104 protein-coding genes and 4 tRNA genes (2 of these 108 cut by a window edge) are annotated in these 113,582 nt (G+C 68.4%); 56 read left to right on the top strand and 52 right to left on the bottom strand.

Going from position 1 to position 113,582, the window contains the following annotated elements; genetic code table 11:
• The 3 genes in view from H7K45_RS18860 to H7K45_RS18850 are tightly spaced (at most 42 nt apart) and all read right to left on the bottom strand, a layout consistent with a single transcriptional unit that may run on beyond the window.
• Window positions 1-1,193, bottom strand: partial view of an LCP family protein gene (locus tag H7K45_RS18860; protein ID WP_263997411.1) — the 5' portion only. 52 nt of this gene lie to the left of the window's left edge; only the first 1,193 of its 1,245 coding nucleotides appear in the window; it begins with the start codon at window positions 1,191-1,193; its stop codon lies off the left edge, out of view.
• A gap of 33 nt (window positions 1,194-1,226) precedes the next feature.
• A complete protein-coding gene (locus tag H7K45_RS18855) occupies window positions 1,227-2,006 on the bottom strand; it encodes a CPBP family intramembrane glutamic endopeptidase (RefSeq protein ID WP_263997410.1) in 780 nt (259 codons plus the stop codon).
• 42 nt (window positions 2,007-2,048) lie between these two features.
• The gene (locus H7K45_RS18850) at window positions 2,049-2,855 is read right to left on the bottom strand and encodes a DUF2470 domain-containing protein (protein WP_263997566.1); all 807 of its coding nucleotides are present in this window, start codon (window positions 2,853-2,855) and stop codon (window positions 2,049-2,051) included.
• Between the two features lie 114 nt (window positions 2,856-2,969).
• Between H7K45_RS18850 and pheA the strand changes: the two genes are divergently transcribed.
• Window positions 2,970-3,890 (top strand): prephenate dehydratase, encoded by a 921-nt coding sequence (pheA, locus tag H7K45_RS18845; RefSeq protein ID WP_263997409.1) that lies wholly within the window; start codon window positions 2,970-2,972, stop codon window positions 3,888-3,890.
• The gene (locus H7K45_RS18840; protein WP_263997408.1) at window positions 3,887-4,567 is read left to right on the top strand and encodes a histidine phosphatase family protein; all 681 of its coding nucleotides are present in this window, start codon (window positions 3,887-3,889) and stop codon (window positions 4,565-4,567) included. Before pheA ends, H7K45_RS18840 begins: the two co-directional genes overlap by 4 nt.
• Before the next feature lie 6 nt (window positions 4,568-4,573).
• Here H7K45_RS18840 and H7K45_RS18835 read toward each other — a convergent pair whose 3' ends face one another.
• The 3 genes from H7K45_RS18835 to H7K45_RS18825 all read right to left on the bottom strand — a co-directional run bounded on the left by H7K45_RS18835 (window position 4,574) and on the right by H7K45_RS18825 (window position 6,692).
• Entirely contained in the window at window positions 4,574-4,777 is a 204-nt protein-coding gene (locus tag H7K45_RS18835) for a hypothetical protein (RefSeq protein WP_263997407.1), read from the bottom strand.
• A 106-nt stretch (window positions 4,778-4,883) separates the two neighbouring features.
• Window positions 4,884-5,234: a metallopeptidase family protein gene (locus H7K45_RS18830; RefSeq protein WP_263997406.1), complete on the bottom strand. Its 351-nt coding sequence runs from the start codon at window positions 5,232-5,234 to the stop codon at window positions 4,884-4,886.
• A 6-nt stretch (window positions 5,235-5,240) separates the two neighbouring features.
• Window positions 5,241-6,692, bottom strand: coding sequence for a septum formation family protein (locus tag H7K45_RS18825; RefSeq protein WP_372512579.1), 1,452 nt, complete (start codon window positions 6,690-6,692; stop codon window positions 5,241-5,243).
• A gap of 103 nt (window positions 6,693-6,795) precedes the next feature.
• Here H7K45_RS18825 and serS point away from each other — a divergent pair, with 103 nt between their 5' ends.
• The 3 genes from serS to H7K45_RS18810 are packed head-to-tail and all read left to right on the top strand — an operon-like array spanning window position 6,796 to window position 9,879.
• On the top strand, window positions 6,796-8,049 hold the full coding sequence (serS, locus tag H7K45_RS18820) for a serine--tRNA ligase (protein WP_263997404.1): 1,254 nt from the start codon (window positions 6,796-6,798) through the stop codon (window positions 8,047-8,049).
• A 46-nt stretch (window positions 8,050-8,095) separates the two neighbouring features.
• Complete coding sequence (locus H7K45_RS18815) at window positions 8,096-8,884, top strand: DUF5718 family protein (RefSeq protein ID WP_263997565.1); 789 nt, start codon at window positions 8,096-8,098, stop codon at window positions 8,882-8,884.
• A 2-nt stretch (window positions 8,885-8,886) separates the two neighbouring features.
• Window positions 8,887-9,879 carry an MOSC domain-containing protein gene (locus H7K45_RS18810; RefSeq protein ID WP_263997403.1) on the top strand — a complete coding sequence of 331 codons (993 nt, stop codon included), beginning with the start codon at window positions 8,887-8,889 and terminating at the stop codon, window positions 9,877-9,879.
• Here the strand turns inward: H7K45_RS18810 and H7K45_RS18805 are convergent.
• From H7K45_RS18805 to H7K45_RS18795, 3 genes are read right to left on the bottom strand one after another with little or no spacing between them, the layout of a single operon-like run.
• On the bottom strand, window positions 9,876-10,202 hold the full coding sequence (locus H7K45_RS18805) for a hypothetical protein (RefSeq protein WP_263997402.1): 327 nt from the start codon (window positions 10,200-10,202) through the stop codon (window positions 9,876-9,878). The genes H7K45_RS18810 and H7K45_RS18805 overlap by 4 nt on opposite strands.
• Before the next feature lie 8 nt (window positions 10,203-10,210).
• On the bottom strand, window positions 10,211-11,755 hold the full coding sequence (locus H7K45_RS18800) for a Rieske 2Fe-2S domain-containing protein (protein ID WP_263997401.1): 1,545 nt from the start codon (window positions 11,753-11,755) through the stop codon (window positions 10,211-10,213).
• Window positions 11,756-11,810: 55 nt separating this feature from the next.
• Entirely contained in the window at window positions 11,811-12,476 is a 666-nt protein-coding gene (locus tag H7K45_RS18795) for an aminoglycoside 3'-phosphotransferase (RefSeq protein WP_263997400.1), read from the bottom strand.
• Window positions 12,477-12,517: 41 nt separating this feature from the next.
• On the opposite strand from H7K45_RS18795, the gene H7K45_RS18790 reads away from it, so the two are divergent.
• From H7K45_RS18790 to H7K45_RS18780, 3 genes are read left to right on the top strand one after another with little or no spacing between them, the layout of a single operon-like run.
• Window positions 12,518-13,285 carry a lysophospholipid acyltransferase family protein gene (locus H7K45_RS18790; protein ID WP_263997399.1) on the top strand — a complete coding sequence of 256 codons (768 nt, stop codon included), beginning with the start codon at window positions 12,518-12,520 and terminating at the stop codon, window positions 13,283-13,285.
• A 4-nt stretch (window positions 13,286-13,289) separates the two neighbouring features.
• Window positions 13,290-14,036, top strand: a complete 747-nt coding sequence (locus tag H7K45_RS18785) for a lysophospholipid acyltransferase family protein (protein ID WP_263997398.1) — start codon at window positions 13,290-13,292, stop codon at window positions 14,034-14,036.
• Window positions 14,033-14,848 (top strand): HAD family hydrolase, encoded by an 816-nt coding sequence (locus H7K45_RS18780; RefSeq protein ID WP_263997564.1) that lies wholly within the window; start codon window positions 14,033-14,035, stop codon window positions 14,846-14,848. Before H7K45_RS18785 ends, H7K45_RS18780 begins: the two co-directional genes overlap by 4 nt.
• Window positions 14,849-14,851: 3 nt before the next feature.
• Here the strand turns inward: H7K45_RS18780 and H7K45_RS18775 are convergent, their stop codons facing one another.
• Both H7K45_RS18775 and H7K45_RS18770 read right to left on the bottom strand, forming a co-directional pair.
• A complete protein-coding gene (locus H7K45_RS18775) occupies window positions 14,852-16,456 on the bottom strand; it encodes an N-acetylmuramoyl-L-alanine amidase (protein WP_263997397.1) in 1,605 nt (534 codons plus the stop codon).
• A 138-nt stretch (window positions 16,457-16,594) separates the two neighbouring features.
• Complete coding sequence (locus H7K45_RS18770) at window positions 16,595-17,479, bottom strand: hypothetical protein (RefSeq protein ID WP_263997396.1); 885 nt, start codon at window positions 17,477-17,479, stop codon at window positions 16,595-16,597.
• 224 nt (window positions 17,480-17,703) lie between these two features.
• Between H7K45_RS18770 and glf the strand changes: the two genes are divergently transcribed.
• The 13 genes from glf to H7K45_RS18705 all read left to right on the top strand — a co-directional run bounded on the left by glf (window position 17,704) and on the right by H7K45_RS18705 (window position 39,049).
• Window positions 17,704-18,939, top strand: a complete 1,236-nt coding sequence (gene glf / locus H7K45_RS18765) for a UDP-galactopyranose mutase (RefSeq protein ID WP_263997395.1) — start codon at window positions 17,704-17,706, stop codon at window positions 18,937-18,939.
• 2 nt (window positions 18,940-18,941) lie between these two features.
• The gene (locus tag H7K45_RS18760) at window positions 18,942-20,894 is read left to right on the top strand and encodes a glycosyltransferase (RefSeq protein ID WP_263997393.1); all 1,953 of its coding nucleotides are present in this window, start codon (window positions 18,942-18,944) and stop codon (window positions 20,892-20,894) included.
• Window positions 20,891-21,415 (top strand): phosphatase PAP2 family protein, encoded by a 525-nt coding sequence (locus H7K45_RS18755; protein WP_263997391.1) that lies wholly within the window; start codon window positions 20,891-20,893, stop codon window positions 21,413-21,415. The genes H7K45_RS18760 and H7K45_RS18755 overlap by 4 nt, the downstream gene beginning before the upstream one ends.
• A complete protein-coding gene (locus tag H7K45_RS18750) occupies window positions 21,412-22,329 on the top strand; it encodes a decaprenyl-phosphate phosphoribosyltransferase (protein WP_263997390.1) in 918 nt (305 codons plus the stop codon). Before H7K45_RS18755 ends, H7K45_RS18750 begins: the two co-directional genes overlap by 4 nt.
• 16 nt (window positions 22,330-22,345) lie before the next feature.
• On the top strand, window positions 22,346-24,337 hold the full coding sequence (aftB, locus tag H7K45_RS18745) for a terminal beta-(1->2)-arabinofuranosyltransferase (protein ID WP_263997563.1): 1,992 nt from the start codon (window positions 22,346-22,348) through the stop codon (window positions 24,335-24,337).
• Between the two features lie 207 nt (window positions 24,338-24,544).
• Window positions 24,545-25,540: an esterase family protein gene (locus H7K45_RS18740; RefSeq protein ID WP_276070211.1), complete on the top strand. Its 996-nt coding sequence runs from the start codon at window positions 24,545-24,547 to the stop codon at window positions 25,538-25,540.
• Window positions 25,541-25,670: 130 nt separating this feature from the next.
• Complete coding sequence (locus tag H7K45_RS18735; RefSeq protein ID WP_372512578.1) at window positions 25,671-26,561, top strand: esterase family protein; 891 nt, start codon at window positions 25,671-25,673, stop codon at window positions 26,559-26,561.
• A gap of 140 nt (window positions 26,562-26,701) precedes the next feature.
• Complete coding sequence (locus tag H7K45_RS18730; RefSeq protein WP_263997389.1) at window positions 26,702-27,088, top strand: DUF732 domain-containing protein; 387 nt, start codon at window positions 26,702-26,704, stop codon at window positions 27,086-27,088.
• Between the two features lie 20 nt (window positions 27,089-27,108).
• On the top strand, window positions 27,109-28,125 hold the full coding sequence (gene culp6, locus H7K45_RS18725; protein WP_263997388.1) for a carboxylesterase Culp6: 1,017 nt from the start codon (window positions 27,109-27,111) through the stop codon (window positions 28,123-28,125).
• A gap of 193 nt (window positions 28,126-28,318) precedes the next feature.
• Window positions 28,319-30,208 (top strand): long-chain-fatty-acid--AMP ligase FadD32, encoded by a 1,890-nt coding sequence (fadD32, locus tag H7K45_RS18720; protein ID WP_263997387.1) that lies wholly within the window; start codon window positions 28,319-28,321, stop codon window positions 30,206-30,208.
• 50 nt (window positions 30,209-30,258) lie between these two features.
• A complete protein-coding gene (gene pks13, locus H7K45_RS18715; RefSeq protein WP_263997386.1) occupies window positions 30,259-35,625 on the top strand; it encodes a polyketide synthase Pks13 in 5,367 nt (1,788 codons plus the stop codon).
• Window positions 35,622-37,202 carry an acyl-CoA carboxylase subunit beta gene (locus H7K45_RS18710; RefSeq protein WP_263997385.1) on the top strand — a complete coding sequence of 527 codons (1,581 nt, stop codon included), beginning with the start codon at window positions 35,622-35,624 and terminating at the stop codon, window positions 37,200-37,202. Before pks13 ends, H7K45_RS18710 begins: the two co-directional genes overlap by 4 nt.
• A gap of 128 nt (window positions 37,203-37,330) precedes the next feature.
• A complete protein-coding gene (locus tag H7K45_RS18705) occupies window positions 37,331-39,049 on the top strand; it encodes an HNH endonuclease signature motif containing protein (protein ID WP_263997384.1) in 1,719 nt (572 codons plus the stop codon).
• A 295-nt stretch (window positions 39,050-39,344) separates the two neighbouring features.
• On the opposite strand, the gene H7K45_RS18700 is transcribed toward H7K45_RS18705, so the two are convergent.
• Window positions 39,345-40,223 carry an MBL fold metallo-hydrolase gene (locus H7K45_RS18700; RefSeq protein ID WP_263997383.1) on the bottom strand — a complete coding sequence of 293 codons (879 nt, stop codon included), beginning with the start codon at window positions 40,221-40,223 and terminating at the stop codon, window positions 39,345-39,347.
• 24 nt (window positions 40,224-40,247) lie between these two features.
• Window positions 40,248-41,123 carry an LLM class flavin-dependent oxidoreductase gene (locus H7K45_RS18695; protein ID WP_263997382.1) on the bottom strand — a complete coding sequence of 292 codons (876 nt, stop codon included), beginning with the start codon at window positions 41,121-41,123 and terminating at the stop codon, window positions 40,248-40,250.
• 96 nt (window positions 41,124-41,219) lie between these two features.
• Between H7K45_RS18695 and H7K45_RS18690 the strand changes: the two genes are divergently transcribed.
• Window positions 41,220-41,771 (top strand): TetR/AcrR family transcriptional regulator, encoded by a 552-nt coding sequence (locus tag H7K45_RS18690; protein ID WP_263997381.1) that lies wholly within the window; start codon window positions 41,220-41,222, stop codon window positions 41,769-41,771.
• Here the strand turns inward: H7K45_RS18690 and H7K45_RS18685 are convergent.
• The 9 genes from H7K45_RS18685 to H7K45_RS18645 are packed head-to-tail and all read right to left on the bottom strand — an operon-like array spanning window position 41,761 to window position 58,281.
• Window positions 41,761-44,922: an arabinosyltransferase domain-containing protein gene (locus tag H7K45_RS18685; RefSeq protein WP_263997560.1), complete on the bottom strand. Its 3,162-nt coding sequence runs from the start codon at window positions 44,920-44,922 to the stop codon at window positions 41,761-41,763. The two genes, H7K45_RS18690 and H7K45_RS18685, sit on opposite strands and share 11 nt — an antisense overlap.
• A gap of 20 nt (window positions 44,923-44,942) precedes the next feature.
• Window positions 44,943-48,200: an arabinosyltransferase domain-containing protein gene (locus H7K45_RS18680; RefSeq protein ID WP_263997380.1), complete on the bottom strand. Its 3,258-nt coding sequence runs from the start codon at window positions 48,198-48,200 to the stop codon at window positions 44,943-44,945.
• A 52-nt stretch (window positions 48,201-48,252) separates the two neighbouring features.
• Window positions 48,253-51,516, bottom strand: coding sequence for an arabinosyltransferase domain-containing protein (locus H7K45_RS18675; protein WP_263997379.1), 3,264 nt, complete (start codon window positions 51,514-51,516; stop codon window positions 48,253-48,255).
• 5 nt (window positions 51,517-51,521) lie between these two features.
• Window positions 51,522-53,339 carry a galactan 5-O-arabinofuranosyltransferase gene (locus tag H7K45_RS18670; protein ID WP_263997559.1) on the bottom strand — a complete coding sequence of 606 codons (1,818 nt, stop codon included), beginning with the start codon at window positions 53,337-53,339 and terminating at the stop codon, window positions 51,522-51,524.
• Between the two features lie 35 nt (window positions 53,340-53,374).
• On the bottom strand, window positions 53,375-54,157 hold the full coding sequence (gene dprE2 / locus H7K45_RS18665; RefSeq protein ID WP_263997378.1) for a decaprenylphospho-beta-D-erythro-pentofuranosid-2-ulose 2-reductase: 783 nt from the start codon (window positions 54,155-54,157) through the stop codon (window positions 53,375-53,377).
• Window positions 54,158-55,519: a decaprenylphosphoryl-beta-D-ribose oxidase gene (gene dprE1, locus H7K45_RS18660; protein WP_263997377.1), complete on the bottom strand. Its 1,362-nt coding sequence runs from the start codon at window positions 55,517-55,519 to the stop codon at window positions 54,158-54,160. It abuts the gene before it with no gap.
• A gap of 22 nt (window positions 55,520-55,541) precedes the next feature.
• On the bottom strand, window positions 55,542-55,934 hold the full coding sequence (locus H7K45_RS18655; protein WP_263997558.1) for a GtrA family protein: 393 nt from the start codon (window positions 55,932-55,934) through the stop codon (window positions 55,542-55,544).
• 24 nt (window positions 55,935-55,958) lie between these two features.
• A complete protein-coding gene (locus H7K45_RS18650; protein WP_263997376.1) occupies window positions 55,959-57,194 on the bottom strand; it encodes a hypothetical protein in 1,236 nt (411 codons plus the stop codon).
• A 58-nt stretch (window positions 57,195-57,252) separates the two neighbouring features.
• Window positions 57,253-58,281: a PE-PPE domain-containing protein gene (locus tag H7K45_RS18645; RefSeq protein WP_263997375.1), complete on the bottom strand. Its 1,029-nt coding sequence runs from the start codon at window positions 58,279-58,281 to the stop codon at window positions 57,253-57,255.
• Window positions 58,282-58,510: 229 nt separating this feature from the next.
• Between H7K45_RS18645 and H7K45_RS31555 the strand changes: the two genes are divergently transcribed.
• Window positions 58,511-59,509, top strand: a complete 999-nt coding sequence (locus tag H7K45_RS31555) for an AraC family transcriptional regulator (RefSeq protein ID WP_263997374.1) — start codon at window positions 58,511-58,513, stop codon at window positions 59,507-59,509.
• Here H7K45_RS31555 and pdxR read toward each other — a convergent pair.
• Window positions 59,500-60,912, bottom strand: a complete 1,413-nt coding sequence (gene pdxR / locus H7K45_RS18635; RefSeq protein ID WP_372512588.1) for a MocR-like pyridoxine biosynthesis transcription factor PdxR — start codon at window positions 60,910-60,912, stop codon at window positions 59,500-59,502. The genes H7K45_RS31555 and pdxR overlap by 10 nt on opposite strands.
• Before the next feature lie 49 nt (window positions 60,913-60,961).
• Here pdxR and H7K45_RS18630 point away from each other — a divergent pair, with 49 nt between their 5' ends.
• Window positions 60,962-61,432 carry a carboxymuconolactone decarboxylase family protein gene (locus H7K45_RS18630; RefSeq protein ID WP_263997373.1) on the top strand — a complete coding sequence of 157 codons (471 nt, stop codon included), beginning with the start codon at window positions 60,962-60,964 and terminating at the stop codon, window positions 61,430-61,432.
• Window positions 61,433-61,436: 4 nt separating this feature from the next.
• Here the strand turns inward: H7K45_RS18630 and wzm are convergent, their stop codons facing one another.
• Genes wzm through H7K45_RS18605 form a run of 5 tightly spaced genes read right to left on the bottom strand, consistent with a single transcriptional unit; the run spans window position 61,437 to window position 66,524 of the window.
• Entirely contained in the window at window positions 61,437-62,267 is an 831-nt protein-coding gene (gene wzm / locus H7K45_RS18625) for a galactan export ABC transporter permease subunit Wzm/RfbD (RefSeq protein WP_263997372.1), read from the bottom strand.
• Window positions 62,264-63,247 carry a galactofuranosyltransferase GlfT1 gene (gene glfT1 / locus H7K45_RS18620; protein WP_263997556.1) on the bottom strand — a complete coding sequence of 328 codons (984 nt, stop codon included), beginning with the start codon at window positions 63,245-63,247 and terminating at the stop codon, window positions 62,264-62,266. Before glfT1 ends, wzm begins: the two co-directional genes overlap by 4 nt.
• Window positions 63,248-63,254: 7 nt before the next feature.
• Window positions 63,255-64,064, bottom strand: a complete 810-nt coding sequence (gene wzt, locus H7K45_RS18615) for a galactan export ABC transporter ATP-binding subunit Wzt/RfbE (RefSeq protein WP_263997371.1) — start codon at window positions 64,062-64,064, stop codon at window positions 63,255-63,257.
• 2 nt (window positions 64,065-64,066) lie between these two features.
• Window positions 64,067-64,570 carry a bacterial proteasome activator family protein gene (locus H7K45_RS18610; RefSeq protein WP_263997370.1) on the bottom strand — a complete coding sequence of 168 codons (504 nt, stop codon included), beginning with the start codon at window positions 64,568-64,570 and terminating at the stop codon, window positions 64,067-64,069.
• A 7-nt stretch (window positions 64,571-64,577) separates the two neighbouring features.
• Window positions 64,578-66,524, bottom strand: coding sequence for a DUF6541 family protein (locus H7K45_RS18605; protein ID WP_263997369.1), 1,947 nt, complete (start codon window positions 66,522-66,524; stop codon window positions 64,578-64,580).
• A gap of 110 nt (window positions 66,525-66,634) precedes the next feature.
• Between H7K45_RS18605 and H7K45_RS18600 the strand changes: the two genes are divergently transcribed.
• Window positions 66,635-67,831 (top strand): cysteine desulfurase-like protein, encoded by a 1,197-nt coding sequence (locus H7K45_RS18600; protein WP_263997368.1) that lies wholly within the window; start codon window positions 66,635-66,637, stop codon window positions 67,829-67,831.
• Between the two features lies 1 nt (window position 67,832).
• Here H7K45_RS18600 and H7K45_RS18595 read toward each other — a convergent pair whose 3' ends face one another.
• Window positions 67,833-68,816, bottom strand: coding sequence for an NAD(P)H-quinone oxidoreductase (locus H7K45_RS18595; RefSeq protein WP_263997366.1), 984 nt, complete (start codon window positions 68,814-68,816; stop codon window positions 67,833-67,835).
• A 43-nt stretch (window positions 68,817-68,859) separates the two neighbouring features.
• Between H7K45_RS18595 and H7K45_RS18590 the strand changes: the two genes are divergently transcribed.
• Window positions 68,860-68,946, top strand: a tRNA-Ser gene (locus H7K45_RS18590).
• A 212-nt stretch (window positions 68,947-69,158) separates the two neighbouring features.
• On the opposite strand, the gene H7K45_RS18585 is transcribed toward H7K45_RS18590, so the two are convergent.
• From H7K45_RS18585 to H7K45_RS18570, 4 genes are read right to left on the bottom strand one after another with little or no spacing between them, the layout of a single operon-like run.
• Entirely contained in the window at window positions 69,159-69,983 is an 825-nt protein-coding gene (locus tag H7K45_RS18585; protein WP_263997365.1) for a crotonase/enoyl-CoA hydratase family protein, read from the bottom strand.
• A gap of 19 nt (window positions 69,984-70,002) precedes the next feature.
• Entirely contained in the window at window positions 70,003-70,419 is a 417-nt protein-coding gene (locus tag H7K45_RS18580) for a hypothetical protein (RefSeq protein WP_263997364.1), read from the bottom strand.
• A gap of 16 nt (window positions 70,420-70,435) precedes the next feature.
• Window positions 70,436-70,909: a DUF4334 domain-containing protein gene (locus tag H7K45_RS18575; protein WP_263997363.1), complete on the bottom strand. Its 474-nt coding sequence runs from the start codon at window positions 70,907-70,909 to the stop codon at window positions 70,436-70,438.
• The gene (locus H7K45_RS18570) at window positions 70,906-71,970 is read right to left on the bottom strand and encodes a pyridoxal phosphate-dependent aminotransferase (protein WP_263997362.1); all 1,065 of its coding nucleotides are present in this window, start codon (window positions 71,968-71,970) and stop codon (window positions 70,906-70,908) included. Before H7K45_RS18570 ends, H7K45_RS18575 begins: the two co-directional genes overlap by 4 nt.
• Before the next feature lie 119 nt (window positions 71,971-72,089).
• On the opposite strand from H7K45_RS18570, the gene H7K45_RS18565 reads away from it, so the two are divergent.
• Both H7K45_RS18565 and H7K45_RS18560 read left to right on the top strand, forming a co-directional pair.
• Window positions 72,090-72,178 (top strand) — tRNA-Ser (locus H7K45_RS18565).
• Between the two features lie 39 nt (window positions 72,179-72,217).
• Window positions 72,218-72,290 (top strand) — tRNA-Arg (locus H7K45_RS18560).
• On the opposite strand, the gene H7K45_RS18555 is transcribed toward H7K45_RS18560, so the two are convergent.
• Complete coding sequence (locus tag H7K45_RS18555) at window positions 72,264-72,503, bottom strand: hypothetical protein (RefSeq protein ID WP_263997361.1); 240 nt, start codon at window positions 72,501-72,503, stop codon at window positions 72,264-72,266. The genes H7K45_RS18560 and H7K45_RS18555 overlap by 27 nt on opposite strands.
• A gap of 149 nt (window positions 72,504-72,652) precedes the next feature.
• On the opposite strand from H7K45_RS18555, the gene H7K45_RS18550 reads away from it, so the two are divergent.
• Both H7K45_RS18550 and H7K45_RS18545 read left to right on the top strand, forming a co-directional pair.
• Window positions 72,653-73,132: a M15 family metallopeptidase gene (locus H7K45_RS18550; protein WP_263997360.1), complete on the top strand. Its 480-nt coding sequence runs from the start codon at window positions 72,653-72,655 to the stop codon at window positions 73,130-73,132.
• A gap of 20 nt (window positions 73,133-73,152) precedes the next feature.
• Window positions 73,153-73,539, top strand: a complete 387-nt coding sequence (locus H7K45_RS18545) for a nuclear transport factor 2 family protein (protein ID WP_263997359.1) — start codon at window positions 73,153-73,155, stop codon at window positions 73,537-73,539.
• On the opposite strand, the gene H7K45_RS18540 is transcribed toward H7K45_RS18545, so the two are convergent.
• Window positions 73,505-75,865, bottom strand: a complete 2,361-nt coding sequence (locus H7K45_RS18540) for a putative bifunctional diguanylate cyclase/phosphodiesterase (protein WP_263997358.1) — start codon at window positions 75,863-75,865, stop codon at window positions 73,505-73,507. The genes H7K45_RS18545 and H7K45_RS18540 overlap by 35 nt on opposite strands.
• A 135-nt stretch (window positions 75,866-76,000) precedes the next feature.
• Here H7K45_RS18540 and H7K45_RS18535 point away from each other — a divergent pair, with 135 nt between their 5' ends.
• On the top strand, window positions 76,001-76,492 hold the full coding sequence (locus H7K45_RS18535) for a metallophosphoesterase family protein (RefSeq protein ID WP_263997357.1): 492 nt from the start codon (window positions 76,001-76,003) through the stop codon (window positions 76,490-76,492).
• Window positions 76,493-76,534: 42 nt separating this feature from the next.
• A complete protein-coding gene (locus H7K45_RS18530) occupies window positions 76,535-78,412 on the top strand; it encodes an alkyl/aryl-sulfatase (RefSeq protein ID WP_263997356.1) in 1,878 nt (625 codons plus the stop codon).
• Window positions 78,413-78,415: 3 nt separating this feature from the next.
• Here the strand turns inward: H7K45_RS18530 and H7K45_RS18525 are convergent, their stop codons facing one another.
• Window positions 78,416-79,177 carry an SDR family NAD(P)-dependent oxidoreductase gene (locus H7K45_RS18525; RefSeq protein WP_263997355.1) on the bottom strand — a complete coding sequence of 254 codons (762 nt, stop codon included), beginning with the start codon at window positions 79,175-79,177 and terminating at the stop codon, window positions 78,416-78,418.
• Window positions 79,178-79,216: 39 nt separating this feature from the next.
• Between H7K45_RS18525 and H7K45_RS18520 the strand changes: the two genes are divergently transcribed.
• Together H7K45_RS18520 and H7K45_RS18515 are read left to right on the top strand one after the other, a co-directional pair.
• Window positions 79,217-79,816 carry a histidine phosphatase family protein gene (locus H7K45_RS18520; RefSeq protein WP_263997354.1) on the top strand — a complete coding sequence of 200 codons (600 nt, stop codon included), beginning with the start codon at window positions 79,217-79,219 and terminating at the stop codon, window positions 79,814-79,816.
• A gap of 9 nt (window positions 79,817-79,825) precedes the next feature.
• Window positions 79,826-80,884: a phosphotransferase family protein gene (locus H7K45_RS18515; RefSeq protein WP_263997353.1), complete on the top strand. Its 1,059-nt coding sequence runs from the start codon at window positions 79,826-79,828 to the stop codon at window positions 80,882-80,884.
• Here the strand turns inward: H7K45_RS18515 and H7K45_RS18510 are convergent.
• On the bottom strand, window positions 80,877-81,251 hold the full coding sequence (locus H7K45_RS18510) for a LapA family protein (RefSeq protein ID WP_263997352.1): 375 nt from the start codon (window positions 81,249-81,251) through the stop codon (window positions 80,877-80,879). The genes H7K45_RS18515 and H7K45_RS18510 overlap by 8 nt on opposite strands.
• 174 nt (window positions 81,252-81,425) lie before the next feature.
• Between H7K45_RS18510 and H7K45_RS18505 the strand changes: the two genes are divergently transcribed.
• From H7K45_RS18505 to H7K45_RS18485, 5 genes are read left to right on the top strand one after another with little or no spacing between them, the layout of a single operon-like run.
• The gene (locus H7K45_RS18505) at window positions 81,426-82,358 is read left to right on the top strand and encodes an ABC transporter substrate-binding protein (protein ID WP_263997351.1); all 933 of its coding nucleotides are present in this window, start codon (window positions 81,426-81,428) and stop codon (window positions 82,356-82,358) included.
• Window positions 82,359-82,374: 16 nt separating this feature from the next.
• On the top strand, window positions 82,375-83,475 hold the full coding sequence (locus H7K45_RS18500) for an ABC transporter ATP-binding protein (protein WP_263997350.1): 1,101 nt from the start codon (window positions 82,375-82,377) through the stop codon (window positions 83,473-83,475).
• Entirely contained in the window at window positions 83,476-84,135 is a 660-nt protein-coding gene (locus tag H7K45_RS18495) for an ABC transporter permease (protein WP_263997349.1), read from the top strand.
• The gene (locus H7K45_RS18490) at window positions 84,132-84,911 is read left to right on the top strand and encodes an ABC transporter permease (RefSeq protein WP_263997348.1); all 780 of its coding nucleotides are present in this window, start codon (window positions 84,132-84,134) and stop codon (window positions 84,909-84,911) included. The genes H7K45_RS18495 and H7K45_RS18490 overlap by 4 nt, the downstream gene beginning before the upstream one ends.
• 3 nt (window positions 84,912-84,914) lie before the next feature.
• Window positions 84,915-85,517, top strand: a complete 603-nt coding sequence (locus tag H7K45_RS18485) for a putative glycolipid-binding domain-containing protein (RefSeq protein WP_263997347.1) — start codon at window positions 84,915-84,917, stop codon at window positions 85,515-85,517.
• Here the strand turns inward: H7K45_RS18485 and H7K45_RS18480 are convergent.
• Window positions 85,480-86,424, bottom strand: a complete 945-nt coding sequence (locus tag H7K45_RS18480; RefSeq protein ID WP_263997555.1) for a prephenate dehydrogenase — start codon at window positions 86,422-86,424, stop codon at window positions 85,480-85,482. The two genes, H7K45_RS18485 and H7K45_RS18480, sit on opposite strands and share 38 nt — an antisense overlap.
• Before the next feature lie 115 nt (window positions 86,425-86,539).
• Between H7K45_RS18480 and H7K45_RS18475 the strand changes: the two genes are divergently transcribed.
• From H7K45_RS18475 to H7K45_RS18460, 4 genes are all read left to right on the top strand, one after another.
• On the top strand, window positions 86,540-87,058 hold the full coding sequence (locus H7K45_RS18475) for a tRNA adenosine deaminase-associated protein (protein WP_263997346.1): 519 nt from the start codon (window positions 86,540-86,542) through the stop codon (window positions 87,056-87,058).
• On the top strand, window positions 87,048-87,506 hold the full coding sequence (locus H7K45_RS18470) for a nucleoside deaminase (RefSeq protein WP_263997345.1): 459 nt from the start codon (window positions 87,048-87,050) through the stop codon (window positions 87,504-87,506). Before H7K45_RS18475 ends, H7K45_RS18470 begins: the two co-directional genes overlap by 11 nt.
• Before the next feature lie 119 nt (window positions 87,507-87,625).
• Window positions 87,626-87,716: transfer RNA gene (locus H7K45_RS18465), tRNA-Ser, on the top strand.
• 263 nt (window positions 87,717-87,979) lie between these two features.
• A complete protein-coding gene (locus H7K45_RS18460) occupies window positions 87,980-91,441 on the top strand; it encodes an Ig-like domain-containing protein (RefSeq protein ID WP_263997344.1) in 3,462 nt (1,153 codons plus the stop codon).
• Window positions 91,442-91,473: 32 nt separating this feature from the next.
• Here the strand turns inward: H7K45_RS18460 and H7K45_RS18455 are convergent, their stop codons facing one another.
• Window positions 91,474-92,088, bottom strand: a complete 615-nt coding sequence (locus tag H7K45_RS18455; protein ID WP_263997343.1) for a TetR/AcrR family transcriptional regulator — start codon at window positions 92,086-92,088, stop codon at window positions 91,474-91,476.
• Window positions 92,089-92,174: 86 nt separating this feature from the next.
• On the opposite strand from H7K45_RS18455, the gene H7K45_RS18450 reads away from it, so the two are divergent.
• Window positions 92,175-92,537, top strand: coding sequence for a DUF1330 domain-containing protein (locus H7K45_RS18450; protein WP_263997342.1), 363 nt, complete (start codon window positions 92,175-92,177; stop codon window positions 92,535-92,537).
• An 11-nt stretch (window positions 92,538-92,548) separates the two neighbouring features.
• Here the strand turns inward: H7K45_RS18450 and H7K45_RS18445 are convergent, their stop codons facing one another.
• The 3 genes from H7K45_RS18445 to H7K45_RS18435 are packed head-to-tail and all read right to left on the bottom strand — an operon-like array spanning window position 92,549 to window position 94,384.
• A complete protein-coding gene (locus H7K45_RS18445) occupies window positions 92,549-93,103 on the bottom strand; it encodes a cytochrome b (RefSeq protein WP_263997341.1) in 555 nt (184 codons plus the stop codon).
• Window positions 93,093-94,163, bottom strand: coding sequence for a catalase family peroxidase (locus H7K45_RS18440; RefSeq protein ID WP_263997340.1), 1,071 nt, complete (start codon window positions 94,161-94,163; stop codon window positions 93,093-93,095). The genes H7K45_RS18445 and H7K45_RS18440 overlap by 11 nt, the downstream gene beginning before the upstream one ends.
• Window positions 94,164-94,177: 14 nt before the next feature.
• Entirely contained in the window at window positions 94,178-94,384 is a 207-nt protein-coding gene (locus H7K45_RS18435; RefSeq protein ID WP_263997339.1) for a hypothetical protein, read from the bottom strand.
• Window positions 94,385-94,525: 141 nt separating this feature from the next.
• Here H7K45_RS18435 and H7K45_RS18430 point away from each other — a divergent pair, with 141 nt between their 5' ends.
• Window positions 94,526-95,254, top strand: coding sequence for a response regulator (locus H7K45_RS18430; protein ID WP_263997338.1), 729 nt, complete (start codon window positions 94,526-94,528; stop codon window positions 95,252-95,254).
• Window positions 95,251-96,426 carry a sensor histidine kinase gene (locus H7K45_RS18425; RefSeq protein ID WP_263997337.1) on the top strand — a complete coding sequence of 392 codons (1,176 nt, stop codon included), beginning with the start codon at window positions 95,251-95,253 and terminating at the stop codon, window positions 96,424-96,426. The genes H7K45_RS18430 and H7K45_RS18425 overlap by 4 nt, the downstream gene beginning before the upstream one ends.
• On the opposite strand, the gene H7K45_RS18420 is transcribed toward H7K45_RS18425, so the two are convergent.
• The 3 genes from H7K45_RS18420 to H7K45_RS18410 are packed head-to-tail and all read right to left on the bottom strand — an operon-like array spanning window position 96,394 to window position 98,688.
• Window positions 96,394-97,050, bottom strand: coding sequence for an SGNH/GDSL hydrolase family protein (locus tag H7K45_RS18420; RefSeq protein ID WP_263997336.1), 657 nt, complete (start codon window positions 97,048-97,050; stop codon window positions 96,394-96,396). The genes H7K45_RS18425 and H7K45_RS18420 overlap by 33 nt on opposite strands.
• Entirely contained in the window at window positions 97,047-98,126 is a 1,080-nt protein-coding gene (locus tag H7K45_RS18415) for a threonine aldolase family protein (protein WP_263997335.1), read from the bottom strand. The genes H7K45_RS18420 and H7K45_RS18415 overlap by 4 nt, the downstream gene beginning before the upstream one ends.
• Before the next feature lie 4 nt (window positions 98,127-98,130).
• Window positions 98,131-98,688, bottom strand: coding sequence for a hypothetical protein (locus tag H7K45_RS18410; RefSeq protein ID WP_263997334.1), 558 nt, complete (start codon window positions 98,686-98,688; stop codon window positions 98,131-98,133).
• 64 nt (window positions 98,689-98,752) lie between these two features.
• Between H7K45_RS18410 and H7K45_RS18405 the strand changes: the two genes are divergently transcribed.
• Window positions 98,753-99,253 carry a (2Fe-2S)-binding protein gene (locus H7K45_RS18405; RefSeq protein ID WP_263997333.1) on the top strand — a complete coding sequence of 167 codons (501 nt, stop codon included), beginning with the start codon at window positions 98,753-98,755 and terminating at the stop codon, window positions 99,251-99,253.
• Complete coding sequence (locus tag H7K45_RS18400; RefSeq protein WP_263997332.1) at window positions 99,250-101,391, top strand: xanthine dehydrogenase family protein molybdopterin-binding subunit; 2,142 nt, start codon at window positions 99,250-99,252, stop codon at window positions 101,389-101,391. The genes H7K45_RS18405 and H7K45_RS18400 overlap by 4 nt, the downstream gene beginning before the upstream one ends.
• A 6-nt stretch (window positions 101,392-101,397) precedes the next feature.
• Here H7K45_RS18400 and H7K45_RS18395 read toward each other — a convergent pair whose 3' ends face one another.
• Window positions 101,398-101,853 carry a MarR family winged helix-turn-helix transcriptional regulator gene (locus H7K45_RS18395; protein ID WP_263997331.1) on the bottom strand — a complete coding sequence of 152 codons (456 nt, stop codon included), beginning with the start codon at window positions 101,851-101,853 and terminating at the stop codon, window positions 101,398-101,400.
• 69 nt (window positions 101,854-101,922) lie between these two features.
• Here H7K45_RS18395 and H7K45_RS18390 point away from each other — a divergent pair, with 69 nt between their 5' ends.
• Both H7K45_RS18390 and H7K45_RS18385 read left to right on the top strand, forming a co-directional pair.
• The gene (locus H7K45_RS18390; protein WP_308206420.1) at window positions 101,923-103,185 is read left to right on the top strand and encodes a multidrug effflux MFS transporter; all 1,263 of its coding nucleotides are present in this window, start codon (window positions 101,923-101,925) and stop codon (window positions 103,183-103,185) included.
• Window positions 103,186-103,276: 91 nt separating this feature from the next.
• On the top strand, window positions 103,277-104,674 hold the full coding sequence (locus H7K45_RS18385) for an NAD-dependent succinate-semialdehyde dehydrogenase (protein ID WP_263997330.1): 1,398 nt from the start codon (window positions 103,277-103,279) through the stop codon (window positions 104,672-104,674).
• An 18-nt stretch (window positions 104,675-104,692) separates the two neighbouring features.
• On the opposite strand, the gene H7K45_RS18380 is transcribed toward H7K45_RS18385, so the two are convergent.
• Entirely contained in the window at window positions 104,693-105,670 is a 978-nt protein-coding gene (locus H7K45_RS18380; protein WP_263997329.1) for a DNA polymerase domain-containing protein, read from the bottom strand.
• Window positions 105,671-105,705: 35 nt separating this feature from the next.
• Here H7K45_RS18380 and H7K45_RS18375 point away from each other — a divergent pair, with 35 nt between their 5' ends.
• Window positions 105,706-106,086, top strand: a complete 381-nt coding sequence (locus H7K45_RS18375; protein WP_263997328.1) for a DUF1622 domain-containing protein — start codon at window positions 105,706-105,708, stop codon at window positions 106,084-106,086.
• Window positions 106,087-106,122: 36 nt separating this feature from the next.
• Here the strand turns inward: H7K45_RS18375 and H7K45_RS18370 are convergent, their stop codons facing one another.
• The gene (locus H7K45_RS18370; RefSeq protein WP_263997326.1) at window positions 106,123-106,917 is read right to left on the bottom strand and encodes an SDR family oxidoreductase; all 795 of its coding nucleotides are present in this window, start codon (window positions 106,915-106,917) and stop codon (window positions 106,123-106,125) included.
• A 7-nt stretch (window positions 106,918-106,924) separates the two neighbouring features.
• Window positions 106,925-108,202: a 3-oxoacyl-ACP synthase KasB gene (kasB, locus tag H7K45_RS18365; protein ID WP_308206419.1), complete on the bottom strand. Its 1,278-nt coding sequence runs from the start codon at window positions 108,200-108,202 to the stop codon at window positions 106,925-106,927.
• Window positions 108,203-108,385: 183 nt separating this feature from the next.
• On the opposite strand from kasB, the gene H7K45_RS18360 reads away from it, so the two are divergent.
• The gene (locus H7K45_RS18360; RefSeq protein ID WP_263997324.1) at window positions 108,386-108,715 is read left to right on the top strand and encodes a hypothetical protein; all 330 of its coding nucleotides are present in this window, start codon (window positions 108,386-108,388) and stop codon (window positions 108,713-108,715) included.
• A 3-nt stretch (window positions 108,716-108,718) separates the two neighbouring features.
• On the opposite strand, the gene H7K45_RS18355 is transcribed toward H7K45_RS18360, so the two are convergent.
• Together H7K45_RS18355 and H7K45_RS18350 are read right to left on the bottom strand one after the other, a co-directional pair.
• Window positions 108,719-109,417 (bottom strand): sensor domain-containing protein, encoded by a 699-nt coding sequence (locus H7K45_RS18355; protein ID WP_263997323.1) that lies wholly within the window; start codon window positions 109,415-109,417, stop codon window positions 108,719-108,721.
• Window positions 109,418-109,426: 9 nt separating this feature from the next.
• Window positions 109,427-109,894, bottom strand: a complete 468-nt coding sequence (locus tag H7K45_RS18350) for an Rv2240c family protein (RefSeq protein ID WP_263997552.1) — start codon at window positions 109,892-109,894, stop codon at window positions 109,427-109,429.
• Between the two features lie 395 nt (window positions 109,895-110,289).
• On the opposite strand from H7K45_RS18350, the gene H7K45_RS18345 reads away from it, so the two are divergent.
• The 3 genes from H7K45_RS18345 to H7K45_RS18335 are packed head-to-tail and all read left to right on the top strand — an operon-like array spanning window position 110,290 to window position 112,443.
• Window positions 110,290-110,967, top strand: a complete 678-nt coding sequence (locus H7K45_RS18345) for an MspA family porin (RefSeq protein WP_263997322.1) — start codon at window positions 110,290-110,292, stop codon at window positions 110,965-110,967.
• Between the two features lie 40 nt (window positions 110,968-111,007).
• Window positions 111,008-111,706 (top strand): MspA family porin, encoded by a 699-nt coding sequence (locus H7K45_RS18340; protein ID WP_263997321.1) that lies wholly within the window; start codon window positions 111,008-111,010, stop codon window positions 111,704-111,706.
• Window positions 111,707-111,744: 38 nt separating this feature from the next.
• Window positions 111,745-112,443: a hypothetical protein gene (locus H7K45_RS18335; RefSeq protein WP_263997320.1), complete on the top strand. Its 699-nt coding sequence runs from the start codon at window positions 111,745-111,747 to the stop codon at window positions 112,441-112,443.
• On the opposite strand, the gene H7K45_RS18330 is transcribed toward H7K45_RS18335, so the two are convergent.
• Window positions 112,440-112,826, bottom strand: a complete 387-nt coding sequence (locus H7K45_RS18330; RefSeq protein WP_263997319.1) for a hypothetical protein — start codon at window positions 112,824-112,826, stop codon at window positions 112,440-112,442. The two genes, H7K45_RS18335 and H7K45_RS18330, sit on opposite strands and share 4 nt — an antisense overlap.
• Before the next feature lie 95 nt (window positions 112,827-112,921).
• On the opposite strand from H7K45_RS18330, the gene H7K45_RS18325 reads away from it, so the two are divergent.
• A protein-coding gene (locus H7K45_RS18325) for an aldo/keto reductase (protein WP_263997318.1) crosses the window boundary here: on the top strand, window positions 112,922-113,582 show its 5' portion. It continues 449 nt past the right edge of the window; the window shows 661 of its 1,110 coding nt (coding positions 1-661); the start codon lies at window positions 112,922-112,924; its stop codon lies off the right edge, out of view.

The following is a 113,582-nucleotide window of genomic DNA, read 5'->3' as shown; positions in this document are numbered from 1 at the left end:
ATCGCGTGAAACAGCCGATTGGCGGCCTCGGCATTCCACACGACGACCGATCCCGCGTCGCTCGTGGTGAACTCGCCGATCGGCACGGTGGTGGTGGTGACGTCGCCGTGCAGTGCCCACGCGAGCCGGGCCAGATCCCAGACGTGTGCGCCGGTGTCCACCGTGACCGCACCCGACGCTGCATGCGTCATCGGGTACCAGCGCAGGGGGTTGAGCAGGACGGCCGGACTCGTCGCCCGGTGCATCAGCGCCGCCATGAACTCCCGCTGATGGGTCATGCGGTCGAGGTCCGCGCGCGGCGTGGCCCGCGACCGGACGTAGCCAAGGGCGTTGCGGCCGTCCAGTTTCTGGCAGCCGGCGGCCAGATCCACCCCCGCCAGCGGGTCGTCGACCGGCTCGGACGGACACATCGTCACACCGCCGACGGCGTCGACCATGGTCGCGAAGCCGTCGAAGCCGATCTCGGCGTAGCGGTCCAGCCGCAGCCCGGTGGCCTGTTCGACCGTCTGCGCCAGCAACGGCGCACCGCCCAGCGCGAACGCCGCGTTGACCTTGTCCTCGCCGAACCCCGGTATCGGAAGGTAGGAGTCGCGCGGGATCGACACCATCGTGGTCGGGACGTCGGATCCCAGGCCCGGCACGTGGACCAGGAGGATCGTGTCCGTCCTCCCGTTGCCGAGGTCTCCTCCGGTGGCGAGCTCGGACTGTTGTTCGTCGGTGAGTCCCTGACGGCTGTCCGAGCCGACGAGCAGCCACGTGGTGCCGCTGTCGGCGGGGGGCCGGTCGGGCAGTGCGGTGAGGGCGGGCACGCGCTCGAGTGACGTGTCGACCCAGACGGCGGTGCCGACCGTCGCCGCGACGAGGAGCAAAACCATGGCCATCAGGAGGCGGCCCCAGTGCCGCTTGCGCCTGGGTGTGCGCACCACGGGGGTCGGCGCGGGGGGCGCCGGTGCGGGGCGGCGCGACGGGGGAGGGCGACGCGGAGGTGCGGGCGGCGCGGGCCGGTACCTGGGCGGCGGGGGCGGCGGCGGTGTCACCGGCGGCGGGGTGCGCCGCGGTGGGGCGATCGGCTGGGTGGCGTCGGGCGGCCGCCGCAACGGTGGCGGCCGGTAGTTCGGATCGCGCCGGATGACCTGCGACGCCTCCCGCGGCGGCCGGGGGCGCCGCGGATCGGGCGGCCGGTTCTCGCTCACGCGCTCGAATGTACGTGCCGGTGAGGCCTCAGCTCAGGTCTTGATCCCCAGCCAGCCGAGGTGTCCGGCGAGCAAGGCGTACCCGACGTAGGCGACGGCGTCGATGAGGCCGTGGGCCACGATCAGCGGCCACAACCGCCCCGTCCGTCGCCAGGCGTAGCCGAACACCAGGCCCATCGCGACGTTTCCGACACCCGCGCCGAAGCCTTGATAGAGGTGATAGGCGCCGCGCAGCAGGCTCGACGCCACCAGGACGACCGTCGGCGAGAGGCCGAGCTGGCGCAGCCGTGTCATGAGGAACGCGACGACGATCACCTCCTCGGCCCAGCCGTTGGCGAAGGCCACCGCCAGCAGGACCGGGATGCGCCACCAGGTGTCACCCAGTTCGGACGGGACGACGGCCACCCCGATGCCGAGCGCACGACCCGCGACGTAGAGGGCGAGTCCGGGGATGCCGATGAGCGCGGCCAGACCGAGACCGCCCAGCAGGTCCGGGCGCCAGAGGAACCGGCCGAGTCCGATGCGGCCGGGTCCGTATCCGCTGCGCCACAGTAGGTAGAGGCCCAGCAGTCCCCAGGCGATCAGCTGGAAGACCGAAGCCAGGTTGAGGGCGAAGTTGATCAGGTCGATGGGGGAGAGTCTGCGGTTGAGCGTCACCTTCTGGCCCGCGAGGCCGAGCAGGACGGCTTCGACGAGGCTCACCAGCGCCGTGTAGGCAGACAACCCGAACGTGACGGCCAGGACGACGGCGATCTCGAGGCGAATGGCCCGTTTGCCGGGATCGGGCAGGAGGTCGTCGGTCGGGCCCGTCACCGGAGCTACGGTAGCCGCCCGGCCCGGCCGGGGTCGGGGGCGTCAGATGCGCCGGGCGCGCAAGCCGTTCAGGAAGGGGCAGCCCATCAGGATGCGGATGGCCTGGCTGAGTCCGGCGGCGTCGTCGACCGGCTTGGCGAACGGAAGCCGTACGTCGTGGTCGCCGTCCTCGGCCTCGACGCGCAACTGCACGCCGTAGCGGTCCAAGCCCAGCGGGCGCACGTGGCCGCGTCGTAGCGGGGCGGGCAGCCGATTGGCCAGGCGGTCGACCACCTCGCGATGGGCGGACTCGAGGTGCTGCAACCATCCCGACTCCATGGCGCAGAACGGATCGGGCTTGGCGTCGAGCAAGGCGCCGACACCCACCGACTCGGCGCCGGTCGAATCGGCCACCACCACCGAGTCGACCTCCAGGCGCAAAAGCGTGTAGGAGGCGTCGGCGCCGCCCGTGTCGGTGTTCACCTGCAGCAGAGCAGGATTCGGATTCGTCTCGGCGATGAGGTCGAGCAGTCCCGCGAGGCCTGGTGTGGGGACGTGGAACAACCTGCCGCTGATCCACACCAGTGAGCGCACCGGTTCGCGCAGGGGTAGCGGCGCGTAATCGGTCATCTCCAGCACGGCCTGGATGCCCGCGGCACCCGCCGCGACCGACATCGCGGCCAGCGGTCCCGTGGTGGGCACCATGACGGCGAACGATCCGTCGTCGAGCAGGTGGTGTACCGGGGTCGCCGTGGGATCGACACCGTCGGTGGCGAGGATCGCGTCGCCACCGCGGGCACATGCGCTACGGATGCGCTCGGCCGTCGTGGGTGCCACCAGTGTGGTTCCTGTCGTCGCGTCGCCGATCATCACGCCTGCCTTCCGTCGGTGAGGTAACCCTAACTTAGGCTAGCCTCACTGAATGGTGCAAGTGTTCCCGAAGTGGTTCCCTGGCGACGGGTCTGCTGCCGATAGGGTTGTCCCGTGCCACGCGTCGCCTACCTAGGTCCAGAGGGGACCTTCACCGAGGCGGCGTTGCTGCAGATGGCGCAGGCCGGCGTCATCCCCGACCCGTCGCGGCTCGCGCCGATCGCCTGCGACAGCGCCGACGGGGCCCTGGCCGCCGTCCGCAGCGGGGCCGCCGACTACGCCTGTGCCCCCATCGAGAGCTCCATCGAGGGGTCGGTCGTCCCCACGATGGACAGCCTGGCCGCGGGCACGGCGTTGCAAATCTTCGCCGAGCACACCCTCGACGTCGCGTTCAGCATCGCCGTTCGTCCTGGCACGTCCCCCCCGGACGTCCGGACCGTCGCGGCCTTCCCGGTTGCCGCGGCGCAGGTCAAGCGGTGGCTTGCGGCACATCTGCCCAACGCCGACACCGTGCCGACCACCTCCAACGCCGCCGCGGCCCACGACGTCGCCGCCGGCCGAGCCGACGCCGGTGTCAGCACTGCGCTCGCCGCCCGCCGGCTCGGACTGGACACCCTGGCCGACGGCGTCGTCGACGAACCCAACGCCAGAACCCGATTCGTCCTCGCCGGACCTCCGGGTCCACCGCCGGCGCGAACCGGCGCAGACCGCACGTCGGTCGTGCTGCGGCTGGACAACGTGCCCGGTGCGCTGGTCGCCGCGATGACCGAATTCGCGATCCGCGACATCGACCTCGTCCGCATCGAATCGCGACCCACCCGCGTCGAACTGGGCACCTACTTCTTCTTCCTCGACTGTGTGGGACACGTCGACGACGATCCGGTGGCCGAGGCACTTCGCGCGCTCCACAGACGTTGTGCCGACGTGAGATATCTGGGTTCATGGGCGACGGGCACGGCCGTCGGTGCGACACCGCCGGTCACCGACGAGGCATCCGAATGGCTGGCCGCACTGCGGGAGGGGCGCACCCGATGACCGGTCGCCTCATACTCGTCCGCCACGGCCAGTCGCTCGGCAACGTCGCCAGACGCCTCGACACCCGCCCGCCGGGAGCCCCGCTCACCGACCTGGGTCACGAGCAGGCACGGAGCTTTGCCCGATCCCTCGAACATCCCGTGGGACTGCTCGCGCGCTCCACGGCCTTGCGTGCGATCGAGACGGCCGCCGAGATCGGCGACCACCTGGGGTTGGACGCCGTCGAACTCGACGGCATCCACGAGGTGCAGGCGGGCGATCTCGAGGACCGCAGTGACGACGACGCCCACGAGGAGTTCAACGCCATCTACCGGCTGTGGCAGAACGGGCAGTTCGACATTCCCATCCCCGGCGGAGAGACCGCGCAGCAGGTCTTGGACCGCTACGTGCCGGTGCTCACGCAGCTACGGTTGCGCTTCCTCGACGACCACGCCTGGACCGGCGACATCGTGGTGGTCAGCCACGGGGCGGCGATCCGACTCGTCGGCGCGGTGCTGGCGGGCGTCGACCCGGGCTTCGCCATCGAACACCACCTCGCCAACACCGAGTCCGTGGTGTTGAGCCCGATCACCGACGGCCGGTGGAGTTGTCTGCAATGGGGTCCGCACACGCCGCCGTTCGAACCCGTCGAGCACCCCGTCGACGACGCGGCGCACGACGCCGACCCGATGGGCTGAGCGGGGTCAGGAGGCCGCGGTCGCGACGATCGTCCCGCCGCACCCACATCCGACGGCTTCACAGTCGATGCTGAAGGAGTGCAGGCCGTCGGGCATCACGCAGTCCTCGGTGCACTCCACGAAGACCGAGCCGGTGGACCGAAAGTGGTGCACCAGGGTGCCGTGGCAGTGCTCGAGGTCCTCCCGGCACTCGCGACAGACGTCCGACATCCCTCAGTTGTAGCACTGCCCACCGACGAAGCCTGGTCAACGCGCCGGACAACCCCCCGTCGCTCCGCTCGCCCCGGACAACCCCCCCGGACACCCCGGAAGTGGTTCAGGCCCAACCGAGTTCGTGCAGCCTGTCGTCGTCGATGCCGAAGTGATGGGCGATCTCGTGAATCACGGTCACGGTCACCTCGTCGACCACGTCGGCCTCGGTGTCGCAGATGTCCAGCAACGCCGCACGGTAGATCGTGATGGTGTCCGGCAGCGAGCCGAAGTACGTCGAATCCCGTTCGGTCAGCGCAACGCCCTCGTAGAGACCCAGCAGCTCGGGCTCGTCGGGGTGACGGTCCTGCACCAGCACGACGACGTTGTCGATCGCCTTGGCCAACGCGGGCGGGATCTCGTCGAGGGCGTCGGACACCAGCTCGTCGAATCGGTGCGAGCTCATCTGAACGGCCATCGCCGGCTACTGCCCGGGCGGCGGGCCCGGGATGACCGGTAGGACGGGAGCGGGCGGTGCAGCCGGGTCACCCTCGGCCGGTGGGGGCGGCGGTAGAACGCCGTCCTGAGGCGGCAGACCACCGTCGCCCTGGGGTCCGGGCGGAGGCGGCGGCCCGTTGAGGAACGTGTTGCCCTGCGGCGGCGGAGCCGTGCCCGAACTCGACGGACTCTGGGTCTGAGTGCTCTGCGTCTGCGAGGGGCCGGCCTGCTGCTGGCCGGGCATGTGGTCGTTGCCCTGGTTGCCGGAGCCGCTCGAGCTGCTGCTCGACCCGCTCTGATCGCTGAGGTCGATCTGCGACGACGTCTGCGACGAGGTGTCCACCGAGGGCAGCGGGATCGGCGGCATGTCGAGGCGCTCCTCCGGAATGTCCGGCACGGCGACGGGCGGCTGACCGTTGATCAGCAACGGTCCCTTGGCGCTGTTCAGCAGTGTCGACCAGCCACCGTTGCCGAGGGTCGCACCGATGCTGCACGACACCTGCTTGCTGCCTGCGGTCCAACTGGGCAGCGAAATCGTGCTGTAGATCAGGGTCAGGGTGGTCTTGCGCAGCGCGACCGGCGCGAGGTACGCGTCGGTCATCTTCGTGCACGCGTCCTTGACGAACTGGTCCTGGTCGCCGTCCGGCGGTACGGGCCCGGGGAACTTCTCGGCGAGGTCGACCGCGCCGGTCACCTCCATCGCGTGCGGCTTGGCGCAGTCGACCGGAACGTCGGTGGGCTGGTTGGTGGCCGGGTCGATGCCCAGGCACGTCCCTGCGGGCCACACCTTGGACTGGTCGTTGTCGGCGACCTTGCCGGTGAATGCGAGCTGGTGACCGTCGGGGCCCGCGAGCTGCAGGCCGCACAGCATGCGGCGCTCGTCGGCCTGACGCCACGCCTTGTCACCCGACCACACCAGGCTGACGCTGAACCGACCGTTGGGGTCGTACTTCGCGCCGAGGTACTGCCGCGCCGCGGCCTGGCACTGCTCCTGGCTGATCTGTCGGATGCGGGCCTCGGTGGGCGGGGCGGCATCGGGGCCGTACTCGCTGCCCGGGAAGGTCCGCATGTCGATGCGGTCGGCGACCTCGAAGCGGTGCTCGTCCTTGCAGTCCACGATCTGCGCGGCGTCCGGAACTTGTTCGGGCCAGTTCAGGCAGGTGCCGCGGACGGCGTGGTCGAAGGTGGCGTTGCCGCGGGAACCGCCCCCGAGCGCGGTGGTCCCGGCGTTGAGTCCGACGGGCAGACCGCTGCGGTCACCACCGGGGATCGCGGTGATGACGCCGGCGATCAGGAGGCCACCGAGGGCCGTCAGGAGCAGGGCGCGACGCGTGGACTCGGCCTGCAGGCTTTGCCACCACGACGGGCGGCGCGACGGCGCGGCGGCCTGGTCTGCGCGCGGTTCGGCGTCATGGGGTGCATCCAACATCTCGACCATTGTGACAGGCGAGCCAAGTCGTGTGACAAGCGATGCAGTTGTAACGTTATGTGGTTGTGCCCCGGCCTCGCTACGGCGAGTCGCCGAACGTAGGGTTTCGTTCGTGATCGACCTGAAGCTGCTACGTGAAGATCCCGATCGGGTTCGCGCGTCGCAACGGGCGCGGGGTGAGGATCCCGCCCTCGTGGACGTGCTGCTCGCCGCCGACGCGACGAGGCGCTCGTCGATCTCCGCGGCCGACGACCTGCGTGCCCAGCAGAAGGCGGCGAGCAAGGCCGTTGGAGCCGCCTCGGCCGACGAACGGCCCGCGCTGCTGGCCCGCGCCAAGGAACTCGCCGAGGCGGTCAAGGCCGCCGAGGCCGAGCAGGCGGCCGCCGAGGCCGACTTCGTCGCGGCCCACCGGGCCATCTCCAACGTCATCCTCGACGGGGTTCCGCCCGGAGGGGAGAGCGATTACGTCGTGCTCGACACCGTCGGGGAACCGCCCGTCATCGCCAACCCCAAGGACCATCTGGAACTCGGCGAGGCGCTGGGGCTGCTGGACATGGAACGTGGGGCCAAGGTCTCCGGCTCGCGCTTCTACTTCCTGACCGGGTACGGCGCCCTGCTGCAGCTCGGAATCATGCAGCTCGCCGTCAAGCTCGCGACCGAGAATCAGCACACCCTCGTCATCCCGCCGGTGCTGGTGCGCCCAGAAGTGATGTCGGGCACCGGATTCCTCGGCGCACATGCCGACGAGATCTACCACCTCGAGGCCGACGACCTCTACCTCGTCGGGACCTCTGAGGTGCCGCTGGCCGGCTACCGCGCCGACGAGATCCTCGATTTGTCCGACGGGCCGCTGCGCTACGCGGGCTGGTCGTCGTGCTTCCGCCGCGAGGCAGGCAGCTACGGCAAGGACACCCGCGGCATCATCCGCGTGCACCAGTTCGACAAGGTCGAGGCCTTCGTCTACTGCAAGCCGGAGGACGCCGAAGCCGAGCACCAGCGGCTGCTCGACCTCGAGCGCCGGATGCTGGCCCTCATCGAGGTGCCCTACCGGGTGATCGACACCGCAGCAGGCGATCTGGGGTCCTCGGCGGCCCGCAAGTTCGACTGCGAGGCCTGGGTGCCCACCCAGAACACCTACCGCGAGCTGACGTCGACCTCGAACTGCACCACGTTCCAGGCGCGGCGACTGTCCACCCGCTACCGCGACGAGAACGGCAAGCCGCAGATCGCCGCCACCCTGAACGGAACGCTCGGAACCACCCGCTGGCTCGTCGCCATCCTGGAGAATCATCAGCAGCCGGACGGCAGCGTCCGCGTCCCGGAGGCATTGGTGCCCTACGTCGGAAGGTCGGTGCTCACACCGTGAAGACACAGTGACGGATCTCGAGACGATCGACCTCGACCTCGACGAGATGCGTTCGTGGTTCGGCTTCGGCGTGGCAGGCAACTTCGCCGGTCACCTCGAACAGGCCGGCGAGGCAGCCGACTTCGTCAACGTCGTGAGCGACGGCGAGGCGCCCAAGGGCATCTTCCCGTGGTATGCACCGGGTTCCGACGGCCCCCTCGGGCAGTTTCCGCTGTCGCACGACGCCATCCTGTTGCCCGATAGCCACACCCCGCTCAACTTGCAGATCGAGCCCGAGGTCGGGTTGGCGTGCCACGTGAGCTGGCAGGGTGACACCGTCACGTCGTTGCAGCCGTTCGCCCTCGGTGCGTTCAACGACTGCTCGATCAGACGGCCGGGTGCCCGCAAGATCAGCGACAAGAAGAACTGGGGGCCGGCCTCCAAGGGGGTGGCCGCCCAGTTCTTCGACATCGGTGACCTGACCCCCGACGGCCCGACGTCGACCCTGCGACTGGTGTGCAATCTGCGCACCGCCGACGGCAACGAGCACGGGTACGGCGTCGACAGTCCGCTGCTGGGTTACTCCTACTACGGCGAGGTGCTGCTCGACTGGGTCACCGAGCGGCTGGCCAATCAGAAGGGCGCCGCCGAGACGCCCCTGGAGGACGTCGGGGCGTTGATGGTCGCCTCCGGTCATCCGTCGACGGTCCTGATCGGCATCGGGGCGACCCGTTACACCCCGCTCGGCGAGTCGACGTTCCTGCAGCCGGGCGACGAGGCCATCGTGCGGGTGTACGACACCGAATCCGACGTCGTCTCCGAACTGCGCCAACTCGTCTCGTCCCGCTCGGAGTGACGATGGCCGACGTCGTGGTATCCGAACTGTGGCGCTTTCCGGTGAAGTCCATGGGTGGTCAACGGGTCGACGACGTACGCGTGGACCGGCGCGGCGTACACGCCGACCGGCTGTGGGCCGTCCGCGACGTCGAGAAGGGCGTCACCGCCTCGGCACGACGGATCCCCGCTCTGCTCGGGTGCTCGGCGGCCTACGTGTCGGATCCGGGCCCCGGTGCCGGACCGGGCGCCGTGCCCGAGGTGTCGATCACCCTTCCCGACGGCACGCAGTGCTCGAGTTCCGACGGCGCGGTGCACGGGCTGCTCTCGGAGCTGGCCGGCCGCGAGGTGCGCCTGGTCGCGCTGCCGCCCGCCGACGACACCAGCCAGCACAGGATGTCGATGGCGGATTCGCTGGACAACTTCCGGGCATCGCAGGTGCGCAAGGACTTTGGCCTCGGTGACACCGAGGAGCTGCCCGACACGTCGGTGTTCAGCACGAAGGACATCATCACCCTGGCGAGGTTCTCCACACCGCCCGGCACCTTCGTCGACCTGGCGCCCGTGCACGTGCTCAGCACGGCGAGCCTGGCCTCGCTCGCCGGCGGCGACGCGCCCCACGACGTCCGGCGGTTCCGGCCCAACGTGCTCGTCGACGTCGGCACTGCAGACGAAGACTTCCCCGAGACGTCCTGGGTCGGCGGTGACGTCCAGATCGGTTCGGCCGCATTGCACGTCACGATCCCGACCATCCGTTGCGTCGTCGCCACCAGACCCCAGCCGGGGTTGGAGCGCGACGGCCGCATCACCCGGCAGCTGGCCGAGCGGACGAACCGGTTCCTCGGCGTCTACGCCGACGTGACCCGCCCGGGCGTCATCCGGGTAGGTGACGTGGTGACGGTGCGGTCGGGTCGACCGCCCAGCGCCGCTCAGCGGGTCTTGTCGGCGGTGGAGAAGGCGGCCACCCGCCAGGTGCAGAGGGTGCTCGAGGCGACCGTCCTGCGCGAGAAGGGCTAGTCCCGGTTCTCCAGCAGGGTGCCCAGTAGGGTGACGAACTCCTTGGCCCGCAACGGAGTACACGCCGGACTTGGCCGAGTGCCCGGGACGTCGAGGGTCACCAGCGTCGACTTGATCGGCCGCCAGACGTCCAGCGGTAACCAGCGGCGCAGATCCGAACTGCCCCAAATGCGAAACCGGTTCATCACCAAGCCAAGCGATTCCACCCGGTAGCCGCGAACCGCTCGCAGCGGGATCACCTTCGAGGTGCCCGAGGGAAAGTGGTAGCGGCGCAACGTGATCGCATGACGGTCGAGCTGAACCAGCCCGTCGTCATAGGTCATGTCACCGCTCACGCCTTCGCGCTCCGCAGCTCGTGTCCCTTCGACGTCAGGCACTTGCCGTTGGTCAGATTCCACGCCCACCCGTGCAGGTTGCAGGTCAACGTGGTGCCCTCGACGACCCCGAACTTCGACAGGTCGGCCTTGAGGTGCGGGCAGCGGCGCTGAATCTCCCAGCCGTCCAAGGTGATCGACGCCGAGTCGTCATGCGCCTCGGCGAACCAGCCGTCGGCGTAGGCGATGCGCTCGTCGGTCAGGCACTTGAAGAACGTGTACAGGTACTCGTTGTAGCCACCGACTCGCCAGGCCCTGAACCGGGTGGACAGGAAGATGGTGTTGACCCAGTCCGGCTCGTCGTCGCGCAGCACGGTGCGGACCAACTCGGGCGCGATTTCGAAGCCGTAGCGGAACTTCTCGTCGCTGATCGGTTCGCGCACGGTGCGTTTCGGAAAGTCGAGCACGACCGACTCGGGCCCCATGCGCAGCTCGACCGGGTAGCCGATGCCGTCGCAGATCTGGTCGCTCTGCAACATGATCGGCTCGAACTTCGCCCGCAGCGGTTCGAGCAGCGGGTCGCCATCGGCGGGCGCCCAGCCGGCCTTGGCGGCGGCGAGCACCGGCGCCATCCGCTGGGCGTAGGCCTCGATGTAGTCGGCCTTGCCCGTGGTGAAGATCGTCTCGGGGTCGTCCATCGGATGACTCAACGAGTTCAGTTCCGATCCGGTGAAGTCCGCGTTGGTGCCGGGGATCATCAAGAGCCCACGGTCGTGCCCGTGCGTGCGCATCTGGTCGAGGAAGACCATCTGGTCGGGAAAGATGTTGGCCGGGTCGCCGTGATCGTCGTTGAGATCGCGCAGGTCGGCGTCCAGGAAACAGGGCGGCCCGGCGGACGGCACCACCCACGTCGCGCCGACCTGTGCGATGTACTGCCGGCAGCGATCCATTTGGCGCTGCCGCTTCTGAATGCCGAACGCCTCCTTGGCTCGCGCTGGCATGTCGTAGACCATCGGGTACCAGATGGCGCCCGAGTACTGCAGCATGTGCACGTCGACGTGGCCGAATTCGGTCTCGAGGACCTCTAAATCGACGGGTCGGGCGTCGTTCATGTTGAACGCGACGGTCTCTCCGTCGGAGACCACCAACCCGGAGTCACCGATGGGGCCGTCGGCCGGGGCCCTCAGCGCAATGATCATCACGTCCAGATCGCCCCTGGGGCCGCTCACCCGATGCTTGGTCGAGTCGGTGGTCTCGAAGAAGCGGTGAAATCCCAGCGCCTCCAGGGCGCGGCGCAGGTCCGGCACGGGGTAGTCCGGCAGCAGGACCACGGCGTCCTTGTTGACGTGGGCCGCCAGGTGCTCGGGGTCGAAGTGATCCTTGTGCAGGTGGGAGACGTAGAGGTAGTCGCAGTCGCCGAGCGCGTCCCAGTCGAGCGTGCTGTTGTCCGGGAACGGGAACCACGACGCGAAGTAGGCCGGGTTGACCCACGGGTCGCAGAGGATGCTCCCGGCGTTGGTGTCGATCCGGAAGCCTGCGTGTCCGACGCTTGTGACCTGCACTTATTACCTTCCCAGCGGGGTTCGGGTACAGCCGATCCTACCGGGGTGGGCGGGCCTATCGCGCCCAGCGCTCGCGGTAGTACGCGATTCGCCCGTGCTGGGGGCCTACTCCGTAGGCGTCGAGCAACTCCTCCTCGTGCGCCTCGCCGAAGTTCCACGCGAGCGACATCGTCGCGACCGCCAGGTCTGCCCATCGGTCGGCGACCCCGAGGTCGCCGAGATCGACGTGACCACTGCATCGGCCGTCGTCGCCGATCAGCGTGTTGGGGGCACAGGCATCGCCCTGACAGACCACCAGTCGGTCGGCGGCGGGCGCGTCGTCGGGCACCCACGACGGTCTGTCGAACGGGCACCGGTCAACGGGTAGTGCATCGTGAAGCAGACGAAGCCCGCTGCCGATCGCGCGGGCGGCCTCCAGCGGTCGAGCCGCCCAATGCGGGTCGACGGCCGATCTCCCTGGCAGGGCCGCGGTGTGCAGCCAGCCCGGTCCCGTCGACAGCACGCGTGGGACGGCGGTGAAGCTGGCAGCCCATCGCAGTCGGACTGCCTCGGCGGTCAGCAGTGCCGCGTGGTCGGGGGGAAACACCTTGACGAAGGCGTCGCCGGCTACCGAGAACGTCACGCCGCCGAGTTCGTTGACCCAGACCGGGGTCACCCGCCGGCCGTCGGCGATGCGCAGCACGACGTCGGGGACGACGACGGATTCGGTCGGGAATGACACGGCTCACACCATGCCATTGCCTCAGCACTAGGCTGACCGTCGTGGAACCGGTATACGGAACTGTCATCACTCTCGCCCGCTGCGTCTGGAAGCTGCAGGGTCTGAAGTTCACCGTCACCGGCGTGGAGAACCTGCCAGCCACCGGCGGTGCCGTGGTCGCGATCAACCACACCAGCTACTTCGACTTCACCTTCGCCGGGCTTCCGGCGTTCAAGCAGGGCCTTGGCCGCAAGGTGCGCTTCATGGCCAAGCGAGAAGTGTTCGACTCGAAGGTGAGCGGCCCCATCATGCGCAGCCTGCGGCACATCCCCGTGGACCGTGACAGCGGGGCGGCGTCGTTCGCCGAGGCGTGCCAGCGGCTCAAGGAGGGCGAGCTCGTCGGCGTCTACCCCGAGGCCACGATCAGCCGCAGCTTCGAGATCAAGGAGTTCAAGTCGGGTGCGGCGCGCATGGCAATCGCCGCCGACGTGCCGATCGTCCCGCACATCGTCTGGGGCGCTCAGCGCGTCTGGACCAAGGGCCACCCCAAGAACATGCGACGACCCAAGGTGCCCATCTCGATCGCCGTGGGCGAACCGATCATGCCGACCCTGCCTCCTGCGGAACTGACCGCGCTGCTGCACTCGCGCATGCAGCACCTCCTCGAGCAGGTGCAGACCAGCTACGGACACCACCCGGCCGGGGAGTTTTGGGTGCCGCACCGGATGGGCGGCGGCGCACCGACGTTGGCTGAGGCCAACCGGATGGACGCGGAGGAGGCCGCCGAGAAGGCAGCCCGCCGCGCCGAGCGGAACGAATCCGCAGAGTAGGCCCATGGAGCCGGTCTTCCGACTGTTGGAGATCACGGCCAAGAGCGCCGTGGCCCTGACCGGCACGCGCATCACCTACTGCGGGCTGCAGAACATCCCGGCCGAGGGCGGCGCCGTCATCGCCATCAACCACACCGGTTACCTCGACTGGCTGCCCGCCGCCCTGGCCGTCGAGCATCGTCACCGCCGCCTGCGCTTCATGATCAAGGCCGAGATGCAGCAGGTAAAGGTCGTCGACTTCCTGATCCGGCACACCAAGACCATTCCGGTGGACCGGCGCGCGGGTGCGCAGGCCTACGCGGCGGCCGTCGAGCGGCTACGGGAGGGCGAGCTCGTCGGCGTCTATCCGGAGGCGACGATCAGTCGCAGCTTCGAGCTCAAGGGCTTCAAGACCGGGGCGACGCGGATGGCGCTGGAGGCTCAGGCCCCGATCGTCCCGCTGATCGTGTGGGGTGCGCACCGGATCTGGACCAAGGATCATCCCCGGCACCTGGGCCGCCAGAAGATCCCGGTCACCGTGGCCGCGGGGCCGCCGTTGTCGCCGACCGGCAGCGCGGAGGAACTGCTGGGTCGCCTTCGCGCCTCGATGGCCGACCTCCTCGAGGACGTGCAGCAGTCCTACGATCATCCCGAGGGCGCCTACTGGGTGCCCCGTCGCCTCGGTGGAGGCGCCCCAACCATGGAAGAGGCCATCGTGCGTGAAGAAGCCGAGCTTGCCGAGCGCGCTCGCCGGGACTCGGGGAATCGATAGTGCTGCCGCTGCTGATTGCCACCGACGTCGACGGCACGCTGCTCGACGAGCACGAGCGCGTCACACCGCGCACCAAGGCCGCGGTGCTGGCCGCGGTCGACGCGGGCACCCGGTTCGTGCTGGCGACCGGCCGCCCGCCCCGCTGGATCTCCCCGGTGGTCGAGGAGCTGGGGTTCGCGCCCATGGCGGTGTGCGCCAACGGCGCGGTGCTCTACGACTCCGCGGCCGACCAGATCCTGTGGACCAGGACGCTGTCGGTGGACGTGCTGCGGGAGCTCGCCGAGGTGGCCACTCGCGTCATCCCCGGGGCCGGGCTCGCGGTCGAACGCGTCGGTCGTAGCGCCCACGACGCGGCCACGCCTCAGTTCCTGAGCTCACCGGGGTACGAGCACGCGTGGCTCAACCCCGACAACACCGAGGTCTCGCTCGAGGACGTGCTGAACGAACCCGCGGTCAAGTTGCTGATCCGCAAGGCGGGAGCCTCGAGCGCGGACATGGCGGCGGCGTTGGCCCCGCACGTCGGACTGCAGGGCGATCTGACCTATTCGACCAACAACGGTCTGATCGAAGTGGTGCCACTGGGCATCAGCAAGGCGACCGGCGTCGCCGAGGTCGCCACTCCGCTCGGCCTCGTGGCCGAGGACGTCATCACCTTCGGCGACATGCCCAACGACGTGCCGATGCTGCGCTGGGCGGGACTCGGCGTCGCGATGGGCAACGCCCATCCGGAGGCCAAGGCGGCGGCCGACGAGGTCACCGCGCCCAACACCGACGACGGGTTGGCGCGTGTCCTCGAGCGGTGGTGGCTGTAGAGCTCAGGCCTTGTTGCCGATGGGCGTGAAGCGCTCCAGCTGGACCGGTGCGTCGCCTTGGTGCAGGGGGATCTCGAGCTCCACCCCGTCGATGACGCGGGTGACGGTGCCGTGCTCGCGGTCGAAGTTCAGCGTCCCGTGCTGGAAGTTCTGCACGATCCACTGCGGTTCCTGGATCTCGCCGCTGGTCGGCAGTCCGAGGGCGCCGCGTTCGAAGCCCAGCAGTCCCCACGCCTCGTAGATCGCGCCGGTGACGGGTTCGGCGCCGCTGTCGGGCGACCAGTACAGCGCGCCCTTGTCGAAGGTGACGTAGCGCGAGGCGCCGTCGCCGGGGGTCTCGGGCGTCTGCGGTGCGCCGAGCGGGCTCGCGTCCCCGCCCATCTGGGCCCATTTGCCGTAGATGGCGCCGCCGCGCAGGGTGTCGGCGAGATCGCGGGGCCCGATCGGGGTGTTGAAGTGAGCGGCCGTGTCCCGGAGCAGGGGCATCGCGGCGTAGGCGGCGTTGCCGGGGCAGTCGGTGTTGCCGACGTCGCGGTGGGTGAAGATCGTCGGCAGCGTGACCGGGGTGCCGCCGGGGAACTTGGTGAACGAGCCGCCCGCCGAGGTCAGGGTGACCGAACCGAGTGGGTCGACGTGGTCGAGGCCCAACCGCCAGCCGAGCAGCCGTCCGGTGGTGCGCAGCTGAATGGGTGTCGGGGGTATGAGGTCGAAGTTGCCGAGCATGGCGACGCCCCAGGTGTCGGCGTTGAACCCGCCGGTGTGGGCGCCCTCGACGGGTCGGTCCATGCCACCTGCGCGGCCCTCGAACACCTGGCCGTATTTGTCGACCAGTGCGTTGTAGGCGATGTCGCACCAGCCGAGCGTGCGGGTGTGGTATTCGAAGATGGAGCGGACGATGCCGGCGGAGTCCTCGGGGGCGTAGTCGTTGCTGCCTGCGGTGTGGTGGACGATGCCAGCGCGAACCCCGTTGTCGTACACGGGTTTTCCGCAGAGCTCCGATTCGTTGGCGCCCCACTGGGCGCGCCCGATGATCGCCGGGGGCACCCCGGGCGGAGTCGCGGCCTCCGGGGGAATCGAGGAGATGTCGACCGGCGCTTGCGGAGGACTGATCAATACGGCCTTGAGGTCTTGGCCCAGGGGACGTTCGGCGTTGGCGGGGACGTACCCCAGGTCGGGCTTGGGGGCCCGAAGGCCCGGGCCTTCGGGTACGGAGCGGTCCACCTTGATCTGGACGTCGGTGGTGTGGCCGACGAAGACGGGGTCGGTGCCCTTCACGCCGCCGCCGTCGGGGCCGACGCCCTCGAGGTTCTCGGCGTCGTACCACGGACCCCAGGATCCGTCGGCCTTCTTGGCGCGCACGCTGGCCGAGGTTCCGCTGAGATCGTCGGCGGTCAGCGCCACCATGGCGAAGGGAGTGTCCTGGTGCAGTTCGCGAATGGTCTCCCCGCCGCCGACGCCGGTCAGGGGCCGTTCGACGATGAGGGGCGCGGTGGCGACCGGATGGTCGGCGTCGTCACCGGGCAGGCCGTAGACGGCCAACGGCATCATCACCGCGGTCGCTGCGACCGCCGAGAAGAGCAGCGACGGGAGCTGGCGACGGCACGACACGGGGCCGATGTTACGTATGTGTCAGGTGTTACCAGTGTTTCGACACGGCGTGGCGAATGACCGTCTCGCGCGCAACGGCACCGCAGAGCCGCGCCGGGAGGTCCCGATGGCTTCTGCGGTGCCGTTTCGTCGCAGGACTTAGGAGGCGGCGGGGATGGCCGCCGGTGCTGCCGCGGCCGCGGCGGGAGCCGCTGCCGCACCCTTCTGAATGGCGCCGGTGATCATGGGCATCACCATGCCCTTGAGCAGGTCGATCGCCTGGCCCGCGCCGAGGGACTGCGCGGCGCTGTTCAGGTCGCCGAGCAGGCCGCCGCCACCCGAGCTGGCCGCGGGCGCGCCGAGGCCGAGTCCCGGATCGCCGCCGAGGATCGGGTAGGTGCCTGCCGTCGGGTCGAGTCCGATCGGAGCGGCGATCGGCACCTCGCCGGCACCCGGGACGCCGAGGCCGAGGCCGGTGTTGGCGGCCGGTGTGGTCAAACCGGGCACCGCGGCGGTAGGGCTGGTCAGCGCGGGGTTCGTGAGTCCGGCGTCGGCGAGGCCCGGGGTGGTCAGGCCGGGGGTCGTCAGGCCGGGCGTCGTCAGGCCGGGTGTGGCCAGACCCGGAGTGGTCAGGCCGGGGGTGGTGAGACCGGGCGTCGTGAGACCCGGGGTGGTGAGACCGGGCGTCGTCAGGCCGGGCGCGGTCAAGCCGGGGGTCGTCAGGCCGGGTGCGGTCAGGCCGGGCGCGGTTAGGCCGGGGCTGGTCAGTGCCGGAGTGGTCAGGGTCGTCGCCGACGGGGCGCCACCCAGGACTCCGCTCGGGAGGTTGACGCCGAACTGCGAGAGGCCCTGCGAGAGGGCGCCGAGGAGTTCACTCGGCAGGTCGGTCACCAGTGCGGCCTGGACGAACTCGCGGTGCTGCGGCGCGGCCTGAGTGGTGGCCGACATGTCGGACAATGCGACAGCGGCAACTGGACTTGCGACGGCCAGGGCGGCGACTGCGCTCATGGCTGTCGAGAGCTTGCGTCGACGACGGTTAGGCACGGAAGTCTCCTCGTGTTTTCTCGGACCGTGGCTTCTTTGGACCGTGTAAATGGACTGCGGACGTTCTGATGCAACGCGTTCGATGGTACGGCTGTGACTGGTGATGCCAGAGTGGCTCCGGATGTTGATGCGCAATCGTGAGCGAATTGCGACCTGCCGTGGGCGGGCGACCGGCCGAGCGCGCATTCGGGTCGCGACCCCCTAGTCGGATACCCTTGCTGCCGATGACAGCTCCTACCTCCCGGGTCGCTGCGCAACAGCCCACCGGCAGCTTTGACCTCATAGTCGTCGGCTCCGGATTCTTCGGCCTGACGATCGCCGAACGCGTGGCCACCCAACTCGACAAGCGCGTCCTCGTGCTCGACCGTCGCTCCCACATCGGCGGCAACGCCTACTCCGAGCGCGAGCCGCAGACCGGCATCGAGATCCACAAGTACGGCGCGCACCTCTTCCACACCTCCAATCAGCGGGTATGGGATTACGTCCGGCAGTTCACCGAGTTCACCGGGTATCAGCACCGCGTCTTCGCCATGCACGCCGGGCAGGCCTACCAATTCCCGATGGGGCTCGGTCTGGTCTCGCAGTTCTTCGGTCGGTACTTCACTCCCGACGAAGCTCGTGCCCTGATCGCCGAGCAGGCCGCCGAGTTCGACTCCAAGGACGCCCAGAACTTCGAGGAGAAGGCGATCAGCCTGATCGGACGCCCGCTCTACGAGGCGTTCATGAAGCACTACACGGCCAAGCAGTGGGAGACCGATCCGACGAACCTGCCTGCCAGCAACATCACCCGGCTGCCGGTTCGCTACACCTTCGACAACCGCTACTTCAACGACACCTACGAAGGCCTTCCGGTCGACGGTTACACCGCATGGCTGCAGAACATGGCTGCCGACGAGCGGATCGAGGTGCGGCTCGACACCGACTGGTTCGACGTCCGCGACGAGCTGCGGGCCGCCAACCCCGAGGCCCCGGTCGTCTACACCGGCCCGCTGGACCACTACTTCGACTACTCCGCGGGCCGGCTCGGCTGGCGGACCCTGGACTTCGAGACCGAAGTCCTCGACACCGGGGACTTTCAGGGCACCCCCGTCATGAACTACAACGACGCCGACGTGCCGTACACCCGGATCCACGAGTTCCGTCACTTCCACCCGGAGCGGACCCATCCGGCCGACAAGACCGTGATCATGCGTGAGTACGGTCGGTTCGCCAAGGACGACGACGAGCCCTACTACCCGATCAACACTCCCGAGGACCGTGCGATGGTCACGGCGTATCGCGAGCTGGCCCGCGCCGAGACGGCGTCGGGCAAGGTCCTGTTCGGCGGCCGCCTTGGCACCTATCAGTACCTCGACATGCACATGGCGATCGCCAGTGCGCTGAACATGTTCGACAACACGCTGGCGCCGCACCTGCGCGACGGCAGTCCGCTGTCGACCTCAGAAGACGAAAGCAGTTGAGCATGAGTGACACTCCGTCGGGCGCGCTCGACGCCGGACAGTCCAAGGCGGTCAGCCTGCTGTCCCGCATCATCTTGCCCCGACCCGGCGAGCCGCTGGACGTGCGCAAGCTCTACATCGAGGAATCCGAGACCAACGCGCGTCGCGCCCACCCGCCGACCCGCACCACCCTGGAGATCGGCACCGAGTCCGAGGTGTCGTTCGCGACCTACTTCAACGCCTTCCCGGCCAGCTACTGGCGGCGGTGGTCCATCCTCGAATCGGTGGTGCTGCGGGTCGAGTTGACGGGCAGCGCCCGCATCGACGTGTACCGCTCCAAGGCCACCGGCTCCCGCATCACCGTGGGCGGCACCGAGGCCGTCAGCTCCGGACCGGACAATCCCTCGGTCACCGAATTCGAGGTCGGCCTCGACCCGTTCGAGGACGGCGGCTGGATCTGGTTCGACATCACCACCGACAGCAAGGTGACGGTGCACAGCGCCGGTTGGTACGCCCCGATCCCGGCCCCGGGTCGCGCCGACGTCGCCATCGGCATCCCGACCTTCAACCGGCCGTCGGACGCGGTCAGCGCCCTCGCCGCCCTGACGTCGGACCCATTGGTCGACGAGGTCATCTCCGCGGTGATCGTCACCGACCAGGGCACCAGCAAGGCCAAGGACAACCCCGGCTTCGCCGAAGCGGCTGCGGCCCTTGGCAACCGGTTGACGATCCACGACCAGCCCAACCTGGGCGGTTCCGGCGGGTACAGCCGGGTGATGTACGAAGCGCTCAAGAACACGTCCTGCGAACAGATCCTGTTCATGGACGACGACATCCGCATCGAGCCGGACTCCATCCTGCGGGCGCTCGCGTTCAACCGCTTCGCCAAGGTGCCGACGTTGGTCGGCGGGCAGATGCTCAACCTGCAGGAGCCCTCGCACCTGCACGTCATGGGTGAGATGGTCGGGCAGGCCGACTTCATGTGGACCAACGCGGTCAACACCGAATACGACCACAACTTCGCGAAGTATCCGCTTGCCGCCGAAGAGGAATACCGCAGCAAGCTCTTGCACCGCCGCGTCGACGTCGACTTCAACGGCTGGTGGATGTGCATGATCCCGCGGCCGGTCGCCGAGGAGCTCGGTCAGCCACTTCCCCTGTTCATCAAGTGGGACGACTGCGAATACGGCTTGCGCGCAGGCGAACACGGCTACCCGACGGTGACGCTGCCGGGCGCGGCCATCTGGCACATGGCCTGGAGCGACAAGGACGACGCCATCGACTGGCAGGCCTACTTCCACCTGCGCAACCGATTGGTGGTGGCCGCCCTGCACTGGGACGGCAACATCACCGGCCTGGTGGCCAGCCATCTCAAGGCGACGCTGAAACACCTTCTGTGCCTGGAATATTCGACGGTGGCGATTCAGAACAAGGCGATGGACGACTTCCTCGCCGGCCCCGACCACATCTTCTCCATCCTCGAGTCGGCGCTACCCGAGGTGCGCAAGATGCGCTCGGACTTCCCCGACGCCGTGGTGCTTCCGAGCGCGACGTCGCTGCCAACGCCGTCGGACAAGCGGTGGCGCAAGAAAGTTCAGATCCCGGTCAGCCCCGTCTCCATCGCCGTGCGCCTGTCGCGGGGCGTCCTGCACCAACTGAAGGCCCATGACCCGCAACATCACGTGCGGCCGCAGATCAACGTCGCCACGCAGGACGCACGATGGTTCTCGCTGTCGCGGGTCGACGGCGTCACCGTCACCACCGCCGACGGCCGCGGCGTCGTGTACCGCCAGCGCGACCGTGCCAAGATGTTCGACCTGCTCCGCGAATCGCTGAAGCGACAGGCGTTGCTGCTGCGCAAGTTCAACCGGATGCGCAAGGTGTACCGCGGCGCGCTGCCCACGCTGACCAGCACGCAGAAGTGGGAGACCGTCCTGTTGCCCGCTGCGAAGGCTCCGGCGGAAGTGTCCCGGTGACCGACACCCTGCGGGGCGAGGACGCCGCGCTGGTGGCCGTGCAGTCGACGCTGGCCGGACGTCCCGGCGTCCTGCCCGGGGCGCGCGCCTTGTCGCACTTCGGCGAGCACAGCGCAGGCTGGATCGCCGTGTCGATCCTCGGCGCGCTGCTGCAGCCGAAACGTCGCCAGGTCTGGCTGACCGCCGGTGCCGGCGCGTTCCTGGCGCACGCCGCCGCCGTCGTCATCAAGCGCGTGGTGAAGCGTCAGCGGCCGCATCACCCGTCCATCGCGGTCAACGTGGCGACTCCGAGCCGGCTGAGCTTCCCGTCGGCCCACGCGACCTCGACCACCGCGGCGGCGATTCTGCTGGGGCGCGCCTCGGGGCTTCCGTTGCCGTGGCTGCTGGTGCCGCCGATGGCGTTGTCGCGCTTGGTGCTCGGAGTGCACTATCCGACCGACGTGCTCACGGGAGTGGCCGTCGGCGCGGTCGTGGCCAAGACGGTCGAGGCGGTCCCGGACCGGAAGGAGACAGGCGCATGAGTGAGGAAGCCCCGCCGGTGGCGGGTCCACCCAAGAACCTCGCCATCGGTCTGGTCAAGGCGCTGCGGCCTCGCCAGTGGGTGAAGAACCTCCTGGTGCTCGCGGCACCGCTGTTCGCCTTCGGCGGAGACGTGAAGTACGACTACCGCGAGGTGCTGACCGACGTCGGAATCGCGTTCGTGTGCTTCAGTTTGGCGGCGTCCTCGATCTACCTGGTCAACGACGCCCGCGACGTCGAGGCCGACCGCGCGCACCCCACCAAGCGATTCCGGCCCATCGCCGCCGGCGTCGTGCCGCAGCGGCTCGCGTACGTGCTCGCCGTGGTGCTTGCCGTCGTCGCGCTGACCGTCTCGTGGCTCGTCACCCCCAACCTGACGATCGTCATCGCGGTCTATCTCACCATCCAGCTGGCCTACTGCTTCGGCCTCAAACATCAAGCAGTCCTCGACATTTGCATCGTGTCGTCGGCCTACTTGATCAGGGCGATCGCCGGTGGCGCCGCCGCAGGCATCCCGCTGTCGCAGTGGTTCCTGCTCGTCATGGCGTTCGGCTCGCTGTTCATGGTGGCCGGGAAGCGGTACGCCGAACTGCAGCTCGCCGAGCGCACCGGCGCCAAGATCCGCAAGTCGCTCGAGAGCTACACGGCCTCGTACCTGCGCTTCGTCTGGACGTTGTCGGCGACTGCGGTGGTGGTGTGTTACGGCTTGTGGGCGTTCGAGCGTGACCGCATCACTGACGGCTCGTGGTTCGCCATCTCGATGATTCCGTTCACCATCGCGATCCTGCGGTACGCGGTGGACGTCGACGGGGGAATGGCCGGCGAACCCGAGGACATTGCGCTACGCGACCACGTCTTGCAATTTCTCGCCATCGCCTTGATCGGATCCCTTGGTGCCGCAGCGTTCTTCAGCTGACGCTGCGGGCCAGGGCATGGCGGCCCGGCTGGCGCGCTGGCCGGCCTTCCGCTTCACCCCAACCGTCCGCATCAGCCTGTGGTTCAGCGTGGTGGTCGTCGGGGCGCTGTTCGGGTGGGGCGCCTGGCAGCGCCGGTGGATCGCCGACGACGGCCTGATCGTCCTGCGCACCGTTCGGAACCTGTTGGCGGGCAACGGCCCCGTCTTCAACCAAGGGGAACGGGTCGAGGCCAACACGTCCACGGTGTGGACCTATCTGGTCACGTTCTGGGCCTGGATCGGTGGCCCACTCCAACTCGAATACGTGGTCTTGACCCTGGCCCTGACGTTGAGCGTGGCCGGCATCGTGCTGGTGATGCTGGGCACCGGGCGGCTGTACGCACCGGGGCTGCGTGGCAGGCAGGCGTTGTTGCTTCCGGCCGGGGCCCTGGTGTACGTCGCGATCCCGCCTGCGCGCGACTTCGCCACCTCGGGGCTCGAGAACGGTTTGATACTTGCCTATCTGGGCCTGCTGTGGTGGATGCTGGTCTGCTGGTCGCAGGCCCCGCGGGTCAATCCGCCCCCGCCGAACGAGACCGGCGGCAACGCGACGGGTCGATTCTTCGAAGGCTCGCTGGCCTTCCTCGCGGGGCTCAGCGTCCTGGTCCGACCCGAGCTCGCGCTCGTCGGTGGGGTGGCGTTGGTGATGATGCTCGCCGCGGCGCACGGTTGGCGCCGACGGCTGCTCATCGTCGTCGCGGGAGGTCTGCTGCCCGTGCTGTACCAGATCTTCCGGATGGGTTACTACGGACTGTTGGTCCCCGGCACCGCGGTGGCCAAGGACGCGTCGGGATCCAAGTGGTCCCAAGGCTTCGTGTATCTCACCAACTTCAACCACCCGTACCTGCTGTGGATACCGCTGGTGCTGCTCGGGGGTCTCGGCCTGCTGTTGCTCGGCGTGCGAAGCCTGTTGTGGCGCAAGCGCGGTCACGCCACCCGTACCCGTGGCCGGTGGACCAGCCTGGTGCAGAGCCCGACGGCGGTGGTCGTCTTCATGGTGTGCAGCGGCCTCGTCCAGGCGGTCTACTGGGTGCGTCAAGGCGGCGATTTCATGCACGGACGCGTGCTGCTCACGCCGCTGTTCTGCCTCCTCGCACCAATTTCGGTGATCCCCATCGTGCTGCCGGCCGGCATGCGGTCCGTGCGCGGTCCGGGCTACCTGCTCGCCGGTGCCTCGGCGGTGTTCTGGCTGGCGATCGTGGGTTGGTCGCTCTGGGCGGCGAATTCACCGGGTCTGGGCAGGGACGCGACCCGGGTGACGGCGTCGGGGATCGTCGACGAGCGCCGCTTCTACGCGCAGGCCACCGGCCATGCGCACCCTCTGACCGCGGCCGACTACCTGGACTATCCCCGCATGCGGGCCGTCGTCGCCGCCATCGACAACACCCCCGACGGTGCGCTTCTGCTGCCGTCGGGCAACTACGACCAGTGGGACGTCGTGCCCGCGCTCCCGCCACCGCTGCCGCCGCCACCGGTCGGCGCCGCACCCGTGATCGCCGATCACCGCACCGGTCCCCACACCGTGTTCTTCACCAACCTCGGCATGCTCGGCATGAACGTCGGCCTCGACGTCCGGGTGATCGACCAGATTGGTCTGGCCAACCCGTTGGCCGCGCACACCGCCCGGCTCGACGACGCACGAATCGGCCACGACAAGAACCTGTTTCCCGATTGGGCGGTCGCCGAGGGTCCCTTCCTTCCGATGCGGCCCTTCATTCCGCCCTATCTCGACGAGGACTGGATCGCCCAGGCGAAGGCCGCGTTGACGTGCCCGGACACCGACGCGATGCTCACCTCGATCCGCGGTCCACTGGGCGCCAAGCGCTTCCTGTCGAACGTGCTGCATGCCGCGGCCTTCACCAAGTACCGAATCGACCGGGTTCCCCGCTACGAGCTGGCCAGATGTGGCCTTCCGGTGCCACCGCCGAAGGTGCCGCCCTACACCGGAATGCCTGCGACGGGGCCCTGATCGAGCCGGTCGTGTAACGCCCGGACCGCCCGTCGCGATACACCGCCCGTGTGATCTGGGACTCGACGAGGTGTTCCCAAGCGAGCGAAACCATTTGACCAGCGCCGACGCGGGCGAGAGAGAGTTTTCGCTCTCGTGTGTGGTTGACTACAGCGGCACGCAGCGGGTCTGTCGTGCGGCATTCAAACGAAAAGGATTCATACAAGCATGAGTTTCGTACGGAAGATGGCGCGCCGCGCTGCGGTTGCCGCCCTGGCGGCGGGAACGCTGTCGGGCCTGGTTGGCGTCGTCGGAGGCTCGGCGACGGCGGGAGCGTTTTCGAGGCCGGGTCTGCCGGTCGAGTACCTGATGGTTCCGTCGGCCAGCATGGGCCGCGACATCAAGGTGCAGTTCCAGAGCGGTGGCCCCAACTCTCCGTCGATGTACCTGCTCGACGGTCTGCGCGCGCAGGACGACTTCAACGGCTGGGACATCAACACCCAGGCCTTCGAGTGGTACAACGGCTCGGGCCTGTCGGTCGTCATGCCCGTCGGTGGTCAGTCCAGCTTCTACACGAACTGGTACAAGCCGGCGTGCGGCAAGAAGTCCGGCACCTGCCTGACGTACAACTGGGAGACCTTCCTGACCAACGAGCTGCCCAACTACCTGGCGGCCAACAACGGCGTCGACGCGACCCGCACCGCGGCGATCGGTCTGTCGATGGCCGGTTCGGCATCGCTGACCCTGGCGATCCACCACCCGCAGCAGTTCCAGTACGCCGGTGCTCTCTCGGGCTTCCTGAACCCGTCCGAGGGCTGGTGGCCGGGTCTGATCAACACTGCCATGGGTGACGCGGGCGGCTACAAGGCCGACGACATGTGGGGTCCTGCCGAGACCGATCCGGCGTGGAAGTACAACGACCCGATGGTCCCGGCCAACATGGCCACGCTCGTCGCCAACAAGACTCGCGTGTGGATCTACTGCGGCAACGGCACCCCCAGCGGCCTTGGCGGCAACAACCTGCCCGCCAAGTTCCTCGAGGGCCTGACCCTGCGCACCAACAAGCAGTTCCAGACCGACTATCTGGCTGCCGGCGGATCGAACGCGGTGTTCAACTTCCCGGAGAGCGGCACGCACGACTGGCCGTACTGGGGCCAGCAGCTGCAGGCCATGAAGCCGGACGTTCAGCGTGTGCTGGGCGCCGTTCCGACGGCTGCCTCCTAAGGCGCTAGCAAAACAGTTCGAATTGGCGGCGGCGATCCCCTGGGGGTCGCCGCCGTCGCTTCGTTTACGGCCCGGGCCGTCGTGACGATGTGATTCACTACAACCGAATCGACAGATTGGTGAGATGGGTATGAGGCTGCTCCTGGGGCTCTTCAGGACGATGTGTGCGCTGACTCTGGCCCTGGGGCTCTGGCTCGCGAGCCCCCACACCGCCAAGGCCGAGGGCGTCGAATATCTGATGGTCCCGTCGGCGTCGATGGGCCGTGACATTCCGGTCGCCTTCCAGGCCGGTGGTCCGCATGCGGTGTTCCTCTTGGACGCCTTCAACGCCGCCCCTGACACCAGCAACTGGGTGACGGCCGGCAACGCGATGAGCACGCTGGCCGGCAAGGGCATCTCGGTCGCCGCCCCCGCCGGTGGCGCCTGGAGCATGTACACCAACTGGGAGGCCGACGGCAGCAGGCAGTGGGACACCTTCCTGTCCCAGGAGCTGCCGGACTGGCTTGCGGCGAACAAGGGCCTGGCTCCCAACGGACACGGCGTCGTCGGCGCCGCCCAGGGCGGGTACGCCGCGATGGCGCTGGCCGCGTTCCACCCGGACCGGTTCCGCTACGCGGGGTCGCTGTCGGGCTTCCTGACACCGTCGCAGACGGCCTACAACGGTGCCATCACCGCCGGGATGGCCAGCTTCGGTGGCGTCAACACCCAGGCCATGTGGGGCGCCGCCCAGCTGGGTCGGTGGAAGTGGCACGACCCCGACGTACACGTGAACCTGTTGAACGCCAACAACACTCGGCTATGGGTCTACAGTCCGGCGGCGCTCGACTGCACCGATCCCGCGGCCATGATCGGCGTCTGCGACCAGACCGCAGGCAGCAACCGCACGTTCTATCAGCACTACCGCAGCGTCGGTGGACACAACGGGCACTTCGACTTCCCCGACTCGGGTCAGCACGACTGGGGCAGCTGGGCGCCGCAGCTCGCGGCGATGTCGGGAGATCTGTCCGCCGCGATCCGGTAGGCGCCGCCGCCGACAGATCTGGCAAACGGTTCCCCGAGGTCACCTCGGTGAGCCGGTACGTTGGAGGCGTGTATCTGGTCGGACCTCTAACGGCAAGCGCGGCCGTAGCGTGCGCCGCCCTCGTGGTCAGCGGGTGCGGCATGGGTGAGGACGTCATGGCAACCATCGGGATGCCGTCGGAGACGACCACCGACGGCAGCGGCGCGCAACCGTTCGCCCAGGCCCCCGTCGTCGCACCGGGGGAGAGCCCCGAGCTCGTCGTCACGCCGGCCCAGCGCGCATTCCTCGACGCGGTGGACGACGCGGGGCTGACCCCGTCGAGTGACCTCTCGGCGCTGAACATCGGGTCGTGCGTGTGCCAGGCGAAGGCCGCCAAACAGAACGACCAGGAAGTCTGGGACTTCATCCTGCCGATGGTGCGCGGCGACGCCCGTGATTCGTTCGCCGAACCGGTGACGCCACCGGCCGGCCAGGTCAACGCCGAGACGTCGGACTACATTCGCATCGCCACCGAAACACTCTGCTAAGTAGGAGACCTCCCCACGTCATGGCTACCAATCGCCAACGAAAGCGTCATCGCCTCCTCGCCCTGGTGGCAGCCGGGTCGGTGGCGGTGCTGGTCGGCCTCCTCGTCGTCGGATTGTGGATCCTCATGCGGGCACCCGAGTCGCCGCCCAGCGCGACTCCGCCGACGGCGCAGCCGTCCACCAGCGGCATTCCGACGACGCCGGGTTCCAAGCCGCGCCCGGAGTTTCAGGACGCCAGTTGCGCCGACGTGATGGTGCTGTCCATTCCGGGCACCTGGGAGTCCTCACCGCAACTGGATCCCGTCAACCCGACGCAATTCCCGATCGCGCTGCTGCTCAACGTCACCAACCCGCTGCGGCAAGCGTACGGCGAGGACCGGGTGGCCGAGTACACCGTTCCGTACACCGCGCAGTTCCACAATCCGTTCGCCGCCGACAAGCAGATGTCCTACAACGACAGCCGCGCCGAGGGCACCAAGGCCGCGATCAAGGCGCTCACCGACATGAACAACCGCTGTCCCCTGACGAGCTACGTCATCGTCGGGTTCTCCCAGGGCGCCGTCATTGCCGGCGACATCGCCAGCGACATCGGCAACGGTCGCGGCCCCGTCGACGCGGACCTGGTGCAGGGCGTCACGTTGATCGCCGACGGACGTCGCCAGCCAGGCGTCGGGCAGGACATCGGTCCGAACCCGCCCGGGCAGGGTGCCGAGATCACCTTGCAGGAGGTCCCTGCGTTGTCCGCGCTCGGCCTGACGATGACGGGTCCTCGGCCAGGTGGGTTCGGCTCGCTGAACGACCGGACCAATCAGATCTGCGCCACCGGCGACCTGATCTGCTCGGCGCCCGAGGGAGCGTTCTCGATCGTCAACCTGCCCAAGACGTTGGAGGTGCTCAGCGGGGGAGCCGGGCAACCGGTGCACGCCATGTACAACACCCCGGACTTCTGGGTGCTCGACGGGCAAACCGCGACCCAGTGGACGCAGTCATGGGCGCGCGGCGTGATCGACAACGCACCGCACCCGAAGCACGGCTGATTCGGGGCCGGTGATTTGGCTACGGCCAAAAGCTCACCTAACATTAAGAGAAAAGTAAGAGCGGTCGCCAGTGAAATCCGGCGGGCCGTCTACAGAGTGGGTCCCAAGGCTCAGGCCTACCCACGGATATGATCTTGGGGTTTGGCCTCGGCCGGTTCGGCACGGTAGAGGCAAGCGTCGACGGAGGAGTGACATGGGATTCCACAACCCGTTCTTGAAGGACGGCCTCATCAGGTTTCCCGACAACGGCAACCTGGTGCGGCACGTCGAGAAGTGGGCCAAGGTTCGCGGCGACAACCTCGCCTACCAGTTCGTGGACTTCTCCACCGAACGCGACGGCGTGTACCGCAACCTGGGCTGGCGCGACTTCAGTGCACGCAACAAGGCGGTGGGTGCCCGGCTGCAGCAGGTCACCCAACCCGGTGACCGCGTCGCCATCCTGTGCCCACAGAACCTCGAGTACCTCATCGGGTTCTTCGGCGTGCTCTACGCCGGCCGCATCGCCGTGCCGCTGTTCGACCCGTCGGAGCCCGGCCACGTCGGCCGCCTGCACGCCGTCCTCGACGACTGCCAGCCCACCGCCATTTTGACCACCACCGAATCGGCCGAGGGCGTCCGCAAGTTCTTCCGCACCCGGCCCGCCAAGGAACGGCCCCGCGTCATCGCGGTCGACGCCGTGCCCGACGAGGTCGGCGCCACCTGGGTGGCCGAGGACATCACCCACGACACGATCGCCTACCTGCAGTACACCTCCGGTTCGACCCGCATCCCGACCGGCGTGCAGATCACCCACCTGAACCTGGCCACCAACATCGTCCAGGTCATCGAGGGCATCGGCGGCGACGAGGGCGACCGCGGTGTGACCTGGTTGCCGTTCTTCCACGACATGGGTCTGGTCACCGCGATGATCCCGCCCGTCGTCGGCCACTACATCACCTTCATGACCCCCGCCGCCTTCGTTCGCAGGCCCGGCCGCTGGATCCGCGAGATGGCCCGCAAGGACGACGACACCGGCGGCGTCATCTCCGTTGCGCCGAACTTCGCCTTCGACCACGCCGCCGCGCGTGGCGTGCCGAAGGAGGGCGAGCCGCCGATGGACCTGTCCAACGTCAAGGCGGTCCTCAACGGCAGCGAGCCGATCTCGGCCGCCACCGTCGCCCGGTTCAACGCCGCGTTCAACCCCTTCGGATTCAACCCCAAGGCCATCAAGCCGTCCTACGGTCTTGCCGAGGCCACGCTATTCGTCTCCACCACCCCGACCGACGAACCGCCGAAGGTCGTCTACGTCGACCGCGAGGAACTCAACGCCTACCGCTTCGTCGAGGTCCCCGAGGACGCGCCGTCCGCGGTGGCCCAGGCGTCTGCCGGCAAGGTCGGTGTGGCCGAGTGGGCCACCATCGTCGACGCCGAGACCGCCACCGAACTGCCCGACGGTCAGATCGGCGAGGTGTGGATCAGCGGCCAGAACATGGGCACGGGGTACTGGAACAAGCCAGAAGAGACCATCGCGACGTTCCACAACCTCCTCAAGTCCCGGACCAACCCGTCGCACGCCGACGGCGCCGCCGACGACGCGACCTGGGTACGCACCGGTGACTTCGGGGCGTTCCACGAGGGCGACCTCTACATCACCGGCCGCGTCAAGGACCTGGTGATCGTCGACGGCCGCAACCACTACCCGCAGGACCTCGAGTACTCGGCGCAGGAAGCCAGCAAGGCCCTGCGCACCGGGTTCGTCGCGGCGTTCTCGGTGCCGGCCAACCAGCTTCCCGACGTCGTGTTCGAGAACGCGCACGCCGGACTCAAGCGCGATCCCGCCGACACCTCCGAGCAGCTCGTGATCGTCGCCGAGCGCGCTCCGGGTGCCCACAAGATGGACCTCGAGCCGGTGGCCGACGAGATCCGCGCCGCCATCGCCGTCCGGCACGGCGTCACGGTGCGCGACGTGCTGCTGACCCCGGCCGGCGCCATCCCCCGCACCTCGAGTGGCAAGATCGGGCGACGCGCCTGCCGGGCGGGCTACCTCGACGGCAGCCTGCGCAGCGGAAAGATCGCCAACGACTTCCCCGACCAGACGGACTAACGCGCACCGTCGGTCCACCCAGGCCGCACCCGGCGAAAGTGACTGTGAACATGACTGAATCGCTCGACAATTCGCCAGTGCTCGCCGGGGCCGACACGTCGTCGCAACCGGCTCGTACGGACAAGACGGTCCCCGAGCTGCGCGAGTTCCTCCGCACCTGGATCGCCGACGCCACCGGGCAGTCCGCCGGCGCGATCGACGAGTCCGCGCCGATGGTCGAGCTGGGCCTGTCATCGCGAGACGCAGTCTCGCTGGCCAGTGACATCGAGGATCTGACCGGCGTCACGTTGACGGCGACCGTGCTGTTTCGCAATCCGACCATCGAGTCCCTGGCGACGGTCATCGTGGAGGGCGACCCCGAAGACGAATCCCTCGTCGACGAGGGCTACGACTGGTCGCGCGACAAGGACGTCGACGATATCGCCATCGTGGGCATCGGCACCCGCTTCCCCGGTGACCTGAACACGCCGGAGGAGATGTGGCGCGGCCTGCTCGACGGCGTCGACGCCATCACCGACTTGCCCGAGGGTCGGTGGGAGGAGTTCCTTGGCGATCCCCGGATCGCCGAGCGCGTCGCCCGGGCGCACACCCGCGGCGGCTACCTGTCCGACATCAAGGGTTTCGACTCCGAGTTCTTCGCGCTGTCGAAGATGGAGGCCGACAACATCGATCCGCAGCAGCGGATGGCCCTCGAATTGACGTGGGAAGCGTTGGAGCACGCCAGGATTCCGGCGTCGAGCCTGCGCGGTGAGACTGTCGGCGTGTTCGTCGGCGCCTCGAACAACGACTACAGCTTCCTGTCGGTCTCGGACGCGTCGGTCGCACACCCCTACGCCATCACGGGAACGACGAGCTCGATCATCGCCAACCGGGTGTCGTACTTCTTCGACTTCCGCGGGCCGTCGATGGCCATCGACACGGCCTGCTCGTCCTCCCTGGTCGCCGTGCACGAGGGCGTCAAGGCGCTGCGGGCCGGCGATGCGGACGTGGTGCTCGCCGGCGGCGTCAACGCGTTGATCACCCCGCTGGTCACCATTGGCTTCGACGAGGTCGGCGGTGTGTTGGCCCCCGACGGGCGCATCAAGTCCTTCTCCTCGGATGCCAACGGCTACGCCCGCTCCGAGGGCGGCGGCATGTTGGTGCTCAAGCGCGTGGCCGACGCCCGCCGCGACGGTGACGAGATCCTGGCCGTCATCGCAGGCAGTGCGGTCAACCACGACGGCCGCTCCAACGGCTTGCTGGCGCCCAACCCGGACGCGCAGGCCGACGTGCTGCGCAAGGCATACAAGGACGCGGGCATCGACCCGCGCTCCGTCGACTACGTCGAGGCGCACGGCACCGGCACCATCCTCGGCGACCCGATCGAGGCCGACGCGCTGGGCCGGGTCATCGGCAAGGGCCGCGCCGCCGACAAGCCCGCACTGCTGGGTGCGGTGAAGTCCAATGTGGGACACCTGGAGTCGGCCGCGGGTGCGGCCAGCCTGGCGAAGGTCGCGCTGTCGCTGAAGCACGACAAGCTGCCGCCGTCGATCAACTACGCGGGTCCCAACCCCTACATCGACTTCGACAAGATCCACATCAAGGTCAACGACGTCGTCGCCGACTGGCCGCGCTACAGCGGTCACGCGATTGCCGGTGTGTCGGGCTTCGGCTTCGGTGGCGCCAACGCCCACCTGGTGGTGCGCGAGGTGCTGCCGTCCGATCTGGTCGAACCGGAGCCGGTCGTGGAAGCTCCTGCGCCGCAGGAGAAGTCCGATGCCAACGCCGTGTACGTCGGCGGGGTGCGGGTGGACGAGTACGGCGACATCCTCGATGAGGATGACGACGATCTCGACGTGCCCGCCGCTGCAGTCGACGCCGAGCCCGAATTGCCGGGACTCACCGACGAGGCGCTGCGCCTGATCGAAACCGCCCGCGAACGACTCGAGGCCGCCGAGCCGGCGAAACCGCTGGTCCCCCTTGCCGTCTCGGGATTCTTGACCTCACGCAAGCGGTCGACTGCCGCCGAGTTGGCGGACTGGATCGACAGCGAGGAAGGCCGAGCCGCGTCTCTGGAGTCGATCGGTCGCTCCCTGTCGCGACGCAACCACGGACGTTCGCGCGCAGTGATTCTGGCTCACGACCACGACGAGGCGGTCAAGGGGCTGCGCGTGCTGGCCGAGGGCAAGCAGTCACCGTTGGTGATCGCCGCCGACGGGCCCGTCACCAGCGGACCGGTCTGGGTGTTCGCCGGGTTCGGTGCTCAGCACCGCAAGATGGGCAAGAGCCTCTACCTCCGCGACGCGATCTTCGCCGAGTGGATCAACAAGGTCGACGCCCTGATCCAGGACGAGCGCGGCTACTCCGTCGTCGAGTTGATCCTCGACGACGCGATCGACTACACCGACGAGACCTGCGACTACCCGATCGAACTCGTTCAGACGGTGATCTTCGCCATCCAGATCGCACTCGGTGAGCTGCTCCGCGCGCACGGCGCGAAACCCGGTGCGGTCATTGGGCAATCGCTCGGCGAGGCGGCCGCGGCCTACTTCTCCGGTGGTCTGTCGCTGGAGGACGCCACCCGCACCATCTGCTCGCGCGCCCACCTGATGGGTGAGGGCGAGGCGATGCTGTTCGGCGAGTACATCCGCCTGATGGCGCTCGTCGAATACTCCGCCGACGAGATCAAGACGGTCTTCTCCGACTACCCCGGCCTTGAGGTGTGTGTATATGCCGCACCCACGCAGACCGTCATCGGCGGCCCGCCCGAGCAGATCGACGCGATCATCGCCAGGGCCGAATCCGAGGGCAAGTTCGCCCGCAAGTTCCAGACCAAGGGCGCCAGTCACACCCAGCAGATGGATCCGTTGCTCGGCGAGCTCTCGGCCGAGATCCAGGGCATCGAGGCGCACCCGCTGCAGACGGCGTACTACTCGACCGTCCACGAAGGCAGCCTGATTCGGGCTGGCTCCGACGCCATCCACGACGTGGACTACTGGAAGAAGGGGCTGCGGCACAGCGTCTACTTCACCCACGGCATCCGCAACGCCGTCGACGACGGTCACACCACGTTCCTCGAATTGGCACCAAACCCCGTGGCGCTCATGCAGGTTGGCTTGACCACCGCGTCGGCGGGTCTGCACGACGCGCAGCTCATCGCGACCTTGGCGCGCAAGCAGGACGAGGTCGACTCGATGACCACCGCCATGGCGCAGTTGTTCACCCATGGCCACGATCTCGACTTCCGCACCCTCTTCGCGCCCGGCGAGTACGCCGACATTCCGCCCACGCGGTTCAAGCGCAAGCCGCATTGGCTCGACGTCCGCTTCTCCGGTGACGGCGCCACCGTGGTGCCTGGCACGCACGTCGCGATGCCCGACGGCCGGCACGTGTGGGAGTACTCCCCGCGCGCGACCACCGACCTCGCCGCGTTGGTGAAGGCCGCTGCGGTGCAAGTACTTCCGGACGCCAAACTGACCGCGTACGAGCAGCGGGCGGTCCCGGCCGACGAGGCTCGTCTGGTGACGACGCTGACCCGTCACCCCGGCGGCGCGACGGTGCAGGTGCACGCCCGGATCGACGAGTCGTTCACCCTGGTCTACGACGCCATCGTGACGCGCGCGGGTCAGGCGACGTCGTTGCCGACCGCGGTCGGCGCGGGCGCGGCGATCTCCGAGGTGGCCGTCGCGCAGCCGGTGGCGGTCGTCGAGCCTGATCCCGAGCCCGAGGATGACGCGGCCATCCTGCAGGACAACCTCACTGCCGGAGCGGGTTTGGCGGCCGGCTTCGCCAAGTGGTCGCCCGAGTCGGGTGAGACGATCGCGCAGCGGCTGGGCACCATCGTCGGCAGCGCCATGGGGTACGAACCCGAGGACCTGCCGTGGGAGGTGCCGCTCATCGAGCTGGGCCTGGACTCGCTGATGGCGGTGCGCATCAAGAACCGCGTGGAGTACGACTTCGACCTGCCGCCGATTCAGCTGACCGCGGTGCGCGACGCCAACCTCTACGCCGTCGAGAAGCTGATCCAGTACGCCATCGAGCACCGCGACGAGGTCGACCAGCTCGCCGAGGTGCAGAAGACGCAGACCGACGAGGAGATCGCGGCCGCTCAGGCCGAGCTGATGGGCGGAGCCACCACGGTGGCCGAGCTCGAGGACGTGCTCTCCAAGAAGGCCGCCGAAGCGGGCATCCCCGTCGACGGGGACGCCCCCGCTCCGCCGCCCGCACCTGTCGAGACGGCGGGCATCGTCCCGCCTCCGCCACCCCCGCCGACCAATCCGGCCGGCCCGGCGGCCGAGGCCAAGACGCCGAACCTGGCCGGTGCGGCTCAGGTGCTCAACCAGCAGGCCATCGCGGAGGCGCTGAACTCCGACGTGCCACCGCGTGACGCCGCCGAACGCGTGACGTTCGCGACGTGGGCGATCGTGACCGGCAAGTCGCCGGGCGGCATCTTCAACTCGCTGCGCGAGCTGACCGACTCCGAAGCGCAGAAGATGGCGCAGCGTCTGTCCGAGCGTGCCGAGGGCACGATCACCGTCGACGACGTCAAGAAGGCGCAGACCATCGAGGAGTTGTCCACGACGGTCCGCGAATTCCTGGAGGCCGGCGAGCTCGACGGGTTCGTGCGGACCATCCGCAAGGCCGAGCACGAGAGCGACGTTCCGGTCTTCGTGTTCCACGCCGCGGGCGGGTCGACGGTGGTCTACGAGCCGCTGCTCAAGCGGTTGCCCGCGGGCACGCCGATGTACGGGCTCGAACGCGTCGAAGGCACCATCCAGGAGCGGGCCGCGCAGTACGTGCCGAAGCTGCTGGAGCTCAACGGCGACAAGCCCTTCATCCTGACCGGCTGGTCGCTGGGTGGCGCGCTGGCCTACGCCTGCGCGATCGGGCTCAAGCAGCACGGCGCCAACGTGCAGTTCGTCGGCCTCATCGACACCGTGCGTGCCGGTGAGGAGGTGCCGCAGACCAAGGAGGAGACCCGCAAGCGCTGGGACAGGTACGCGGAGTTCGCCGCCAAGAACTTCAACGTGGAGATCCCGCCGATTCCGTACGAGGAGCTCGAGGAACTCGACGATGCGGGCCAGGTGCAGTACGTCCTGGACGCCGTGCAAAACGCCGGCGTACAGATCCCGGGCGGCATCATCGAGCACCAGCGGACGTCCTACCTGGACAACCGGGCACTGGAGACGGTCGTGATCGAGCCGTACGACGGCCACGTCACGCTCTACATGGCGGACCGCTACCACGACGACGCGATCAAGTTCGAGCCGCGTTACGCCATCCGTCAGCCCGACGGCGGTTGGGGTGAGTTCGTCTCCGATTTGGAGGTCGTCAACATCGGGGGCGAGCACATTCAGGCCATCGACGAGCCGTACATTGCGAAGGTCGGCGCGCACATGAGTGAGGCGATCAACCGCATCGAGAGTGAGCACAAGTGACCCAGGAAGCGGCCCCCGTCGCCAGCAGAGCCCACACCACGGCCGAGAAGTTGGCCGAGCTCCGTGAACGGTTGGAGCTCGCCAAGGATCCTGGCGACGAGAAGGCGAAGGCCCGGCGCGACAGGAAGGGCATCCCGAGCGCCCGCTCGCGCATCCACGATCTGCTCGACCCGGGCAGTTTCCTCGAGATCGGTGCGCTGGCCCGCACTCCCGGTGATCCCAACGCGTTCTACGGCGACGGCGTCGTCACCGGGCACGGCACGATCAACGGACGTCCGGTCGGCGTCTTCAGCCACGACCAGACGGTGTTCCAGGGGTCGGTCGGGGAGATGTTCGGCCGCAAGGTGGCCAGGTTGATGGAGTGGGTCGCCATGGTGGGCTGCCCGATCATCGGCATCAACGACTCCGGTGGCGCCCGCATCCAGGACGCCGCGACGTCACTGGCCTGGTACGCCGAGCTCGGCCGGCGCCACGAGATGCTGCGCGGCCTGGTGCCAGAGATCTCGTTGATCTTCGGCAAATGCGCTGGCGGAGCGGTCTATTCGCCGATTCAGACCGACCTCATCGTGGCGGTGCGCGACCAGGGCTACATGTTCATCACCGGGCCCGACGTGATCAAGGACGTCACCGGTGAGGACGTCTCGTTCGACGAACTCGGCGGTGCCGACGTTCAGGCGCAGCGCGGCAACATCCACAAGGTGGTGGAGTCCGAGAGCGCGGCCTACCAGTACGTGCGGGACTACCTGAGCTTCCTGCCGCCCAACCACTTCGACAACCCGCCGATCGTCAACCCCGGGCTGGAACCGGAACTCACGCCGACGGATCTCGAGCTCGACACGATCGTGCCGGACTCGGACAACCAGGCCTACGACATGCACGAGATCCTGCTCCGCATGTTCGACGACGGCGACGTCTTCGAGCTCTCCGAGCTGCGTAGCCCGTCGATGATCACCGCGTTCGCGCGGGTAGACGGTCACCCGGTCGGCGTCATCGCCAACCAGCCGCTGAACAACGCAGGCGCCGTGGGCAACGAGGCGTCCGACAAGGCGGCCGGGTTCATCCGGTTCTGCGACTCGTTCAACCTGCCGCTGGTCTTCGTCGTCGACACCCCCGGCGCCATGCCGGGTCTCGAGGAGGAGAAGGGCGGCATCATCAAGCGCGGTGGGCGGTTCTTCAACGCCATCGTCGAGGCCGACGTGCCGAAGGTGACGTTCGTGATTCGCAAGGCCTACGGCGGCGGCTATGCGGTGATGGGCTCCAAGCAGCTGTCGGCGGATCTGAACTTCGCGTGGCCGACAGCCCGCATCGCGGTGATCGGTGCCGAGGGTGCTGCCCAGCTTCTCGTGAAGCGGTTTCCCGATCCGACCGCGCCCGAGGTGCAGAAGATCCGGGCGGACTTCATCGAGGGTTACAACCTCAACTTGGCGACGCCGTGGATCGCCGCGGAGCGCGGTTACATCGACGGTGTCATCGAGCCGCACGAGACGCGCCTGCTGCTGCGCAAGTCGATGAAGTTGTTGCGGGACAAGCAGAACCGCAACAAGACGCTGCGCAAGCACGGCCTGACGCCGCTGTAGTTCCGCTCACTAGCACACACCTCCGACGATCTCGGCAGCTTCGGCGGGGTTGTCCACAGTCCGGCGTTCATCCACAGAACGCCTGTCGCAGAACGGTTTTCGTCAGACACCCGGCCTAGGCTGGGTTCATGTTCGACGATCTGGTTGACGCGACGACCGGCACCCGCGGTGCCGGGGCGCTGTCATCATGGGCGCGGGTGGAGAACGCGGCCTGCGCTCAACGGGTGGCGACGATGGCCGCCATGCTCGACGAGGCACATGCCGTGTCGGGGTCGGCGGATCGCGACCAGTGGTGCCTGGACAACCTCGACGCCGTCGCCGCCCACATCGGTGCCGCCCAGAACATCACCCCCGGCACCGCCTCCCACCAACTGTTGATCGCGGTCGCACTACACGAACGGTTCCCCAAGGTCGCCGCGGTGTTCGCGGAAGGCCTGATCACGTATGCGTTGGTGAAGACCGTCGTGCAGCGCGGCGCCTTGGTGATCGACCCCGACGCCCTGCGGGCGTTGGACGCCCTGCTGGCCGAGGCGTTCGGGGACTGGGAGCCGAGGTCGGTGGACAAGACCGAGAAGGCCGTTGACTCGTTCGTGGCCCAGGTCGACCCGCACGCGGTGCGTCGTAGCGAGGCCAAGGCGCGGGGCCGGTCGGTTGAGGTGCACATCGAGGAGGACGGCAGCGGCCTGGCCACGGTGTTGGCCACCCTGTTCGCCCACGACGCGAAGGCATTCGAGGGCCGATTGAAGAACCTGGCCGCCACGGTGTGCTCGGGTGACCCGCGGACCGCCGACCAACTCCGCGCCGACGCCATCGGTGCCCTCGGGACCGACCGCATGGCGTGCCTGTGCGGCAACGACGACTGCCCGGCCGCGCAGAACCCGCCCGCCACGGGGGTGGTCGTCTACGTCATCGCCAGTGAGGACACGCTCGCTGATCCGACCGCGACACCCGAATCCGAGCCGCCTGCGCCGAGGCCCGAGAGCCCCGCGCCGCGACCGGAAGCCCCCGAAGAGGCCGACGCCGAGGAGTCCACCGCGCCAGCCCTCGACAAAGCAGATGCCTCGCCGAAATGCGAGGACTCTGCGCCTCAGGGCGAGTCGCCGCCGACCAGGCCCACTCCCTCCTCAGCGGCGGCCGAGCGTGCCGCCATTGACGGGGACGAGCCGCCGCTCTTCGACAAGCCGCTACGCGACCTCACCCTCACCGAGGCCCTCACCCCGGCACCCGGATACTTCGCGAAGCTGCGTCCCGGGGCGATGATGGGAGGCCAGTTCCTCCCGGGCGCGATCGCCTGCCGCGCCACTATCGGGGCCACGATCACCCCGATCGTGCACCCCGGGCAAGCGCCACCGGAGAACCGGTACCGACCATCCAAGCGGCTGGCCGACTTCGTGCGCTGCCGCGACATGACGTGCCGCTTCCCGGGCTGCCGCGTGCCCGCCAGCCAGACGGACATCGACCATACGATCCCGTGGCCGCACGGACCGACCGCGGCATCCAACCTGAAATGCGTCTGCCGTCGACACCACCTGCTCAAGACCTTCTGGGGTGGTGAGAATGGTTGGCGGGACAGGCAACTCGAGGACGGCACCGTCATCTGGACCGCGCCCGACGGACGAGAGTTCGTCACCACGCCGGGTAGCAGGCTGTTGTTCCCCGAACTATGCAGACCTACTGCCGCGGTCACAGCGACGGGAAGACCTACACCGCACACCGCGGGGCTCACCATGCCGCGACGCAGCAGCACCCGCGCGCAAGACCATGCCCAACGCATCCAACGTGAGCGCGAGCTCAACCAATCGGACGATCCTCTTGAAGGTTCAATAGGTCAACTAGGGATCACTTAGTCGTCCAGGGTAAGGGAGTAATGCCCAGGCCCGGTTTGGAAGCAATCTGCATAGCTGATGCCGGCTGCCCTCGCCTGTTTCTCCGCGGCCTGGCAAGCCGTCTTGTTCGTCCCGTAGTCGATGGTGTCATAGGCGTGGGCGGCGGTTGCCTCGATTACGGATACGACCACCCGCAAGGGCGGCGCACGAGACCAGCTTGCGATACGACATCATGCGGTAGATCCTCCCCAGATCTGGACGAACATAGTTTGCCAGAAACGCCACTCGGTCACTTACCAAACGGTCTGGACGACCCCTAGATACTTGGCAGCGCCAGCCACTCGACGACCTCGAAGCGGTCGCCCCGAGCCACCAGCGTTGCCCCGCCGTGGCCGGGGTAGTGCGCGGGGATCACGGAAGCGCGCGAGCGCGAGGCCTCGGTGAAGACACGCTTGCGGGAGACTGCGGCCGCGGCGGCGTCGACGTCGAATCCGCAGGGATCGTCAGGCCGGGGAATCTGGATCGGGCAGTGCGTCATGTCGCCGACGAACACCGCGGGCCGGCCCGCGTCGAGCCACAGCACCGACGACCCCGGGGTGTGGCCGGCGGCGGGGCGCAGCCGCAGCGACTCGCTGATCTGAAGGTCGTCCGACCACGTCTGCATCTGATCGGCCACCGGAAAGACGCTGTCTTCGAACACGATTCGGGACCCCGTCGTGGCGCCGGGCCCGTCCGGGGCGAAGAAGCGGTAGTCCGCCTCGGGCATCAGGTAGCGGGCATTGGGGAACGTCGGCACCCACTGGCCATCTACCAGCCGCGTGTTCCACCCGACGTGGTCGGTGTGCAGATGCGTGTTGACCACCACGTCGACCTCGTCGGCGGCCACCCCGGCCCGCTCCAAGGCGCCGAGGAAGTCCGTCTGCAGCCCCGCCAACGCCGGAAGGTGCGGCCGCTCACGGCCGTTCCCGCCGCCCGTGTCGACCACCACGGTCAACCCGTCGACCTCGACCACCCAGCTCTGCAGGGCCACGCGCCACCGCCGACTCGCTGGATCGTAGAACGTCGGCACCAGCAGGTCGGCCTCGTCGGCCCACGCCTGCTCCGGAGTCTCACCGAACAGCCCTGTGCCGACGTCGAACTCCCACTCCACCACGCGCGTGATCGTCGCCTTGCCCATCGGGATGCGGTCGGTCATCGCTCGACCCTACGACGGTCCCCGTCAGACGAAGGGGCGAACGAGTTCGTCGACGACCCACCGAGCCACGCCGTCGGGGTAGGGATTCGGCAACCCGAGGATGACATGGCGGAAGCCGGCGTCGAGCGCTCGGCCGATCGCATCACGGGTGTCGTTGGGCTCGTCGTAGGACACCGCCACGTGCATCGAACGCTGAATGGATGCCGGATCACGCCCGATCTCCTGGCAGTAGCGGTCCAGCAGGGTGCTGCGCTCGACGGCGTCCGCGAGATCCCCGCCGGGGATGTTCCAGACGTCGGCGTGCTCGGCGACGACGCGCAGCAGCTTGGTCGAGCGCCCACCGATCACGACGGGCGGATACGGCGTCTGCACCGGCTTCGGATTGCCGAACGCGCCGGTGACCGTGACGTGCGCGCCGGTGAAGTCGAACGGCCGATTCTCGGTCCACGACTTCTTGATCACCACGAGCGCCTCGGCGAGGCTGGCGACGGAGTCGGTGAAGTCGTCGTACGGCAGACCGTTCGCCTCGTACTCGCGTCTGGCCAGGGGGTGGCTAGGTCGCGACCCGGCGCCAATGCCGAAGTCGAGACGCCCTCCGGACACCACGTCGACGGTGGTGGCGATCTTCGCCAGCAGTGCCGGGGGCCGAAAGCGGTTGCTGGTGACCAGCAGTCCCAGCCGCAGTCGGCTCGTCTGAGCTGCCAGCGCCGAGAGCAGCGTCCACCCCTCGAAGATCGGACCGTCGAGATCGCCGGCGATCGGCAACAGGTGGTCGAACAGCCACGCGTGCTCGAGGTCGGGGAGGGCGTCCGCCTCCCGCCACACGCGCTGCACCTCGGCGTAGGTGACCTGTTGCGGAGCCGTAGCGATGCCGAACCGCACCGGGGATGTCGTCGTCACGGAAGTGCCTCCTCGAGGCGGGTAGGGTGCGAAGCGGAACAATGTTCCTCATATCGGACTATACGGAACCATGTTCCGTTTGACCAGGAGTGGCTCATGACGGCGCCGCGCAAGCGTTCGGACGCTCGCCGCAACGAGGAGGCCCTGCTCGCGGCGGCGGCCGCCGCATTCGTCGAGTCCGGAGTCGACGTTCCCGTGCGTGACATTGCGGCCGCGGCCGGCGTCGGGGTCGCCACCATCTACCGACACTTTCCGACGCGCGCCGACCTCATCGTCGCCGTCTACCGCCATCAGGTCGAGGCAACCGCGGAGGCGGGGCCAAACCTGTTGGCCAGCAGCGACTCTCCCTACGACGCCCTAGCGAAGTGGATCGACCTGTTCGTCGACTTCCTGGTCACCAAACACGGTCTCGCGCACGCCTGGCAGTCGGACTCCGCGGGTTACGAAAGCTTGCACGCCTACTTCCTGAGCCGGCTGGTTCCGGTGTGCGAGCAGCTCCTCGCCGCGGCAGCCGACCAGATCATCCCCGACGTCGACGCCCTCTGGCTGATGCGCGGCGTCGGCAACGTCTGCATCGGCGCCGACGGCGACCCGGGTTACGACGCCCGCCGCATGGTGCGGGTGATGATCGCGGGCCTCAGGGCTTGATGCGGATCTTCCCGGGCGAGTACAACCCGCTGTGCGTGGCCGATCCCAGCTCGATCTGAGCCGGCTGCGCCTCGACGACGGTGTCGAACTTGCGCAGCGAGCCCCAGTCTCGGCCCCAGTCGTGGTTCAGGTAGGTCGCCATCAGGTTTTGTCGCAACAGCAGGTCGGTGATGCCGAGCAGTCCGCCGTTGAGGCCGTCCTGCCAGGTGTCGGTGTCCTTGCGCTTGGCGTTGTAGTCCGGCGTGATTCGGAACTTCGGCACCTCGGTGACCCCGTTGGAGTGCAGCATCGGCTGCTGGCACGGGAACGCCAGCCCGACCGCCCAGTCCATCAACACCGGTTCGGTGGAGCCCACGTACTGCTGCACCGTCTTCAGTTCCGGCACGCGCGGCGGGGTGACGGCAATCCAGTCACCCGGAGTCAGTGAGAGATCCTCGGCCACGATTCGAACCGAGGTGGCGTCGGCCGGAATCTGCGAGCGGTCGAAGCGCAGGTTGCGCCACGACGGGATCGGCCCGATGTCGTAAGGCGTGACGCGACCCGCGGCCTGCGGTTGCCCGCCGGGACCCGCTGTGCCGTACTCCAATTCGACGCGCTGCCCCTCGGTGGCCCCGTTGAAGACGCTGTTGCCGGTGATACTGCCCGCGGCGGTGACGACCACCAGTGGGTGGGCGGAGTCCGCTGCCGGCAACTGGTACCACGCCGAGGTGAGGCGACTCTGTTGCTGCGCAGGACCGTTGACGTACGAGCCCGCCAACGGCACGCGCCGAGGATCGAGGCCATAGGGCAGCGGCACCGTCGACCCATTCACCCCGGGCCTCGACAGTTTGACCGGTGCGTCCCAGTCGTAGTCCGTGCCCGGGGTCGGCAGATCGCTGCGGATGGCCTCGGCGACGATGTGGTCGGGGACCCCGCTGGGGGTGAACCCCACGGCGCCGGTGCCACCGAGCGCTCCGAGTGGGCCGTAGTCACCCGGCATCGCCGCCAGGAAGCCGGCGTTGGCGTCCGGTTCGACGAGGACGTCGTCGGCCAGGCCGCAGCCCCCGGTGAACGCCTTGAGGTTGGACGCCCCGTTCGAGTAGGTCGGGTACTGCCGCACCACGCCCGCCAGCATCGACGCCACGAACACCACGACCATGAAGCCCGCGACGATCGGAATCGGTGCCGCGGTCACCCAGCGCACCACCTTGCTCTCGGCGCGGTCGCGGCCGAAGTGCAGCCAAAACGCCCACAGCGCGGCAATGCCGAACAGCGCGAAGAAGATCGAGCTGACGGTCACCCCGCCGACCTTCGGCATCGCGTTGTTGAACGGCACGCCGTAACTGGAGACGTACCACCAGCCGTTGGTGCTCGAGAAGGTCAGCGCGGTCACGAACAGCAGCGCGGCGACGAAGGTCATCCGGTTACGCGCCGAACGCAGCACCACCGGGGACACCAGCACCGTGGCGACGGCGGCCATCGCTGCACCGACGGCGGCGAACAGGCCGAAGTGGTGCACCCACTTGGTGGGGGTGAACATCAGGAAGAACATGGTGCCGAAGATGATGCCGACGAGGCGCCACACCGGCCCGCGGGCGACGCCGGGCACCCGTCCACGCCGCAGCATGATGAACAGCGACGCGAAGAGCGACAGCGCGGTGATCATGAACCCGAAGCGTCTCGACAACGATCCGTCGACCGTCGGCAGGATCAGGTAGTAGTACCGCAGGTTCTCGGTGTACCACGCCTGGCTTGGGCCGATCGCCGTACGAATCCTGGTGGCCTCCAACACCGTTGCCAGGGTTTGATCGGCGAACACGACGGTCAGGATGATCGTGCCCGCCGCCAGCAGGGGCAACACCAACGGCCAGGTGCCGACGACGCGGTGCCGTCGCACCAGGATGCGCAGCAGCGGACGTCCACCGGCCAGCAGGGCCGCAACGGCGATCAGGCCGGTCGGCTGGATGCCGAGCGTGAACGCGGCCGAGACGATGGCCAGCGCGGCGGGGGTGAGCCTGCCCGAGATGATGGCCCGCTCGATGAGCACGTAGGTGATCAGTGCGCCGGTCGCGATCTGGCCCTCGGGGCGCAGACCGTTGTTGAACGGCATCCACGCCGCCATGAGGACCAGGCCCGCGGCCCACGTCGCCGACCGGCTCGAGACCACCGACGGCCCAAGCCGCGGCAGCACCTCACGCGACAGCAGCAGCCAACAGATCAGAGCACAGATCAAGTCGGGCAGGCGCATCCAGATGCTGGCGTCGCTGACGTGGGTCATCAGCGCCAGCACGTTGTAGAACCACCCGAACGGATCCTCGGGGCTGCCGAACCACCGGAAGTAGTTCGACATGTAGCCGGCGCGGTCGGCGACGCGGGCCATCTGCAGGATGTAGCCGTCGTCCGACGAGTTGGCCCCGACGACGTGCCAGATCAGGAACCCGCAGACCACCACGACGTCGGTCGCCGAGAACGTGCGCCACCGCGACGGGATGATCCGTTGCATGCGCCGGCCGTCGAGCTGGTCCAGCCGCCACAAGGCCACCAGTGCGATGACGGTGGCCACCATCGCCAGCAGCATCGCGCCGAGCTTCAGCGCGGTCGGCTTGGTGGTGAAGCGGGTGTCCACGGTCGCCGACACCGAGAGCCCTTGCGGCGCAGGTCCGCTCAGGTCGGTGAAGATGCCGACGAAGTTGGGGCGCAGGTTGGGGTCGACGAACCCGGATCGGAAGTCCTTCTGCGGGTCGGCCGGATCGCTCATCCCGGGGAACGTGGCGAAGGTGCCGGCTTCCGACGAGGTGATCTCCAGTCGGGTGCACTCGGGCCCGAGCACGCGGGACATCGGCATGGTGGCGATGACGACGTTGCGGTCGGTGACGGTGACCCGTTGATCGGAGCGCTTGGAGCTGACGTTGACGAACAGCGAGTTCAGCGCCGCGTCCTTGGCGGTGGCCGGGGCGGTGCCCAACACCGTGCCGCCACCGCGATTTGCCATGTCGCGCAACACGTCACAGGGCACGGTGGCCGTCATGGTGACCGGCGTCAGTGTGATGAGCGGGGCGGTCACGTCGTTGACTTGGCCGTTCTGGGGCCAGTTCACCGTGGCCGTGGTCTGTACGACCGGCAGCAGCGGAAACAGCACCGACAGCACGAAGCCGATCAGTCCCGCGATCATCGCCACCCAGCGGGTAGTCCTCACTTGTCCGTCTCCAGTGGCAGGGCTCGGATGGGTCCGCGGCGCGTCCAGCCCAGCACGGTTTGGGTGCCCTGGTCGACGGTGGCCTCCGGCGCGGCGGTGGCCGACACGATGCGGTCGTAGCGCTCGATGGTGCCCCAGTCGCGGTACCAGTCGTCGCGCAGATAGGTCGGGACGGTGGACGTGCGCAGCAGCGCCTGGATGTAGAGGAACGGGCCACCGTCGTCGGCGGACTGCCACTGATTCGACGACACCACGACCTGTTTGGCGTTGGGCAGGATGCGGTAGTCCGGCAGCTCCGCGACGCCGAGGTGCTGCGATGCCGGGCGCTGGCACGGGAAGTTCGCGGCGGTTGCGATGTCCATCAGCACCGGAGTCGTCGACCCCAGGAATTGCTGGGCGGACTCCAGGGCAGGCACGCGCGGTGGGGTGAACGCGAACCACTGGTCGGTGGACAGGTTCGGGTCGTCGGCGACGATGCGGGCCACGTTGGCCTCCGGCGGCGCCGAGGCCAGCGGGAAGCGCAGGTTGCGCCACGCGCGCTGTGGCACGAGGGGATCGATGGGCTCCACCGCGGCCAGCGGGCGGAAGCTGCCGTCCGGATTGCGCACGCCCCACTGCAGTTTCAGAGACTGACCGTAGTTGAAGTCACCCTCTTCGTTAGCCGACCAGATGGCGCCGGCGGCCGAGACGGTGACCAGCGGACGGTCTGGTGTGCGCGGCGGCAGTTCGTACCACGCCGACGTCGCCTTGGCGGCAGCGGTGTTCTCGCCGTAGCTGCCCATCACGGGGGTCCGGGCGGGGTCGAGTCCGAAGGGAAGGAAGACCCGCGAGCCGTTGACGCCGACCGGGCCGTAACCACCGCCGGTGCCTGCGGAGAATCCGATCCCCGAGTTGGGCTTGTCGGGTGACCCCGGCGAGTTGACGGTGCCCGGGTTGGCGGTGACGGGCTCGGGTGGCAGCAGGGTGTCGCTGACGCCGTTGGGGGTGAAGCCCTGCGGGTCGGTGCCGCCGAGGGGTCCGTCCGGACCGAACTGCTGCCCCGAAACGGGTTGCAGCAGGCCGGCATTCGGGTCGGTCTCGACCAGCACGTCGTCGGCCATCGCGCAGCTGGTGGCACCGAGGCCGGAGGCCAGTGCGTCGACGTCGGCCCTGGCGGTCGTGTAGGCGGGGTAGCGCCCGGCGGCGCCCTTGACCATCGACCCGACCTCGAGCAGCACCATCAGCGTCGCCACCACCAGCAGCGGGGTGGACGCCAGCACCCGGTTGCGCCGGGTGTTCTCGACCTCGACGTGCCCGGTGTAGTCCATCCGGAAGTGCAGCCAGCCAGCCAGCAGGCCGCAGGCGATGGCCAGGCCGAGGAACATCGACGTGACGGGCGTGCCCGCGACGAGCGGCTGCTTGTCGAACCACGGCACGCCGTAGTTGCCGACGTAGAACCAGCCGTTGATCCCCGAGGTCGCCCACGCCAGCACGAACAGCAGGGCCGTGACGTACAGCGCGAGGTTGCGTCGGCTGTGCAGCCCGACGCGGGAGAAGGTGAAGGCGGTGACGGCGCCCAGCGCGCCGGACAGCCCCGCGAAGGCGCCGAACTGGATGGCCCACTTGGTCGGGGTGAACGTGAGCAGCAGCAGGCCGACCGCGGTGGTGCCCAACAACCGCCAGACGGGCGCGGTGGCCATGCCGGGCAGGCTGCCGCGGCGCAGCATCACCGCCAGCAGTCCGAACAGGCACAGCAGGAGGATCAGCACCGAGAACCGGCGGGTCAACGAACCGTCGACGCTGTCCTCGACGGTCAGGAAGTAGTAGCGGAGGAACTCCTGATACCAGGAGATCGTCGGGCCGACGGTGTACTTGATGCGGGCCGATTCGGCGACCGTCGCCAGCGTCTGGTCGCGGAAGACGATCACGAACACCAGCGACAGCGACGCGGCGAAGGCGGCCAGCGGAGCCAGCAGGCCGGTCGGCCGGTTGCGGACGTTCCGGACGATGGCGCGAGCGCCAACCAGCAGCGGGGCGAGTGCGATGAGGCCCTGCGGGGCCAGCGTGACGCTGAGCATGGCGACGACGATCGCGACGGCGGCAGGCCACGAACGGCGGGCGCCGATCGCGTACTCGACGAGGACCCAGGCCAGCAGCGCGCCGAGCGCGATGAGGGGTTCGGGTCGCAGCCCGTTGTTGAACGGCAGCCAGGCGGCGAGGAACACCGCGGCGCCGGTCCAGACTGCGACCCGGTTGGCCGCCAGCCGCCCGCCGAGCCGGGGCAGCACCCATCGACTCAGCAGTAGCCAGGTGACCAGGCCCGCCACGGTGGCGGGCAGCCGCATCCACACCCCGGCGGTGCTGATCGCCGACAGGTGCGCCAGCACGGACGGGTACCAGTCGAAGGGCGCTTCGGTGGCGCCGAAGTAGCGGTAGTAGTTGGCGACGTAGCCCGCGTCGCCGGCGACGCGCGCGATGGTCAGGTTGTAGCCGTCGTCCGAGGAGATCGCACCGACGACGTGCCAGAGCAGCAGGGCGCCCACGACGGCTCCGTCGGCAAGCCAGGTGGCGACTCCGGCCCGCCAGAAACGGCGCAATCCACCGGTGACCCGGCGGCTGGAGCGGTCCAGCAGGGCCAGCGCCACGATCGAGCCCACCGTGGCCAGGACGCCCAGCACCATCAGCGCGGTCTTCAGCGGGGTCGGAGCGGTGACGAAGCGGGTGTCGACGTCGACGCGGGCGGACAGCCCCTGCGGACCGACCCTCATGTCGGTGAACAGCCCGGCCACCTGAGGCTTCTTCTCCGGGGCCAAGGTCCCGGTGGCGCCGGGAATGCCGACGAAGTCTGCGCCGACGCCACCCACGTCGGCCCAGACGTGCAGCGAGCTGCAGGCGCCGGAGGCCACGGCCGTCCGGGGCGCAACGGCGGCGACCGAGTCACGGAAGGCGACGATGACGCTGTCGGCGGTGGCCCGGACGAACAGACCGTTGCGGCCGGCGTCGATCCCTCCGTCGGGGATCGTCGAGAGGACGACGCCACCGGCGGCGGGCAGCGTCGCCATGGCCTGGCAGGGGATGGTCGCGTCGAGCGCCAGCGGCGCACCGGAGACCAGCGGAGCGGTCACGTCGGTGATGAGGCCGTCGGTTCCGAGCCCCTGTGGCCACTGGATCGTGGCCGTCGTCTGCTTGACGGGAAGCAGTGGGGTCAGGGCGCATAGCAGGAGTCCCAGGGCCCCCGCGACGATCGCGATGAGTCGTAGGGTCCGGGCGGGCACGAGGTTCGATGCTAGGCGACGCACTCGTGTGCGCCGCGCCGCCATGCGGGCCTCAGCTCAAACGAAGAGGTCCAGGACTCCACAATCCGCTGCGTGTGGCGGTGCCGAGGTCCAGCCGCGCGGGCTGGGCGTTGGGGTACCACGGGGTCAACTTCTGCAGGGCGCCCCAGTCGCGGAACCAGTCGTCCTTCAGATAGGTGGGTACCGGCACGGCACGCACCAGGAGTTCGGTGATGCCCAGCGGTCCGCCGCCGAGGTAGTCCATCACGGGCGAGTTCGCCTCGGCGCCGAACCGGTCGGGCAGGATGCGCCACTTGGGCACCTCGGTGACGCCGTTCTGATGACCGAACGGGCGCTGGCAGGGGAACGCCAGCCCGACGAGCCAGTCCAGCAGCACGGGGTCGGTGGATCCGACGACGTCCTGCAGCGTCTTCAGCAGCGGGATGCGGGGCGGGGTCACCGCGATCCAGTGCTGAGGTGCGAGGTCCTGGTCGGAGGCGACGAGGCGTACCTGGGTGGCCTCGGTGGGGATCGCGCTGAGCGGCACGCGGAGGTTGCGCCACGCCGGGACGGCGCCGACGTCACCGAATCCGACGCTGCCGCCGGGCTGTCCACTCGCGGCCTGGGCGTCGGTCGCCCACTGGACCGTCACCTCGCCCGAGTCGAAGCGACCCGCGGCGGCGACCACCAGCAGGGGGCCGGCCTGGTCACGCGGTGGCAGGCGGTACCACGCCGAGCGCAGCAGGGCGGGTTGCTGGGTGCCCGCCCGCCAGCTGCCCATCACGGGGGTGGTGGCGGGGTTGAGGTTGTAGGGCAGCCGGGCTCGCGAGCCGTTGACGCCCGCAGCGGCCGTGGTGCCGCCCTCGGTGCCGGGCTCGCTGCCGCTCACGACGGACCCGTCGGTGTCGGCGAAGTTGTTGCTGCCCTGCGGTTCGGCGACGGGGTCGGCCGACAGGTCGGCCGGAATCCCGTTGGGGCCGAAGCCTTGTGACGACGACCCGAGCGAGGCGTTCAGTGGCGCGCTGACCGGTGCCAGCATGCCGGCGTTGGGATCCTCCTCGACGAGGACGTCGGTGGCCAGGCCGCACGTCTTGCCGGTCAGCGACTCGAGGTTGGAGCGGCCGACCGACCAGGCGGGGTACTGCTCGACCATCGCGACGGTCAGTGACATCACCTCGAAGACCACCAGGGCCCACACGACGATCGTCAGCGGTGCCCTGCCGATCCACGACCAGCGCCGCGGCTTGCTCGGTGGTGATCCGTCCCGCCCGGTGAAGTGCAGCCAGGCGGCCAGCAACAGCGCGGCCACCGACAGGCCCAGCAGAAACGTGGTGAAGCCGAACTTGTACTGCGGGAACTGGTTCGACCACGGCACACCGAAGTTCGACACGTACCACCAGCCGTTGACGCTGGCGAACGAGAACGCCGTCATGAACAGCACGATGGCCGCGAAGATGGTCCGGTTGCGCCGCGACGTCATCGCGGCCGAGGCGACGGCGACGGCGGCCAGCGCCCCGAGTGACCCGGCCAGCCCGGCGAACACGCCGAAGTGGTGGGTCCACTTGGTCGGGGTGAACATCATCATGAGGAACGAGATGATCGTGATGCCGATGATTCGCCGGGCCGGTCCGGCGGCGGTCCCGGGAATTCGCCCCTTGCGCAACGACATTGCGACCGACACGGCGAGGGCGAGCAGCAGCGCGAGCACGGCGAAGCGGCGCGCCACCGACCCGTCGGGGCTGGCCATGAACAGGCGCTCGTAGCGGATGTGTTCGTCGAACCACGCCAGGCTGGGCCCGACGGCGGACTTGAAGGCGCTGGCCTGAAGCTCGCTGGTGAGCGTCTGGTCGCGGAAGATCAGGAAGATCGTGACGGTGCCTGCGGCCAGGATCGGGGCCAGCAGCGCCAGGTAGCCGAAGCGCGACGTGTGCGCGGCGACGATCGTCTTGAGCGGGCCGATGGCGACCAACAGGGCGCCGACGGCGGCGATCCCGGTGGGTCCGGAGAACAACGTGAGCGCACCGATGATGATGGCGATGGCGACGGGCAGCAGCCGGCTGGTCGCGACGCCGCGCTCCACCGAACACCAGGTGAGCAGGATGCCGAGCGCGATGATCGGCTCGGGCCGAAGGCCGTTGTTCAGCGGCAACCAGAAGGCCAGGAACATGCCTGCCGCGGTCCAGGCCGCGGCGCGGCTGGTCTTGACGGCACGGCCGAGACGGGGGATGACCTCGCGGCTGATCACCCACCAGCACGCCAGTGCCATCAGCAGCGTCGGCAGCCGCACCCAGATGCTCGCGGTGCTGACGTGCGCCCACAGTGCGAGCAAGTCGTAGTACCACCCGAACGGCGCCTCCGGCGTGCCGAACCAGCGGTAGTAGTTGGCCATGTAGCCGGCGTGTTCGGAGACCCGCGCCATCGTGAGGATGTAGCCGTCGTCCGAGGTGTTGGCTCCGACGAAGTGCCACCACACCAGGACCGCGGCCACGATCCCGTCGAGCGGTTTCAACGACCACCAGCGGGGTGGCAGGAACCGGCGATGCTTCATGCCGTCGGCGGTGTCCAGGACGTGCAGCGCGCCGAGGGAGACGACGGTCATCGCGATGCCGACGACCATGGCGAGCAGCTTGAGCAGCGTGGGGGACGTGCTGTACCGAGAGTCGACGGTCGCCGAGAACTGCAGCCCGGGTGGCGCGGGTCCGGACAGGTCGGTGAAGACGCCGACGATCTGCGGACGGAAGTCGTACCCACTGCGTTCGCCCCGCAGCGGGTCGCCGGGGGTGGCCTGGCCGTCGGCGTCGGGCCCCTCGACGAGGCCGACGAACTCGGCGGTGACCTTGTCGGCGTGTGCGGTGAAGGTCAGCCGTTGGCACGCGGGGCTGAGCACCTGGCTCAGGGGGGCGCTGACGACCGGGGTGTTGCGGACGATGACGAGCAGGTCGCCGCCGACGCGTTCGACGAGCAATCCGCGGTCGACGGCCTTGGGAGCTTGCTTGGGAACGGTGGACAGCAGAACCGTGCGGCTGGCGTTCTCGGCGCCGACGAGGCCGGCGGCGGCGCGACAGGGGATGGTCACGGTCAGGTCGGTGGGGACGTAGCCGATCAGCGGTGCGTCGACGCTCTGCAGGACGCCGTTCTGCGGCCAGTTGAGGGCCGCGGTGGTCTGCGTGACCGGCAGGAACGGCGTGGCAATGGCCAGGATCGAACCCAGCAGACCGGCGACGATGGCGACCAGTCGCGCGGTGGCGTGGTTGGCCCCGGCTCCTGTCACGGGGCTAGATGATAGTTCCCCGCCCCGCGGGGCTTCACCGATCATGATCATTACCGCCGGATTGCCAGGACGAACGGTCCGTGGTCGGACACCGCCCACCGCGGATCGTCGAACAGGGCGGCGTCCAGGGCCACCTGGTACCGGCGGACGTTGGGCTGATTGGGGTAGACGTCGCTGGCCAGGCGCAGTGTGTAGGTGTCGTTGGCGCCGTGGCGCATGAGGAACACCGTTGGCGGCTGCCAGGGCAACCCGTCCAGGGCGGCGACGAACTGGTCGGGTGAGGTGATCGTGGCCCAGCCCTCGATGGCCGCGGACCGCTCCTTGAACTGAGCGAGCGGATTGGCGTAGTGCGACGTCAGACCCTGGAAGCCGTAGTAGGGGTAATAGGCCAGGAAGCTGTAGTCGGCGGTCATCACCACGGTCTGGTCGCGGGGGCGCCCGGTCACCTGAGCGATCGTGGCGTCGACCTCGCGGTAGTACTGCTCGGCGCCAGGTGGCCGCCGGTCGGCGCGCTGGCCACTGCCGTCGGTGTCGGTGTAGGCGACGACGATGTCGGGCCGCAGCACGTCGGGGATGTCCTGGGTGAACGTAATCGCTCCGATCGCGCCGACGACCGCCCCGGCGGCGACGACCCGCTGCCGGGTCTGGACGGTGTATCTGGACCCGATCGCGAGCGTGGTCTCGACGAAGCCGAACGCGCCGGCGGCCGTCAACAGCACCGTGAGGGTGGGCTGCAGCCGGAACGACAGCAGGGTGGTGCCGAGCAGGGTGGTCACCATCGACAACAGCGACCAGGCGTAGACGGCAAGGACGCCGAGGGCCAGTGCGCCTCCGCGGACGGAGCTCCGCGCCCGCACCACCAGCCACAGCGTGCCGATCATGCACAGCGCGCCGAGCAGGGTGAAGTCGAGCATGGGGAACGTCAGCTGGGCGCCGTCGGAGGGCAGGTAGTGCTGGGCGGTTCCCTTGTCGGCGGGCGCGCCCCTCGACGCGGCCAGCACGTAGGGACCCCAGTGGATCAGCGCGAGGAGGCCGGCCACGACGGCGATGACGGCAAGTCTCGACAGGGGCCACCAGCTGCGTCGGGTGGCGGCGGCGAGCAGGGCCATGATCGTGACGGTGAAGGCGGCGTACCCGAGGAGGAGTGTGTAGAACAGCGCCGCGAGTCCGAGGAAGAGCCCGACGCCGACGACGGCCGCCCAGCCCCGTCCGCGGTCGGCCCGCAGGCCCGCCCACGCCAGGACGAAGATTGGCGGCAAGAGGACCGTGATGACCGCGGCGTACGGCTCCGCGGGCGCGTACGCCAGGGTGGCCGCGGTGGTCGCGGTGGCCACGATTAGGGCGAGTTCGAACCGGATGAGCAGCGTCCAGAGTGTCAGCGCGACGGCGACGGCCGCCGTGATCGAGATGATCGACCACGGCTTGAACATCTCCCAGGCCGGTGTGCCGGTGAGGTGCGCGAGCCGGCCACCCAACCAGAACCAGCCGCTCGGGTAGTAGGGCGGAAGGCCGATGTAGGTCATGTCGTGCGGCACCGGGGAATCGGCAAACCGCGTCAGGTATTCGGTGCGGAACTGCTGGTCGACCGAGACGCCGAACAGGTAGAGCTTGGTGGCGCCCAACGGCATCGCCAGGGTGACGGCAGACAGAGCCGACAGGAAGACGACCGCGACGAGCCTGGCGATCAGCCTGAGATGGGCTCGCCAGAGCCAGCCCGCTGCGAAGAGACCTGTCAGACAGGCGAATTGGCCGACCGTGGTCAGCGCGTGTAGCTGATTCGAGGAGTTGAACGCGGGCCATTCGACCCGCGCGATCGCCTCCAGCGAGACGCCCGCGACGACGGTGGCGATCACCGCCGCGGCGAGCATGGCCGCCGCCGACCGGCCCGCTGTGGCAAGCACTTCTAGATCGGCAGCTTGCGGAAGATCGGCCGCGGCACGTGGCGCAGCACCATCATCACGTACCGGAAGGCGCCGGGCGCCCACACCAGGTCCTTGCCCTTGGCCGACGCGGTGACCGCGAGTTCGGCGACGTACTCCTTGTCGACCGTCATCGGGGCTTCCTTCGCCCCGGTGGCCGACAGGTAGTCGATCGTGGTCTTGGTGCGGACTTGACCGGGGCGGATGACGAGGACGCGAACGCCGAACTCGCGCAACGCTTCACCCAGACCGAGATAGAAGCCGTCGAGACCGGCCTTGGTGGAGCCGTAGACGAAGTTGGAGCGTCGCACTCGCTCACCGGCGGCGCTGCTCATCGCGATGATGCGTCCCGAACCCTGCGCCCGCATCTTCTCGCCGAGCAGCACGCCGACGGACACGGCCGCGGTGTAGTTGATTCCGGCAATCTGAACGGCCTTGCGCTGGTTCTGCCACAGTTCCTCGGCGTCACCGAGCAAACCGAAGGCCACGACGGCGACGTCGACGTCGCCGTTGGCCCAGGCCGCCTCGATCACGGCCGGATGCGTGTCGGTCTTCACGCCGTCGAAGTCGACCCATTCCACGGACTTGGCGCCCGCCGACGTCATCGCGGCGATCGCGTCGGCCTTGCGGGGGTGGTCGGGGAGATCGGCAAGGATCACCCGCGCCGGAGCGTCACGCAGATAGCGTTCGGCGATGGCGAGCCCGATTTCGGAGGTGCCTCCGAGGACCAGGATGGCCTGGGGGTTGCCGACGGCATCGAAAACCATTTACAGAAGCTCCAAACGTCGGGCCATGTCGGAGGCGAACACTCCGGCGGGGTCGACCCTGCGGCGGATCTCGATCCACTCGTCGATCCGCGGGTACATGGCGTGGAAGGTCTCCGCGGTGGTCCGCGAGTCCTTGGCGGTGTAGAGCCGGCCACCGAATTCGAGCACCCGACGGTCGAGCTCGGTGACGAATTCGTGCAGGCCGGCCTTGATGGGGAAGTCGACGCAGATGTTCCAGCCCGGGATCGGGAAGCTCAGCGGCGCTTGGTTTCCCGGCCCGAACAGTTTGAAGACGTTGAGGAAGGAGTAGTGCCCGGAGCGCTGGATGTCGACGATGATGCGCTTGAACTCTTCGACGGCCTCGGTCGGCACGACGAATTGGTACTGCAGGAAACCCGCCGACCCGTAGCCGCGGTTCCACTCTCCGAACATGTCGAGCGGGTGGTAGAACTGCGTCAGGTTCTGCACCTTGCCGCGGTAGGTACCGGACTTGCGGTACCAGAGTTCGCCGATCGGACCGAACGTGTACTTGTTCGCCAGGCCGTTCGGGAATACGTCGGGAAACGTAAGCAGTTGCGGCGCATCGAATTTGAGCGGGTTCTTCTGCAGCTTCTCGGGCAGCTGGTCCAACCGGGCCAGTGAGCCACGCGAGATGGCCGCACGCCCCAGCTTCGGCGGTGCGCTGATCGCGTCGAACCACGCGCTGGAATAGGTGTAGTCGTTCTCGCTGCCGTCGCTGTGGAAGGCGATGGTGTCGTCGAGGGTGGGCGTGACGTCGCCGTCGGCGATGAAGTACGCGGTCTCGGTGGGTGTCATCGCGATGGTGGCCCGCAGGATGATGCCGGTGAGGCCGTTGCCGCCGACCGTCGCCCAGAACAGTGCGGCGTCGTCGCCGTCGGGGGTGAGGTGGCGCACCGCGCCGTCGGCGGTCAGCAGCTCCATCGAGCGGACGTGGTTGCCGAAGCTGCCCGCGCTGTGATGGTTCTTGCCGTGGATGTCGCAGGCGATGGCTCCGCCGACGGTCACCTGGCGGGTACCGGGCAACACGGGCACCCACAGGCCGAGGGGGAGCGCAGCGCGCATCAGCTGGTCGAGGTTCACCCCACCGTCCACGTCGACGAGGTGGCTGTCGCGGTCGATCGAGTGGATCTGGTGCAGCGCCGTCATGTCGACGACGAGGCCGCCGCCGTTTTGGGCGTTGTCGCCGTAGGAGCGCCCCAGCCCGCGCGCGACGATGCCGCGGCCGTCGGCACTGGTGACGGCTTCGACGATGGTCCCGGCGTCTGGCGTCGACAGCACCCGGGCGACGGTCGGCGCAGTGCGCCCCCAGCCCATCAGCTGTTTGGTGGTCGTTTCGAACATCGTGACGAGGGTACCGCCCCGGCTAGAGCTTGAAGATGACCGCGCGCTGCACGACGAAGTTGATCACCGTCGCGGTGCCCTGGGCGATGACGAACGCGACCGGCACGCGCCACGGCTTGTCGTCCCACGACGTGTAGAAGGCGTAGTTGATACCCACCTGCACCAGGTAGGTCACGGCATACAGCACGACCACCGCGACGAACCGGGCCCGGCTGGGGGGCGCCTGGAACGTCCACCGCCGGTTGATCAGGTACGCCGTGGTGGTGCCTGCGATGAAGCTCAGCGTCTTGGCCACGTTCACGTTCAGGCCCAGGTGCAGGAACAGGACGTAGAGGCCGAAGTCGACGATCGCGGACAGGCCGCCGGTGACGACGAAGCGCCAGGCCTGCGTCAGCAGGCTCAGATTCGGCGACATGGGGGGCTCGGCCACGGGGGCAGCCTAGCCAGCGCGGCTGCGGGTGCCCGCAACGGCGGCACCCGCGGCGGCGGCGATCACCGCGGCCGCGACGGCGACCGGCTTCACCGCGCTGGTGTCGAACTCCGCCCACGCCAGTGGCACCAGCACCACCGCCGCGAACACGATTGGCATGATGAGCCGCAGCCACCACGACACCACGCCGTCGGCCGCGATCCGGGAGTTCGCGATCAACACCAAGCCGTAGAGCGCGAACAAGACCAATCCACCTACGTAGCCCAGGGTCCAGCGAGCATGGATCACGACGATGGCCAGCACGACCATGGCCACCACGGCCCCGCCGAAGACGGCGTCCGACGGGACCCTGGTGCCCAGTCTTTCGGTCGCCTTGGCGATTCCCCAGAGCAAGGCCACCAGGGCAGCGGCGATGAACATCGCGGTGCCGACGTCGACGATCTGCATGCCCGTGTCGCCGTAGAAGTCCATGACGGCCAACCCGAAGGACGAGCCGTCCAGCGAGCCCGCGCCGAATCCGCTGTGCTGGCAGGCCCACCAGCCGATGACGGCGACGAGGGTGACCGCGCCGACGCCCAGGCCCATCGGCCAGCCGTTCGTGCTCTCGCGCCGCGTGCGGGCGGTGACGACCTCGAAGCCGGCCAGGGAAACGGCCGCTAGGGCGAGGGTGCCGGCGGCTACCAGGCCAGTCGGTGCGGCGGCGGCATCGACGGGCTGACCGGAGGTCGAGCCCGACAGTCCCCGGGCGATGACCGCTAGACCGTAATAGAACTGAATCAACAATCCGCACGCGGCAAGGACGGCGGCAAGGGTGGCTACCATGCGGTCGGAGAGGGCGAACACCGCCGTTGCGGCGGCGGCGATCGCCGCGACCGCCCAGAGCGACCAGAGCCAGGCGTTGAATTGCGGAGGGCCAAACGGATCCTCCGACGGCTCCGGCGGCACCAAGAACAATGCGATCGTCTGCGCCGCGGTCACCGCGATGAGTGCATAGCCGGATACCTGAAGGATGAGCGCAAACGCGGCGCCCCGCGGTCCCACCGCAGAGCCGACCAACTCGGCGGTCGAGGCCGCGTTCGGCGCGTGCCGTCGCAGGCGGACAAGGGCGTAGACGACGGGCAGCAGGATGATCGCTCCGATCAGGCTGCCGAGTCCGGTGCGGGCGGCCATGGCGGCTGCTGCCACCGCCAGGCCCGTCGCTTGCCAGCCGGCGAGCCCGGCGTACGTCGTTTGCTCGTCGTGCACGGGGCTCGATCTTGCCAGGCTCCCGCAGGGTGTCCGCGCACCAAAAGCGCGGCGGGAGTCAGTCGTCGGCGTCGTTGGTGTCGGGTGCGTCATCGGCGTCACCGGCTTCCGGACCGTCGCTCGGCGCGTTCAGGTCGGGCGCCGTCGTCAACGGGTCGGGTGTGGCGCTTCCCGGCCGTTCGTCGTCGTCGCGGTCGTCGGCGGTCTTCGTCGACGTCGGTGTCCGGTGTGCGACCTCGTGAGCGGCGTCGGATGCCTGCACGTTGCGGTGCTTCTTCACGGCCGCTGCGGCCGGGGGTTCGGATCCGACGTCGTTGCGGGAGTAGCCGGCGTCGACCATCGGTTTCAGCGTCGCCTCCAGACCGTCGACGTTGATTCCGAGGTTTCGCAGCGGCTGCAACATGGGCAGGTGTTGGGTCGGGATCAAGACGTCGGTGATCGTGGCGCCTGCACCGTTGACCGTCGTGCTCGTATTCTTCACGGGTAGATCAGCGGGCAGGTCCCCGTAATAGGGGTGTAGGTAGACGATTCCCGCGGCGGCGTTGACGAGGGCGAGGACGTTGAACCGGTCGGGAAGATCGGCCAGGCCGTCGTATTCGCGGGTGAAGTACACCGTGTCGTAAGGGGTTTCGGCAGTCTGGTACCCCAGCTGCGCCAGCGCGCCGTGGCCGGGACGAGTCGGGTCCGCGATGGCGACGAAGGTCACCGTCTCGGCGGCCGGCCGCTGGTCCTCCGGCAGCTCCATCAGCCGTCGCTTGGCCTCCGCGATGGCGATGGCGCCCTGGCTGAGACCCAGGACGCGTTTCTCGCCCGACGTCGACTGGAGCTGTGCGACAACGTTCTTCGCGCCTTCGGCGACCGACTGGTCCATTCCGATGACGCTGGCGGGGAAGGGCACCGAGACGGCCGGACCGTCGTCGAACCGGCCGCCGAGGACGCCGGAGAGGTCGAGCGGTGGGACGGGCTGGCCGCCGTCGACGAGCTGATATGTGCCCCCGAGGGTGAACGTGATCGGCGCCGCGGCGGCGAATCCGGGAACGACGGCGATCAACGCCACGGCAACGACACTGGCGATTCGACGCAGCACGAGATACCCCCTTGGTTGTCACGAGATGGGGGATCTGAGATGAGTGTGGAAGTCGTTCGGCTAGACCGGGACCAGAGCTGGCCCGCGCAGGTCCCCCTCCTGCTGCGGTCTAGCCGAACGACTCGTCTGACACCGCTCAAACGTAGGATTGATCGACACGTGTGAAAATGACCGCAACTTTCCAGGTCAGTGACCGAATCGCGCACGCGCGCGGTGGTAATTTCTCATCGTGGCGACCCGCACAGTCGCGATCCAGCTCATCCGCGCGGCGATCGCCCCGGCGACGGACCGGGGTCTCGACGTCGACGCCGTGCTGCGCGCTGCGGGCATCCCCCCGGGCTTGGTCGCCGAGGATGCCGCGCGAGTGACCGAGGAGCAGGCTGCCCGTCTCATTCAGGTGCTGTGGGTGGTGACCGGTGACGAGATGGTCGGGCTGGGTCCGATGGTCATTCCCCGCGGCACGTTCCGGATGGTCACGCTGGGCCTGATCCACACTCCCGACCTACGTACCGCGCTGCAGCGTTTGATCGAATTCGTGGGCATCGGAATCGGTTTCGACGTCACCGAGATGGCCGGTGACGCCTCGACCACGAAGATGATCGTCGCGCCGGGCGGGCGCACCCGTGCCGACCAGGTCGTCGGCGCCGTCGGCATCGTGGTGGGTCACCGGTTCGCGAACTGGTTGATCGGCCGACAGATCCCGTTGACGGCGGTCGAACTGCCGGAACCCGCACCCGCGCACGCGGATTACCCGTCGATCTTCGGTGTGACACCGATATTCGACGCGCCGGCCGCGTCAATCGCCTTCGACAGCGGCCACCTGGACGCACCCGTGGTACGCAACGAGGACGAACTGATCGCGTTCCTGCGAAATCTGCCCACCGCGTTGTTGTTTCGTCAGGACTACCATCCTGCGACGTCCAGTCGCGTTCGGCGCATGCTCGAGCGCCGACCTGTCCCCGAACTGGTCGGCGTCGAGGACGTCGCCCGACCGCTGAACGTCAGCGGCCAGCACCTGCGTCGTCTGCTGCGCGAGGAGGGCACGACGTTTCGTGAGATCAAGGACGTCGTGTTGCGCGACGCGGCAATCGACGCGCTGGTGACCGGTCGCGAGACCACCGAGGAATTGTCGGACCGGCTGGGCTTCTCCGAACCCAGTGCGTTCCGGCGTGCGTTCCGCCGGTGGACCGGCAGTCCGCCGGGGGCCTATCGGCTTGCTCAGGGGTGATGCTGGAGGCCGGCGAGCACACCGCACAGCGCGTCGACCGCGGCGGTGAAGGCACTGTCCGACGGCGTGCCGAAGCTGATGACGATGCCGTCGGGAGCGGGTACGTCGGGGCCGGCATCGGGGTGGCGCAGCAGGCCCAATCCAGACAGGGCGATGCCGGCCTCACCAGCCCGCCGGATGGCCTCGGGCTCGGCTCCGGTGGGCAGCGTCAGCAGAAGGTGTAGGCCCGCGGACAGTCCCCTGACGCCCACGTCGAACGGCTGCAGGGCCTCGAGCAGACGGTCGCGGCGCCGGCGGTAGACCAACCGCATGCGTCGAATGTGCCTGTCGTAGCTGCCATTCGAGATGAAATCCGCCATCGTCAGCTGGGCCAGCGCGTCGACGTAGAACTGCTGCCCACCCGCAGCGGACACCACGCGGTCGACGAGGGCGTCGGGCAGGGCCATCCACCCCAGCCGCAACGCCGGTGACAGGCTCTTGCTCGCCGACCCCAGATAGACGACGCGGTCCGGGTCGAGTCCTTGCACGGCGCCGACGGGTTGGCGGTCGTAGCGGAACTCGCCGTCGTAGTCGTCCTCCAACAGATAGCCCCCGGTCCGCTTGGCCCAGTCCACGACCGCCTTGCGTCGCGCCGGATGCAGGTGGCCGCCGTGCGGAAAGTGGTGGGCGGGTGTCAGCAGCGCAGCCGTTGCGGTGGTGCGGTCCAGATCGCCGACCATCGCCCCGTCCTCGTCGACGCCGATCGGGGTCGACCCGACGCCGACGCCCGCGATCGCGTCGCGGAACAGGAATAGTCCGTAGGCCTCGACGGCGATCGGACCGCCCAGTGCCTTGGCCAGAATTTCCACGGCGTTCCGGGTGCCGGCGCAGACGACGATCGTCTCGGGCGAGGTGCGCACGCCACGGACACGGCCGAGGTATTCGGCGATGGCTTCTCGCAGTTCGACCCGACCGCGGGGGTCGCCCATCCGGAGCGCCTCGTCGGGCGCGACGGACAGCGCGCGGCGGGCGGACGCCAGCCAGGCCGCCCTGGGGAAGACGCTGACGTCAGGCGATCCGGGCATCAGGTTGTGGGGGGCCACCACGGGAGTGCCGCGCGAGCGGTTCGGCAGCGGGCGCGCCGCTGCGTCGACCACCCAAGTGCCTGCACCCTGCCGCGACCCCAGCCAGCCCTCGGCGACCAACTCGGCGTACGCCTCGGCGACGGTGTTGCGAGCCACGCCGAGATCGACGGCGAGGGTGCGTGACGGCGGCAGCGTGGTTCCCGACGCCAGCCGCCCGGACCGCACGGCGTCCCGAAGCGCGGTCACGAGCACCTCGCGGGCACCGCGGGCGCCGGGGGTGATGGCGGCTCGCAGGTCGAGATGAAGATCGCGCTGACCCATATTGGCCCACGAATTCACCAACGAATTGAACCATGCAGGCGGTTCTTTGACCCCTAGCGTGGTTCCCATGACCCACACACTGGAACATCCAACCGCCGTCGACCGCATCGCCATCTACAAGGTCTCACCCGAGCTGTACGACGCGATGATGCGGCTGAGCACCGCCTCGGCGAAGGACGTCGACCCCACCCTCGGCGAGCTGATCAAGATTCGCGCCAGCCAGATCAACCACTGCGCCTTCTGCCTCGACATGCACGTCGCCGACGCCCGCGAGCAGGGCGAGACCGAACAGCGGCTGGCCCTGATTGCCGCGTGGGACGAAGCTGGCACGTTGTTCACCGAACGCGAGCGGGCGGCGCTGGAACTGACCGAGGCCATCACCGAACTGCACCACGGGCACGTCTCCGACGAGGTCTACGCCAAGGCCGCAGAGGTCTTCACCGAGAAGGAGCTTGCACAGGTGATCGCCCTGGCCGTCACCATCAACGCGTGGAACCGGTTCAACGTGGCGACGCGGATGAAGGCCCCGCGCCGCTGAGGCCTTAAACCCAGTAGGGCACCCGGGCGCGGTACTGCCGCATGGCGAACGCCGTGACGGTCCAGCCGACGACGGTCAGCACGATCACCACCGCCCAGTGCCGCCACTCCTGGTCGGCGCCGAGCAGCGGTGCCCGCACGATGTCGACGTAGTGCAGCAGGGGGTTGAACTCGATGACCTTTGCCCAGGTGCCAGCCCCCTGCTGCCGCAGCGTCGCGTCGTTCCAGATGATCGGCGTGACGTAGAACAGCAGCTGGACCAGGCTGAACAACAGTGGGCTGATGTCGCGGTAGCGGGTCGCCAGGATGCCGAAGCACAGGGCCACCCATACGCAGTTCAGCGCGATCAGCATCAGGGCGGGGATGAACGCCAGATCCGTCCACTTCCACGGCTGGGGGAAGATGATCGCGATGATTACGAAGATGACGATGTTGTGGGCGAACAGGATGATCTGGCGCCACACCAGCCGGTAGACGTGCACCGACAGCGGTGTCGGAAGCTGTTTGATGAGGCCCTCGTTCGCCACGAACACGTCGGCGCCCTCGAGGATGGAGGCGTTGATCAGATTCCAGATGATCAACCCGAGCGTGACGTAGGGCAGGTGCTCGGCCAGGGGCAGGTGGAACAGCGTGGAGTACAGCGCGCCGAGTGCGACGGCCATGGTGCCGGTGGCGATGGTGATCCAGATGGGCCCCAGCACCGAACGGCGGTAGCGCTGCTTGATGTCCTGCCAGCCCAGGTGCAACCAGAGCTCGCGCTTGCCGAACCCGGAGCTCAGATCGAGCCACGCGCGCGTGAAGGTCTTCGACTGCGCAGCAGCGTCGGTGAACGTCATGACTTGCTCTTTCTCCCGTCGCTACGCTCGACCTGTGATGTTCTCCCGTCGCTTCGCTCGCCCTGACGCGAGAACCTCTCTCGTCTACCCAAGCGGCGCAGGCCAATCCACTCGGCGAACCCGGCCGGGTCGCGGCGGGTCACCAGGAAGAACCAGCCGAAGCGCAGCCACTCCTGGGCCACCAGCTTGCGCAGACCGCGCTGCGACTGCAGGTATCCACGGTTGCGGTAGGTGAAGTACCGCTTGGTGTCGTCGGACGGATACTGGGTGTGCATCCGGCCGCCGAGAATCGGCTTGAATTCGTCGGAGCCCTGCGGGTGCAGGTAGGTCGCCTCCAGGCACGTGCCGAACGGCAGTCCGGACAGCACCAGGCGACGGTGCACGTCGACCTCGTCTCCTCGGATGAACAGTCGAATGTCCGGTACGCCAACGGCTTCCACCGTCGAGGCGCGAAACAGTGCGCCGTTGAACAGCGACGCGATGCCCGGCAGCAGATCCTGCGAGCCGTCCACCCGCAGTTCGTGGACCCAGCGGCGCCACACCAGCCCACGGCGCAGCGGGAACGCCAGCCGGCTGGGGTCGTCGAGGTCGCAGACCATCGGGGACACCTCGGCCAGCGAGTGGGTCGTCGCGCACGCGAGCAGTCTGCCGAGCACCTCGGCGTCGGCCGGTCTGCCGTCGTCGTCGGCCAGCCACACCCAGTCGGCCCCGAGTGACAGCGCGTGCAGCATGCCAAGGGCGAACCCCCCGGCTCCGCCGAGGTTGCGCCGAGACCCCAGGTAGGTGGTCGGAACCCGTTGTGCGGCAACGAGTTCACGCACGGCGTCGTCGGCATCGTTGTCGACGACGATCAGGTGATCGGGTGCGCGGGTCTGGCCGGTGACGGCCTGAAGCGACAGGGCCAACTCGGCGACGCGCCGATGGGTGACGACGACGGCGACGACGGTCTCTTGCTCTTCGCGCGAGCGCTCATCGACGATCTCTCGCTCAGCCACCCGAGCGGTCCCAGCGCGTGTTCTCCGCAATGACCTCGCGGACGTGCCGGGCGGCGTCCTCGCCCTCGTAGGCGCGCACGGTCTCCTCGATGCCGCCCGACATCCGGATGGTGCCGTGGTCGACCCACATCGCGGTGTCGCACAGCTGGGCGAGGAACTCGTTGGAGTGGCTGGCGAACACCAGGATTCCCGATCGGGCCACCAAGTCCTGCAACCGCACCCGGGCCTTCTTCATGAACTCGGCGTCGACGGCGCCGATGCCCTCGTCGAGCAGCAGGATCTCCGGGTCGATGCTCGTCACGACGCCCATCGCCAGGCGCACGCGCATGCCCGTGGAGTAGGTGCGCAGCGGCATCGACAGGTAGTCGCCGAGTTCGGTGAACTCGGCGATCTCGTCGACCTTCGCGGCCATTTGTTTGCGCGTCTGACCCAGGAACATCCCGCGGATGACGATGTTCTCGAAACCCGAGATCTCCGGATCCATCCCGACGCCCAGGTCGAACACCGGAGCCACCCGACCCCGGACTGTCGCGGAACCCCGGGTCGGCTCGTAGATGCCCGACAACAACCGCAGCAGGGTCGACTTGCCTGCGCCGTTGTGCCCGACGAGGCCGACGCGGTCGCCCATCTTCAGTGACAGGGTGATGTCCCGCAGGGCCTCGATGACCACGACGTTGGAGTCGTTGCGCCCGATGGTGCCGCCGGCCTTGCCGAGGAACGCCTTCTTCAGCGATCGCGACTTGGCGTCGAATATCGGAAATTCGACCCACGCGTTCTGGGTCTCGATATGGGGTTCGCCCACCGCTAGAGGTACTGCCCGGTCCCGGAGCTGGCCGGGCCGCGCGGTCCCGGTGCGCCTGCCGCGCCCGGCGGCAGCTGACGCATCTGCTCGAGCTGCGCACGTGCGGCCATCTGCTGGGCGAACAGCGCGGTCTGGATGCCGTGGAACAAGCCTTCGAGCCAACCGACGAGCTGAGCCTGGGCGATCCGTAGCTCGGCGTCCGACGGCAGCGAGTCCTCGCCGAAGGGCAGGGCGAGCCGCTCGAGTTCTTCGCGCAGTTCGGGGGCGAGCCCCTCTTCGAGCTCGCGGACGCTGCGGGCGTGGATCTCGCGAAGCCGGCCCCGGCTGGCGTCGTCGAGCGGGGCGGCGCGGACCTCTTCCAGCAGCTGCTTGATCATGGTGCCGATCCGCATGACCTTGGCCGGTTGTTCGACCAGTTCGCTCAGGGACTTGCCGTCGGCGTCGTCGCCGATCGTGGAGGCGTCCCCGATGATCTCGATGTCGTTTTCGTCGGCGTTACTGCTCATCGTCCTACTACTTTCCCTGCCACTCGTAGATCTGGGCACGACCGTTGTCGTAGATCTGCTTCCAGGACTTCGACTTGTCTAGCGACCTTAGTCCGTCGGGCATGACGAACCCACGCACCACCGTCCGGCTGGTGATGACGTAGCGGATGTCCAGTGCGTGCACGGCCTTGGCCACGCGGGGATCGGTGTCGGCGTCGTCGGCGTAGGCCCAGAAGATGAAGCGGTTGTAGCCGGGGCCCTGCTGCTGGGGGTAGTCGTAGTGCGTCCACAGGGGGTGCAGGCCGGTCACGGCGTACAACCAGGCGGTGCCATCGGTGTTGGCGTTGCCGATCAGGGTGTCGTGGGCCCCGGGCAGCGTCGCCAGATGGGCGAAGGCCTGCAGGTCTCCGTCGTCGATCATCACCTGGTCGTACTTGTCCCCGAGCAGGTGCCGGTGCCGGGGGAAGTAGTGCCAGGCCATGCCGACGGAGACGGCCACCAGCACGATCGCGGTCGCGGCGGCCCACACGCGCGGGCTGACCCGCGGCGCGAAGCGTCGCAGCGCGCCGACTGCCGCGGAGGTGAGGCCGAACAGTGCGATGCCCGCCATGGGCGCGAGAAGCATGGTCACCACCGCCGAGAGACGGCGCGGATCGCTGTAGAACAGGTCGGTGAACAGGGCCGTGACCTTGCCGACCACGCCGCCGAACGGTGCCGACGAGTGGATGATCGCGTAGACCAGCACTAGCCAGAGCGCGGCCGGCCACCAAATCCGGCGAACCAGCAGAATGACGAAACCGATTGCCGCCAGTGCGATGAGGGCGTTCTGAATCGGAAAGTCGTTGAGATGCCTGGTGTGCTGGACGACGGCGTCGAAGAGCGCCTTCTTCTTGCCTTCGTGGGTGTCGAATTCGTGCCCGGCGATGATCTCGGCCTGCTGCAGCACGCCGACGAATTGCGGCAGCAGGAGCACCACGGCCGGCGCGGCGATCGCGACGAGGATGCCGAAGTCGGCGAGCCGGCCGCGCACGGGCCGCCAGAGCCCCTTGGCGAGCCACCATCCGCTGACGAAGAGCACCGTGACCACACCGCCGGTGATGTGCACCGAGAACACCCCGAGCAGGGCGAGCACGGCGATCGGGATCCGGGCGCGATGCCGCAGCGCCGAGATGACCAGCAGTGCGGTCGGCACGGCCAAGCCGTAGGCGGCCAGGTTGGGCATCGAGGCGGTGTCGAATTCGACGTAGGGCACCGCGGTGAACGACGCGGACAGCGCCGCCGCGGCTGCGGCCGACCCCGCCGACTGCCACTGGCCCACGGCGCGGGCGCGCAGGAGGTGCCAGGCGAGCGCCGCCGCACTGGCCGGGAACAGCCAGACCGCGACGGCCAGAGAGTTCAGGGTGTAGGCGGTCGTGGCGGCCGCACCGGTGAGCTGACATTGGATCGCGGCGAGGGCGTGAAACGCCGACGGGTAGTAGAGCGCGTCGTGGGTCTCCACGTTGCGCAGCTCGCCCATGTGGGTGGGCGACGCTTGCCCGGTGTCGAGGATGAACCGGATCTCGTTGGCGTGCCAGACCGAGTCCCAGGTACTCGGAATGGATTGCCAGTGCGGCATGCCGCGGATTGCTGCGAGTGTGATCAAGATCGCACCGAATGCGACGCCGACGGCGACGACGAGCGCCGGCCCCCGCGTCATCGGTTCCGCGGCCGGGGCGCTGTCACGCCACCGTGTCCACATCGCCTGCAAACCTGCGACGACGGCGAGGACGACCAGAAGTGCGATCAGGCCGGTGGTGAGATTCCAGGGCACGCCCACCGCGCCAAAAGGCAGAATCGCCAGCGCTACGGTGCCGTAGGTGAGTGCCGGGGCGACGGCGACAGCGGTCGGCCACGTTAGCTGCGCGGCCCGCGCAATGGTTGCTCCCGGGATGATGAGCAACGCCCATGCGACTAGCACTCCGGACGCCAAGCTCACTGCACTAGTATGACCACGCAGAGGAATTGGTCCGTCACGGCGTGTCCACGGCGGGCCCCGTCGGCACTCGGTTCGGTCACGACATTCATCAGGGCGCGAAGGTGGCAGGCATGGCATATGACGTCGCCCGGGTGCGTGGTTTGCACCCGTCTCTGGGCGACGGCTGGGTGCACTTCGACGCCCAGAACGGCATGCTGCTGCCCGACTCGGTGGCGACCACCGTGTCGACCGCCTTCCGCGGCTCGATGACCACCGGCCAGGGACCGCACCCTGCTGCCACCCGAAGCCACGCGGTGTTGCACGCCGCCCGTCAGGCGGTGGCCGACCTCGTGGGAGCCGACCCTCGCGGTGTCGTGTTGGGGGCCGACCGGGCCATCCTGATGACCTCCCTGGCCGATGCCTCCGCATCCCGCGTCGGGCTGGGGCACGAATTGGTGGTCACGCGTTTGGATGACGAAGCCAACATCGCGCCCTGGCTACGGGCCGCCAATCGCTATGGCGCCAAGGTCAAGTGGGCCGAGGTCGACATCGAGACCGGTGAGTTACCCGGCTATCAGTGGGAGTCGTTGATCGACAAGCCGACCAAGCTGGTCGCCATCACCTCGGCGTCCTCGGCCATCGGCGCCGTCACCGATCTTCGTCCGGTCACCAAGCTGCTGCACGAGAACGGCGGCACGGTGGTGGTCGACCATTCGGCCGCCGCGCCGTACCGACTCGTGGACGTCGACGAGATCGAGGCCGACATCCTCGCGGTCAACACCGTCGCGTGGGGCGGTCCGCCCATCGGTGCGCTGGTGTTCCGCGATCCGTCGACCATCGAGTCCTTCGGGTCGGTGTCCCTGGACCCGTTGGCGACCGGCGTCGAGCGCCTGGAGATGGGAACCCATCAGTTCGGCATGCTCGCCGGTGTCGTGGCCAGCGTGGAGTACCTCGCGAACCTCGACGAGTCGGCCACGGGGACCCGTCGCGAAAGACTGCTGGTGTCAATGCAATCGGCGGCTGCCTACATGGACCGCCTGTTCGACTACCTGCTGACGTCGTTGCGCTCGCTGCCGCTGGTGATGGTGATCGGTCAGCCCGAGGAGCGCATCCCGGTGCTGAGCTTCGTGCTCGACGGCGTGCCCGCCGCGCGGGTCGTGCAGCGGCTCGCGGACAACGGGGTGCTGGCGTCGCTGAACACCACCTCCAGGGTGCTCGACCTGATCGGCGTCAACGACATCGGCGGCGCCGTCACCGTCGGACTGGCGCACTACACCACGATGGCCGAGGTCGACCAGCTGGTGCGGGCGATCGCCTCGCTCGGTTAGCTCAATCCCGAACGCGCAGAAGCACTTTTCCGTGCGCGTCGCCGGACTCCAGTAGCCGGTGCGCGTCGGCCGCCTCCGCGATGGGAAGCTCCGCGCCGATGATGGGATGCACCCGTCCGTCGGCCACCATCGGCCACACGTTCTCCACCACCGACGCGACGATGGCGGCCTTGCCAGACGGACCGTCCACCGGTCGCGACCGCAGCGCGGTGGAGATGACGCCGGCCCGCTTGGCCATCAGCTTGCCGAAGTTCAACTCCGCCTTGAGCCCACCCTGGAAGCCGATGACGATGATGCGGCCGTCCGGTGCCACCGCGTCGATGTTGCGGTCCAGGTAAGACGCCCCGAGGAGATCGAGGATGACGTCGGCGCCCACGCCGTCGGTCTCGGCCTTGATTCGCTCGACGAAGTCCTCGTCGCGGTAATTGATCGTGATGTCGGCTCCCAGGGCGCGGCACACCTCCAACTTCTTGGCCGAGCCGGCGGTGACGGCGACGCGGCATCCGAGCGCATGCGCCACCTGGATGCCGTGGGTGCCGATACCGCTTGCGCCGCCGTGGAACAGCACCGTCTGTCCGCCGGCGAGGTGGGCCGTCATGCCGAGGTTGGACCACACCGTGCACGCGACCTCGGGCAGTGCTGCGGCCTCGTGCAGGCCCAGTCCGTCGGGCACGGGCATCACCTGGCCGGCGGGCACCGCGACGCGCTCGGCGTACCCGCCACCGGCCAGCAGAGCGCAGACGGGCTGCCCCACCGACCACGAGGTGACTCCGGCACCGAGTTCCGAGACGTACCCGGACACTTCGAGGCCCATGATCTCGCTGGCTCCAGGAGGCGGGGAGTAGTGACCGGCAGCCTGAAGCAGGTCGGCCCGGTTCACCCCCGCGGTGACGACGTCGACGACGACCTCGCCGTCGGCGGCGGTGACGTCGGGGACGTCTCGCCAGATGAGGTCATTGGCCGATTCGGCGACGATCGCACGCATGGTGGCAACGCTACTACCGAGCGCGTCGCCTACAGTTGTCGACGGTGGCGTGGCAGAGCGGCCTAATGCACTCGCCTTGAAAGCGAGAGACGGCTAACACCGTCCGGGGGTTCAAATCCCTCCGCCACCGCTCTACTCGCCGGTGAGTTCGTACACCCGAGTGGGGTGAGGACCCCGATCGCGCCCGCGCCGCGGTGAGTCCTCCGGCTCCGGCCCGGCTCGAACGGGCCGCCACCCTCACCGATCGCGGGTAGGCCGCGCCCTTACCGGGTAGGCGCGACTTGGGCGGAGTCGGACCTGGACGCTACCGATGCGCCTCGGAGAGGGCAACGGAATTGCAGGCTATTCGCCGGTGAACTCCGGCGGCCGCTTCTCGAACATGGCGGTGATGCCCTCGGTCAGGTCCTTCGACGCCAAGAAGGCCGAATTCCAGGCCGCCACGTAGCGCAGGCTGGCCGACACCTGCGCCGTGCGCTGCTCGTCGAGCACGTCCTTGATGCCGCGCACCACCAGCGGTGGGTTGGCGGCGATCTCGCTGGCGGTTGCATGCGCGGCGGCCAGGGAGGCCTCGGCGTCGGGGAAGACGTCGTTGACCAAGCCGATCTTCTCGGCGCGCGCCGCGTCGACGTCCTTGCCGGTCAGCGCCAATTCGCGAAGATGGCCGTCGTTGAGGATCATCGGCAGCCGGGCCAGGCTGCCGACGTCGGCGACCATCGCGACTTTGACCTCACGGACCGAGAACTTCGCGTCGGCGCTGGCGTAGCGGATGTCGACCGCCGAGATCAGGTCGACGCCGCCGCCGATGCACCACCCGTGAATCGAGGCGATCACCGGCGTGCGGCAGTCTGCCACCGCGGTGATCGAGCCCTGCATGGCCTTCAGCTCGGTGTGAAAGTCCGTGCGCGGCTTGGCCATTGCGCCGTCGGCGAGCACCGGTGCCAAGGTGCCGCCCATGCTCACCAGGTCCAGTCCGTAGCTGAAGTTCCTGCCCGACCCGGTCAGGACGATGGCCCGTACGTCGGGATCGGCGTCGAGGGTGGCGAACGCCACGGGGAGTTCGGCCCAGAACGCAGGCCCCATCGCGTTGCCCTTGCCGGGACCGGTCAGCGTGACCCTGGCAACGTGGTCGCCGACGTCGACGGTGAGGGATTCGTATGCATCGCCCATGGCCCGAAAGGTTACGGGGTCACGGCGGGGTCTCCCCCAGCAGGATCTCCGAGACCGTGCTGTCGGGCAGGAACGTGCACACGGCGTCGGCGAGCGTCTTGGCGATGTCGGCCTCGCTCGGGCTGAGCCCCGTGGTCTGGTCCTTGAGGATCTCTCGGATCACCGACGTGCGGCTGGCCTCGTCGAGGCCGATGTACTGCTTGCAGGTGATGGCCAGCGCGTCACCCGGCGGCGGGGCGGGCGCCTCGGTCGGCGAGGTCGTGGGCGAGTCCGTGGTGTCCGGCGCCGACGGAATGGGCCGAATGGTCGTGGAGGTGCGCAGTGGCGGGCCGGCTTCAGTGGTCATCGCCACCGTGCCCTCGGTGGTGCGATCGCAGCCCGCGGCCGCGGTGGCGACCACGACGAGCGCTGCGGCGACCAGAACGCGCGTCCTCATGGACTGACGATAGGGGTTAGACGCGTTCCAGGTAGAAGTACAGGTGACGCGGTGAGCCACTGCTGTCGTCCAGCGCACCCTTGCCGTTCATAATGCCCATGACGGCGTTGTCGTCGACCTTCTTGAAGTGGTCGTGCACGGGCGCGCCGTCGTAGACCATGGAGGCCGTCACCTCGCCGCGGAACTCCTCGAGCCACAGGCTCGCCTCGCCCTTCATGGCCTCGGTGTTGGAGAACTTGTTGCCGTCGTCGTCCAGGCAGACCAGCGGCTTGGCGTCGGAGGCGGAGACGAACGTCTTGCCGAACCAGTTGAGCCGCGTCATGAACCCGTTGGCGCGGTGGCCGGTGTCGAACTCGCCGCCCTTCCACTCGCCGATCATGAAGTCGATGGAGGCGGGCTGCAGGGTGTCCCAGAACTCGTCGAGTTCGGCATCGGAGATCTCGTCGGTACGTTCGATCAACGCGGCGAACGTCTTTCGCGCAGCACTCATCGGTGTCCCATCCACGTGGTGGCGAACTTTAGGAAGGCGTCGTTCTCGTGCGGTGCGGCGACGGTGACCCGCACCCCGTCTAGACCATAGGGCCGCACCAGAATCCGGTCGTCGGCGGCTCCGTTGACGAAGGCGGTGGTCTCCTCGCCCAGCGGCAGCCAGACGAAGTTCGCCTGCGACGGCGGCACGGTGTAACCGACCTCGCGCAGCGCCCCGGTGACGCGGGCCCGCTCCTCGACCACGGCGTCGGTGCGTGCCAGCAGCTCGTCGGCGGCGTCGATCGACGCGATGGCCGCGGCCTGCGAGACGCTGGTGGCGGTGAAGGGCACGTAGACCTTGCTCAGCGCGGAGATCACGTCCGGATCGCCGACGGCGTATCCGATGCGCAGACCGGCCAGCCCGTAGGCCTTAGAGAACGTCCGCAGCACGACGACGTTGCGGTGGTTGCGGACCAAGCCGAAACTGTCGGGCAGCATGCCGTCGCGGATGTATTCGACGTAGGCCTCGTCCAACACGATGAGGATGTCGTCGGGCACTGCGGCGACGAACCGGGCGAGGGCGTCGGGGTCGACGACGGTCGACGTCGGGTTGTTCGGGTTGCAGATGAAGATGAGCCGGGTGCGGTCGGTGATGGCGGCCAGCATCGCGTCGAGGTCGAAGGTGTGCTCGCTCAACGGCACCTGCACGGGAGTGGCGCCGGCCGTCCGGACCTGCAGCGGGTAGATCTCGAAGCTGCGCCAGCCGTAGAGCACCTCGTCGCCGACCGTGGCGGTGATCTGGATGAGTTGCTGGCAGAGGCTCACCGAGCCGCAGCCCACCGAGATGTGTTCGGGAGCGAAGGCGCCGCCGTCGAGATGCTTGGCGAGGCGCTCCTTCAGTTCGACGTAGCCGTTGTCTGGGTAGCGGTTGATGCCGTCGGAGGCGGCCAGGATCGCGGCGCGCACGCTGGGCAGGGGGCCGTCGATGGTCTCGTTGCTGGCGATCTTGATCGCGCCGGGCACCGTCTTGCCGGGGGTGTAGGCGGGCAGGTCGGCCAATTCGGGTCGAAGACGGGCGGTCACCCGAGACAGTCTAGGGGTGTCCAGGATGCTGCTTTGCCTTCGGCGGTTCCCCCTGTGTACGCTTCCTCCTCGGCGGTTCTGGGGATTGCTTTTAGGTCCGGTACCCTCGGGATCGGTCAGGAGGCGTGCCAGAGCGGCCGAATGGGACTCACTGCTAATGAGTTGTCCGGCTTAAACCGGACCGGAGGTTCAAATCCTCTCGCCTCCGCCGCGGCTGACTCGCGTCAGCCGTACAACTGAATAGCACGCGCCCGTAGCTCAACGGATAGAGCATCTGACTACGGATCAGAAGGTTAGGGGTTCGAATCCCTTCGGGCGCACTCAGATTCATCAGTTCTCAGCCGGGGTAGCACCTTTACCCACAGCAGCCAGCACACCGCCAAGATCACCGGGTTGGCCAACCAAAAGACGAACAAAGCCCAGGCGTTCCCCATGGCGATCGCCACGATCAACGCCACGATCCAGTACATGGCCGTGAACGGCAGCCAGTGAAATTGGCGTTCTGTACGCGATTTGTCGTCGCTCATCAGCATCCGTAATGCTCCACGTCATTGCCACGGGCTCTTCTTGCTGGCAAATCCCCCGAGACGTGACGTTACGGCAAACATCGAGCCGGGCCCAGCGCGGGCCGCGAACGCCCCGGTTGTAGGCCGGTAACCGGTCGGTCCGTAGGGTCGGGTCGATGCGCGCGGTGATCGTCGCGATGGCCGTCGCCATCGTCCTCGGGGCGAGCCCCGCGACGGCCGCCGCCGATCCCGGCGCGTCACCGTTGGACCTCGCCGACCCGTCGGTCGGCGGGCTCGACCCCGCACTGCGCACCGCCGTCCAGAACGCGGCCACGGCCGCCGCGTCCGAAGGGGTGACCATGACGATCACCTCGGGCTGGCGCTCACCTCAGTTCCAGCAGCAGCTGCTCGACGACGCCGTCGTGACCTACGGCAGCCTGGCCGCCGCGCGCAGGTACGTGCAGACCCCGGAGATGTCCAAACACGTCATCGGCCAGGCCGTCGACGTTGGGGGTACTGGCGCCGACCAGTGGCTCGACGCCAACGGGTCACGTTTTGGCCTGTGCCGGATCTACGCCAACGAGATCTGGCACTTCGAACTCGCCACCGACGCGACCGGGGTCTGCCCACCCCTACTGCCCGACGCCGCCAGTTGACGCACTGCGAAGATCGAGCCATGACGTCTTCCGTGATCGAACGTTGGCATCGGTTCATCGACGGCGGGCACGATCCGGCCGTGCTCGACGCCTTACTCGACGACTCGGCGGTGTTCTACTCACCGGCGGTGTTCACTCCCCAGGAGGGTCGGCAGAAGACCGCGGCCTATCTGACGGCAGCAGCGAAGATGTTCGGCGACACCAACTTCCACTACGTCGAGGAATGGGTGGGGGAGCGCTCGGCAGTGCTGGAGTTCGCCGCCACCGTCGACGGCGTCTACGTCAACGGCGTCGATCTCATCAGCTGGAACGACGACGAGCGCATCGTGTCCTTCAAGGTGATGATGCGGCCATTCAAGGGGCTGACGACGATCATGCCCAAGATGGCCGAGTTGCTGTCGTCGTAGCCACCACGTCGGCCGGCGCGACCGGGCCCCTGCCGAGCTTGATGGCCTGCGCGGTCACCGGCCGGCTGAAGAAGTGGCCCTGAGCGATACCGCAGCCGTAGGTCTTGAGCCGTTCGGCGGTCGCCCTGTCCTCGACGCCCTCGGCCACGCACTCCAGCCCGAACTCGTTGGCCAGGTGAACCACGGACAAGACGATGGACGCCGCGCGCTCGTCATGCAGAATCGGCTTGACGAACTGCCGGTCGAGCTTGAGCTCGTCGACCTGAAGCTCGTGGAGATACGTCATTGCGGCATAACCGCTTCCGAAGTCGTCGATCGCGACACGCACTCCGGCGTCGCGCATGTGGTCCAGCACCGTCCTGGCTCGCGAGACGCTGGACACCAGCACGTCCTCGGTGATCTCGACGGTGAGCATCCGAGGCGACAGGCCACGACCGGCCAGCGCCGCCAGCACGCGAGCCGGAAGATCCTCGTCGTCCAGCGAGGGTGCCGAGACGTTCACCGACACCGGCATGGCCATTCCCGCCTCGCACCAGCCGGCGGCGTCGGTCAGCGCTCGGTCGAGGACGAAGTCGGTGAGGGGCTCCATCAACCCGTTCTCGCGGACCAGCTGCAAGAAGTCGGCGGGTTCCAACAACCCGAACCGCGGATGCGGCCAACGGATCAAGGCCTCGACCCCGACGGCCGACCACGTCGCGAGGTCGACCTTCGGTTGGTAGACCAGGCTGAGCTCGCCTTCCTCCACCGCCCGCCGCAAGTCCGCGACGAACTCGATCCGGGCGACACCGTGGTGGCGCCCCGTCCGTTGCCGGTGACTCGGCAGATCCAACTCGGTGGCGTCCTGTCGCATGTCGGGAGTGAAGCTGCGCGTCCCGGCGTGGGCTCGCTTGGCCGAGTACATCGCCAAGTCTGCTCGCTTGAACAGTTCTTCGGCGCCGACGTTGGTCTCGGCGGTGGCCGTCGCCAGTCCGACGCTCACCCGTACGTCGACCTCTCGACCGTCGATCACGAAGGGTTCGTTCATCGACTGCACGATGCGCTCGGCAATCTGATCGGCGACCGCGGGCGCGTCTTCGACGAGGATCGCGAACTCGTCGCCGCCCAGCCGGGCGACGGTGTCCCCTGGACGCACGACGGACTGGATGCGTCGTCCCACGCTGCGGAGTAACTCGTCGCCGGCGGAGTGGCCGAGGCTGTCGTTCACCAGCTTGAAGTCGTCGAGGTCGGCGACGAGCACGCCCACCGCCGCGCCGGTGCGGCCGCGAAGGTCGATCGAATGCGCCAGCCGATCGTTGAAGAGCGTCCTGTTGGCCAGCTCGGTCAGCGGGTCGAGCAGGGCCATCTCGGCGACCGCGGTGAGCAGGCGACGGTTCTCGGCCAGCAGAAGGAACTGGCGGACCAGTGCCGCGCACGCGAGGACGGCGCCCGCGCCGAAGACCGGTGTCAGCACGGGGTCGGAGGACCACAGGTGCGTATCTGCGATCGCGACCGCGAAGGCGAACGGCACGGGAAGGTAGGGCAGCCACAGGGAGCGGGCCGGCGGGGTGTGTCGCAGCGGCTCGACCGGCGGCGGTGGCGTCGCGGGCGTGCACAGCGCGGCGACGCCGATCAAGTACATGCCGGTCGCCCACCCCACGACGATCACGTTGCTGAACGACAGGGCGCCGGCGCTGACGAAGATGAAGGCGGTATCGGTGGTGCCGATGACCACGAACGCCGCGGCGACGAGCGACATCACCAATCGCCGCCCAGGACGCGCTCTGGCGAGCAGTAGCAGGGCCATGGTCACGACGGCGGTGTCGGCGACGGGGTACGCAATCGACAACGCGAAGGCCGCTCCCGTCACGCCGCCAGCGGTCAGTAGCTCGCTGAGGACCACCACCCAGAGCACTACGAAGAGCGACGTGCCTGCGATGACACCGTCGAGGAGGATTCGGAGTCCGATGCGTCCGTGTCGGCTCGTCGGCACGAACACGGCCGCCAGCCAGGCCCCGACCGGAAGTGCGAGGAAGCCGAAGTCCGCGATGGAGCCGTAGTGTGGCATCTGTTGCTCGACCAGGCCGAAGTAGGCCCAGTAGAGGGTGCCTAGAACCCATCCCAGACAGCCGACCGCCATCGAAAGCCAGGCAAGGCGCTGCCGTGCCGACGTTCGGCGCACGGCTAGGACGGTGCACGCGAGGGCGAACGACGCCGCCACGAGCTCGCCGATCTGCGTGACGAACGTCGTGGCGCGCGGCTCGAGTTCGGCAAACTGGAGACAAACGAAGAAGATGACGAGGGCAACCGTCGCCGAACAGATTGCCGTGCGCTTCGATCGCGTCGTCATCAGGCTCCCAAACCCGGCGCCCAGGTTGCCGACCCGTCCGCGGCAACCACCCCGGCGTAGAGCCTACGTTGTCCAGTTAACGAAAATCCAGCAATCGACTGACTTCGTCTGTCGGATTGCCACTACGGTGGAGACGTGAAGCTGCTGCTGATCGCCGACACCCATCTGCCCAAGCGAGCCAAGGACCTCCCTTCGTCGGTGTGGGATCACGTGAACAGCGCAGACGTCGTGTTGCATGCGGGCGACTGGGTCGTGCCAGATTTGCTCGACGAACTCGAGACCAAGGCCAACCGAGTGGTCGGCTGCTGGGGCAACAACGACGGCGAGGAGTTACGGCAACGTTTACCCGAGCGCGCCGACGTCGAACTCGAGGGCGTGCGGTTCGCTGTCGTCCACGAGACGGGTGCCTCGGCGGGTCGCGACGAGCGGATGGCCCGGCTCTACCCCGACGTCGACGTGTTGGTGTTCGGACACAGCCACATCCCGTGGGATGCCACCGCGAGCACCGGCCTGCGACTGCTCAACCCCGGCTCGCCGACCGATCGGCGACGGCAACCCTTCTGCACGTACATGACCGCCACGGTGCACGACGGGGTGCTGTCGGACGTGACACTGCATCGCGTGTGAATTTCACCTCCGTCGCCATCGGGTGATGGCAGGGTCTTCGGCATGGAACAGAAGCCGCCCACCGCCGTCATCGAGACGGCTCACGCCGAGCACCTGAGCGGACTTCCGTTCGCCGACACCAGAGATTTCGCCGACGCCGACCGCGGCTTCGTCGCGGCGCTCGAACCGTGCGTGGTCAAGGCCGCCGACGGGCGGGTGGTCTGGGACAACGACGTCTACTCCTTCCTCACCGGGGATGCGCCGACGTCGGTGCACCCCAGCCTGTGGCGGCAGTCGACGCTGGCGGCCAAGCAGGGGCTCTACGAGGTGGTCCCTGGCGTCTATCAAGTCCGCGGCCTCGACTTGTCCAACGTGAGCTTCATCGAGGGCGACACCGGCGTCATCGTGATCGACCCGCTGGTGTCCACCGAGACCGCGGCGGCCGCCATCGGTCTGTACCGGGCGCACCGCGGGGATCGCCCGGTCACCGCCGTCATCTACACCCACAGCCACGTCGACCACTTCGGCGGCGTGCTGGGGGTGACGACGCAGGCCGACGTCGACGCCGGGCGGGTGGAGGTCATCGCACCGGCCGGCTTCATCGAGCATGCGGTCCAGGAGAACGTGTACGCCGGTACGGCGATGACGCGCCGCGCGGCCTACATGTACGGCACCGTGCTGGCCCGAGGGCCTCGAGGGCAGGTCGGGTGCGGTCTTGGGCAGACGCCGTCCACCGGTGAGGTGGCCGTCATCGTGCCGACCGTCGACGTCGCCGCGACCGGGGAGACGCGCGTCGTCGACGGGGTCGAGATCGAATTCCAGATGGCGCCCGGCACCGAGGCCCCGGCGGAGATGCACTTCTACTTCCCGCGGTACCGGGCGTTGTGCATGGCCGAGAACGCCACCCACAACCTGCACAACCTGCTGACGTTGCGCGGTGCGCTGGTTCGCGATCCACATGCCTGGTCGGGTTATCTGACCGAGGCCATCGACACCTTCGCCGGCCGAACCGACGTCGTGTTCGCCTCGCACCACTGGCCGACCTGGGGTGAGGAGCGCATCGTCGAATTCCTCTCTCTCCAAAGGGATTTGTACGCCTACCTGCATGATCAAACGTTGCGGCTGCTGAACCAGGGCCACACGGGCGTCGAGATCGCCGAGACGTTTCAGATGCCGCCCGCGCTGAACGAGGCGTGGCACACCCACGGGTATTACGGCTCGGTCAGCCACAACGTGAAGGCGGTCTACCAGCGGTACATGGGATGGTTCGACGGCAACCCGGCGCGGTTGTGGCAGCATCCGCCCGAGTCGATCGCGCCGCGTTATGTGGCGGCGATGGGTGGCGTCGACCGCGTGGTCGAGATCGCCCAGGCGGCGTTCGATGAGGGTGACTACCGTTGGGCTGCAACACTACTGGACCACGTCGTCTTCACCGACGAGGGCAATGCGGGTGCCAAGAGCTTGTACGCCGACACGTTGGAGCAATTGGCCTACGGCGCGGAGAACGCCACGTGGCGCAACTTCTTCCTCGCCGGCGCCACCGAACTGCGCGACGGCAACTTCGGCACCCCGACGCAGACGACGTCGCTGTCGCTGTTGTCGCAGCTGACGCCGGAGCAGATGTTCGACAGCTTCGCCATCAGCGTCAACGGGCCCAAGGCCTGGGGATTGAACCTCGCACTCGACGTCACCTTCGGAGACGTGGGCGTCAACTACCGCTTGACGTTGCGCAACGGGGTGTTGGTGTATCGCAAGACCTCTGCCGACCCGGAGTCGGCCACGGCGACCGTCACGGTCGTGAACAAGCTGCGGCTGTTGACCTTTGCCACCGGTGACGCCGACTCGCCTGGGCTTCAGATCACCGGTGACGCGTCGGCGATGGCCGCACTGCTCGAGGTGCTCGATCGACCGGATCCCAACTTCGCCATCGTCACGCCCTAGCGGCTACGGGAGGCCACCGTCGACCCGCAGGATCGACCCGGTGGTGAAGCTCGACGCGTCGGAAGCGAGATACAGTGCTGCGCCGATGATTTCGCGGGGTACGCCAGCCCGGCGCATGGCCAGGTCGGCGAACGGGGCGTCCGTGCCGTCGAGGTCCCAGGACGCGCTCACGTCGGTGAGGAACGGTCCGGCCATCAGCGTGTTCACCCGAACGGCGGGGCCGTAGGCCTTCGCAAGCCCCTCGGTCAGTGCGTTGAGTCCCGCCTTGGCGGCCGCATACGGCAGCATCTCGGGGCTCGGCCGGATGGAGCCCACGGAGCTGACGTTGACGATCGACCCGCCTCCGGCGGCCACCATGCGTTCGCCGACGAGCGTCGAAAGCCGAAACGGCCCCTTGAGATTGAGGTTGACCACCGCGTCGAAGAGCTTCTCGCTGACCGAGGCGAGGGAGTCGTACAACGGCGACATGCCGGCGTTGTTGACCAGGACGTCGACCTTGCCGAATCGGTCGTAGGCGGCCTCGACGAGTCCGTCGAGCTGATCCCAGCGCCCGACGTGCACCTGGTAGGGCAGCGCCGTGCGGCCGGTCGACGCCGAGATCTCCTCCGCCGTCACCACGCAGGATTCGAGGTTGCGGCTGGCGATCACGACGTCGGCACCGCATTGGGCTGCGCCGAACGCCATCTCGCGACCCAACCCGCGACTGCCTCCGGTGACGAGCACCACCCGGTCGGTCAGGTCGAACAACTCGTCGGCATACCCCATGGCGCGTCTCCCACCGCTCGTCGGCCATATGGTGTCACGGTGCAACTGCTCCTGGTTCGACATGCGCTACCCCTCCGCAGCGAGGCCGGTCAGGGGTCGGACCCCGACCTGTCCCCTGACGGCGTCGAGCAGGCCACGCGGCTGCCCGACGCGCTCAAGCGGTTCCCGATCACCCGGCTGGTGAGCAGCCCGCAACGGCGCGCCCTGCAGACCGGGCAGCCGGTCGCCGAGGCCCTTGGACTGCCGATCGAGGTCGACGAACGTCTCGCCGAGTACGACTACGAGCTGTCGCACTACACGCCAATCGAGGAGGCCTCGGAGGAGGACGTCAAGCGTCTGATGAGCGGGCACCTCCCGGGCGACGTGGACGAGGACGCCTTCATCGCCAGGGTGCGGGCCGGCGTCGACGACGTGGTCGCGGCCGCCGGGCACGACGAGACGGTGGCGGTGTTCAGCCACGGTGGGGTCATCAACGCCGTGGTGCACACCGTGATGAGGACCGAACGGTTGCTGTGCGTTCAGGTCGACTACGCCGGGGTGACCCGCCTGCTGTCCTCGCGCAGCGGCACGCTGTCCGTGGCCGCCGTCAACGGGACCGAACACGTGTGGGATCTGCTGCCGCGAAACCTGCGGTGGTAGACAAGTCCGGTGACTTCGGTGAGCTTGGACGGCTTGGACCTCGGCGCGCTCGACGCGCACCTACGCGAGATCGGCGTTTCGCGGTCGGGTGACCTGCGCGGTGAGCTCATCGCCGGCGGCCGGTCCAATCTGACCTTCCTGGTCTTCGACGACGCCGCCAAGTGGGTTCTGCGACGCCCGCCGCTGCACGGTCTGACGCCGTCGGCGCACGACATGGCCCGCGAGTACAAGGTGGTGGCCGCCCTGGCGAACACCGCAGTGCCCGTGGCCCGAGCCGTCACGCTGGTCGACGACGACTCCGTGCTCGGGGCGCCGTTCCAGATGGTCGACTTCGTCCCCGGCCGGGTGATCCGCTACTCCGAAGAGCTGGCCGCGCTGGGGAACCAGAGTGCCATCGACGCGTGCGTCGACGCGCTCATCGCGGTGCTGGCCAACCTGCACGCCCTCGATCCGGAGGCCGTGGGGCTTGGCGACTTCGGCAAGCCCACCGGGTACCTCGAACGCCAGGTGCGGCGCTGGGGTGGTCAATGGGACCTGGTGCGTCTCGACGACGATCCCCGCGACGCCGACGTGAAGAGGTTGCACGCCGCGCTCGGTGAGGCCCTGCCGCCGCAGACCCGGAGCTCGATCGTCCACGGGGACTACCGCATCGACAACACGATGCTCGACGCGACGGACGCGACCACGGTGCGCGCCGTGCTCGACTGGGAGATGTCGACGCTGGGCGATCCCCTCAGCGACGCCGCTCTGATGTGCGTCTACCGCCACCCGATGTTCGACATGGTGCACGCGAACGCCGCCTGGTCGTCACCGCAGATTCCGTCGGCAGACCAACTGGCGCACAAGTATTCGGTCGCGGCCGGGGTGCCGCTGGACAACTGGAACTTCTACATGGCGTTGGCGTACTTCAAGCTCGCCATCATCGCGGCGGGGATCCAGTTCCGCGACCGGATGGGCAGCGGAGCCGCGAGCGGCGACCTTCAGCAGGGCTCGGAGTACGGCGAAAAGGTCGGCGAAGCCGTCGCCCCCTTGGTGGCGGCCGGCCTCAACGAGCTCGCAGCTACCTGAGGGCGGCCTTGTAGTTCTTCTTCGCCGCGCGGCGCAACTGCACGATGCGCACGATCCCGGCCAGCGTCGTCACCAGGCCGCCGAGCACGGCGGCGGCGAGCAACGCGACGCCGAGTTGCATGCTCCACGACCACCCAAGGAAGTGGAACGTGCCGGATGCCGTGTTCTGCGCGATGAAGATCAGCAGCACGATCAGCACCAGGAACCCGACGATGAGCGCCGACCACAGGGCGGCGGCCCTGGTGAAGTGCACGGCGTTCTCCGGGACGGGCTTGCCCGCCCCGGTGTCGACCGGTGCGGGCTCGACCGGATCAAGCGGGCCGGATCGGGTCGAATCGGCGGGCGGAAACTGCGGGTCGACGCTCATGGGTCCATCCTTGCCCCTTTCCGGCGAATTGAAAACAGCCGGATTGGGTAGAGGTGGATCGTCGCCAGCGAATCACCGCGCGCCAAAGCCGAGCAACATCGGCGTCGGCTGGCTATGGTCGCTCCAGGCCGGTGACGCCGAAAGGACGTTCATGTGAACCCCGTACGACGATCCATGCGCGCACGCACGCTCGCCGTAGCGGCGGCGGTGCTCGCCCTGGTGACAACCGCCTGCGGCAGCTCCAATCCCCTGGGCGGGGGTGAGGTATCGGGTGACCTGAAGTCCATCGCGGTGGGGTCGGCAGACTTCACCGAATCCAAGATCATCGCCGAGATCTACGCACAGGCGTTGCAGGCCAACGGTTTCGACATCCGGCGCCAATTCGGCATCGGCAGTCGCGAGACCTACGTGCCGGCGGTCAAGGACCACTCGATCGACCTGATCCCGGAGTACACCGGCAACCTCCTGCAGTACTTCGACAAGAACACCAAGGCAACGGATCCGCAGTCGGTCGAGTTGGCGCTCTACCGCGCCCTGCCCGGTGATCTGTCCATCCTCACGCCGTCGCCGGCGAGCGATCAGGACACCGTCGCGGTCACCAGGGCCACGGCGCAGAAGTGGAACCTGAAGACGATCGGCGATTTGGCCGCCCACTCGGCCGAGGTGAAATTCGGTGGGCCGTCGGAGTTCCAGACCCGCGCCGAGGGACTGCCCGGGCTCAAGGCCAAGTACGGGCTCGACATCGCCCCCGCCAACTTCGTCTCCATCAGCGACGGCGGCGGGCCGGCCACGGTACGCGCGCTGGTCGACGGCACCGTCACGGCTGCCGACATCTTCAGCACCTCGCAGGCGATACCCCAGAACGACCTGGTGGTCCTGGAGGATCCGAAGAACAACTTCCTCGCCGCCAACGTCGTCCCACTCGTCGCCTCGCAGAAGATGTCCGATCAGCTCAAGACGGTGCTGGACGCCGTGTCGGCCAAGTTGTCGACGCAGGCGCTGATCGAGATGAACACCGCCACGTCGGGCAACAGCGGCGTCGACCCCGACGAGGCCGCGCGCAAGTGGGTACAGGACAACGGGTTCGACAAGCCGATCACCGGATGACACAGCGGAGGACTCGATGATCACCTTCGACGGTGTGACGAAGAAGTACCCGGACGGCACCGTGGCCGTCGACGATCTGACCCTCGACGTCCCCGAGGGCACGCTCGCGGTGTTCGTCGGTCCGTCGGGCTGTGGCAAGACCACCTCGATGCGGATGATCAACCGGATGATCGAACCCACCTCGGGCGTACTGAGCGTCGACGGCAAGGACGTCACCAAGGTCGACGCGGTCAAATTGCGGCTCGGCATCGGCTACGTCATCCAGAGTGCCGGCTTGATGCCACACCTGCGCGTGGTGGACAACGTCGCGACGGTCCCGGTGCTGAAGGGCGAGTCACGGCGCTCGGCACGCAAGGCGGCCCTCGGCGTGCTCGAGCGGGTGGGTCTGGACCCCAAGCTCGCCGACCGGTACCCGGCCCAACTCTCGGGTGGGCAGCAGCAGCGTGTCGGGGTGGCCAGGGCGCTCGCCGCCGATCCGCCGATCCTGTTGATGGACGAGCCGTTCAGCGCCGTCGACCCGGTGGTGCGGGAGGAGTTGCAGGTCGAGATTCTGAGGTTGCAAAGCGAATTGCGCAAGACCATCGTCTTCGTCACCCATGACATCGACGAGGCGCTCAAGCTCGGCGAGAAGGTCGCCGTGTTCGGGCGCGGCGGCAAGCTGCAGCAGTACGATGCGCCGCGCCGTTTGTTGTCCAACCCGGCCAACGACTTCGTCGCCGGATTCATCGGCGCCGATCGCGGATACCGGGGGTTGCAGTTCACGCCGGGCACGGGTTTGCCCCTGCATGACGTGCGCACGGTCAGCGAGGCCGCCGTCGACGCCCTCGACCTTGGTCCGGACGAGTGGGCTCTGGTGACGCACCCCGACGGTTCCCCCTACGCCTGGATCGACGTCAACGGCGTCGGTCTGCATCGGCAGGGAAAGTCGTTGTACGACAGCACGATCGCGGGTGGTTCGCTGCTGGTCCCCAACGGCACCATGCGCCTGGCGCTCGACGCCGCGCTGTCGTCGCCGTCGGGTCTTGGCGTCGTCGTCGACGCCCGGCAGCAGGTCATCGGTGGGGTCAAGGCCGACGATGTGATCGCGGCGATCAAGGGCAAGAAGGGATCCACCTAGGTGCGGTATCTCTTCACACACCTTGGCGACGCCTGGGATCTGACGCTGATTCACCTCTGGCTGTCGCTGCTGCCGCTCGTCCTCGGATTGGTCATCGCGGTGCCGCTGGGGGCCCTGATTCAGCGGACGACGGTGCTACGCCGGTTCACCACCGTCATCGCCAGCATCATCTTCACGATCCCGTCGCTCGCCCTTTTCGTGGTGTTGCCGTTGGTGATTCCGACCCGGATCCTCGACCAGGCCAACGTGATCGTGGCGTTGACGCTCTACACCGTTGCCTTGCTAGTGCGCGCCGTCCCCGAGGCACTCGACGCCGTGCCGCCCGCGGTGCTGGACGCCGCGACTGCCGTCGGATACAAACCGCTGACCAGAATCGTGAAGGTCGAACTGCCGCTGGCGATTCCGGTCCTCGCCGCCAGTTTGCGCGTCGTCGCGGTAACCAACATCTCGATGGTGTCGGTGGGCTCGGTGATCGGCATCGGCGGTCTCGGGACGTGGTTCACGGAGGGGTACCAGGCCGACAAGAGCGATCAGATCATCGCCGGCATCGTGGCCATCTTCGTCCTGGCGATCGTCGTCGACACCCTCATCATGGTCGCCGGCAAGTTTGCGACGCCGTGGGTGCGGTCGGCCAAGAAGGTCAAGGCGGGTGCCCGATGAACTTCCTGCAGCAGGCGCTGTCCTTCATCTTCACCGCCGCCAACTGGGGTGGGCCCGCGGGTCTGACGGTGCGCATCCTCGAGCACCTGGAATACACCGGCGTGGCACTGTTCTTCTCGGCGCTCATCGCGATTCCCGTCGGGATGATCATCGGACACACCGGCCGCGGCACCTTCTTCGTCGTCGGTGGCGTGAACGCACTGCGGGCACTGCCCACCCTCGGCGTCTTGCTGCTGGGCGTGCTCCTGTGGGGTCTGAACCTGATCCCGGCCACGGTGGCCCTGATGCTGCTCGGCATCCCGCCGATACTCGCGGGCACCTACTCCGGCATCGCCAACGTGGACCGGGCCGTGGTGGACGCCGCCCGGTCGATGGGGATGACCGAGTCAAGGGTGCTGCTGCGCGTCGAGCTACCCAATGCGCTGCCCCTGATCCTGGGCGGCGTACGCACCGCCACGCTGCAGATCGTCGCCACCGCCACGGTTGCCGCCTACGCCAGCCTGGGCGGCCTCGGCCGGTATCTCATCGACGGCATCAAGGTGCGGCAGTTCTACTTGGCCCTGGTGGGCGCGCTCGTCGTGACGGTGCTCGCGCTCATCTTGGACGCCGTACTGGCCTTCGCGGTGTGGCTCTCCGAGCCGGGAACCGACCGGTTCCGGAGGATGCCGCAGCCGTTCCTCGGCGACGAGGTCGCACTCGAAGCGGCCTCTACGTCACGATCTGATGGGCTTTCGCGAGGAGACCACGAACCACGGGGGCCGTCGCCTACGGTGTAGGGCATGAGTGAAGTAGTCCGCTCTGAATCACAGGACACCTGGCCGGCAGTTCTGACGTGGCGCGCACAGGACGTGCCCCGGATGGAGTCCGTGCGGGTGCAGCTCTCGGGCAACCGCATCAAGGCCTACGGGCGGATCGTGGCTGCCGCCACCGAAGTGCACCCGGCATTCAGCGCGTCATACGACCTGGTCACCGACGACAGTGGCGCCACCAAACGGCTGTCGCTGACCGTCACCTTGGCCGAGCGCGAACGCCAGCTCAACATCGCCCGCGACGTCGAGAACATGTGGCTCGTGCAGGACAAGCAGAACCAGGCCACCCGGGAACCCTTCGGCGGCGCACTCGACGTCGACGTGATCTACAGCCCGTTCTTCAACGCGCTGCCGATCCGGCGGACCGGGCTGTACCAGCAGGCGGAGTCCGTCTCGTTGCCCGTCGTCTACGTCCGGCTGCCCGAGCTCACCGTGGAGACGGTGACCATCGACTACGCGAGTAAGACGGCCGGTGGCGGCATCGACCTGAAGTCGCCGGTCGCCGAGACCACCGTCACCGTCGACGACGAGGGCTTCATCCTCGACTACCCCGGACTCGCAGAGCGGATCTGATCACGGCCCCGGCCCGGCCTGCGGCCGCGAGCGACTCGCGCCAGCCCTCCTCGCCGATCGAGGTGGTCAAGATCTGCGGGCGGTCGAAGCGGTCGTAGCGCGTCCTGGCGGCGTGGCCCGACTCGACGAGTTCGGCGACCGAGCCGTCGGCGGCCAACCGGTCGCGGGCGCGTGTCAGCAGCGCGATGACGTCGTCGAGTGCCGACCCCAGCGGGCCTGCGTTGGCCTCGCACATCGCGCGCACCAGGTCGGGGGCGGTGGCAGCCACCCGGGTGCCGTCGCGGAAGGAACCGGCGGCCAGCGAGAACGCCAGCGGTACGTCGGCCGCAGTCGTTGCCAGGGTCTCGGCCAGCAGGTGTGGCAGGTGCGAGATGGCGGCCGCGGCGTCGTCGTGCTGGTCGGACCGGGCCGGCACGACGAAGCTGCCGCAGTCCAGCGCCAAGTGCATGACGTCGGCCCAGACGTGCTCGTCGACGTGGTCGTCGACGCTGAGCACCCACGGCGCGTCGGCGAACAGGGTGGCCTCACCCGCGGCCCAGCCGGAATGGGCGGTCCCGGTCATGGGGTGCCCTCCGACGAAGCGGTCGAGCAGACCATGGTCACGAACGGCTTGCAGGACGGCGACTTTGACACTCGTGACGTCGGTCAGTGGGCAGTCCGGCGCCGTCGCCGCGACGTGCTGCAGCATTCCCGGCAACGCGGGCATCGGCACGGCGAGGACGATCAAGGCGTGGGTGGCTGCCGCCCGCTCCAGCACCTCGGTCAGGTCGGTGGAGGCGTCGAATCCGTCGTCGCGGGCGCCGCGGACACCGTCGACCGAACGGTTGTAGCCGAAGACGTCGCGGCCGGCGGCGGTGGCTGCCCGCATCAGCGATCCGCCGATCAACCCGAGGCCCACCACGCACACCGGGCGTCTGTTCGTCACCACGGGTCAAGGTTGACATACCGCCGGCTGGCCTCGCCGTCGGGCGTGATCGTGATGGCTGGTCAAAAAGCCTGAGCTGGGACTAGCGTTGACTTCCATGGGAGCACAGCGGGCGCAGGCACGGAACCAATCCGTAGATCTCCCGGACGGATTCGGCCTCGCGGTGGTTCGCGAAGACGGCAAGTGGCGGTGTTCCCCGTTGCGCCGCGGTGCCCTGGCGAACCTGGCCGACGCCGAGACGGAGTTGCGGGAATTGCGAAGTGCCGGGGCGGTGTTCGGCTTGCTCGACGTGGACGACGAGTTCTTCGTCATCGTGCGGCCCGCACCCGGCGGCGCCCGGCTGTTCCTGTCCGACGCCACTGCCGCGGTGGACTACGACATCGCGAGGCAGGTACTTGAAAAGCTGGGCGCCGACGTCGACCCCGAGGACCTCGAAGACGACGACCCCTTCGAGGAGGGCGACCTCGGGGTGTTGTCGGACATCGGGTTGTCCGAGGGCGTGCTGAGCATCATCATCTCCGACGACGAATACGCCGACGAGCAGCTGTCGCGCATCGCCCAGGAGATGGGGTTCGGCGACGAGATGTTGGCGGTGCTGGACAAGCTTGACCGGTGAGTCCGACGCGGCCCTGATCCGCCGCGCACTGGAGGCGGCGTCGGCCGTCGGACCCCGGGACGTGCCAATCGGTGCGGTGGTGGTGGGCCCCGACGGAGTCGAACTCGCGCGTGCGGCCAACGCGCGAGAAGCCCTCGGTGACCCGACCGCGCATGCGGAGATCCTGGCGTTGCGCGCGGCCGCCTCGGTGCTCGGCGACGGGTGGCGGCTGGAGGGCGCGACGCTCGCGGTCACCGTCGAGCCGTGCACCATGTGCGCCGGCGCGCTCGTGATGGCACGCGTTGCCCGAGTGGTGTTCGGGGCGTGGGAACCGAAGACCGGTGCGGTCGGATCCCTGTGGGACGTGGTGCGTGACCGGCGGTTGACCCATCGGCCGCAGGTGCGCGGAGGTGTACTGGCCGAAGAATGCGCGGCCCCGCTGGCGGAGTTCTTCGCCGGGCAGCGCTAAGCGAGTGTCCTGCTCGCCGAGTGTGGGTCTCCTGGCGACCCACGGGCCCAAAAGTCGCCAGGAGTCCCACGGTCGGCGGCGATTAGGGGCCGCGCCGCGTTGCCGGTAAGCTGCCTCCCGGTGGCGTGTCCGAGCGGCCTAAGGAGCACGCCTCGAAAGCGTGTGACGGGTAACCCCCGTCCGAGGGTTCAAATCCCTCCGCCACCGCCATGAACCGCCCTCCTGCTCGTGCAGGCAAGGGCGGTTCGTCGTTAGGGGTCAGCCGTTTGCACCGATCCATCACAGACGGTGCGTGCCAACGTCTTAGCCAGGGGTTTGACGGTTGTGCAAATAGGGTTTCCCCCGATTCCCGTTTGCTCCCCGAAGGTTAGCTTCAGTCTCACCGAAAGCGTCGGCGAGGACGCCGACCGCGGTCTCTGGGGGGAGCCATCGTGGGTCATGCGAAGTATGTCGGTCGAGTGGGCGCTTTGGCCGTGGCTCTAGGCATCGGTACCGCGGTCGTCACCGCGCCGGGCATCGCCTGGGCCGACGAGACGGGCAACGCCAGCAGCGACGGTCCGACGAGCACCGGATCGGACTCCGATGGGCCGAGCACCGCCAACGGCGCTGCGCCCGCGGGCACTCCGGCGTCCAGCGAGAGCGGCACCGACGGTACCGGCAGCGTGACCACGACCATCGTGACCACGCAGGAGGGGTCGACCACGACCACGGTGGGTGGCGGGACGTCGGGTCCATCCGTGACCTACGGAAGTTCGACCAACACCGGCAGCATCGGCGGCACCACGGCCGAGGACACTCCGCCGCCCACGCCGTCCACCGAGAGCGCGACGACTGTGGCCGTGACTCCGACACCCACGCAGGAGGCAGTGGATCCCACGACGACGGTCGCCACTCCCATCCCGGTGACGCCGACTGTCGAGGCACCGCCGGCCGGTGCGGAAGATCGACCCGGCGTCGCCCCGGAGAACACTCCCGCACCGAGCAACACGGCGACGGGCACCCCGACGGCCGCACCGCCGGACCCCGCCACCTCGGGCGCTCCTCGCGTCTACGAGGCCCGAGTGGCCGACCTGGACACGGGCGCGACCCCATTGCCGTCGAACACGTTGCAGGACAATGCTTTTAGCGCGCTGGCTGCCCCAGAACTACCGGTCCCGACGGTGCCGCAGCCCACCTTGGCGGACACGGTGCTCGCGCTGCCGGGCACGATCATCTCCGCAGCACTGAATCTCATCTCGGCGGCGCTGGCTCCGCTCATCGGCCCGGGTGCGCCCGTCGACAATCCCGTCTTATGGGGAGTGCTGGCATTCGTCCGCCGCCAGTTCGCTCAATCCTTCGCCAACTCGACCCCGGTGCTGGCCCCGCGGCAAACCAGCCAGGATCTCGACGACAGCCAGGTGCACGGAACATTCGGCGGTAGCGACGCAGACGGCGACACCCTCACCTACACCGTCCCGAGTACTGGCGTGGGCGCCCCCGCTCACGGCACGGTCAGCGTCGACCAGGCCAGCGGCACCTACACCTACACGCCCGCCGCCGGGTACGTCGGTGAGGACTACTTCTTCGTAACCGCGAGCGACGACACGGGCGGGTTCCACACCCACGCCCTGGGGCAGACCCACACCGCCGCCGCGCGGGTGGACGTCACGGTGACACCGAGCACCGCCCCGGTCAACCACCCACCGGTAGCGGGCACCGACTCCTTCACCACCGACGAGGACACGGCGTTCAGTGGATCGGTGCTCGGCAACGATTCCGATCCTGACGGCAACCCGTTGCACACGGTCTCGGAGACGAAGTCCACGAGCGCAGGCGGGACCGTCATCATCAAGAACGACGGCACCTTCACCTATACGCCGAAGGCCGACTACAACGGCGCCGACGGCTTCACTTACACCGTCGACGACGGAACGAACACCGCCAACGGCTCGGCGCTGGGCACGGTCACCATGACCGTCGTACCCGTCAATGATGCGCCGACGCTGTCGGTGGTTACCGAGCCGACGGGTGCAGCCAACGGTGCGGTGAAGATAACCATCTCGTACGGCGACGTCGACGACGCCACCCTCACCACGACCACTTCGGTTCCGCTGCACGGCGATTATGCCGCTTCCCCCGACGGCCCGGTGATCACCGACCTGGTGGTCGGCACGCACACGGCCAGTTCCCCGCAGGGTGCCACACCCGTTGTCGCCTACTACATTCCGGATCCAAGCCGTCCGGGGACCGAGACGCTGTCCTTCACCTTGACCGACGCCGCGGGTGCGTCGGTGACCAAGAATGTGGTCATCGAGGTGGTCGCACCTCCGAGCGAGCCGGAGAATCAGGCGCCGACGCTGTCGGTGGTCACCGAGCCAACGGGTGCAGCCAACGGTGCGGTGAAGGTGACGCTGACTTATGCCGAGCCTGACGAGGATTTGGTGACCGGCTACATCTCGACCCCACTTCATGGGAACTTGTACGCCGATGCCGCCGGTTCGATACCGGTCCTCACCGGTGTCACCAGTGCTCCGTTCCCGGGGACGTCGGCGGCCATCACCCAGAGCTTGTACTACATTCCCGACCCAACTCGTCCTGGGACGGAGACGTTGTCGTTCACGTTGACCGACGACTCGGGTGCGTCGGTGACCAAGACGGCGGACGTCGAGGTGGAGGCGGGCCCGAGTGATCCGGCCAGTCAGCCGCCCACAATCACGGTCGTCCGCACCGACAATGCCGACGGAACGGTCACCCTGGCTGTCACCGTGGCCGACGCCGACGATGACGCCGGTAACCTGTTTATCGCAATACGCGACCACGGCACCCTGTCCGTAGGCAATCAGCCCCTGCCCGACACCGTCACCGGCGGCGACATCACCCTGTCAAACGGGGCGGTTACAATCCCCTTCACATACACGCCAGACCCCAGCAAGCCCGGCGTTGAAACCCTTACCTTCACCGTTACCGACCCCAGCGGCAAAACGGCAAGCTACTCCACGCAAGTCATCGTCGGCGCGCCAGTCCTATTGCTGGGCAACGTCTTCACCCCAGTCCCCAACATCGCCTACTACGATCTCGCGGTCATCGGGGATCGCATCTACGTGCCGACCTATGACAACAAGGTGGCCGTCATCGACAGGATGACCGGCCAATTGATCGGTGATCCGGTGCCATTCGCCGACGGCCCGAGATCGGGCTTCGCCGTCACCCCCGACGGAAAGCTGGCGTTGATCACCACCGACGACGACGAGGACGGCCCCCAGGGTCTGCAAATTCTCAACCTGCAGACCGGAGCCACGACATTCGTCGCTACCGACGACGGCCCACAGTGGGTGACGGTGAACGAGGCCGGAACGAAGGCCTACGTCTCCAATACCTTTGGCGGGACGGTGACGGTCGTCGACCTCACCGGCGCGACGCCGACCAAGCTCTTCGACATCACGGGAGTGTCCGACCCTGAGGCTGCGGTCGTCGTCGGCAACAAGGTCTACGTGACCAGCTACTCCGGTGAGAGCGTGCTCGTCTACGACGCGAACAGTGCGGGTGCCGCATTGGACGAATACGACGTCGGCGGCCCCGCATGGGCAGTCGATGCCACACCTGACGGCCGCTTGGTCGTGACCACCGACGGCAACATCGCCGTCATCGATCCAAGCGACGACTCAGTGGAGATCCTGACGCTGCCTGACGGCTGGGTGGGCGGCTACGGCATCGCGGTAAGCCCGGACGGAAAGCGGGCCTACGCCACGGTCAATCAGAACGACGACGATGGATCCTTCGTGAAGTCGGCCGTGCTCGTCGTCGATCTCACGACCAACAGCTTCGCCGGTGGCCCGGTGCTGATAGGTACGAGCGGCACGTGGGGCGTTCGGGTCAGCTCGGACGGCGTCGTCTACGCCCTCCTGGGCGACGGCTCCATCGCCCCGCTGACGGAGTTCGACTCGACCGCTGTGTGATTCAGCGGGCTCATGGGCCCCGAGCGTGTCGATCAGGAGTGTGGTGCCGCCAAGCTGCGCGCCACACTCCTGGCCACGTCGGCGGAGAACTCCGCGACCGGGACGTCGCGCGCGGTGGAGAACAGCATCATCGCCGTACCCCGCAACTGGCCGATCAGGGTGACGGCGGCGAAGTGCGGGTCGACGTGCTTGCCGATCGAGCCGTCGTCGAGCCCCTGCCGCAACTGCTCGACGAGGAAGTCGCGGAACCACGCGTCGCGCTCGGCGAAGAGCGGGGCGAGTGACAGTTCGGCGCCGGCGGACTCGGCCCACAATTTGAGGAACGCCTGGGAGCGGGCCGGGCGGTCGTGCATGCCGTTGAGGTAGGCCTCGACGAACTGGCTCAGGCGGCCCAGGCCCGTCGGGGCGTCGGTCGGCACCTCGAACTGCTGGGTGTGCTCGATGAGCTCGGTCAGCAAGCGCGCCTTGCTGCCGAAGTGGTGGTTGACGATGCCTCGGCTGTACCCGGCGGCCTCGCCGACGGCGGCCAACGACGCCGCCCGAGACCCGTGCGCGGCGACCAGGGCGGTGGCGGCGTCGAGCACGCGGCGTCTGGTCTCGGAGCGGCGCTCGGCCTGCGTGCGGCGCTCGGGTCGCGCGTCGGTCATCGGGTCATCATCGCTCACGCGTGGGCCGTGTCGGACCCCTGGTTTATGTTGTGTGTCGTCCAGCAAGTAAATTGAAAGGAAATCCCATGCCCGTCTTGACTGCCTTCGATCTCGATCGATTCCTCGAGGCCGACCCGGATGCTCCGGTCGTGATGCTCAACCTCATCCGGTTCGCACCCGGGGGGCGCGACAAGTACATGCAGTACATCGAGCGGTTCTCCACCTCGGGGGTCAACGAGCGCTACGGCGTCACGATCGTCTACGCCGGGGATGGGCATCGGTCTCTCGTCGCCGACGGCGCCGACTGGGATCTGGTGGCACTGGTCGGCTACCCGAGCCGCAGGCACTTCGTCGACATGGTCAACGATCCGGACTACCAAGAGTTCGAGCACCTCCGCGCCGAGGCCGTCGCCACCGCCGTCCTGCAGCCCACCAGTCCTGCGTTGTGACGGGCGGGAAGCTAGCGGCCCAAGCGAATCGTCATGCGGCGCAACAACCCGTCGCGCAGGCCGAGGGTGTGGAACACGACCGCGCAGATGTGCGCGGTGAAGGTCGCGAACAACAGATACGCCAGCACGGTGTGGGCGATTCGGAGCGCGGCGTAGACGGTGACGCCGTGCGGCGCGATGCCGGGCAGGTGCACCGGTCCCACCAGTGTGACCGGCACGTCGGACGCCGAGACCAGCGCCCAACCCACCAGCGGCTGAAGTATGAGCAGGGCATACATCAGGCGTTCGGACCACGTCGCGACCTTGCGTTCCAGCGGACCCATCGTGGTCAGGAACGCCGGTGGGTGGTGGCGCATCCGGTTGATTAGCCGCACCACCGCGAAGACCAGGATCAGGATGCCGACGGCGCGGTGGACGGCCAGCAGCAGTGGGTAGTACACCAGCGCCGCCACCAAGGTGACGCCGATGAAGAACTGACTGATCACCATCGCGGCCATCGACCAGTGCAGCAGCCGGGAGACCAAGGTGAACTTCGGTGGTGCTGCTGCGGGGGCCTCAGTGGTCATGGTTCACCTTCTCGACGTCGACTTCGCTGGGAGACTTGGGTTCTCGCGTGCGTCGCTCGAAGGAGCGGGCGTAGACCGCCGATCGCGCCCGCGGCAGCGGATCGTCCGAGGGGCCCAAGCCCTCGGGCAACACCATCGGGTCGAAGTTGACGTCGCGGGCGTTGCCGGGTGCCTCGGTGTGCACCGCGTCGATGGTGAGGGTGCCGACCTCGACGGTGCGCCGGTCGGCTGGCCACGGCAGCGTGGCGTCATGCGTCGGGTCACCCGGTTGGGCCACCGTCAGCATCAGCCGCCAGCTCACCGGTCCGCGATCCATCCGCTCGATGAGGTCGTCGAACAGGTAGTCGTGACCGGCTTCGGGAGTCGCCGGGCCGGGTGGATCCATCGGCACGACGGTCCACCGCACCGGCACCGACGATCCGGCCCCGTTGGTCGCGATGAAGGCGTTCAGACCGTGAAATGTGCTGTTGGCGAACCCCGAACTGGGCGGCGTCGCCTTGATGACCTTCATCGCCGCGGCCGTCTCGGGATGCCGCGCCAAGAAGTCGTTCATCACGCTCGGCACGGGCTTGCCGGTGGCCGGGTCGGGCTTGCCCGCCAGCAGGCGGTCGAAGAAACCCTGCGGCGTGCTGTCGGTGAACACCGGGACGTTCACCATCGCCGTGCGCCACTGGCCTTCGCCGGGCAGATCGAACCGCACGCCAAGTCCACGCACCGTCGCCGGTTGGTCGGCCACGTCGGGCAGGGTGCCGCCCAGGGAGAACCGGGCGGTCACCGGCACGGTGGCGGCCGCGAAGACCGCCGCCTTCGACACCTCGGTGCCCGCCCCGTTGCCGGTGAACGTGCCCGTTGCGGCCAACCCCTTTGCGTGATTGCGCCGAAACCCGTTGTGCCGTCCGTAGAGCTGTTCGAAGCGGTCGGTGAACCGCGATGAGGTCAGACGTTGCGGGTTCAACCAGCCGGAGGCCTCGGCCACGCCGCCCGCGCCGACCGCGAGAACGGTACCTGCGGCGGCGAGCCCGACGAGGGCGTCGCGTCGGTTCAGTCGGGGGTTCGGCATCGCTGTCAACTCCTTCAGAACGGCAGGTCGAGCGAACCGCTGGTCGTGTCGAGTTCGTCGTGGTTGGAAGTCTGCAGGTTCAGCGTGCTCTTCACCTGCGGAGTGGGCCCGAAGGGCAGCAGCGGGCTGGTGTCGGCGCTTGCCACCGGGCTGAAGGCCAGTGCGGCGGCGACGGCGCCGACGACCAATCCCGGGACGATGCGCTTGGCGGTGATGAACATGGCCTGTCTCCTCGTGGGTGGTGCCCGGTCCGAGCCGGGGTGACTACACCCTCGGGTATCGAGACGACGGTTCCTTGGATCGTTTCTGAAGATTCGTTGACGATCGCGATCCCGGCATTTCGGCCGGTGCATCATGGAGACGTGACCGACCCGAACTCGACGCCGAGTCGTCGCGCCCTCATCGTCGACGACGAAGTGGCCTTGACCGAAGTGGTCGGCAGCTACCTGAGGCGCGAGGGCTTCGAGGTGCACGCCGCACACGACGGTACCGACGCGCTGTCCCTCGCCGGCAGCGTCGACCCCGACGTCGTGGTGCTCGACGTGGGACTACCCGGCATGGACGGTTTCGAGGTCTGCCGCCGGTTGCGCATCTTCTCCGACGCCTACGTGTTGATGCTGACCGCGCGAGACACCGAGGTCGACACCGTCGTCGGACTGTCGGTCGGTGCGGACGACTACATCACCAAGCCGTTCAGCCCACGGGAGCTGGTGGCCAGGATTCAGGCCATGTTGCGCCGGCCCCGTCGCACGTCACGTGATATCCCCGGGATGGCCGAGGCGGAGCGGCCAGCACGTCGGATCGGTGATCTGTGCATCGACGTCGAGGGTCGCGAAGTGCGCGTCGACGATTTCGAGATCGTGCTCACCCGAACCGAATTCGACCTTCTCGACGCGCTGTCGTCGCGGCCGGGGAAGGTTCTCGGCAGGCGACAGCTCATCGAATTGGTGTGGGGGGACACCTGGGTGGGCAGCGAGAACATCGTCGACGTGCACGTCGGTCATCTGCGCCGCAAGCTCGGTGACGATCCGACCAAGTACGTCACCACGGTTCGGGGTGTGGGTTACCGGATGGGTAAGGGGTCCGCATGACCCCCGCGGAGCCGATGCCCGGCGCGTCCCGCCACGGCATCAGAACACGGCTGCTGGCGGTCAACTCGGTGGTGATCGTGTCGAGCTTCCTGTCGGCCGCGGTGGTCGCCGCCCTCGTCGGGCCGCCGATGTTCACCCGGCTGATGAACGAAGCGGTGAAACCTGGTGCCAGAGGCGACCACCCGTATCAGCGCGCGTTCGAGAAAGCCACCGCCGCGTCGCTCGGGGCGGCGCTGCTGGTGTCGATGCTCGCCGCCCTGGCACTGAGCTGGTACCTGAGTCGGCGGGTCTACCGATCGGCGACCGAACTGGCCCACGCGGCCACCGTGATTGCCCAGGGGCACTACGACTTTCGGGTCAGCCCACCAAGATTGGGCAGGGAGTTCGACGAGATCGCCGTGGCCTTCAACACCATGGCGGCCAGTCTGGGACGCGTCGAGCACGGCCGCAGGCAGATGCTGGCCGACCTCGCACACGAGATGAGGACCCCCGTCTCGATCGTCGACGCCTATCTCGAAGCCCTCGAGGACGGGGTGAAGACGCTGGACGCCGACGCCATCGCGGTGCTGCGCGACCAGTCGCGCCGGTTGACGCGGCTCAGCAAGGACGTCGCCGCACTGTCCGACGCCGAACACCAGGCTCGCACGATCGACGCGCGCTGCATCTCGATCGCGCAGCTGATCGCCACGGCGACGACGGTGTGGGAGCCTCGATACCGAGCCAAGGGCGTCACTCTGGAATCGACGACGCCCGACGACCTGCCGACCGTGTGGGCCGATCCCGAACGCCTCGGGCAGGTGCTGGCCAACCTGTTGGACAACGGGCTGCGCTACACGCCCAGCGGCGGCACGGTCACCGTCCGCGCCGCCGCGACCCGCGACGGGGTGACGATCGTGGTGTCGGACACCGGACAGGGCATCCCGGCCGAACACCTGCCGCACGTCTTCGACCGCTTCTACCGCGTCGACGAGGCCCGTGACCGGGTGCACGGCGGTGCGGGCATCGGTTTGGCCATCGCCAAGGCGCTCGTCGACGGACACGGCGGCACCGTCAAGGCCGACAGCCCCGGGTTGGGGCAGGGCAGCACGTTCACCGTGTCGCTGCCGCGGGGTGTGGAGCAGGGGCCGTCTCCCGCTCCGTCACACCATGATTCGACGTACCTCGTCGGCTAGGGCCACACCCAGGTCGCGGTTGTTGGGCTCGGTGAAGTGCACGCCGTCGCTGCCGTCGGTGGTGATCACCGAACCCGCGTCGAAGAACGGGATCTTCATGTACGCACACAGCGCTCGGTAGGCCTCGGCGAGCCGCTGCGACTTCTCCAGCCCGCCGTCGAAGGTCATCTGGAACCAGGGGTCGGGTATCGACCCCAACGGCGGTGGCGCGACGACCAACACCTTGGGCGCCGGGTAGACGGTGCCGACACCGCCCGCCGAGCCGAGGACCTGCGCGGCCAGTACCGACATTCCGGTGGCGATGTCGAACGGCGTCCGACGGAAATAGGCCTTGGTGTCGTTGGTGCCCAGCATCAGGATCACCAGGTCCAGCGGCAGGTGACTGGCCAGTGCCATCGGGAGGTGCGCTGCGCCGTTGAGCCGCGGATCGGTGGGGTCGTCGACGTTCGTGGTCCTGGCGCTGAGGCCCTCCTCGATCACGGCCCAACCGTCACCGAGGGCCGCGGCGAGCACTCCGGTCCAGCGCACGTTCGGGGCGAACCGCGTCGTGGGCGCGGTGCCGTCGGCGGGCACCCAGCCCCACGTCAGCGAGTCACCGAAGCACATCACCGTCTTGACCGTCATGACACCAACGTAGTTGGCTCCTGGGCCATTTCCTCCCGGATCGCGGTGACGAACCCGTCGACGTCGGCCTCGGTGGTGTCCCACGAACACATCCAGCGCACCAGTCCGGCGGCACGATCCCAGTCGTAGAACCGCACGCGTTCGCGGATCCGGTCGGCGGCCGCGTTGGGTAGTCGGGCGAATACGGCGTTCGCCTCGGTGGCCTGACTGAAGGACAGCCCGTCGACGGGATCGGCGTCGAACGCGCCCCGGAGCCGCGCCGCCATGGCGTTGGCGTGCTCAGCAGAGCGCAGCCCCAGGCCGTCGGCGAACAAGGCGAGCAGTTGTGCGCTGGTGAAGCGCATCTTGCTGGCCAGCTGCATGCTGAGCTTGCGCAGGTACGGCATGCCCTCGACGCGCGTGGGATCGAAGACGACGACGGCCTCGGCACCCAGCAACCCGTTCTTGGTGCCGCCGAAGCTGAGCACGTCGACCCCGGCGTCCGAGGTGAACTCCCGCAGCGGCACGCCAAGCGCGGCGGCCGCATTCCAGATGCGCGCGCCGTCCATGTGCACGGCCATGCCGTGCCCGTGGGCGAAGTCGGCGATCGAGCGCACCTGTTCGGGGGTGTACAGCGTGCCGAGTTCGGTGGTTTGGGTGATGCTGACGGTCAGCGGCTGCGCGCGGTGCTCGTCACCCCACCCCCAGGCCTGCGTGGCGATCGACTCCGGGGTGAGCTTGCCGTTCGGCGTCGCCACGGTCAGCAGCTTGAGGCCGCTGACGCGTTCGGGTGCGCCGCCCTCGTCGGTGTTCACGTGCGCGGTGTCGCAGCAGATCACCGCGCCCCAGCGCGGCATCATCGACGTCAGGGCGACGACGTTGGCGCCGGTGCCGTTGAACACCGGGAACGCCTCGGTGGCGTCGCCGAACTCCGCCCGCAGGACCTCCTGCAACCGCGCGGTGTAGGCGTCACCGCCGTAGGCCACCTGGTGGCCGCCGTTGGCTGCGGTCAAGGCGTCGATCACCTCGGGATGGACGCCGGCGTAGTTGTCGCTCGCGAAGCCCCGGTATTCGGTGTCGTGGAGGGTGTCGACCATACCCTCAGTCTTGCAGCCCCGTCGCGTCGGGGTCGCGGCCGGCGATCAAGCGAAGCGACGACACGACCCCCGTGTCACGCAACCCGATCAACTGCCAGGCCCGGGCGATGCCGTAGGCGAGGTCGCCGATGACGACGTAGTTCAGCGCCTGCACCGCACCCAGGTCGAGGCCGGCGATCAGCCGAACGCCTGCGTACACCTCCCAGCCGCCGATGATCGTCAATCCCGCGATGAGCCAGAGTGATTCGGCGCGGTGGCCGCGTCGACGGGCCGGGCCGGCCACCGATCGCGCCGTGCCGGCGGCGAACGTCAGAACGGTGACGCCGGCGACCACTGCCCACCACCCCAGGCTGACGCCCGGTACCAGCGCGGCGAGCGATATGACGAGGGCATTGGTGAACACCAGGAGCGCGGCCGAGGCGCGGGAGTTGAATCCGACCCGGGTCGTGGCCTGGCGGGCCTGCTCGGGGAACACCGACACCGCTACGAACAGCAGGCCGATCAGCGCGCCGGACGCGCCGGCGGCCGCGACGAAGAATTCGCGATAGTCCTCGGGAATCACCGGATCAGGCTAGAGCCCGAGCCTGGGGTTGGCCCCCGTTCTCAGAAGAGAGCACCATGGAGCCGTGCAGGACGTTGAGGTGGAGTCGACCATGACCGCGCTGTCGGTCAACGGCAACCTCGAGCAGGTAGGGGTCGAGCCCGACACCGTCCTGCTCTACGTTCTACGAAACCATCTGGGGCTGAAGGGAACCCGATTCGGCTGCGGCCTCGCACTGTGCGGATCCTGCATGGTCCTGGTCGACGGCCAACCCAGATACTCCTGTGACGTCCCCGTCGGAGGTCTCGAGGGTCACGAGATCACGACCGTCGAGGGACTGGGCAGCGCCGAGGATCCACACCCCGTGGTCTCGGCGATCGTCGAGGGCCAGGCCGCGCAGTGTGGCTACTGCATCTCCGGAATCGTGATCTCCGCGGCAGCCCTGCTCGAGCGCACCCCCGACCCGTCGGAGGCGGAGGTGCGCCGGGCGCTCGACGGCAACCTGTGCCGGTGCGGTGCGCACAACCGGATCGTGCGCGCGGTGCTGTCGGCCGCGGACGAACTACGCAGCCGAGGCCAGCGGTGACGGCCGTCGCGGCAGACCTGCCGCAGTCGATCGTGGCCAATCCCATGGTCGACGACTGGGTGCGACTCGCACCGGACGGAATCGTCGAGGTGCGTTCCGGCAAGGTCGAACTCGGGCAGGGCGTGTTGACCGCGCTTGCGCAGATCGTGGCCGAGGAGTTGGACGTCGACGTCGCCGCGATTCGGATGACGGCCGCGGCGACGGGTGTCAGCCCCAACGAGGGGTACACCGCGGGCAGCCTGTCGATCCAGCACTCCGGTGCCGCGCTGCGGATGGCCGCCGCCGAGGCCAGGGCTGCACTGCTCGAGGAAGCCGCGCGCCGGTGGGACGTGACGCCCGACGCCCTGACGGTGACCAACGGCGTCGTCACCACACCGGACGGCCGGTCGGTGGCCTTCTGGGACGTGGCGCACGCGGACCTGCTGCATCGTCGCGTGACCGGTGTCGCGCCGACCAAGGCGGCCTCCGAGCGCAGCGTCGTGGGTACCCGCGTGCCCCGGGTGGACCTGCCCGACAAGGTGGCCGGGCGGCCGCGGTTCGCCCACGATCTCCACTTGCCGGGGATGGTCTACGGCCGCGTCGTCAGACCGCCATCGCGCGCCGCGGCGCTGCGGTCGGTGGACACCGCGGCGACGCTGGCGTCGCCGGGCGTGCTGACGGTCGTCCGCGACGGCGACTTCCTCGCCGTGGTCGCCGAGCGGGAGGAGGCGGCGCTCCGCGCCGTCGAACGGCTTCGGGCCGACGCCGTGTGGGACGAGCGGGCGACGCTGCCCGACGAGTCCGATCTTCCAGCCTTCCTGACGTCGGCGCCCGCGGTCGAGACGGTCATCGCCGACGACGGCGGGAACGACCCGGTTGCCGATGGCGGCAACGAGTTTCACGAAGCCCGTTACGACAGGCCGTACCTGGCCCATGCGTCGATGGGCCCGTCGACGGCCACGGCACTGGTCACCGGCCGGGGTGACGACGCGCGGCTGACGGTGTGGACGCACAGCCAAGGTGTCTACCTGCTGCGCCGGGAGCTGTCGCGGGCGTTGGACGTCGCCGAGAGTCGCATCGTGGTGCTGCACGTGCCTGGCGCGGGGTGCTATGGGCACAACGGCGCCGACGACGTCGCGCTGGACGCGGCCCTGCTGGCGCTGGCCGTTCCGGGTCGTCCAGTACAGGTGGTGTGGTCGCGTCCCGACGAACTGGGGTGGGCGCCCTTCGGTCCGGCTGCGGTGGTGCGGATCGCCGCCGAGGTCGACCAGGACGGTGCCGTGCTGAGGTGGCGCCATGACGTGTGGGGCAACGGTCACGTCACCCGGCCAGGTTTCGTCGACGCGGTGGGACTGCTGGCTGCGAGCCATCGCCGCGGTGGGCAACAGATCGCGGCGGCGGGGGAGCCACCGCTGGCCAACGGCGGCGGGGCCAGTCGCAACGCCGTGCCGGGGTACGCCTTTCCCCGTACCCGCGTGGTCAACCACCTGTTGTCGGTGATGCCGTTGCGCACGTCCGCACTTCGTTCGCTCGGCGCGTTCGTCAACGTATTCGCAATCGAGTCGTTCATGGACGAACTGGCGGTCGCCGCGGGTCGCGATCCGGTCGAGTACCGACTCGCCCACCTCGAGGATCCGCGTGGGCGTGCGGTGCTGGAGGCGGCTGCGCAACGCGCGGGCTGGGCCCAGCGGGTGGCCGTGGAGTCTCGGGGCGTGGGGGTCGCCTATGCCCGGTACAAGAACACCAGCGCGTACTGCGCGGTGGTGGCCGAGGTGGAGGCCACCAGCGAGGTGCGGGTGCGCAGGCTCGTGGTGGTGGTGGACGCCGGCCTCGTGGTCAACCCCGACGGTGCGGAGAACCAGATCGAGGGCGGTGCCATCCAGGCCACCAGTTGGGCGTTGAAGGAGAGGGTCCGCTTCGACGACCGGTCGGTCACGAGCGACACCTGGGAGACGTACCCCATCCTGACGTTCTCCGAAGTGCCGTCGGTCGACGTCGAGTTGATGCCGGACGGCGGGAACCCGTCGCTGGGGGTGGGCGAGACTGCGCAGGGTCCCACGGTGGCCGCCATCGCCAACGCGATCTACGACGCCATCGGCGTGCGGGTGCGGAGTCTGCCGTTCACGCCGGACCGGATCGTCGCGGCCATGCCCGACTGACGTCGGTCAGTCGACTGTCGCCGGCGTGCTTCTGAGGCGGTCGAGCAGCTCGCGGGCGTCCTCGACGCGCGTGGGTTCGTCGCCCAGTGCGGTGGCGAGGAGTGCCGCCCGCCGCGTCCGGATGACGTCGATGTTGCGTTTGGCCAGCGCCGTGACGACGAGGTTGGCCGTGCGACCGTCCGTCGGGTCGCTGCGCCGCTCGACGAACCCCTGCTCGTCGAGGACGCGCAGCGCGGCGCTGAAGTTGCTGCTGCGCATCCGAAGATCTCGGGCCACGTCGCTGGGCCGGCAGCCGGGGTGCCGGTCGACGTACTCGAGCACCGCCGCCTCGACCGTCGACAGCGGAACCACGGTCTCGGCGGCTTGGTCCCAGGACCGGATGAGGCGCGCGGCATGCATGATCGCGTCCGCCAGGTCGGCAAGGACCGATCCGCGGTCGGTGGGTGTCTGGGCGCGGGCCATGGATCCGACGGTACGCCGATGAAGCTATGAATGTATAGTTACTCCAACATAGCTAATGGAGGATGTGAGATGACGACGAAGGCCGACGACGCCGAGCGGATGGAACGACTGCTCGCCACCGAGGAGCACCGCCCCGCGATCACCGGGCCGCTGCTGCTCGTCCTGGCTCTGCTGTCGGCGGTGGCGCCCTTCGCCACCGACCTCTACCTGTCGGCGTTTCCGACCATGACCAATGACCTGCACACCACGGCCACGTCGATCCAGTTGACGCTGACTGCCTTCCTCGTCGGAATTGCCCTTGGCCAGTTGGTCTTCGGGCCGCTGTCGGATCGCTTCGGCAGGCTGCGGCCTCTGGTGGTGGGGTCCGCGCTGTGCCTAATCGCCAGCGCCGTCACCGCCCTGGCGCCGACGGTGGAGGTGTTGATCGCCGCCAGATTCGCTCAGGGCGTCACCGGTGCCGCAGGCATGGTGATCGGCCGCGCGATCATCTCCGATCTCGCCGTGGGGGCCGCCGCGGCGCGGGCGTTCAGCCTGATGATGCTCGTCGGCGGTATCGCGCCCGTGGTGGCGCCGGTGCTCGGGAGCGTCCTGGTCGGTCCCGTCGGGTGGCGGGGCGTGCTCTGGGTGGTCTTCGGCATCGTCGCGGCCATGTTCGTCGGCGTCGTCGCCGTTGTCCGCGAAACGCACACCGGCACACGTCGCGCGGCAGCGCGCTCCGCTCGGGCCGGGTCCCCGTCGGTGCTGCGCGCCCTCGGCTCGCGCGTCTACCTCGGCAACGCGGTGGCATTCGCGTTCGCCTTCGCGACGATGATGGCCTACATCTCCGCCTCGCCCTTCGTCTACCAGGTGATGATGGGATTCAACGAGGTGCAGTACGGAATCGCGTTCGGCGTCAACGCACTTGGGCTCGCTGGGTTCAGTGCGATATCGGCCAGACTGGCCGGTAGACGCTCCGTACGCGGGCTGGCCGGCACGGGGTTCGCGCTGTGCCTGACCGCGGTCGTCGTGATCGTGGTCGTCGTGGCGGTCGGGGCGCCCGCATGGCTGTTGGCGCTGCCGCTGTGGGTGGCCGTGGCGAGCCTGGGGCTGGTCTTCGGCAACGCCACGGCACTGGCGCTCGCCGGCGTGGCAGGGGTCGCCGGATCGGCGTCGGCGGTGCTGGGGGCCCTGCAGTTCGGCGTCGGCGCGGTGGTGTCCCCGTTGGTCGGCATCGGCGGCGAGCACACCGCCGTGCCCTTGGCCGTGGTGATGCTGGTGACGATCACCGTCGCCTGCGGATCCTTCCTGCTGGGGCGGGAACGGCCGACTGCCGCACAGTTAGCTGGCTCCTGAGCGAGCACCCGGGTGTTCGGGATAGGGCGACGCGGCATTCGCGCGGTGACTAGATTGGGTGGCGTTAGTCACTACCGAGGGAGTTCCCATCATGACCGCGACCGTGTCGACTCAACCGAAATACCGAGTGGTCAATCCCGCCACCGGCGACGTTGGTGAGTCGTTCGACTTCGCCTCCGAGGCCGAGATCGAGAGCGCCCTCGCGGCCTCCGACGCGGCGTTCCGTTCGTGGCGCGAATTGCCGATCGCCGAGCGGGCCCGCATCGTGACTCGGGTGGCCGAACTGTTCCGGGAGAACTCGGCCCGTCTCGGCGCCATCGCCACCGAGGAGATGGGCAAGCCCCTGCAGGAAGCCGTCGACGAGGCGGACTTCTGCGGTGACATCTTCGAGTACTTCGCCACCGAGGGCCCGGAACTGGCCGCCGATCAGGAGATCAAGACCTTCGCCAAGGGCAAGGCATACGTGCAGCGGCTGCCCATCGGCCCCCTGCTCGGCATCATGCCGTGGAATTACCCCTTCTACCAGATCGCCCGGTTCGCCGCGCCAAACCTGGTGCTGGGCAACACGATCATCCTCAAGCACGCCGAGTCGGTGCCCAAGTCGGCACTCGCCGTGCAGGAGCTCATGGACGAGGCGGGGATCCCAAAGGGTGTGTACACCAACATCTTTGCCTCCTACGACCAGATCGAGGACATCATCGGCGACCGCCGCGTCGTCGGGGTCTCGCTGACCGGCTCCGAGCGCGCCGGTTCGGTGGTCGCCTCGATTGCGGGGCGCAACCTGAAGAAGTGCGTGCTCGAACTCGGCGGGTCGGACGCCTACGTGGTGCTCGACACCGACGACGTCAAGGCAGCGGCAGACCTCGCCTGGGACACCAGGATTGGCAACACCGGTCAGGCGTGTAACTCGAACAAGCGAATGATCGTCAGCGACGACATCTTCGACGACTTCGTCGGGCAGCTCGTCGAACGTGCCAAGGACCTCAAGCCCGGCGATCCGGCCAAGCTGCAGGACGGCGCGTTCTCGCCGCTGTCCTCACGCAAGGCCGCCGAGATCTTGGACGAGCAGGTTCAGGACGCCGTGTCCAAGGGCGCGACGCTGCACGCCGGTGGTGTGCTCGGCGAGGGCCCCGCCGCCTACTACTCGCCCGCCGTGCTGACCGGCATCACGCCGGAGATGCGCGCGTACCGCGAGGAGCTGTTCGGACCGGTGGCGGTCGTCTACTCCGTCTCCAGCGACGACGAGGCCCTGGAACTGGCCAACGACTCCGACTACGGTCTCGGCGGTGCGGTGTTCAGCACCGACACCGAGCGCGCCGAGAAGATCGCCCGGCGTCTCGAGTCCGGAATGTCGAACGTCAACACCCCGGCCAACGAAGGGCAGGAAGTCCCGTTCGGCGGTGTGAAGCGCAGCGGCTTCGGGCGCGAGCTGGGACCGCTTGGCATGGACGAATTCGTCAACAAGCGGATGTACTTCGTCGCGGAATGACCTGAGACGGACCGTCCCCTAGCCGTCGGTGGCCCGCCGGGCCCGGGCCCGGCGCTTGCCTTCGTGCATCGCCGCCACCCGGGCGACGGGGATGGTCCGCCCCTGTGCGACGAGGTCGTCGGGCAATCTCTGCGGCGTGGGCATCGAGTCGCGCCAGGGGTCGTGACCGTCGAGCAACGCGAGTGCGGTGTGCACGGTGAAGTCCGACGGGGACACCCGGTCCAGGTCGGACCAGTCTAGGGGGAACGAGACCGGCGTCCCCGGTCGCAGTCGCGGGCTGTACGCCGCCGCAACGGTGGCGCCGCCGGCCCGTGTCGAGTCGACGAACACCTTGCCCGCGCGGTCCTCCACGATGAACGCGGTCGTGGCGATGTCGGGGTTCAGCGCCTCGGCGCGAGCGGCCAGCGCGCGGGTCGCGGCCGCAACGTCCTCGACGGGTGCGGCCGTGTCGCCCGTGTCGCCCGTGTCGACGGGGACGAAGACGTGAATGCCCTTGGCGCCACTGGTCTTCACCGCACCGGCGAGTCCGCTGTCGGCGAGGGCTTGGCGCACCAGGTGCGCGACGGCGACCACCGCGGCGAAGTCGTCGTCCCCGGGTGGGTCGAGGTCGAGGATCAAATGAGTCGGGCGGTAGACGTTCTCGGCCAGTCCGAGGGTGGGGTGGTACTCCACGGCGCGTTGATTGGCCAACCACAACAGCGTGCGACGGTCGTCGCACAGCGCGTAGTGAACCTCCCGGTGGGATGCCTCGGCCCAGAGCGACACGGTTCGCACCCAGTCGGGGGTGTACTTGGGCACGTTCTTCTGCATGAACGGCGCCCGGCCCCGGAGCACCCGCAACACGGTCAGCGGGCGTCCCGTCAGTCCCGGCAGCATCCGGTCGGCGACCGCGTCGAGGTAGTCGACCAGGTCACGCTTGGTGGCGTTGGCCTCGGGGGTCAGCGGCTCGTCGAGGTTGGTCAGGTCGACGCCGTCACGCTGCTCGCTGGTTGCCACCCCTGTCATGCTGCCCGACGATTAGCCTCCCAAACGTGGAGTTCATCGAGGTGGTCGAACTGGTCGGCAAGGTGGTCGACGGTGTCGGCGTGGCAATCATCGCCGTGGGAGCCGTCGTGGCGGGCGGTGTCGCCGTCGGTCGCCTCGTTCGCAAGTCACCGGACACGTACCGCTTCTTCCGGGAGACGCTGGGCCGCACCATCCTGCTGGGTCTGGAGTTCCTCGTCGCCGCCGACATCATCCGAACGGTGGCGGTCACCCCGAACGCGCAGAGCGTCGCCGTGCTGGCCGGCATTGTGGCGATCCGGACGTTCCTGAGCTTCTCACTCGAACTGGAGATCACCGGCAGGTGGCCGTGGCAGAAGAAGCCGCGCGAGTCGCCGAACGCACGCATCGTGAACGCAAATCCCGAGTGACCCCGCCAACATGCGTGCAGTCGGCGGAGGAGTCGGCTACGCGGTGGTCGCGATCCCGCCGTCGACCGGGATGATCGCTCCGGTGAGATAGGACCCGGCCCGGCTGGTCAGGAACACCGCGACACCGGCCATGTCGTCGGGCCGGCCGATGCGGCGGAGCGGGGCTGATGCGGCGATCGCGTCGCCGAACGCGTCGAGCGTGGCCGCCATCATCTTCGACTCGAACGGCCCCGGCGCCACGGCGTTGACGGTGACGTGTCGCGGGCCGAGTTCGCGGGCGAGCACGCGCGTCAGCTGATGCAGCGCGGCCTTGCTGCTGGCGTAGGAGTACACCGGTAGCTTGCTGACGTGGATGCCGTCGATGCTCCCGACGTTGACGATGCGGGCCGGGTCGTCGGCGGTTCCCGCCGCCTCGAGTGCCGGCAACAGCGCCTGGACGAGCCAGAACGGGGACTTGAGGTTGAGGTCGAGGACCTTGTCCCAGGCCGCGTCGGGGAACGTCTCCAGCGCTTCGCCCCACGTCGCCCCGGCGTTGTTGACGAGGATGTCGAGACGGCCGGAGTCGGCGGTGACCAGCTCCGCGAGGCGCAGGCATTCGTCGTGCTTCGACAGGTCGGCAGGAATCGCCGTGACGTCACCGAAGGAAGCAAGTTCCTCGCACGCCCGGGTGCAGGCGTCGGCCCTGCGAGAGCTGACGACGACGCTGGCGCCCGCCTGCAGCAGGCCGCGCGCGATCATCAGACCGATACCCCTGGTGCCACCGGTGACCAGGGCGCGCTTACCCGTGAGGTCGAAGAGCCCTGCGTGCGTGGTGATCTGACCGTCGGTCACGAGCCGGTCAGTACTTGCCGAAGGTCAACGCGACGTTGTGCCCACCGAACCCGAACGAATTGCTGACCGCGTATTCGTAGTTGCCGGAACGGGGTTCGTCCGCGACGACGTCCAGGTCGACCTCCGGATCGAGATTGCGGAGGTTGAGCGTCGGGGGGACGACGCCGTCGCGCAGCGCCATGACGGTCAGGATCGACTCGACGGCGCCCGCGGCGCCCACCGAGTGGCCCAGAGCCGACTTGGGGGCGTACACCGCAGCGTGGTTTCCGATGGCGCGGTTGATGGCCGCCGCTTCGGCGACGTCACCCACCTTGGTGCCGGTGGCGTGGGCGTTGACGTGGTCGACGTCGTCGGGCACGAGTCCGGCCAGTTGGATCGCGCGCGTCATGGCGTGCCCGGCGCGTTCACCGTTCGGATCCGGCGCCACGATGTGGAAGCCGTCGGAGGTGATGCTCGCCCCCATCAGCCGACCGAGGATGTTCGCCCCGCGGGCCTTGGCATGCTCCTCGGTTTCGATGACCATCAGGGCGCCGCCCTCACCGAAGACGAAGCCGTTGCGGTCGCGGTCGAAGGGGCGACAGGCGCCGGCCGGATCGTCGTTGGTGGTGGACAGGACGATGCGCATCTGCGCGAATGCCGCGATGGGCACCGCCTCGATCCTGTTCTCTACGCCACCGCAGACCGCGATGTCCGCCTCGCCGAGGACGATCTGCCGCCAGGCCTGCGCGATGCCCTCTGAGCCGGAGGCACACGCCGACACCGGGGTGATGACCCCAGCCTTGGCGTGCCGGTCGAGCCCCACTGCGGCCGCCGGCCCGTTCGGCATGTACATCTGGACCGCCAGCGGCGAGACCGCGGCCATGCCGCGCTCGCGCATGTCGTCCCAGGCGAAGACCAGCGCCTCGGTGGCTCCCATGCCGGTGCCGATGGACACGGCCAGGCGGTTGGTGTCGACCTCCGGGTTGCCGGCGTTCTCCCACACCCGTCGGCCAAGCACCGTCGACATCTTCTGGACGTAGCCGAGGCGCCGCTTCTCGACCCGCGTCAGATCGTCTTCGAAGTCCTCGTGGAGGTGGCCGCCGATGCGGACCGGCAGCTTGAACTCCTCGACGTACGGGTCGTCGAGGAGCCGGATGCCGCTCTGCCCGTCGAGCAGCGCCTTCCAGGTGTCGTCCGCGCTGGTGGCCAGCGACGTCGTCATGGCGATGCCGGTGACGACGACGTTCGGAAGACCGTTTCCGGTGCTCAGACCGGCGACTTGCGACGAGTTGACTGGTGACGGCACGAGGGTCTCCCACGATCAGGTGCACGAGTGGCCGGCCCTCTGCTGGACCTGCGGAATGCTCCGCGGCACGCCGGGCTGCAGTGAAGAATGTGGCAGCGCCAGGCGGCTCTTAAGAACCTTATACAACTCGTCCTGTGGACGCACGTGAGCTGCGGATTTCCGCGCCGGGCGTATCGTCGGGGGATGTCTGGAGCGCTGCGGCACACCGCCTGGCTGGCGTTTGCTGGGGCGGTGCTGCTCGGCCCCGCCCCGATCGCAGGCGCCGACCAGTCGACGCTTTCGGGTCAGCCCGCCGACGCCGCCGTCGCCGAGCTGCAGGACCAGGGGTACACCGTCCAGATCAACTGGGTCAACGGGTTCGACACCAAGCCGCTCTCGGAGTGCCGGGTGACGGGCGTCGACGACCCGAGCAGCGCCCCGCCATCCCCGGGCACCTTCACGACCGTCTACGTCGACGTCGCGTGCCCGAACCACGACGGCGGTGGCTTCGGGTTCGAGGCCGGGATCGGCTAGCCCCTAGCTGGACGCCCGCCCCGGCAGCTTGGCGGTGATGGCGTCGGCCACGGCCGCGGCCGCGGTCACGGTGCCCGAGTCCCGGCTGCAGGCCTGAACGTCGACGATCACGTTGTCGTCGACGGCCAGCGCTCTCTGACACGACGCGAGGCCGGTGGCCTCGGCCCGGGTGAACGGGATCGCCAGGGTGGTGTCGGTCTTGGTCAACTCGCCGCTGCGCCACTTCGGTAGCGGCTTGTCGTTGAGGGTGATGTTGACGTTGTGGTTGGTGCACTTCGACCAGCGGTCCGCCGACTGGGTGAAGAACTCGCGCGCGGCGTCGGTCGACGGGTAGTTGACGACGGACTGCACCACCAGGGTTCGCCAAGCGTCGGTGTCCGGTGAGCGAAGCAACTCCTGGCGCAACGCGATCCAGCCGTCCTTGCCGTAGACACCGGCTTCGTTGACCTGCCAGATGCCAAGGCAATTCAGGTTGGGCAGCAGATTGCGATGATCACTCATCACGTCGACGCGCGGGTGCGCCGTCATCCCCGTGGTGCCAGTCGCGGCGTCGACCTGGTCGGCGCTGAGCAGGACGCCGTCGAGTGCGTTGGCGGGGACGAGTTCCGGCGGCGCGGGCGGCGCGGCGGCCGGACTGGAGCACGCCGATGCCGTCAGTGCCGTCGCCGCTGCGAGCGCGAGAAGTCCAGTGCTGAAACGCATCAACGACCGTCAGGCATGCGTGCCAGCCGCCGCGCACGCCTGCTGAGCGTTGGTGGCGTCGGTGTTCATCTCCGTCGCCGTCGTGTTCAGGCTGTCGCCGGGGATGCGGAGCGCCATCTTCAGGAGCAGTTTGGTCGCATCGGCCGACCAGGCCCGCATCGGGTCGGCGATGCTGGGATCCAGTTCGGGTGTGTTCGCCGAATCCGTCGCGACACCCGCGGCCTGACGCAGGGCGGTGCGTCCGACCTGGTTGCTGCTCTGTACGGCGGGATCGTTGTAGTCCGAACCCTCGAAGGAGTCGGAGAAGTCGCCGTAGTACTGCGCGGCGGTGTCGAGCGCCTGCGCGAAGTTTCCGCACGCCGTCACCGCGGCGGGGGAGGCGGCGTCGGACATCGGGACGGCGTCGACGGCCACTCCAGGGCTCTGCGGTGTGGCATCGTCGTCGGCGAAAGCCGTTGGGACGAAGGCCAATCCCATTCCGACGGTGACCGCGGATGCCGCCGCTGCTCGTTTCCACACGCCAGGTGACGTCACGGATTCCTCCAAGGTGGTCGGTGCGGCTATCCGTTGTCCGCCGGTGTCGTCGAATCCCTACCGTCGGGTAGTCAAGTGGCCAAAGGGTGAACGACCGGCCAACGGACGGCATCCAACTTCGATCCATCCGGCCAACCCGTGCTGTGAGCACGGTGGGAACGGCAATTCTGCTGGGTGGCAGTGCTTTCCGCAGGTGTACTGCGGCACACGCTGGACGGAAACGAGGTGTCGATCGTTCGCCGTCCGTTCACCTCGCGGCAACCCGGCCATTGGATGCTTCGCCGCGACAGATCCGTTATCTGCTCGACATTTCGACCACGAGAGGCGCCGATTCACTCATGTTGAACCGTTTTGCGACGCTGGCAGCAGTTTGCATTGCCATCCCGGTCGGGACGGCGCCCGTAGCGCTCGCCGATCCGCCGGCACCAGACCCGGCCGTGCAGCCCGTCGGCGCCCCCGTGCCCCCGCCGGACACCGGCGCCGTTCCCTCGGCCGCCCCGGGCGTCCTCACCACGCCCGACGGATGGACGCTGAACGTCGTCGGAAGCAACGAGACGCAGCTCCCGGTGGCCCCGCTGACCACGGCCATCTCGTCGCGTGAATACCTCATCTCGGGCACCTTCACCGGAACGATCACCGGTGGCGGAAAGACCAAGCTGACGGGCGGCACGTTGGAGGCCGGCGAGCAGATCGGCTGCGGCATCATCTCCGACGAGACCGAGATCAACCCCGGCGCGAACATCACGCCCGGCATCAGCGCGATCGGCCTTCCAAGTGTCAGCGCAGGCATCAGCCTGCAGGGCAAGGTGTACCTGAAGCCGGGCACCGTCACGACCGTTGCGCTGGACAAGAAGTCCTTCAAGGGAACCACCACCCGCATCACCCTCACCGGGGTCCGCGTCAAGACCGATCAATGCGCGGGACAGTCGTTCATCCGGTCCTACGCCACGCTGACCAGCTCGACCGACAACACCGACGACGTCATCACCTACCTCGGCGTCACCAAGTCCGTCTAGCAGCCGGCCGCCCCACCCCGAACCCTTGAAAGGCTCTGCAATGTTGAATCGTGTTGCCCTGCTGGCTACGGCCGGCATGCTGTTCTCGATCGGCGCCGCTCCCGTCGCGCTGGCCGACCCGCCTCCGCCCGACCCCGCCGTGGCCCCCGTCGGCGACCCCGGCCCCCCGCCGCCCGACAACGGGATCGTCGGCTCGTCCGAGCCCGGCGTCGTCACCACCCCCGACGGCTGGACGCTGACCGTGGCGGCAACCAACGAGAGCGAGCTTCCCGTCGCGCCCCTCACCACGGCGCTGTCGTCCCGCGAGTACCTCGTCGGCGGCACCTTCACCGGCACCGTGACCGGCAAGGGCAAGACGACGCTGGCCGGTGGCACGCTCGAGGCCGGCTACCAAATCGGTTGTGGCATCGAACTGGGCCAGGTCCGTCTCATCGGTCAGGCCGGCATCACCGTCGGCGGCCTCAGCTTCCCGGCCACGGGACCGGTGTTCGCTCCTGCGCTCAGCTTCCCGCTGTCGGGCACCATCGAAATCCACCCCAAGCCGGGCACGGTCTCCACGGTCACGGTCGACAAGAAGACCTTCAAGGCCGCTCCGGTGCGGGTGACCCTCAAGGACACCCACATCAAGGTCGACGGTTGCGTCGGACAGTCGTTCCTGCGGTCCTACGCCACGCTGACGAGTTCGACGACCGACACCGACGACGTGGTCGCCTACTACGGCATCACGAAGTCCGTCTGACCTGACCTACTCCAGGCCCACACGATGGAACGAGACACATGGCAATGATCAACCGGCATCGTATCGTCGCCGCAGCGTGTGGCCTGGCTGCCGTCGGAGCGGCGGTCGCCTTCCCGGCGACCGCCGTGGCCGACGATCTTCCCCCCGACCCCTTGCCGGTGCCCGCCGACCCGGCACTGCCGCCTCCGCCGCCGCCGCCCGCGGCGGGACCAGCGGTGCCGATGCTGGGGAACTTGGGTCCCGCGGGTCTCGACGTGCTGGCGCAAACCAACGGCGCATCGGTGCCCGGTGCGCTCGGGGCGCCGTCCGTGGTGGGACTCGACCGAACGTCGATCCTGGGCCAGAACCCGGTTCCCGAGGCGCCGAACGGCGGCACCGGCACCGTGCCCAACCTCAACGTCTTCAACAACGCCTATGGCGCGCAACAACTCAACGACGTGCCGTCGGCGCCCGGACAGGGAACGCAGTTCGGAGTGGCCCCGGGCGACGAGAACGCCGACGTCCGCAAGGGCATCTGGTTCGGCCGATGGATCGACCTCCAGCGCGACGGTCGCACCTATGGTGGCCTCGGGCAGGCGCCCAAGCAGCAACTCGGAGAGCCGCTGCCGGGCACCGCTCCGCCGCCCGGAACGGTCATCCCGCCGGGACTGGTCGACTTCCTGCCCGACCCTGCCGACGGTCCCACGCCGCCGCCCGGTCTGATCCTGCCGCCGCCTCCGCCCCCGCCCGGAAACTAGGGCAGCGGCTCGGGTAGCGGCGCGTCGACCAGACCGCCGAGGTCCGCGTCGGGTTCGTCGTCGGGAAGCGCGCGGGACGGCAACACGATCAGCGGTCGCTCATCGGGGTCGGCGTCGGCTCGTAACGGGGCAGCGCAACCCATTCCGAATCTGGTGGGCGCCGGAACGCCCGCGTTCTGGACGCAGCACTGGCTGATGACGGCGTCGGCGTCCTGGCCGGGAGCGGGCACCGTGGTCGAGGTGCACTGGGCGTAGGAGTCGACGTCGAAGACCGGTGAGGCATGGGCGACCCCCGCCGAGCCGAGCGCCCACGCGGTAGCCAGGAACAGGACGGACGCCACGAGCCGAGGTCGGGCGGTGCGGGACCCGGTCGTGGCTGCCATCCCTGCTTTGTATCACCAGCGGCACGGTCGCGGTGGCGGAACGGCGGCTCATTTGTGGACTTGCGGGTCCATTTTCGTCGGTGCACGATGACGTCATGGCACTCGATCAGTACTACCTCCTCGGCACGTCGGGTCTCCGTGTGAGCCGTCTTGCGCTGGGCACCATGAACTTCGGCACCGGCGGCTACCACGCCGCCTACGGCAAGACTCTGGACGAGAGCCGGCCCATCCTTCGCCGCTACCTCGAGGACGGAGGCAACTTCGTCGACACGGCGGACTTCTACACCGCCGGGGAGAGCGAGACGATCGTCGGCAAGCTTCTCGCCGAGGCCAAGGTGCGTGACCGGGTGGTTCTGACCACCAAGTTCACCAACAGCGTCGCCCCCGGCGATCCGAACGCCGGCGGCAACGGCCGCAAGCACATGATCCGTGCATTGGAGGACTCGCTGCGTCGGCTGAACACCGACTACGTCGACCTCTTCCTCCTGCACACCTGGGATCGACTGACACCCGTCGAGGAGGTGCTCCGGACGTTCGACGACCTGGTGCGCTCAGGCAAGATTCGCTACGCCGGTCTGTCCGACGTGCCGAGTTGGTATGCCGCACAGGCGCAAACGCTCGCTCGGGCCCATTCGACGTCCCCGATGATCAACCTGCAGTTGCCCTACTCGCTGGTCGAGCGTCAACTCGAGGTCGAGCATCTGGCGATGGCGCAGACGCTCGGCATGGGGATTACGGCGTGGAGCCCTCTCGGCG

Origin of the sequence: Mycobacterium yunnanensis (assembly GCF_025823185.1) — a bacterium.
Lineage (GTDB): Bacteria > Actinomycetota > Actinomycetes > Mycobacteriales > Mycobacteriaceae > Mycobacterium > Mycobacterium yunnanensis.
The sequence above is the reverse complement of the archived record's forward strand: the minus strand, read 5'-3'. Positions and strand labels throughout refer to the sequence as shown.

What these genes read in the sequence shown, in the direction of transcription:
- H7K45_RS18700 (WP_263997383.1), bottom strand. Translation starts at nt 40,223, where the DNA reads ATGACCGACCGCATCCCGATGGGCAAGGCGACGATCACGCGCGTGGTG.
- dprE2 (WP_263997378.1), bottom strand. Translation starts at nt 54,157, where the DNA reads ATGGTTTTCGATGCCGTCGGCAACCCCCAGGCCATCCTGGTCCTCGGA.
- H7K45_RS18805 (WP_263997402.1), bottom strand. Translation starts at nt 10,202, where the DNA reads ATGACCTATGACGACGGGCTGGTTCAGCTCGACCGTCATGCGATCACG.
- H7K45_RS18810 (WP_263997403.1), top strand. Translation starts at nt 8,887, where the DNA reads ATGGCCGACGTCGTGGTATCCGAACTGTGGCGCTTTCCGGTGAAGTCC.
- H7K45_RS18340 (WP_263997321.1), top strand. Translation starts at nt 111,008, where the DNA reads ATGTTGAATCGTGTTGCCCTGCTGGCTACGGCCGGCATGCTGTTCTCG.
- H7K45_RS18355 (WP_263997323.1), bottom strand. Translation starts at nt 109,417, where the DNA reads ATGCGTTTCAGCACTGGACTTCTCGCGCTCGCAGCGGCGACGGCACTG.
- H7K45_RS18425 (WP_263997337.1), top strand. Translation starts at nt 95,251, where the DNA reads ATGACCCCCGCGGAGCCGATGCCCGGCGCGTCCCGCCACGGCATCAGA.
- pks13 (WP_263997386.1), top strand. Translation starts at nt 30,259, where the DNA reads ATGACTGAATCGCTCGACAATTCGCCAGTGCTCGCCGGGGCCGACACG.
- H7K45_RS18435 (WP_263997339.1), bottom strand. Translation starts at nt 94,384, where the DNA reads ATGTTCATCACCGCCAAGCGCATCGTCCCGGGATTGGTCGTCGGCGCC.
- H7K45_RS18830 (WP_263997406.1), bottom strand. Translation starts at nt 5,234, where the DNA reads ATGGCCGTTCAGATGAGCTCGCACCGATTCGACGAGCTGGTGTCCGAC.
- culp6 (WP_263997388.1), top strand. Translation starts at nt 27,109, where the DNA reads ATGGCTACCAATCGCCAACGAAAGCGTCATCGCCTCCTCGCCCTGGTG.
- H7K45_RS18575 (WP_263997363.1), bottom strand. Translation starts at nt 70,909, where the DNA reads ATGAGTGCTGCGCGAAAGACGTTCGCCGCGTTGATCGAACGTACCGAC.
- H7K45_RS18850 (WP_263997566.1), bottom strand. Translation starts at nt 2,855, where the DNA reads ATGATCGGCGACGCGACGACAGGAACCACACTGGTGGCACCCACGACG.
- wzm (WP_263997372.1), bottom strand. Translation starts at nt 62,267, where the DNA reads ATGACGTTCACCGACGCTGCTGCGCAGTCGAAGACCTTCACGCGCGCG.
- H7K45_RS18670 (WP_263997559.1), bottom strand. Translation starts at nt 53,339, where the DNA reads ATGCTCGCCGCGGCGGTGATCGCCACCGTCGTCGCGGGCGTCTCGCTG.
- H7K45_RS18505 (WP_263997351.1), top strand. Translation starts at nt 81,426, where the DNA reads ATGCGCGCACGCACGCTCGCCGTAGCGGCGGCGGTGCTCGCCCTGGTG.
- H7K45_RS18335 (WP_263997320.1), top strand. Translation starts at nt 111,745, where the DNA reads ATGGCAATGATCAACCGGCATCGTATCGTCGCCGCAGCGTGTGGCCTG.
- H7K45_RS18655 (WP_263997558.1), bottom strand. Translation starts at nt 55,934, where the DNA reads ATGTCGCCGAATCTGAGCCTGCTGACGCAGGCCTGGCGCTTCGTCGTC.
- H7K45_RS18685 (WP_263997560.1), bottom strand. Translation starts at nt 44,922, where the DNA reads ATGATCGCGGGACTGATCGGCTTCGTGCTGTCGGTGCTGTTTCCGCTG.
- H7K45_RS18420 (WP_263997336.1), bottom strand. Translation starts at nt 97,050, where the DNA reads ATGACGGTCAAGACGGTGATGTGCTTCGGTGACTCGCTGACGTGGGGC.
- H7K45_RS18485 (WP_263997347.1), top strand. Translation starts at nt 84,915, where the DNA reads ATGAGTGAAGTAGTCCGCTCTGAATCACAGGACACCTGGCCGGCAGTT.
- H7K45_RS18550 (WP_263997360.1), top strand. Translation starts at nt 72,653, where the DNA reads ATGCGCGCGGTGATCGTCGCGATGGCCGTCGCCATCGTCCTCGGGGCG.
- H7K45_RS18330 (WP_263997319.1), bottom strand. Translation starts at nt 112,826, where the DNA reads ATGGCAGCCACGACCGGGTCCCGCACCGCCCGACCTCGGCTCGTGGCG.
- fadD32 (WP_263997387.1), top strand. Translation starts at nt 28,319, where the DNA reads ATGGGATTCCACAACCCGTTCTTGAAGGACGGCCTCATCAGGTTTCCC.
- H7K45_RS18580 (WP_263997364.1), bottom strand. Translation starts at nt 70,419, where the DNA reads ATGAGGACGCGCGTTCTGGTCGCCGCAGCGCTCGTCGTGGTCGCCACC.
- H7K45_RS18555 (WP_263997361.1), bottom strand. Translation starts at nt 72,503, where the DNA reads ATGCTGATGAGCGACGACAAATCGCGTACAGAACGCCAATTTCACTGG.
- H7K45_RS18705 (WP_263997384.1), top strand. Translation starts at nt 37,331, where the DNA reads ATGTTCGACGATCTGGTTGACGCGACGACCGGCACCCGCGGTGCCGGG.
- H7K45_RS18455 (WP_263997343.1), bottom strand. Translation starts at nt 92,088, where the DNA reads ATGACCGACGCGCGACCCGAGCGCCGCACGCAGGCCGAGCGCCGCTCC.
- H7K45_RS18490 (WP_263997348.1), top strand. Translation starts at nt 84,132, where the DNA reads ATGAACTTCCTGCAGCAGGCGCTGTCCTTCATCTTCACCGCCGCCAAC.
- H7K45_RS18690 (WP_263997381.1), top strand. Translation starts at nt 41,220, where the DNA reads ATGACGGCGCCGCGCAAGCGTTCGGACGCTCGCCGCAACGAGGAGGCC.
- H7K45_RS18395 (WP_263997331.1), bottom strand. Translation starts at nt 101,853, where the DNA reads ATGGCCCGCGCCCAGACACCCACCGACCGCGGATCGGTCCTTGCCGAC.
- H7K45_RS18345 (WP_263997322.1), top strand. Translation starts at nt 110,290, where the DNA reads ATGTTGAACCGTTTTGCGACGCTGGCAGCAGTTTGCATTGCCATCCCG.
- H7K45_RS18390 (WP_308206420.1), top strand. Translation starts at nt 101,923, where the DNA reads ATGACGACGAAGGCCGACGACGCCGAGCGGATGGAACGACTGCTCGCC.
- H7K45_RS18735 (WP_372512578.1), top strand. Translation starts at nt 25,671, where the DNA reads ATGAGGCTGCTCCTGGGGCTCTTCAGGACGATGTGTGCGCTGACTCTG.
- H7K45_RS18825 (WP_372512579.1), bottom strand. Translation starts at nt 6,692, where the DNA reads ATGGTCGAGATGTTGGATGCACCCCATGACGCCGAACCGCGCGCAGAC.
- H7K45_RS18730 (WP_263997389.1), top strand. Translation starts at nt 26,702, where the DNA reads ATGGGTGAGGACGTCATGGCAACCATCGGGATGCCGTCGGAGACGACC.
- glf (WP_263997395.1), top strand. Translation starts at nt 17,704, where the DNA reads ATGACAGCTCCTACCTCCCGGGTCGCTGCGCAACAGCCCACCGGCAGC.
- H7K45_RS18510 (WP_263997352.1), bottom strand. Translation starts at nt 81,251, where the DNA reads ATGAGCGTCGACCCGCAGTTTCCGCCCGCCGATTCGACCCGATCCGGC.
- aftB (WP_263997563.1), top strand. Translation starts at nt 22,346, where the DNA reads ATGGCGGCCCGGCTGGCGCGCTGGCCGGCCTTCCGCTTCACCCCAACC.
- H7K45_RS18750 (WP_263997390.1), top strand. Translation starts at nt 21,412, where the DNA reads ATGAGTGAGGAAGCCCCGCCGGTGGCGGGTCCACCCAAGAACCTCGCC.
- H7K45_RS18815 (WP_263997565.1), top strand. Translation starts at nt 8,096, where the DNA reads ATGCGTTCGTGGTTCGGCTTCGGCGTGGCAGGCAACTTCGCCGGTCAC.
- H7K45_RS18585 (WP_263997365.1), bottom strand. Translation starts at nt 69,983, where the DNA reads ATGGGCGATGCATACGAATCCCTCACCGTCGACGTCGGCGACCACGTT.
- dprE1 (WP_263997377.1), bottom strand. Translation starts at nt 55,519, where the DNA reads ATGTTCGAAACGACCACCAAACAGCTGATGGGCTGGGGGCGCACTGCG.
- H7K45_RS18840 (WP_263997408.1), top strand. Translation starts at nt 3,887, where the DNA reads ATGACCGGTCGCCTCATACTCGTCCGCCACGGCCAGTCGCTCGGCAAC.
- H7K45_RS18760 (WP_263997393.1), top strand. Translation starts at nt 18,942, where the DNA reads ATGAGTGACACTCCGTCGGGCGCGCTCGACGCCGGACAGTCCAAGGCG.
- H7K45_RS18350 (WP_263997552.1), bottom strand. Translation starts at nt 109,894, where the DNA reads ATGGGATTGGCCTTCGTCCCAACGGCTTTCGCCGACGACGATGCCACA.
- H7K45_RS18595 (WP_263997366.1), bottom strand. Translation starts at nt 68,816, where the DNA reads ATGCGTGCGATCGTCGCCGAATCGGCCAATGACCTCATCTGGCGAGAC.
- H7K45_RS18675 (WP_263997379.1), bottom strand. Translation starts at nt 51,516, where the DNA reads ATGATCGGTGAAGCCCCGCGGGGCGGGGAACTATCATCTAGCCCCGTG.
- H7K45_RS18530 (WP_263997356.1), top strand. Translation starts at nt 76,535, where the DNA reads ATGGAACAGAAGCCGCCCACCGCCGTCATCGAGACGGCTCACGCCGAG.
- H7K45_RS18415 (WP_263997335.1), bottom strand. Translation starts at nt 98,126, where the DNA reads ATGGTCGACACCCTCCACGACACCGAATACCGGGGCTTCGCGAGCGAC.
- H7K45_RS18360 (WP_263997324.1), top strand. Translation starts at nt 108,386, where the DNA reads ATGTCTGGAGCGCTGCGGCACACCGCCTGGCTGGCGTTTGCTGGGGCG.
- H7K45_RS18525 (WP_263997355.1), bottom strand. Translation starts at nt 79,177, where the DNA reads ATGGGGTATGCCGACGAGTTGTTCGACCTGACCGACCGGGTGGTGCTC.
- H7K45_RS18540 (WP_263997358.1), bottom strand. Translation starts at nt 75,865, where the DNA reads ATGACGACGCGATCGAAGCGCACGGCAATCTGTTCGGCGACGGTTGCC.
- H7K45_RS18785 (WP_263997398.1), top strand. Translation starts at nt 13,290, where the DNA reads ATGGAGCCGGTCTTCCGACTGTTGGAGATCACGGCCAAGAGCGCCGTG.
- H7K45_RS18385 (WP_263997330.1), top strand. Translation starts at nt 103,277, where the DNA reads ATGACCGCGACCGTGTCGACTCAACCGAAATACCGAGTGGTCAATCCC.
- H7K45_RS18610 (WP_263997370.1), bottom strand. Translation starts at nt 64,570, where the DNA reads ATGAGCAGTAACGCCGACGAAAACGACATCGAGATCATCGGGGACGCC.
- H7K45_RS18630 (WP_263997373.1), top strand. Translation starts at nt 60,962, where the DNA reads ATGACCCACACACTGGAACATCCAACCGCCGTCGACCGCATCGCCATC.
- H7K45_RS18740 (WP_276070211.1), top strand. Translation starts at nt 24,545, where the DNA reads ATGAGTTTCGTACGGAAGATGGCGCGCCGCGCTGCGGTTGCCGCCCTG.
- H7K45_RS18545 (WP_263997359.1), top strand. Translation starts at nt 73,153, where the DNA reads ATGACGTCTTCCGTGATCGAACGTTGGCATCGGTTCATCGACGGCGGG.
- H7K45_RS18445 (WP_263997341.1), bottom strand. Translation starts at nt 93,103, where the DNA reads ATGACCACTGAGGCCCCCGCAGCAGCACCACCGAAGTTCACCTTGGTC.
- H7K45_RS18500 (WP_263997350.1), top strand. Translation starts at nt 82,375, where the DNA reads ATGATCACCTTCGACGGTGTGACGAAGAAGTACCCGGACGGCACCGTG.
- H7K45_RS18835 (WP_263997407.1), bottom strand. Translation starts at nt 4,777, where the DNA reads ATGTCGGACGTCTGTCGCGAGTGCCGGGAGGACCTCGAGCACTGCCAC.
- H7K45_RS18440 (WP_263997340.1), bottom strand. Translation starts at nt 94,163, where the DNA reads ATGCCGAACCCCCGACTGAACCGACGCGACGCCCTCGTCGGGCTCGCC.
- H7K45_RS18475 (WP_263997346.1), top strand. Translation starts at nt 86,540, where the DNA reads ATGGGAGCACAGCGGGCGCAGGCACGGAACCAATCCGTAGATCTCCCG.
- H7K45_RS18450 (WP_263997342.1), top strand. Translation starts at nt 92,175, where the DNA reads ATGCCCGTCTTGACTGCCTTCGATCTCGATCGATTCCTCGAGGCCGAC.
- H7K45_RS18600 (WP_263997368.1), top strand. Translation starts at nt 66,635, where the DNA reads ATGGCATATGACGTCGCCCGGGTGCGTGGTTTGCACCCGTCTCTGGGC.